Genomic DNA, 114182 nt, shown 5'->3' on the forward strand with positions numbered 1-114182 from the left:
CGATCCGGCGAGCGGCGGCAAATACGCCGGCCGGCTCGATGCGGAGCTGTGGGACTATCTCGACAGGGTCAACAGCTGGTACCCGCCCGAGATCGTGGCCGCGCCGATCGCCGAGCAGCGCGCGGTCTATGACCGGATGTGCGTAGCGTTTCACCGGGGTCGCCCGGAAGGCGTGACGACCAGCGACGGCCTCGTCGCCGCGGCGACGCATGCGATCCCGGTCCGGCGCTACCGTATGGCGGGCAAGGCGGCAGCGGCAGTCGTCGTCTATTATCACGGTGGCGGCTTCGTCCTCGGCGATCTCGACAGCCATGACGACATCTGCGCGGAAATCTGCGCCGGCACCGGCTTCGAGGTGATCTCTGCCGATTACCGGCTGGCGCCGGAACATTTGCATCCCGCTTCCTTCGACGATGCGCTTGCCGTGTTCGAGTGGGTCGCGGCGACCAGCGTATTGCCGATCGTGCTTTGCGGCGAAAGCGCCGGCGGCAACCTCGCCGCGGCGGTGGCGCATACGATGCGGCATCGGCATGCCGTCGGCCAGATGCTGATCTATCCCGGCTTGGGCGGCGACGAGAGCCGCGGTTCCTACATCGAGCACGCCGAGGCACCGCTGCTCACGCTCGCAGACATCGAGTTCTACCGGCGTGTCCGCTCCGCGCCCGGACAGTCGCCCGACGACCCGACCTTTTCGCCGCTCAGGGATCGCGACTTTTCCGGCCTGCCGCCGACCATCATCGTTACCGCCGAATGCGATCCGCTGTCGTGCGACGGCCGGACGTATCGCGACCGCATCCTCGCCGCCGGCGGCCGCGCCTGGTGGCGCGAGGAGCCGCGGCTGGTGCACAGTTTCCTGCGGGCAAGATCGACCGTGCCGCGCGCGGCGGAGGCGTTTGCTAGGATTATCGCGGATATCGACGCGCTCGGACGGGGCGAGTGGCCAGACTAAAGTGTTTCCACAGTATTCAGTTCTGCACCGCGATAGCGCTTCAACGTCAGCCGTAAAGTGCAGCGGTCCAAGACAACACATCTGATCGCTTGATGACCGCGTCCACGCCTCTGCGGAACAGCGCACAAGAACTGCGGAAAACCAAACATTTCGCTGCGGCAAGCAGACCTATCATCCTCGCGCAGGCAACGGCGCTCCGGCGGTCGTCTCCGCTCCCGCGCCTGACGGCGGCTGGGGTGCTCGTTGGCCCTTCGTGCAGGTCGTTGCCCCAACAGACCGCCGCGCGGGCAATAGGCACCAACAAACAGAGGGAACAACGATGAAATTCATGCTGACCGACAGAAAACTGCACCCGCAGGCCGGGCCGACCGCCGACGATTTCAAAAAAGGCGCAATCAGCCGGCGCGAATATCTGGCGCTGATGGCCGGCCTCGGCGTCAGCTCCGCCGGAGCGCTGGCGCTGGGCGGGATTGCCCCCTCGCCTGCCCGTGCCGCCGAGCCGAAGCGCGGCGGCACATTGCGCGTGGCGATGAACGTCAAGGGATTCAAGGACCCGCGCACCTTCGACGGCGTCGAGATGTCGAATGTCGCGCGCCACTGCAACGAATATCTGGTGCGCTGGAAAACCGACTTCTCTTTCGAGCCTTGGCTGCTGGAAAGCTGGGAAACCAGCGACGACGCCAAGACGATCACGCTCAATGTGCGCAAGGGCATAACCTGGTCGAACGGCGACACTTTCAACGCCGACGACGTGATCCACAACCTCGAGCGCTGGTGCGATGCCTCCGTCGCCGGCAATTCGGTCGCCGCGCGCATGGGCGCGCTGGTCAATGCCGACACCAAGAAGCCGGTCGATGGCGGCATCCAGAAGGTCGACGACTACACCGTCAGGATCAACCTGCCCAAGCCCGACATCTCGCTGATCGCCGGCATGGCCGACTATCCGGCGCTGATCATGCACCGCTCCTATGAGGGCGACGGCGACCCGAAGAAGGCGCTCGCCATCACCACCGGCCCTTGCGAGCTGGTGAGTTGGGACGCCGAGACCGGCGCCGAGGTGAAGCGCAAGGACAAGCCCTGGTGGAAGGGCGAGTTCTATCTCGACGGCATCAAATGGGTCGACTACGGCTCCGACCCCAACGCCACGCTGTCGGCCTTCGAATCCGGCGAGATCGACACCGACCACGAGACCGCCTCGGATGCCGTATCGCAGACCGATAAGATGGGCCTGCAGAATTCGGAAATCGCCACCGGCTCGACCATCGTCGCGCGCTTCAATGTCGGCAACCCGCCCTATGACGACGTCAAGGTGCGCCGCGCCGCCCAGCTTGCCGTCGACAATTCGGCGGTGCTGAAGCTCGGCCTCGACGGCCGGGGCAAGCCGGCCGACAACCACCATGTCGGGCCTATGCATCCGGAATTCGCCGATATCGGCCCGGCCAAGCGCGATGTCGAACAGGCCAAGAGGCTGATGGCGGAAGCCGGCAAGGCCGACCATGAATATGAGCTGATCTCGGTCGACATCGAATGGCAAAAGAGCACCGCAGACGCGATCGCGGCGCAAATCCGCGAGGCGGGCCTCAAGATCAAGCGCACCGTGCTGCCGGCTGCGACCTTCTGGAACGACTGGAGCAAGTTCCCCTATTCCTGCACCGAGTGGTTGGGCCGGCCGCTCGGCGTGCAAGTGCTTGCGCTCGCCTACAAATCGGGCGCGGCCTGGAACGAAAGCGCCTATGCGAACAAGGAGTTCGACGAGCTTCTCGACAAGGCGCTGGCGACCCCGGACGCCGCGCAGCGCAAGGAGATCATGGCCAAGATCGAGGCGAACCTGCGCGACTCCGGCATCATCATCCAGCCTTACTGGCGCTCGGTCTATCGTACATACCGCAAGGGCGTGCAGGGCTGCGAACAGCACCAGGCGCTGGAGCAGCATTTCGAGAAAGTCTGGCTGGAGAGCTGATCCTCCCAGGGCTGAGACGCGCCGGCGCGGCGTCAAAAGTCGCGCCGGCGGTTTGCTTTCAACCCTCAGGTCTCTGACGACGGGCCTACCGACATCCGCTCGATGATCGTCGTGGGCAGCACGATCCGCTCGGGCGGGCGGTCGTCACCTTTCAGCCGGCGTATCAACAGCTCCGCCACCGATTTTCCCAGCGCATAGACCGGCTGGTCGATGACCGTGATCGGCGGCGTCGTCACGCTCGTCCAGTCGGCGTCGTGGAAGGTGATCAGCGATATGTCGCGCGGGATGTTGAGGCCGCATTGGCGGATCGCCTTGAACAGATCCAGCGCCACGACACTGTCCGACGCCAGTATCGCCGTCGGCCGGTCTTCGCTGCGGAGCAGGCGCTGTATCACGGCATGCGCGCTCTCCGATCGACCGCTGCCGAAATGGATGTTGCGCTCCGCTCCTTCGATCCCGACTTCGCGGCAGGCATCGAGGAAGCCCAATATGCGTTCGCGGACTGTGGAGGTGTTGATCTTGGAGGCGGCGCCGCGAAAATCACCGGACAATGTGGCGGCGGTGACATAGGCGATCCTTCGGTGCCCCGCCCGTGTCAGCATGCGCGTGGCGCGCAGCGCGGCATCGCGGTCGTCGACGGTGACGGTGTCGACGTCGAGCTCCGGCAAAGCGCGGTCGAGCAGTGCGAGCGGACAAGCAATCTCGGCCAGATGGCCGATGTCCCCGGACTGAGCCGGCGTCACGATCAAGCCGTCGACCTGTTTTGCCAGCAGAACGCGTATCGCATTCTTCTCCGCTTCGACCTCTTCGCCCGAATTGGCCAGGATGACGTTGATGCCCGACAGCCGCGCCGCGTCGCTGATGCCGCGCACCGCCAGCGAGAAGAACGGGTTCTCGATGTCGCCGACGACCACGCCGATACTGCCCGAGCGCCCGGTCGTCATGCTGCGCGCCAGTTCGTTCGGCCGGTAGTCGAGCGCCTTCGCCGCTTCCAGCACGGCCATGCGCACCGTCTTGCTCACCCGGCCGTAGCCGCCCAGCACGCGCGCCGCCGTCGCCTTCGAGACCTTCGCCTCGCGGGCGACGTCGCTGACGGTGATCGAGGGAGCCTTGGGCGGGCGCTTCATTGTGAAAAAATCGCTCCGGGAATTCGTTGACGGATCGTCATTCCTATGCCTACAAATGTCAAGAGACCGGTCTCATTTGTAGTTGAGACCGGTCTCACAAGAAAGAGAACGCCGGGAGGCGTCGGATCGAAAGCCGTGTCGAAACCGTCCGCCGCACAAGCTTCAGCGCTGAGCGCGGACCGATCTTCAGAGTGGAGAACAACCAATGAATATCAGAGGTCTTTTCGCAACGAGCCGGCGGCAGCGCATCGGTTCGATTGTCTTCGCCATCGCGCTGGCAGCGCTCTCCCTGCCCAAGGCCTGGGCGGCGGACAATCCCTACAACCTCATCGACCCCAAGACGATCAGCGTCGGCACGATGGGCGACGCCAAACCCTATGCGTTCACCACCGCCGACGGCAAGTTCACCGGCTTCGATCTCGAGTTCTTCCTGAACGTGGTCGGCCGCATGGGCTTCAAACCGGAACAGGTGACCTTCACCGGCCAGGAATTTTCGGCGCTGATGCCTTCGGTCGCCAACCAGCGCTTCGACGCGGCGGTCGCGGCAATCGGAACGACGGAGGCACGCAAGAAGACCGTCGATTTCTCCGACGGCTATCTCGCCGGATACCTGTCAGTGCTGACCTCGGACCCGAAGATCACCTCGCCCGAGGGCCTGGCCGGCAAGCGCCTGGGCGTCGTCCAGGGCACATTACAGGAAATCTATGCCACCAAGAACTTCAAGGGCACTGACCTGGTGAAGTTCCCCGACAACAACTCGGCCATCGCCGCACTCAACAACGGCACGGTCGATGGTCACTTCCTCGACTATGAGGCGGCCAAGCAATATGGCGAGCGCTATCCGGCGCTGAAGATCGCCGTCAACATCCCGTCCTTCGACGCGCCGGCCGGCTTCGTCGTGCGCAAGGGCAACGACGCTTTTCGCGAGGCGCTCAACAAGGGCATCCACGAAGCCATGCAGGATGGCACCTGGCGGGACCTCTACCAGAAATGGTTTCCCGGATCGCCGATGCCGGAGCAATATCTCCCCAAGAAGAACTGACCTCGGCACTGCCGCCGGCGCGAATGCCGGCGGCCCTTCATGCAGGCATGAGAGATCGCATTGGCAGCAGGTATGCTTATGCGCAGGGCAGGTTGGCGGATGGATTGGTTAGAGAACCTTCGGCGCAGCTTCTTCGACTGGGACGCGATGGCATCGGTGCTGCCGTCCTTGCTCGCGGTCGGCTTGAAGAACACGCTGATCCTGGCCGCGGCTTCGACCGTGCTCGGCATCTTCATCGGCATGGTGCTTGCGGTCATGGGCATCTCGCGCTCCGCCTGGCTCCGGATCCCGGCGCGCGTCTACACCGACATCTTTCGCGGGCTGCCGGCGATCCTGACCATTCTCCTGATCGGCCAGGGTTTCGCCCGCATTGGCCGCGAGCTGTTCGGCCCCTCCCCCTACCCGCTCGGCATCCTGGCGCTCAGCCTGATTGCCGGCGCCTATATCGGCGAGATTTTTCGATCGGGCATCCAGAGCGTCGAAACCGGCCAGATGGAAGCCTGCCGCGCGCTCAGCATGAGCTATGGCCAGGGCATGCGGCTGATCGTCGTCCCGCAGGGGATACGCCGCGTGCTTCCCGCTTTGGTCAACCAGTTCATCGGCAACGTCAAAGATTCCAGCCTCGTCTATTTCCTGGGCCTGCTTGCCTCGGAGCGCGAGATCTTCCGCATCGGCCAGGACCAGGCTGTCGTCACCGGCAATCTGTCGCCGCTGCTCCTGGCCGGCATGTTCTATCTGATCATCACCGTGCCGCTGACCCATTTGGTCAACACCATCGACAACCGCCTGCGGCTCGGCAAGCAGAAGCCGGGCGCTGCCGTCAGCGGCCTGGTCGAAGTCGGCGAGTTGAAGGACATAACGGGCAAGGCCCCGGCGACGCGACCGGCCGTCGGGGCCGGCAGCCTCGAGGTGCGCGATCTCGACATGGCCTATGGCGAGTTGCAGGTGCTGAGAGAGATCAGGCTCAAGGTCGAGCCGGGAACGGTCACCTGCGTTATCGGCCCTTCCGGCTCAGGAAAGTCTACGCTGCTGCGCTGCCTCAACCGGCTCGTCGAGCCCAAGGCCGGCGACATCCTGCTCGATGGCGAAAGCATTCTGGCGATGAAGCCGGAGAAGCTGCGTCGCCGCGTCGGTATGGTGTTCCAGCATTTCAACCTGTTCCCGAACCACACGGCGATCGAGAATGTCATGCTGGCACTGACCAAGGTCAAGGGCATGGCAGGAAGCCAGGCGCGACATTTGGCCGGAACGCAGCTTGCCGAAGTGGGCCTGGCGGCCCGCGCCGATTACCGGCCGAGCCGCCTGTCGGGCGGCCAGCAGCAGCGCGTGGCGATCGCCCGCGCGCTGGCCATGGAGCCCGAGGTCATCCTGTTCGACGAGGTGACCAGCGCGCTCGATCCCGAACTGGTCAAGGGTGTGCTGAACCTGATGGCCGATCTCGGCCGGCGCGGCATGACAATGATCGTCGTCACCCACGAGATGGGCTTCGCCCGCAAGGTGGCCGACCAGGTCGCCTTCATGGATGAGGGCCGCATCGTCGAAGTCGGCTCGCCGGCGGAGATTTTCGACGCCCCGAAGAGCCCAAGACTCCGGCAATTCCTCGCCGAGGTGCTGTGAGCGATCCCGCCGCGCCCCCTCCCAAAACAACGATCTGACCATCGAAAGCTGCATGCATGACTGACAAATCCGCTCTCAAGGTCGCCGTCATCGGCGGCGGCATCTTCGGCGTGTCCACGGCCGTCCATCTCGCCAGGCTCGGCGCGCAAGTAACGCTCGTCACCGATGGACCCGTCGCCAATGGCGCGTCGTCGCGCTCGCTCGCCTGGCTCAACTCGGCGCGAAAACGCTCGGCTGCTTACCATGAACTGCGCATGGCAGGTCTAGAGCGCTACAGGAAGCTGGCCGACGGACAAGACTGCGGAGCGTGGCTGCGGCTGGATGGCGGCCTCACCTGGGACGCCGACGACGCCTCCAACCAGATCGCGGACATCTTCCGCCATGAGCAGGCGATCGGCTATCAGACGCAGTTGCTCGCGCCCGGCGACATCGCCGCCGTCACGCCCGGAATCGACGCAAAGGCCGTCACGCCGCAGGGCGCGATCTTCAACGCCGGCGAAGGTTGGGTCGATCTGTCGTCGCTGATCGGCCTGCTGCTGCGGGAATTCCGCGTACGCGGCGGACACGTGCTGAGCGATGCCGGACCCGCCGACGTCATCCTCACCAACGGCCGCGCCAGCGGCGTGAGGACGGCCTCCGGCCGGGTCCTGGATGCCGATGCCGTCGTGGTTGCGACAGGCTCGGGCGTGCCCGGCATGGCGGCGAAGGTCGGCAGGCGCATCGGTGACGGCACGACGCGCGCGCTGCTGGTCGTCAGCGAACCGGTCCCGCATCCGCTGCGCGCCGTGCTGAACACGCCGCGCGTGGCCATCCGGCCGACCCCGAACGGCGCCTTCGCGCTCGACTCCGCATGGTCGGAGGATGAAGTGATCGTGCGCGACGACGGCACCTATGAGGCCCGGCCATCGACGATCGCGCGACTGCTCGATGAAGCCTCGAAGGTGCTGGAAGGCAACCCGGCGCTGGCACTGGAAAGCCATCACATAGGGCCGAAGCCGATTCCGGCGGATGGCGAGCCGGTGATCGGCCAGTTGACCGGCATCCCCGGCTATCACGTCGTCTTCAGCCATAGCGGCGCGACGCTCGGGCTGATTGCCGGCGAATTGCTGGCCGACGAGATCGTCAGCGGCACGCCCAGCCCGCTGCTTGAGTCGTTTCGTCCGGCGCGGTTCGACTGCTGAGAAGCTGTTTGCCAAGCCCGCTTCTTTCGGCTCAGACTGCGCCGGAGCGGCGTCGCCGCCCGGGATGCGAGAAGACGGCAAGGCATGGATCACTTCGACCTCGGCACCTATCGCCGCCCCATCTCCACATCCTCGACCGAAACGCAGCGCTGGTTCGATATCGGGCTGAACTGGTGCTACGGCTTCAATCACGAGGAAGGCATAAAATGCTTCGAGAGGGCGCTGGAGACCGATCCCGGCTGCGCTTTCGTGCATTGGGGCATCGCCTATGCCGCCGGGCCCTTCTACAACCTCACTTGGAAGGAACATGGCAAGGCCGAGGCCGACCATGTCGCCAAACGCTGTTTTGAGCATGTGCGGCTTGCGCAAGCCAATGCGGCCAGAGCGAGCGCTGTCGAGCAGCGGCTGATCGGGGCGCTCAGCGTTCGCTTTCAACAACCGCATGGCGTGAGCGCCGCCGAATTCGAAAAATGGGACGACGCCTATGCCGCCGCGATGCGGCAGGTTTTTCGCGCGTTCCCCGACGACCATGATGTGATGGCGCTGACGGTCGAGGCGCTGATGATGCGCACGGTGCGGCGCCTGTGGAACCTCAAGACCGGCGCGCCGGCGCCGAATTCCGACGTGATGGAGGCGCTGGATATCTGCGAACGCTCGATCCGGCTCTCGGACGAGGCAGGTGCTGCGCCGCACCCGGCGGCGCTGCATCTCCATATCCACCTGCTCGAAATGTCGACGCAGCCCGAGCGTGGCATGCGTTCGGCCGAACGGCTGGGCACGATGTGCCCCGATGCCGGCCATATGAACCACATGCCGGGGCACATTTATGTGCTCTGCGGCGAGTATGAGAAGGCAAGGCTCGCCAGCGAGAAGGCGGTGCGCGCCAACGACCTCTACCTCGCTTATGCCGGCGAGCCGACCTACTACCTGCTCGGATGCTGCCACGACCTGCATCTGATGATGTTCACCTGCATGTTGCTTGGCCAGTACCGCCCGGCACTGTGGGCAGCGGACAAGGTGCGCAGCCTGGTGACGCGCGATGTCGTCAGCATTGCCGAGCGACCGAAGCTGACGCAGACGGTCGAGGGCTATCACGCGATGAAGTCGCATGTTCAAGTGCGCTTCGGGCGCTGGCGCGAGATCATCGACGAGCCGCTGAATAGCGAGCCCGGGCTCTATGTGGTGACCGCCGCGCTGCAGCATTACGCCAAGGGCGTGGCGCATGCGACGCTGCGCGAATTCGCTTCCGCAGAGCGCGAACGCGATTTACTTAGCCGGCAAATCGACAGCATTTCGCCGGAGCGCCGCTTCCTCAGCAACCCGACAAAAGCCTCGCTCGCGGTGGGCGGCGCGCTGCTCGACGGCGAGCTGGCCTATCACCAGGGCCGGCATGATGAGGCCTACGAGCACCTGCGACTCGCGGTCGAGCTCGACGACAATTTATCCTACACCGAGCCCTGGGCCTGGATGCATCCGCCGCGCCACGCGCTGGCGGCGCTCCTGCTCGAGCAGGGCCACGCGGCCGAGGCCGAACAGGTCTATGGCGACGATCTGGGCTTGAGCGGCGCCGTGCAGCGCTGCGCCCAGCACCCCGACAATGTCTGGGCGTTGCACGGGTTGGTCGAATGCCTGACGCGGCGTAGCGAGACCGAGGAGCTGCCGGAGTTGCAGGCGAAGTTGGCTGCAGCACTTGCGAAGGCGGACTTACCGATCACCTCGTCATGCCTCTGCCGGACGAGTGTACTACTGGACGATTGCTGTTGCCCTTGAGGCCGAGCGGCGAAACGCAATCACCCAGGATCGCTCGCCTCAGCCTCGTTGCTACGAGAATATCTCCGCCAGTTCGTCGATGCTTGCGCCTTCCTTGGCCTGGCGCAGCTCGACATAGCTCACCGCCGTCGCGATCGAGAGCACCATCGACACCACGGTCTGCACCAGCGCGGCTCCGATCTCGGCGATGATGCCGCCGAACAGCACGAAAACGAGCAACATTCCCCACTGGATGATCAGCGCGATGATGATGAGAATGAGGAACAGACCGAAAAGCGCCCAGCGGCTGCCCTTGGTCAGAGCCCGGCTGCGCGACATCGAGCCGAACACGCCCCGCCGCTCCTGGATGAGGACCGGCACCGCCATCGACCAACCGAGCCAGAGAATGATGCCGGGCACGATCAACAGCATCAGCCCGAGACCCGCGCCGAGACCGACGAGAAGGCCGATCGCGAGCGTCGGCAGCAGAAAGCGGATCGCCATCTGAATGCAGTCGCCGAAGGACGGCCGCTTGCCGTTGAGGTCCTCGATTGTCGCCCGCACCAGTGCCGATTGCAGCAGCAGCGCGCACACAAACGAGATCAGCCCGGCGATGATGGTGATGTAGGAATTGCGAAACATGGCGCTTGGATCGGCCATGGCAGCCGGATCCTGGCGCAGCACTGCGTCGATTTGCGGCTGCGTCCACAGCCTGATGAGCAATGTCGGCAGGCCTGAAAACAGCACCGCCAGCCCCACGCAAAGTCCTATATTGCGGGTGATTACCGAAAAGGTGTTGCTGAATACCCTGCCGATCTCGAATCTGCCGGGTCGTCCCAATGTTGCAGTGGTCATGATAATTTCCCCCGAGTCACCACGGCATTCGATGGGTGACTTCAAAAGTAAATTTGCCAAGATTGACGGCCTACGTCCAGTGCGCTTGCAATTGTCTTGGCGTATTGCCAGTGTCGAAACCGAACCGCAGGTTGCAGGGGGAAGAGCGGGTGGCAGCCGTGCAGGCAGGGGCGGAAGACGCTGGACGGCTGGCGCAGTTGTACAAGCAATTGCTGGCGGACGATTCGATCCAGTTCGGGCTGCCGACCTATGTGCGCCCCGAGCCGCCGGAGTGGCTGAAGCCGCTTCTGGAGTATCTGGCAAAGCTCGGTCCCTACATGATCTATATGTTCTGGGGCGCGGTGATTATCGGCGTCGCGATCATCGCGCTGCTTGTGTTTCTTGAAGCGAAGGGCATCGCCTGGCGCCTGCCATGGCGGCGCAAGCGCGAGGAGATCGAAGCGAAGGAGGAATGGCGCCCTGATGCTGGTGCGGCCCAGATCCTGCTCTCCGAGGCCGATGGGCTTGCCGCGCGCGGCGAATATGACGAAGCGGTGCATCTTCTGTTGCGCCGCAGCGTCGCCGACATCGCCACCCGGCTGCCGGACTTCCTGCGCCCATCGCTGACGGCGCGCGACATCGCGGGTGCAGGCTCGATCCCGACCCGGCCCCGCGCCGCGTTCAGCGAGATCGCGCGCATCGTCGAGGCTGCCTTGTTTGCCCGCCGTCCGGTCGGCGCCGAGGGCTGGCGGCAGGCGCGCGGCGCCTATGAGCGTTTCGCTTTCCGGGATGCCTGGGCATGAGCGCGGAGGTGACGGAGGCGGCCGAGGCGCCGTTCAGCGGCAAAACCCTGTTCTGGGGCATTTTCGCCAGTCTCCTGGCCGCGGCCGGCTTCTTCCTGCTCTCGACCTATGCGCCCGATTTCCGCCAGCCCGAAGGCGGCGCAACGCCGTTTTCGAAAGGCGGCACCGGCTATGCCGGGATCGTCGAATGGCTGAAGCTGACCAACGGACAGGCGCCGCCGATGGCACGTGGCGAGAAGGACCTTGCGTCCCCGCTGGCATCGACTTTCCTGCTCGTCGTCACCATCGCGCCCGGCAGCGATCCGGCCGCGCTCGATCGCCTCGTCAAGCTGCGCTCGGGCAAGGACACGCTTTTCGTCCTGCCGAAATGGCAGACCATGCCATTGCTAGGCCGGGAAGGTTGGGAAACGAAAATCGAGCGGTTGCCGAACTCGGTTGTCAACGATTGGCTCGGCCGGCTCGCCAAGGCGAAGCTCGGCGAAGGAGAGCCGACGGTCGACAAGATCGATGTCCAAGGCCGCAAGATCGCCGTGCCAGACGAATTGCAATGGGTGGCGGACGATGACCCGCTGGTCGCGGCGGGCGACGGCAGGGCCATCCTGACCGAGCTCGACAGCGAACCTTTCTACATCCTGACCGATCCCGATTTCCTCAACAATGCCGCGTTGGGCGACGAGCAGAAGGCGGGCGCCGCGCTCGACATGATCGCCATGCTCGAGCCCGCCAAGGGCGCGGTGATGTTCGACCTGAGCATGCACGGCATCGGCGGCAACTACGATCTTGCGAAGCTTCTGGTCGAACCGCCCTTCCTGGCGCTGACGCTGTCGGTGCTGGTGGCGGCCGCGCTCGCTTTCCTGCATGGGCTCGGCCGGTTCGGGCCACCGCGCGCGGAAGGCCGCGCCATCGCCTTCGGCAAGCGGGCGCTGGTCGACACCACGGCGACGCTGCTGAAGCGCGCGGGGCGGCTGCAGGGGCTTGGCGATCGCTATGCAACGCTGGTGCGGCAGCGCGCCGGGGCACTGCTCGGCGCGCCGCATGGGCTGCAGGGCGAAGCGCTCGACCGCTGGCTCGATTCCCGCGACAAGGGCGAGGCGCACGGCTTCACCCGGCGCTTCAAGGCCGCGAACGAATCCAACAATTTGGCCGCAATGCATGAGGCAGCCGAACAGCTGCATGACTGGACGGCAAGGAGGCTCGGTGAACGTCGATGAAGTGAAGGCCCTGGCGAACGCGATCAGGGAAGAGGTGGCCAAAGCGATCACCGGGCAGCACGACACGGTCGACCTGATGCTGACGGCGCTGTTTGCCGGCGGCCATATCCTGCTCGAGGGCCCGCCGGGTACCGCCAAGACCATGACGGCGCGCTGCTTCGCGCAGGCGCTGGGCGTCGCCTACGGTCGCATCCAGTTCACGCCCGACCTGATGCCCGGCGATATCGTCGGCTCCAACATCTACAATTTCCAGACCGGGCAGTTCACGCTGACGCGCGGCCCGATCTTCTGCGACCTGCTGCTCGCCGACGAAATCAACCGCACGCCGCCGAAGACGCAGGCAGCCCTGCTCGAAGCCATGCAGGAGCACGCCGTTACCTTCGATGGCACCACGCATCCGCTCAGCAAGAATTTCATGGTGGTGGCGACGCAGAACCCGATCGAGCATCAGGGTGTCTATCCGCTGCCCGAAGCGCAGCTCGACCGTTTCCTGTTCAAGCACAGGGTGAGCTACCCGGACCTCAAGCAAGAGCGCGCCATCATCGTCCATCACGGCGGCGGCTCGGCCTCGCACGATATCGGCCAATACGGCATCAAGGCGCAGACCGACCGCAAGGCGCTGGAAGCCGCGCTTGCCACGGTCGGCGACGTCACGCTGGTCGACGATGTCGTCGGCTATATCGCAGCACTTGTGCGCGGCACGCGTGAAAGCCCCGACCTGGAAGTGGGCGCCAGTCCGCGCGCGGGCGCCATGCTGGCGAGAGCCGCGCGCGCCAGGGCGGCGCTCGACGGCCGCAACTACGTCATCCCGGACGACGTCAAGGCGCTGGCCGTGCCGGCGCTCCGTCACCGCGTCGTTCTCTCGCCGGCAGCGCAGATCGACGGGCGGCTGGTCGAGCAGATCGTTTCCGACCTCGTCGATCATACGGAAGCGCCGCGTTGATCTATCCGAGCGGCCGAGCAGTCTGGGCAGCGGCGGCGGGGGCGATCCCCGCCTTCCTGATCGCGCTCGCGCTGCCCTCTGTCTGGTATCTCGGCCTGTTGTGGATCTGCGCGCTGCTTGCATTCCTGGCGGTGGACGCCGCCGCCGGGCGGGGTCGTGCCTCGCTCAACGCGACGCTGACCGCGCCGCCGCAGGTGGGCGTCGGCGGACGCTTCACGCTGCACATCGCGGCCGGCTTCGGCGCGAGGCTGCGGCGACTGCAAGCGCGTGTCGGGCACGACCAGCGGGTGCAACCGGTAGCCGGCACCGGCGGCGCGCTGCCGGCCAATGGCGGCACGCTCGACCTCGAATTCGAGGCTATCCGCCGCGGCATCGCGAGTTTCGACCGGCTCTGGCTGCGCTGGCAGGGGCCGTTCGGATTGGTGTGGAAGCAGGTCATATTGCCAGTCGATCGCAAGGTTGCGGTGCTGCCCAATGTCACCAGCGCGCGCGACGAGGCGATCACGCTCTTGCAGCGCTCGGCCCTTGCCGACGGCCATGCGCAGAAGCGCGCCGGCCAGGGCCGCGAATTCGAAGCGCTGAAGGATTACCAGCCCGGCATGGGCCGGCGCATGATCGACTGGAAGCGCAGCGCCCGCCACGGCAAGCTTTTGGCGCGCGAGTTCCGGATCGAGGAGAACAACAACATCGTTTTAGCCATCGATAGCGGCCGCCTGATGTGCGAGCCGGTCGACGGCGTGCCGAAAGTCGACCGGGCAGTGACGGCGGCGCTTCTGTCGGCTTTCATCGCGCTCAAGGGTGGAGACCTTGTCAGCCTGTTCTCCTTCGATGCCAGGCCGCGCGTCTCGAGCGGCGCGGTACGCGGCTCGCCGAGCTTCACCATGATCCAGAAGCGCGCCGCCGAGATCGACTATTCGACCGAGGAGACGAATTTCACCCTGGCGCTCACCACGCTTTCGGCTCGGCTCGACCGGCGCTCGCTGGTCATCGTCTTCACCGATTTCGTCGATCCGATCAGCGCCGAATTGATGCTGCGCACCGTCGGCCGGCTGACCGAACGGCATCTGGTGCTGTTCATGCTGATGAAGGATGTGGAACTTGAAACGTTGTCCGACATGGCGCCGGCGGCGCCCGAGGATGTCGCCCGCTCCGTCACCGCCGGCGATCTTTTGAAGCAGCGTCAGGTGGTGATCGGCAGGCTCAGGCTGCTTGGAGCGCATGTCATCGAGGCCGATCATCAGCGGCTCGGCCCGGCGCTGGTCGAACGCTATATCCAGCTCAAGGAGGAGAACCTCTTATGACGCTGTCCGCCGGCACCGATACGGTGCGCCAGTCGCTGGCGAGCTTCCGCCAGGAGCGCGAGGCCGACTGGAAAGCCTTCGAGGCGCTGCTGGCGCGCGTCGAGAAGCGCGCGCCGCGCGCGCTGTCGGAAGACGAACTCTTGTCGCTGCCCCTGCTCTACCGCTCGGCGCTGTCCTCGCTCTCTGTGGCGCGCGCGACTTCGCTCGACAGCGCGCTGATCGCCTATCTCGAGGCGCTGTGCCTGCGCGGCTATTTCTATCTCTACGGCGCGCGGCGCTCCTTGAGGATCCGCATCGGCGATTTCTTCCTGCACGATTGGCCGGCGGCGATCCGCGACCTTTGGCGCGAAGTGTGGACATCGGTCGGGTTGACGGTCATCGGCGCGATTGCCGGCTATTGGCTGGTCGCCTCCGACAAGCGCTGGTACGACGCCATCATCGCGCCGAGCCTGGCCGGCGGGCGCAATCCGGATTCATCGGCCGAGACGCTGCGCAGCGTGCTTTACGGCGGCGGTGATCACTTCCTTTCAGGCTTCGCCGCCTATCTCTTCACCCACAACACGCAGGTCTCGATCCTGGCCTTCGCGCTGGGCTTCGCCTTCGCCGTGCCGAGCGTGCTGATCATCCTGATGAATGGCTGCATGCTCGGCGCGATTTTCCAGATCTATGCCGCCAAGGGGCTGGGCTTCGAACTTGGCGGCTGGCTTTCTATCCACGGCACGACGGAGCTGTTCGCCATCGCCATCGCCGGTGCGGCCGGCATGCGCATCGGCACCAGCATCGCCTTTCCCGGCGAACTGACGCGCATGGCAGCCGCCGCCCAGGCCGGGCGCGTCGCGGCGACCGCCATGGTCGGCGTCACGGTGATGCTGCTTTTTGCCGGGCTGCTCGAAGGCATCGGCCGGCAGACGATCACCAGCGACGTCGTCCGCTATTCGATCGGCGGCGGCATGCTGGCTTTGTGGATCTGTTATTTCTACCTGTTGCGTATGGTGCGGCATGGCGACCGCTAGAACTGTGGGCAAGACCAAGAGCCCGGCCGCGCTGATACGCCCGCTGGTCACGCCGGAAGGCGTGGACCTGCGGGTCAAGCTGGCCGATGCCGGCACTCGCGCTTCGGGATTCCTGCTCGATGTGGTGATCATCGTCACCGCGGGCGTGGTCTTCTCCCTGGTGATAATCTTTGGCCTTGCCGGCCTCGGCTTCCAGGATGCGCAGCCGCTGTTCATCGTCTGGGTCATCTTCATTTTCTTCCTGCGCAACATCTATTTCATTGCCTTCGAGGCCGGACGGCGCGCCGCGACGCCGGGCAAGCGCATGGTCGGCGTCAGGGTCGCGTCGCGCAGCGGCGCCGGCCTCACGCTCGACCAGGTCATCGCGCGCAATCTGATGCGGGAGATCGAAGTGTTCCTGCCGCTGTCGATCCTCGCCGCGCGCGCCAGCGCCGATGTGGCCGACACGCTGACGACCATCTTCGGCCTGGTTTGGGCGCTGCTGTTCTCGCTGTTTCCGCTCTTCAACCGCGACCGGTTGAGGATCGGCGACCTGCTCGCAGGCACCTGGGTGGTCGAGGCGCCGAAAGTGGCGCTGGTCGAAGATCTTTCGCTGCGCAAGGACCCGATTGCCGCACGCTTCCAGTTCAGCGCCGCGCAGCTCGATGCCTATGGCATCGCCGAGTTGCAGAAGCTTGAGGAAGTGCTGCGCCGCGACGATTATTCGGCGCTCAAGGCGGTGGCGGAGACCATCGCCCGCAAGATCGGCGCCAGGGTCGAGCCGATCGATTCAAAGGCTTTCCTCACCGTCTATTACGGCGAGCTTCGCGCGCATCTGGAACGCAAGCTGCTGCTCGGGAACCGCAAGGCGGATAAATACGCGCGGTAGGTAGCCGCTTCCGCCTACCCCACCCACTTCTCATAATCCGACACCAGTAGATGAACCGGCGCGACGTCCTCGTCGATGTTGGAGAAGCGGCCGATCGGGTCGCGGAAGACGTTGTCGGTGAGGTCGTCATTGACGGTCGAGACCTCGCCGATCAGCACGTCCTTGCCCTCGGCCCAGAAGGCGTGCCAGACGCCGGGCAGCAGCGTGACGCTCTGGCCCGGATCGAGCTTCAACAGCCCGCCTGCCGGCAACCGATGGATTGTGCCGTCGACCGGCACCGACACTTCGGCATTCGGGTCGATGCCGCCGTCGCGGTCGTGCATGAACAATTCCAGCACCAGCTTGCCGCCGCCGCGGTTGATGATGTCCTCGGCCTTGATGTTGTGGCGGTGCATCGGCGACAACTGGTCCTTGCGCGAGATCATGATCTTCTCGGCATAGAGCATGCCCATGCCGAGCTTCATGTCCTCGTAGCGGCCGTTGCGGACGGTGAACAGGAACAGACCGAGCTCGTCGAACTTCTCCTGGCCGTAGTCGGTGATGTCCCAGCCGAGGCGCGAGGTGAAGATGGCCGACGAGTCGCCCTTATGCGCCTTCATCTCTTCCGGCGACCAATAGGCGAAGGGCGGCATGATATAGCCGAAGGAGCGGATGAAGGCGTCGGCTTCGCGGATGATGTCGTTGATCTTGGAGCGCTTCATGGGTTGCCTTCCTCCGGCCGCTGCCTGCTGAAATCTGCCCATCCGAATAGCCCAATGCCGGTCCGCTGTCGACGCAAACTGACGGCTCTGGCCCCGTGACATCCGGCCGGATCGGGACCATAAACCCAACCGGACTTTTCGATTTTACCCACGTCTTTGTCCCGAAACCGGTTCCCGCTTTCAAGATACATGCATTGGACGGTGATTTTCATGGCTAGCATAGACGACCTCGACACGCCGGCGATCCTGATCCACGCGGCCCGCGCCGAAGCCAATATAAAGAAGGCGCAGGCGCATGCCGACCGCCACGGGTTGAAGCTCAGGCCGCACATCAAGACGCACAAGCTGCCTTACTGGGCGAAGAAGCAGGTCGCGGCCGGCGCGGTCGGCATCACCTGCCAGAAGATCGGCGAAGCCGAGGTGATGGCCGATGCCGGGCTTGAGGATATTTTCCTGCCCTACAACATCCTTGGCCGCCCCAAGCTGGAGCGCCTGAAGGCGTTGCATGGTCGCGTGATGCTGTCGGTGACGGCGGACAGCCACGAGACACTGGAAGGGCTTGCCGCCACCTTCACCGATGCCAGCCATCCGCTGCAAGTGCTGGTTGAATGCGACACCGGCATGGGCCGCTGCGGCGTACAGAGCACCGACGATGCGCTGGCGCTGGCGAAGGTGATCGATCAGGCAAAGGGCCTCGCCTTTGGCGGGCTGATGACCTATCCGGCCGCCGGGCGCGCCGCCGAGGCGGAAGCCTGGCTGAAGACTGCACGCGACGCGCTTGCCGCGGCAGGGCTCGAATGCGAACGCATCTCCAGCGGCGGCACGCCCGATATGTGGCGCTCCGGCGAAAACAGCGTCGTCACCGAATACCGGCCCGGCACCTACATCTATCTCGACCGCTACCAGGTCGCCAAAGGCGTCGGCACGCTGGACGACTGCGCGCTGACGGTGCTCGCCACCGTGGTCAGCCACCCGACGGCGACCCGCGCCATCCTCGATTCCGGCAGCAAGGCGCTGTCATCCGATACGCTCGGCCTGCCGGATTTCGGCGAACTGCTCGGCGTACCCGGCGCCCTCATCACCGGTTTGAGCGAAGAGCACGGCAACGTCACGCTCTCCGACGGCGCAAGTCTACGCATCGGCGAGCGCGTGCGCGTCGTGCCGGACCATTGCTGCGTGGTGACGAACCTGTTCGACCAAGTGCATCTGATCGACGGTGACAAGGTGTTGGAGACGCTGCCGGTGGCGGCACGTGGACGGATGGGGTGATTGTGCGCCTTTCCCTTCACCCCTTGTGGGAGAAGGTTAAGCCCGCTCGGCCTGCCTTGCCGCAACCCTGCGCATCGCGGTAACCCGGCGTCGGAAAATCTCCGTGCGCATCGCCATCAGATGCAGCGCGAAGAACAGCACAGTGAAGCCGAGCGCCATCACGCCGAGCGGCCACAGCATCGAGGGGTCGATGGTCGGACCGCCGAGCCGGAAGACCGACGCGGGCTGGTGCAGCGTGTTCCACCAATCGACCGAGAATTTGATGATCGGGATGTTGATGAAGCCGACGAGCGTGATGATGGCGGCGGCCCAGGCGGCGCGGCTGGCATCATCCAGCGCACGGGTCAGCGCGATGATGCCGAGATACATCAGGAAGAGCACGAAGACCGAGGTCAGCCGCGCATCCCATACCCACCAGGTGCCCCACATCGGCTTGCCCCAGATCGAGCCGGTGATCAGCGCCAGTGCGGTAAAGGTGGCGCCGATCGGGGCCGCCGATTTCAGCGCCACATCGGCCAGCGGATGGCGCCATACCAGCGTGCCCAGCGCCGAGATCGCCATGATCGTGTAGCACATCATGGCGAGCCAGGCGAAAGGCACGTGGATATACATGATGCGCACCGTGATGCCCTGTTGGAAATCCTCCGGCGCGGTGAAGCTCATATACAAGCCTGCCACGAGCAGGATCGCCGCTAGCGCCGCCAGCCAAGGGACGACCTTGTCGGCCAGCCCGACGAAGCGCGTCGGGTTGGCGAGATCGGTCCAGCCGGCAGGGCGTGAGGTGGTGTCACTCATGCCGACCTAAATAGACCGGCGATGCGTCAGGGGCAATCGGGGGAGTGTCGCACTTTCCCTTCTCCCGCAAGGGGAGAAGGTAAGGTCGTGCTTTAAGCCGCTTCCGTCACCGGACGGCTGAGGCGGCGGACCTCTTCGTCGTTGAGCAGGCCGCCGGCGCGCAGCAGGGCGGCGAAGCGGCCGTTGCGCAGCGACAGTTCGGTAAAGCCGCCGAACTCGACCACCTTGCCCTTGTCCATGAAGACGACGAGGTCGGCGTCGCGGACGGTGGTCAGGCGGTGGGCGATAATGAAGGTCGTGCGGTCGCGGCGCAGCTCGTCGATCGCCTCCTTGACGCGGTCCTCGGTCTCGACGTCGAGCGCGCTGGTCGCCTCGTCGAGCACCAGGATCGGCGCATCCTTCAGCACGGCGCGGGCAATGGCGATACGCTGGCGCTCGCCGCCCGAGAGCTGGCCGCCGCGCTCGCCGACGATGGTATCGTAGCCGCCGCTCTTGGAGAGGATGAAATCCTGCGCTGCGGCGGCGTTGGCCGCGGCGTGGACCTCGTCATTGCTCGCATCGGCGCGGCCGACACGGATGTTGTCCTCGATCGAGCGGTTGAGCAGGCCGGCGTCCTGGAAGACGGTGGCGATCGAATGGCGCAGCGACTTGCGGGTCACCGTGCGGGTGTCGATACCGTCGATCAGGATGCGGCCGCTTGACGGCGTGAAGACGCGCTGCAGCAAATTAATGAGCGTCGTCTTGCCGGCGCCGGTCGGGCCGACGATGGCAACCGTCTGGCCAGCCTGGACCTCGAAGGAGACGTCGTCGATGCCATGGCCGGAATTGGCGAACTCGAAGCTGACGTCCTCGAAGCGCACGTGGCCGGTGACATTGGTGAGCTCGCGCAAACCGTCCGGCTCAGCGGTGTCGGCGGCCGAGTCTTCAAGGCGATAGAAGTCCTCGAGCTTGGCGCGCGCCTCGGAAATCTGGGTGGTGAAGGCCGACATCTGGTCGAGACGGGCAATCAGCATTCCGGCAAAGCCGGTGAAGGCGACGACATCGCCGACGCGGAGCTGGCCACGGGTGACGAGATAAGCGCCGATCGAGAGCACGATCATCATCGAGATGGTCGACGACAGGCGGTTCAGCGCATTGGCGATCGCCCACCAGTCGAGCACAGGGTTCTGCGCGTCGAGCAGGTTCTTGACGTAACGCTTCAGCGTCGCGGTCTCATGGCCGATGCGGTTGTAGCTCTGCAGCACGGCGACATTGCTGACGCTATCGGTCACATGGGCAAACACGGTGTGGTAGTGGCGCTCGACGGCTGTCTGCCCTGACTTGGTGCGGCGCATGACGATACGGCCGATGCCAACGTAAAGCACGCCCAGGCCAAGCAACACAATGGACATGCGGATATCCATGGCAAGCGCGGTGGGCACCAGCAGCACCAGCGCGATTGCCGTCGACAGGTGCACGCGCATGAATTCGAGCCACAGGCTGAACAGGGTCTCGACGGCGCGCAGCAGCGTGTGCAGCGAATTGGAAGTGCCGCGCTGGTGATGCCAGGCGAGCGGCATGGTGATGACGCGCTCGAAGGACTCGCACAGCACTTCCGAACGACGCGCATGGGCGAAGCGGTCGGCGCCGCGCGCCACCAGCACGAAGGCTATGACATTGAAGACACCGAGAGCTGCCCAGACGGCGAGCGTCGAAAACACCTGGCCTTTTTCGGAGATGGCACCGATCACCCGGCCCAACAGGATCGGCTCGAGGATTGCGATCGCTGCGAGCGCGACGTTGGCGCCGCAAATCAGCGCAACGCGTTTCTTGTCGGCCGCCAGATAACCCAGCGCTCTAAAGTAGATCTGCAGAAGTGACACTTCAGCTACTCCGCCAAACTCTTGTCCGTGCTCAATGCCGCTATTGTGCACCGCACCATTTTTTGACACGTACCGGTAAATGTGTCGCGAAACAATGCGTCGTCTATCCCTTCCGTTCCCATTTAGCGAACAAAAGATGACGACGGTACGAAATCTGACGTGATCGCCTAACGGTTTGAGATAAAAGGTGAAATGTCAGCCTTGCGGCAAAATAATGGCACTTGCCTCGCGCTGCCACATTTTTAATCACCGGCTGCTTGCTCAGCCTGCCCTAAAGGAAGGCGCGCGGTCGGGCGCGGCGCCCCACGCCAAGTAAAAAAGCGATTGGCCACGCGCCCCGGAGGGTGCGCAGCCAACAAGCCAAGCCTTTGATTTTACGCAGGTATCTTGACGACGACCTCGGTCTTGCCACCGGCTTTAGGCTCAAAAGAGGTCGATTTTTTCTTCGAACCGTCGACTTCAAGCGAGATCGACTTGGTCTTTTTGTCGCGGATGACGCGAACCTTGATCTCGCCATCGAACATCTTGAGCGTCGCGGCGTAGCCATCCCAGTGTCCGGGCAGCTTCGGCCTAAACGTGATCTCCTTGCCCCGCCGCTCAATACCGAGGATGCCTTCCACCGCGGCGCGGTAGAGCCAGCCGGCCGACCCCGTGTACCAGGTCCAGCCGCCGCGGCCGCCCTTGCCTTCGCCGGAATAGATGTCCGCGGCCACGACATAGGGCTCGACGCGGTAGTGTTCGGCCGCCGCCTCATCCGAAGCGTGATTGACCGGGTTCAGCATCGAGAAGCAGCGATAGGCCTCGTCGGTGCGGCCCATTTCGGCCAGCGCGATCACGAACCAGGTCGCGGCATGGGTATACTGGCCGCCGTTCTCGCGCACGCCCGGCGGGTAGCTCTTGATGTAGCCGGGATCCTTCTCGCTCCTGGAGAAGGGCGGCGTGAACAGCTTGACGATATTGAGTTCGTCATCGACCAGCATGTTGGTCGCCTGCCCCATTGCCGTCGTGGAGCGGGCCGGATCGCCCTCGCCCGACAGCACGCTCCAGGACTGGGCGATGGAGTCGATCTTGCACTCGTCGGAGTTGTGCGAACCGAGCGGCGTGCCGTCGTCGAAGCTGCCGCGCCGGTACCACTGGCCGTCCCAGGCGGTGCTTTCCAGCGCCCGCTTCAGCGCATCCGCATGCTTGGTCCAGGCCTGCGCCCGCTTGGTGTCGCCCTGCCCCTTGGCGACCGGTGCGAAGTCGATGAGCGTCTTCAACAGGAACCAGCCCAGCCACACGCTCTCGCCCTTGCCGCCCTCGCCGACGCGGTTCATGCCGTCGTTCCAGTCGCCGCCGAGGATAAGCGGCAGGCCGGCAGGGCTGCTGCGCTTGATCGCGAGATCGAGCGCCCGCGCGCAATGATCATAGAGCGGTGCGGTGCTCTTGGTGATCTCCGGCGTGAAGAAGGCGTCATGCTCGCCCTCGCCGAGCTGCTGCCCGTCGATGAAAGGCAGTTGCTCCTTGAGGATACCAGCATCGCCGGTCACCTCGATGTAGCGGGCCGTCGCATGCGCCAGCCAGACAACGTCGTCCGAGATCAAGGTGCGCACCCCGGCATCGGTGCGCGGCAGCCACCAGTGCTGCACGTCGCCCTCCGGGAACTGCCGGCGCGCGGCATTGAGGATCTGGTCGCGCGCCAGCTTCGGGTCATGCGCCAGAAGCGATAGCGTGTCCTGCAGCTGATCGCGGAAGCCGAAAGCGCCGCTTGCCTGGTAGAATGCCGAGCGGGCGCGGATGCGGCAGGCCAGGCTCTGGTAAGGCAGCCAGTGGTTGACCATGGCGTTCATCGCCTCGTCGGGCGTCTCGACCTGGATGGTGTCGAGGAAGCCGCGCCAGGCGCGCTCGTTGTCGGCCAGGCGCTGGTCGAAATCCTTGCCGCGATGGGTCTGCACCAGCGCGCTTGCCTCGGCGGTCGTGGACGCGTCGCCGAGCAGCCAGAGCAGCGTGACGTCGCCGCCGGCCGAAATGTCGATGTCGCTGGCGACAACCGCGCAGGGATCGTCGCCCGCCTCGATCCGGCCCGAGAGCGCAAGCCCGCCAAGCACGGCTTGCGGATACTCGGTCGTGCCATGCCTGCCGATGAACTCGCTACGGTCGGCGGTCACCGAATGGACGGTATGGCCGGCCGCCAGGAAAGCGACCCGCTCGCCGAAGTCGAGGCCATAGGGGTTCTGCGCCAACAGCGCGCCCGTTGCCGCATCCCGCGTCGGCACGATGGTAGCCGCGGTGCGCGAGCGATGGCCGCCCAGCACCCATTCGGCATAGGCATAGACGCGCAGTCGTGCCGGCGCGGAGCCGGAATTCTGGATGCGCAACCGGGTGATCTTCACGGGATCGGTCGGGTCGACCACCTGCGTCAGGTCCATGGACAGCGAACCCCGCCGTGAGCGGAAGGTCGAGAAGCCCTGGCCATGCCAGGTCTCATAGGTCATCGACGGATCGCGAACCGTCGCTGCCATCGGCGAGAACGCCTTGCCGGTGGCGTGGTCGAAAACATAGAAGCCCTCGCCGGGCCGGTTCGACACCGGGTCGTTCGACCAGGGCGTCAGCTGGTAGTCGCGGCTGTTGCGGCTCCAGGTGAAGCCGGCGCCTTCGGCCGAGACGTGGAAGCCGAAGGAGGCGTTGGAGATCACGTTGATCCAGGGCTGCGGCGTCGAGCGCCGGCCGGTCAGCCGCGTCACATAGTGGCGGCCGTCGCCATCGAAGCCGCCAAAGCCGTTCCACAGGTTGAGGCCGCTGCCGTCGGCGGCAATGTCGGCTCCTCCCCGGCTTGCCGGCACCGGCAAAGGCAGCGGCGGAATTGGCTCGCGCGGACTGCCACCTTCCGCCTGCAGCAGGGCATCGCGGGCCTGGAGGGCGGCTGTCTCGGCGCGTTCGAGCTGATCGAAGATCGTGCCGTTGCGGGTATGCAGAACGACGCGCGCCACCGACAGCAAGGTCTTGTAGGTCGGCTCGTCCATCAGGTCGCGGCGCACCGCGAAGATGTGCTGGCGGGGCCCAAGCTCGCGGCCGCGCAGGCGGCTGTTCTCGCACAGCGTCTCCACCGCACGCTGCAGGTCCTGCACATAGGACGAGGCTTGCTCGTTGACGACGACGAAGTCGATCATCATGCCGCGGGCGCGCATATATTCCTGGAAGCGGAGCGCCTGGGCGACGATCTCGAGATCGGCGACGTCGCCGATGCGCACGAGGAAGATCGGGAAATCGCCGGAGATGCTGGTCGGCCACAGGCTCGACTGGCGGCCGAGGCCGGAGGCGATGGATTCCGCAGGCAGGCGCAGGAACGGATCGGGATAGATCAGATAGCGCGCCAGCTTCTGCACATTGGCGGCGTCGGTGAGGCTCAGGCCCAGATGACGCGTCTGCACCTGGCTGCGCGTCCAGGCAAGCATGGCCTGGCGGGCGAAGCTCTCCTGGTGGTCGAGGCGGGCGATCGCCTCGTCGAGCTCGCCGCGATCGGCGCCGACGGCGGTCCAGAAGGTCAGCGATATCTTCTTGTTGGCCGGCACGCGCACCTGGCGGCGCAATGCCGCCACCGGGTCGAGCGTGAAGCCCTGGCCACCGGAAAGCCTGACGCCGGGATCGAAGGCGACTGCATCGGCGATGGTGCGGCCACGGCCGATGAAGGCGCGCCGGTCGGTCTCGGCCTCGGCATCGCGCGACGGACCCGCCGGGTCGGTGACGAAATGCACCATGGTGAGGTCGGGGTCGTTCTTGTCGCGCTTGCGCCTTGTGGCAAAGATCGCGCCGTTGCCCGGCGCGATCTCGGTCTCGATGAACATCTTGGAGAACGCCGGATGGGCGTTGTCCGAGGCTTCGTTGCCGAGCACCAGCTCGGCGAAGGAGGTTACCTCGATATACCGGTCGGTCGCGCCGTCATTATAAAGCGTGATGCGGCGGCCTTCTCCGTTGCCTTCGGAAATGACGATGCATTCGACTTCCGAACGTAGCGAGCCGACCGTCTTGGTGAAGCTTGCCTTGTCGTCGCCGAACAGCGTTTGGACGCGTTCCCCTTCGGCGCGCTTCGGCTCGGCGGTTGCCGACCACCAGTCGCCGGTCGCGGTGTCGCGCAGGAAGATGTAGGAGCCGAGACGGTCCTCGCTCGGATCCGGCTGCCAGCGGGTGATCGCAAGCTCGCCGAAGCGGCTGTAGCCGGAGCCGGTAGCGGTGACCATGACCGAATAGCGGCCGTTGGACATGACGTTGGTCGCCCGCAGCGCCTTGATCGGGTCGAGGATGATGCGTGTGTCCGGGCTCTCGGTCTCGGTTTCGTCCTTGGAACGCTCGTCGGCTTCCGTCCTGACCGTGGCGGTCGGAATGTCGCGCGGCGCCTTCTCCTGCAAGAGAAGCTCGGCCGATTCGATCACCGGGTCGCTGTGGAAGCGCTCGCGCAGCCGGCCCTCGAAAATGGCGTCGGCGACAGCGGCGATCGACATGCCGGAATGGTGCGCCATGTAGTTCTGCACCACGGCATGGTCGGTGCCTTCCGGCACGCGCTGTGGCGTGAAATCGACCGCGTCGTAGAAGCCGTGGCGGCCAAGCGCGCCGATCGAGCGCAGCCGCTGCAGGTTCTGCACCGCCTCGCGCGGGCTGAACTGCGCCGCCAGGATCGTCGCATAGGGCGCGATCACGGTGTTCTGGCCAAGGCCGCGCTTCAGGCCGAGGCCGGGCACGCCGAAATTGGTGTACTGATAGGTGAGCTCGCGGTCGCGGGCGTTGTAGGCCGCTTCCGAAATGCCCCAGGGCACGTTCTTCGAACGCGCATACTGGATCTGGCGCTTGATGATGAGCTTGCTGGTCTGGTTGAGAATCGAGCCCTGCGGCTCCTTCATGACCAGTGGCGGCATCAGATACTCGAACATCGAGCCCGACCAGGACATCAGCGCGCCCTGGAAGCCGATCTCGACGATCGGCCGACCGAGACGGAACCAATGCTCGGTCGGCAGGTCGCCCTTGGCGATGGCGAACAGGCTGGTGAGCCGCGCCTCGGAGGCGAGCAGGTCGTAGCAGCTCTCGTCGAGCTGGCGGTCCTCGACCCGGTAGCCGATCGACAGAAGCTTGCGCTCCTGGCGCATCAGGAAGGAGAAATCCATCTCGAAGGCATAGCGGCGGCAGCGTTCGCGCAAAGCCAGCAGCTTGGCGCGCAAGGCGGCGACCGCGCTGTCGTCATTGTGCGAGTCATGCACATGCGCCTCGCAGGTCGCTTCCAGCCGCTCCGCCCAGTCGGCGATGACATCGCTCTTCGGCGACGTCGCCTCGGTGTGGATGGCGGTGGCGAGCTTGCGGATCTCGCCCGCCAGCACGGCAAGGTTGATTGTGCGAATCGAAGCCATCTCGGGCTGCGCCTTGATGGTCGCAACGGCGCGGCGCATGCCGTCCAGACGGTCCGCCAGCCGCTGGCGCAGGGGCCGCAGTTGCCGGCGGTCGTCAGGCAACTCGTCCAGGCTCTCATCGAGAATTGTGACGGTGTCGATGATGCCTTCGAAATCGCCCTGCAGATGCACCGAAGGCGCTTCGGCCCATTCGGCGCAGGATGCGGCAACGGCGACCAGATGACCGGCGAGATTGCCGCTGTCGACCGCCGAGATGTAGAGCGGATAGAGCGGCTTCAGCGTCGTCGTGTCATACCAGTTGTAGAGATGGCCGCGATCGCGCGGCATGTTCTCGATGGTCGTCATCGTGGCGTCGATGCGGGTGATGGCATCCGACAGGCTGATCCAGCCGAAATCGCGCGCCGACACCACCGAGAGCAGATAGACGCCGATATTGGTCGGCGAGGTGCGCGGCGCCACAACCGGCGCCGGGCTTTCCTGGAAATTGTCCGGCGGCAGATGATGTTGCTCGGGCGTGACGAAGGTCTCGAAATAGTGCCAGGTGCGGCGCGCGAATGTGCGCAGCACGTGGATGTCGGCGGTCGAGATGCGCAGCCTGTCCTCGGTTTCGGCCGAGCGGCTGATCCAGCAGGCGACGGCGGGCGAAGCGATCCAGAAGATGGCGAAGAAGAAGGCGACGAAGGCGCCGGTGGAATCGGCCAGCACCGGAACGGCGAGGCCGACGACGCCGATGATCACCGCGCCGTACATCATGCCGTAATAGGCGCCGAGATCGGTGCCGCTTTTGGCCGCCTGCGATGCGGTGCGCCATTCGAGCAGGTTCTGCCGGCTGATAAAGAGCCGGTAGATGGTGCGGATGATGGCATCGCCCATCATCCAGGCGAGATGCGCCATCAAGAGCACCTTGAGCGCCACCAGGGCGGTGCCGAACACGGTGTCGCGGGCCAGAGCGGAGAAATGGCCGCGCGGCGTCTGGTCGCCGCTCTTCGGCAGGATGCCGTTCACGATATCGAAAGTCGGCGCCATGAACAGGCTGAGGATCAAAAGGGCCTGCCACTGCGCGGCCTGGGTGAAGGGCAGCAGCGTCCAGCCGGCGACGCAGGCCATGACCCAGAAGATCGGGGTGACCGAGCGGCGCAGGTTGTCGACCATTTTCCAGCGCGACAGCGCAGGCACCCCGGCGCGCGGGTTGAAGATGAAGCCGAGCAGCTGCCAGTCGCCGCGCGCCCAGCGATGGTGGCGCGAGGCGTCGACCGAGTAGCGGGTCGGATAATCCTCGACCAGCTCGACGTCGGTGACCAACGCCGCGCGCGCCAGCGCGCCTTCGAGCAGATCGTGGCTGAGGATGGTGTTTTCGTCGATGCGGTCCTTCAGCGCCGCCTCGAAGGCATCGACATGGTAGAGGCCCTTGCCGGTGAAGGAACCGTCGCCGAAGACGTCCTGATAGACGTCGGAGACGGCGAACACATACGGGTCGAGGCCGCGGTTGGCCGAGAAGACGCGCTGGAAGAAAGAGGCATCGTCGCCGCTGGTCAGTGAAGCCGTGATACGCGGCTGCAGGATGGTGTAGCCGGCGCTGACGACGCGCTTGACCGGATCGAAATGCGGGCGGTTCAGCGGATGGGCGAGCTTGCCGACCAGGCTCGAAACCGCGTCGCGCGTGGTGCGCGTGTCGGCGTCGAGCGTCATCACATAGACGACCTTCTCCGGCAACGGCACGTCGAGCGGCAGGAAGGTGGTGTCGCTGTCGCCGCGCACCAGAAGGTTCAGCTCATGCAGCTTGCCGCGCTTGCGCTCCCAGCCCATCCAGCAGCCCTGCGCCTGGTTGTAGAGCCGGCGGCGATGCAAGAGATAGAAGCGCGGCGAGCCCTCCGACGGATAGCGGGCATTGAGCCTGGCGATCTCGTCGCGGGCATATTGCAGGATCTCGATATCGGCGGCGTCGATCTCGGTCTTGGAATCCGGCCAGTCGGACAACAGAGCGAAATGGATCTCTTCCGCCGTGTTGGCGAGGTGATGCACCTCGATGTTGCGGATGTTTTCCTCGACATCGTCGCGCGAGCCGATCAGCGAGGGCACCACGACCAGGGTGCGCGCCTCGGCCGGGATGCCGTGCTTGTTGTAATCATAGCCGACAAGCCGGGTCGGCTTCAGGAACAGCGCCACCACGGTGTTGAAGAAGGCCAACGCGCCTTCGCTGGCCGGCACAGCGAACAACGCCAGCATCAGCGTGATCGATTCCACCGACAGGCCGAGATTGGCGAGCGCCCTCCCCGACAGCACCAAGAGCAGCGCCGTCAAAAGGAAAACCGGCACGACGATGCCCAGCCAGCCAGCGCTGGCAAAGGCGCGCTTGAGGGTCACATGGAAAGGCGGCCGGTAGCCGATCGCGTTTTCCAGTTCCTGCCGGCGCGGGCCGACCAGGAAGAAGCCGACATCGGTATGCACGGCGGGGTCGGCGGTTTCGGGCACGCCGGACGCATCGGTGACACCGGGCGTGTGGCCGGCAAGCTCGATCGCCTTTTCGGCCACCCGGTATTCGGACAGCTCGGAGCGGCGGGCCAGCTGCTCGATCGCGGTGCGGTACTGGTCGCGCGAGAAGAAGTCGAGCGCGGCGAAATCGGTCTTCTCGCGCAGCAGCGTGTCGATGCGGCTGACGCCTTCGAACCAGACCGTCCAGTCGACGTCGTTGATAAGGCGCAGGCCGCGGATGATGTTGCCGGTGGTGACGTTGCCGCTCGACAGCGTCTGATGCTCGGAGATGATGATCTCCTCAGCGTCGGAGCCGGTCTTTTCGAGCTCCCCTTCCAGCCATTCCAGCGCCCTGCCGGCGTTCTGCGACCCGTCGCGCAGGCGATAGAGCAGCTGGGTGGCGAAAGTGGTGTCCTGCGCATGCGCGCTGTAGGTCGACAGGATCCTGGTGCGGTCGGCATTGTCGTCGGTCGCCAGAACGCGGTCGGCGACCTCGTTGGCGATGTGGCGCATCTGCCTGGTGCGATCGACGCGCACGGCGATGCGGCGCAGGTTCTCGATCAGCACGAAGCGCAGCAGCGACGGCAGCGCCCAGATCTCGCCGATCTTCAGCGGCTCGACCGACTGGAAGCCCTCGACGATCGCCTTGAACATGCTGGCCGAGACGGAGCTGTCGGAATGCTCGACATAGCTCCAGGCAACGATGAAGGCGCGCGGCAATACGATGCCGTCGCCGAGCGTGAGCGTCGGCAACTGCCGATAGAAGCGGCGCGGCAAGTCGCGCTTGACCTGGAAAATGGTCTCCTCGACCAGGTAGTTGTTGTCGAGCAGCCATTGCGCGGCCGGTGTGATGGTCTCGCCCTTGGCTTGGGCGGCATTGGTCGAGCGATAGACTTCGAGGATCTTCTTGGCGCTGTCGCGGATGCGGGCCTGGAACTCGAACGGGGCGAGGCCGAACAGTTCCTTGACCTCGCCATTGGCGAGCGCAACGCCCAAGGCGCGCAGCCGGTCCTCAGGCAGGAAGTTGGAGCGTATCGGCGCTTCCGTCACCACCGGGAAGCCGGCGCTTGTCTGTTCAATCTTGTTCGGATTCGTCTGAATGTTCATTGAAAATTCCGTAAGGCGGGGCGCAATGCGGCGTCACCGCCACGGCAATGCCCCTAAAACCGGATCAATTGCAATTGGTTGCATGACTGGTTGGCCGAAAGTTTGTGTTGCGCACCACGACAGGGGCGTGCCCTTCCGACAGTTCGTGGGCGAACGCCCTTCGCTCTCCGCCCCGGTTGGATCAGGGCAAGGATTCAGGCTTTTTCGTGATACATGCAAGGGGCCGGACGATAATTCACCCGAGCCGCGATCATGTTTGGCAACAGCCGTTAATGGTTGGCGGCGACCCGATGGAGCTCGATCACGAAAAGCAGACCCTGCCCCTTGGGCTGAAGCCGCAGTTCCAGGCTGTCACGGTCGAGAATCAGCGCATCGAGCGGTCCGAGGTCCGACCCATCGTGCGTGAAGAGCGTGACGCCGGCGTCAACGGCAAGAATGAGCGTCGTGTCGGCGTCCGGCCTAAGGCGAATCTCGCCGGAGAGCGGCCGCCGCGCGACCTTATGCGTCATGCGGCCGCGGCGGGTCATGACGTTGAGGTCGGTGATCGGACCGTTGATCAACGCCGCACTGGTCGGCACGTCGCCCGGAAAGGCGAGCGGCGCCGAAGCCGCGGCCAGGCGCACCGGCGGTTGGCCGGCAATGTCGAGCACGACGCCATCGCCTTCCAGCACCGACAGCGTGCGGTCGATGCCGGCAAAGCTGGAGAACGGCCCGCTGGTTTCGACGCGGGCCATCGAGACGCGCCAGTCGAAATCGTCGAGCCCGGCACCGTTCGGCGAGACGGCGATTTCGGTGGTCGTGCCGCCGCCATTCTTCCACGGCATGACGCGGTAGCCGGCGGCACGAAGGATGCGCATCGCCTTAACCCAAGATGCCCGGCAGGTTGAGCTGGTGTTCTTTGGCGCATTGGATGGCGATGTCGTAGCCGGCATCGGCATGGCGCATGACGCCGGTCGCCGGGTCGTTCCAGAGCACGCGCTCCAGGCGCTTTGCCGCGTCGGCCGTGCCGTCGGCGACGATGACCATGCCGGAATGCTGCGAGAAGCCCATGCCGACGCCGCCACCATGGTGCAGCGACACCCAGGTGGCGCCGGACGCGGTATTGAGCAGCGCGTTGAGCAGCGGCCAGTCGGAGATGGCGTCGGAGCCGTCCTTCATCGCTTCGGTCTCGCGGTTCGGCGAGGCGACCGAGCCGGAATCGAGATGGTCGCGGCCGATGACGACAGGCGCCTTGAGCTCGCCCTTGGCCACCATCTCGTTGAAGGCCAGGCCGAGCCGGTGGCGGTCGCCGAGGCCGACCCAGCAGATGCGCGCCGGCAGGCCCTGGAACGAGATGCGCTCGCGCGCCATGTCGAGCCAATTGTGCAGATGGGTGTTACCGGGGGTGAGCTCGCGCACCTTGGCGTCGGTCTTGTAGATGTCTTCCGGATCGCCCGAGAGCGCCGCCCAGCGGAACGGACCGATGCCGCGGCAAAACAGCGGCCGGATATAGGCCGGCACGAAGCCCGGGAAGGCGAAGGCGTTCTCGAAACCCTCGTCCTTGGCGACCTGGCGGATGTTGTTGCCGTAGTCGAGCGTCGGCACGCCGGCGTTCCAGAACGCCACCATCGCCTCGACATGCTCGCGCATCGACGCGCGGGCGGCCTTTTCGACGGCCTTTGGATCCGACATGCGCTTCTCGCGCCATTCGGCCATGGTCCAGCCCTTGGGCAGATAGCCGTTGATCGGGTCATGCGCCGAGGTCTGGTCGGTGACCATGTCGGGACGGATGCCGCGCCTGAACATTTCCGGCACGATCTCGGCCGCGTTGCCGAGCAGGCCGACCGACTTCGCCTCGCCGGCCTTGGTCCAGCGCTCGATCATTTCCATCGCCTCGTCGAGCGTCTCGGCCTTTTCGTCGACATAGCGGGTGCGCAAGCGGAAATCTATCGAGTCGGGATTGCATTCGATCGCCAGGCAGCAAGCGCCGGCCATGACGGCGGCCAGAGGCTGGGCGCCGCCCATGCCGCCGAGACCGCCGGTCAGGATCCATTTGCCCTTGAGGTTGCCGTTGTAGTGCTGGCGGCCCGCTTCCACAAAAGTTTCATACGTGCCCTGCACGATGCCTTGCGTGCCGATATAGATCCAGGAGCCGGCCGTCATCTGGCCGTACATCATCAGGCCCTTCCGATCGAGTTCGTTGAACTTCTCCCAGGTTGCCCAGTGCGGCACGATGTTGGAGTTGGCGATGAGCACGCGCGGGGCGTTGGCGTGGGTCTTGAAAACGCCGACCGGCTTGCCGGACTGCACCAGGAGCGTCTCGTCCTCGCCCAACGTCTTCAGCGAAGCGACGATGCGGTCGAAATCGTTCCAGGTACGCGCCGCCCTGCCGATGCCGCCATAGACGACGAGCTCGTTCGGGTTCTCGGCGACCTCCGGGTCGAGATTGTTCATCAACATGCGCAGCGGCGCCTCTGTCGTCCAGTAGCGGGCGTTGAGCTTGTCGCCGCGGGGGCTGCGCACTTCGCGGATATTGTGGCGGGGATCGTTCATCATTGTCCCTTTCGAGTAAGGCGGCGCGTCAGCGCCCGGCCCATTCAATGGCGGTTTCGAGGATGGTTTTCAGCGTGGCGCGGATCGGCGCGGCATAGGTCGCGTCGTAAGGTACCGGCCAGTTCTCGGGCGAGCCCTTCCCGGCCGGCTCGCGCATGTAGCCGCGGTTGGAGAGCTCCATCTGCAGCGCGTGCACTCCGTCCTGCGGCTGGCCGAAGCTGCGGGTGATCCAGCCGCCCTTGAAGCGGCCGTTGACCACCCAGGCCTCGCCGGTCGCGGCGAGGATTTCGGCGACCTTGTCCTGCAGCGACGGATCGGTGCTCCTGCCGTCATTGGTGCCGAGATTGAAGACCGGCAAAGTGCCTTCGAACAGGCGCGGCAGCACCGATCGGATCGAATGGCAGTCATAGAGCACGATATTCTCGTGCATGCCGCGCAGCCGGTCGATTTCGGCCTGCAAGGCGGCATGATACGGTACGAAATAGGTCTCGCGGCGCTGGTCGATCTCGGACGGGGTCGGTTCGTCGCCCATTTTATAGAGCGGATCGCCGTCGAAGGTCTCGGTCGGGCAGAGCGTCGTCGTGGCCTGCCCGGGATAGAGCGAGACGCCCGACGGATCGCGGTTGACGTCGATGACCGTGCGCGAAATAGCGGTGTGCACGACAGTCGCGCCGAGATCAGCAGCGAAGTCATAGAGCTTGTCGATCCACCAGTCGCAGTCGCGCCGCCCCAGCCAGGTCGAGACCAGCCGGCTGTCGAGGCCGGCAAGGTCGATGCCCGTATGCGGGATCGAGACCAGCAGGGGTGCTGTGCCCTGGGTGACGGTGAGCCAGGATGGCGTTGCCATCATGCCGCTCCCGCAATCGACGGCAGCGCGATGGCGCTTGCCGCCTTCACCGTGGCGCCGCTGCGGACCATGGCGATCGCCTTTTCCATGTCGGGATGGAAATGGCGGTCGTTGTCGAGATGCGGGACTTCGGCCCGGACCAGCTTGCGCACGGCTTCGAGCGCGGCGCTGGAGGTGAGAGGCTGGTGGAAATCGCAGCCTTGCGCCGCGGCCAGCAGTTCAATGCCGATCACGGCGGTCGCATTCTCGATCATGCCGAGCAGCCGCCGCGCGCCATGCGCCGCCATCGAGACATGGTCTTCCTGGTTGGCCGAGGTCGGGATGGAATCCACGCTCGCCGGATAGGCCTTCTGCTTGTTTTCCGAAACAAGGGCGGCCGCTGTCACCTGCGGGATCATGAAGCCGGAGTTCAGACCCGGCTTCGGCGTCAGGAAGGCCGGCATGCCGGACAATGCCGGATCGACCAGCATGGCGATGCGCCGCTCCGACAGCGAGCCGATCTCGCAGACGGCCAGCGCGATCATGTCGGCGGCGAAGGCCACCGGCTCGGCGTGGAAATTGCCGCCCGAAAGCGCGGTGTCGTCCTCGGCGAAGATCAGCGGATTGTCGGTGACGCCATTGGCCTCGGTCTCAAGCGTGTCGGCGGCCTTGCGCAGCACGTCGAGGGCAGCACCCATCACCTGCGGCTGGCAGCGCAGGCAATATGGGTCCTGCACGCGCTCGTCGCCGATGCGGTGCGATTCACGAATGGCGCTGCCGGCCATCAGATTGCGCAGGGCATCCGCCGTTTCGATCTGGCCGCGATGCTTGCGCAAGAGATGGATGCGCGGATCGAAGGGCGCATCGGAGCCCTTGGCGGCATCGGTCGACAGCGCGCCGGCGACCAGCGCCGACTGGTAGAGCGTCTCGGCCTCGAACAGGCCGGCGAGGGCGAAAGCCGTCGAGAACTGCGTGCCGTTGAGCAGTGCCAGACCCTCCTTGGCGCCGAGCGTCACCGGCTCAAGCCCGTGCGAGACGAAGGCCACCTTGGCCGGGAACCGGCCATGCGGGGTAAAACATTCGCCGACGCCGATCATGACGGCCGTCATGTGCGAAAGCGGCGCGAGGTCACCGGAAGCACCGACCGAGCCTTGCGCCGGCACCACCGGGATGACGTCGTTGGCGAGCATGGCTTCCAGCAATTCGATGGTCTGAGGCCGCACGCCGGAGGCGCCCTGGGCAAGGCTGGCGAGCTTCAGCGCCATCATCAGCCGCACCACCGCGACCGGCATCGGCTCGCCGACCCCTGCGGCATGCGACAGCACGATGTTGCGCTGGAGCGTTTCGAGATCGTTGGCCGGGATACGGACGCTGGCCAGCTTGCCGAAGCCGGTGTTGATGCCATAGACCGGCTCGCCCTTGGCGACGATGCGGGCGACCGCCTCGGCGCTGGCCTTGATCTTCGGCCGGCAGGCGGCGTCAAGCTGCGGCACGGCGCCGCGATAGATGGCGCGCCAGTCGGCAAGCGTCGCGTTTCCGGGCGTCAGGGTAAGTTCCGTCATTGTCCTCTCCAGATACGGGCATGGAGCGGGTTGAAGCCCATGCGGTAAACGAGTTCGGCTGGGCGCTCGATATCCCAGATGGCAAGGTCGGCCGATTTGCCGGCTTCCAACGTGCCTGTGCTATCGAGCAGGCCAAGTGCCCGCGAGGCTTCGCGGGTGACGCCGGCAAGGCATTCATCGACAGTCATGCCGAACAGCGTCGCGGCCATGTTCATGGTGAGCAGCAGCGAGGTGAGCGGCGAGGTGCCGGGATTAGAGTCGGTAGCGACTGCCATCTTGACGCCGTGGCGGCGGAACAGGTCGACCGGCGGCTTCTTCGTCTCGCGGATGAAATAATAGGCGCCGGGCAGGATCGTCGCCACGGTGCCGGCCTTGGCCATCGCCTCGGCGCCTTCCTCGTCCGCATATTCGAGGTGGTCGGCCGACAACGCGCCATAGCGGGCGGCAAGTGCTGCGCCATGCAGGTTGGAAAGCTGGTCGGCGTGGAGTTTTACAGGCAGGCCGAGCGCTTTGGCCTTGTCGAAGACAAGTGCCATCTGCTCGGGCGAGAATGCAATGCCCTCGCAGAAGCCATCGACAGCATCGGCGAGCTTTTCGGCGGCGACTTGCGGCAGAATGGTGCCGGCGACGAGATCGATGAACGCATCCTTGTCGCCCTTGGCCTCGGGCGGCAGCGCATGGGCAGCCAGACAGGTGGTGCGGACCGTGACCGGGCGCTCATTGGCCAGACGGCGAGCAGCGCGCAGCGACTTCTTCTCATTGTCGGCATCGAGGCCGTAGCCGGACTTGACCTCGACGGTGGTGACCCCTTCGGCCATCAGCGCATCGAGGCGCGGCAGGGTCTGGCCGACCAGTTCGTCCTCGCTCGCGGCGCGCAGCGACTTGACCGAGGAGACGATGCCGCCCCCAGCGCGGGCCACTTCTTCATAAGTGGCGCCGGCCAGCCGCATTTCGAACTCGTTGGCGCGGTTGCCGGCATAGACCAGATGCGTATGGCAGTCGATCAGGCCGGGCGTGATCCAGCGTCCCGCGCAATCGACGGTCTCGGCGCCCTGCCCGGCCGCAGCCGGCATGTCGGCCTCAGGACCGGCATAGACGATGAGACCGTCACGCGACGCGATCGCGCCTTTCTCGACGATGCCGAGACCGGCTGCGCCATCGGCCATGGTCGCCAGCCGCGCATTGCGCCAGACCCGAAGGCCGCTCTTCCCGTTTGCTCCACCCATCATCTTTTCCATTTGATTGGATAGCGATTATGTATATACATATTGAGACACGACGCAAGTGGTATCGTCGCTCAAGCATCGAGATTTGGAGACAAACGTGACAGCGATCTTTGCGGAACAGGCGCTTTTGCCCGGCGGTTGGCAGGGCAAAGTAAGGATTGCTTTCGATGGCGGCCGCATCTCCACGGTCGAGGCCGGCGCTTCCGCACAAGCCGGCGACGAGCGCCACGCCATTGTCGTGCCTGGCATGCCCAATCTGCACAGCCACGCCTTCCAGCGCGGCATGGCGGGCCTTGCCGAGCTGCGCGGGCCTTCGGCCGACAGTTTCTGGAGCTGGCGCGAGGTGATGTACCGTTTCGCGCTGTCGATGACACCCGACCAGGTCGAGGCGGTCGCGGCGCAGCTTTATGTCGAGATGCTGGAGGCCGGCTTCTCGCGCGTCGGCGAGTTCCACTATCTGCATCACGACCGCGACGGACAGCCTTACGCCAATATCGCCGAGATGGCGGAACGCATCGCCGCTGCCGCAGCCGATACCGGCGTCGGCCTGACGCTGCTGCCGGTGTTTTACGCCCACTCATCCTTCGGCGGCGCCGCGCCAAATGAAGGCCAACGGCGATTCATCAATGATGTAGAGCGCTTCGGGCGGCTGCTTGAGAAAGGCCGCGAGGCTGTTCGTCCGCTGGAGCAGGCTGTCGTCGGCGTCGCGCCGCACAGTCTGCGCGCCGCCACGCCGGACGAGCTCAACGCCGTCGCGGCGATGGCGCCGAACGGGCCGATCCATATCCATGTCGCCGAACAGGTGAAGGAAGTCGAGCACTGCGTCGCCTGGTCGGGCAAGCGTCCGGTCGAGCTCCTGCTCGCCAACGCCAAGGTCGACAAACGCTGGTGCCTGATCCACGCCACGCATATGACCGAGGCAGAGACCATCGCCATGGCGAAAAGCGGTGCGATCGCCGGGCTCTGCCCGATCACCGAGGCCAATCTCGGCGATGGCACGTTCGCGGCCCCGCTGTTCGTCGAGCATGGCGGACGCTTCGGCGTCGGCTCCGATTCCAATGTGCTGATCGGCCTGCCGGACGAGCTTCGGCAGCTCGAATATTCGCAGCGCCTCGCCCACCGCGCCCGCAACGTGCTGGCCCGCGCCGGCGGTTCCACGGGGCGCGCACTGTTTGACGCTTCGCTCGACGGCGGCAGCCAGGCGCTCGGCGCCGGACCGTCGCAAATCGCCGCCGGCGGCCCCGCCGATTTCGTCTCGCTCGACGCCGGCCATCCTTCGCTTGCCGGCAAGGCGGGCGACACGATCCTCGACGCCTGGATTTTTGCCAATGGCAGCAAGGTCGATTGCGTCTGGGTGCATGGCAAGAAGCAGGTCAGCGGCGGCAGGCATGCGAAGCGCGAGGCGGTCGCCGAGCGGTTTCGCAAAGTCATGACCGCATTGTCGCAAGGCTGAACAGGACCATCCGATGAGTCTTGTCGAAACAGATGATGTCGAGGGCGCAGAGAGTATCTCGCTGCATCAGCGAATCCTGTCCGACATCCGAGAAAAGATCCTCTCGGGCGCCTGGGCGCCCGGCCACCGCATCCCTTTCGAGCACGAACTGACGGCCCACTATAATTGCTCGCGCATGACCGTGAACAAGGCGCTGTCGCAACTCGCCAAGGCCGGACTGATCGAGCGCCGCCGCCGGTCCGGCAGTTTCGTGCGCCAGCCGCAGTCGCAGGCGGCGGTGCTTGAACTGCACGACATCAGGATCGAGGTCGAGGCGCTCGGCCTGCCCTATCGCTATGAGCGGCTGGAACGCCTGAGGCGGCGCAGCAGCGCCGAGGACCGCGCCCTGCTGGGGCTTTCCGCATCAGGTCCGGTGCTTGCGCTGGAAGGCTTGCATTTTGCCGGCGAACGGCCGTTCGCGCTCGAGCAGCGGCTGATCAACCTTTCTGCGGTGGCCGAGGCTGGCGAGGAGGAATTTGTCGACATCGCGCCCGGCCCCTGGCTGATCGGCCGCGTGCCGTGGAGCGAGGCCGAGCACCGCATCCGCGCCACGGCCGCCGACGACACTGTCGCCGATGTGCTCGACATCGATCCCGGAGCGCCCTGCCTGGTGGTCGAGCGTCGCACCTGGAGCGCCGAGCACCCGGTCACGCATGTGCGTTTCATCTATCCGGCGGAGAGCCATACGCTGGTGGCAAGGTTCACGCCTTCGCAGGGGTAGCGCTGTCTTTACCCTCCCCCTTGTGGGGAGGGTCGCCGCGAAGCGGCGGGGCGGGGGTCGGCGCAGCCCCCCACCCGGGCCTTCGGCCCGACCGCCCCACAAGGGGGAGGTAGAAGGCTGGCGCTAAATCGCCGCCGTCACAATGATCTCGACCAGGTATTCCGGGCCGGCGAGCTTGGCTTCGCCGGTGGCGCGAGCGGGCGTGTGGCCCTGCGGCACCCATTTGTCCCATTCTGAATTCATCTCGGCGAACGTGCCCATGTCGGCCAGCCAGATGATCGTCTGCACGATCTTGGTCTTGTCGGTGCCGGCCTTGGCCAACAATTCGTCAATGGTCTTCAGGATGTCGCGGGTCTGCGAGGCGACGTTGCCGCCGGGCTCGCCGACCTGGCCGGCCAGATAAACGGTGTTGCCGTGGATGACGATCTGGCTCATGCGCGGGCCGACATCGATGCGACGAATGCTCATTCGAGAGGTTCCTTCGTTTTTAGAGGTCGGCGCCTGTTTAGAGTCCGAACCGGCTCGGGGCAAGGCCGGCGGACGCGAAACCAATTGAGCCAATTGTCCGGTCTCGACGCGATTGCGTACACGGCGAGTTGAGCGGCGATGACACAATTGCGCCGGGCCGGCATGTTGACTAATGTAATAACATCACATATCGACAACGCACTCGATTTTCGCGGACCGCCGCCTGATGACCAATGCCTGCCTGACCTTCCGCGACCTGACGCTCGGCTACAACAGCCATCCGGCGATCCATCACCTCAACGGCATCGTCAGAAAGGGCTCGCTGACGGCTGTGGTCGGCGCCAACGGTTCGGGCAAGTCGACGCTGATGAAGGGCATCGTCGGCGTGCTCAAGCCGATGGAAGGCGCTGTGGTCCGTATGCCCGGCGTGCGCGCAGCCTACCTGCCGCAGCAGTCGGAGCTCGATCGCTCCTTTCCGGCACGGGTCGTCGACCTGGTCTCGCTTGGGCTGTGGCCAAAGCGCGGCATGCTTGGCCGCTACACCAAGGAAGACCGCGAATCCGTCAGCAAGGCGCTGATGGCGGTCGGGCTCGGCGGCTTCGAGAAGCGGCCGATCGACACGCTGTCCGGCGGCCAGCTGCAGCGCACGCTGTTTGCCCGCGTGCTTTTGCAGGACGCCGACCTTATCCTGCTCGACGAGCCGTTCAATGCGGTCGACGCCAAGACGGTCGGCGACCTCATCCAGCTGATCAAACGCTGGCATGGCGAGGAACGCACGATCATGGTCGTGGTGCACGACCTCGATCTCGTGCGGCAGAATTTCCCGGAGACGCTGCTGCTGGCGCGCCAGCCCGTCGCCTGGGGCGACACAAAAGAAACGCTGCGGCCGGAAAACCTGCTCAAAGCAAGGCGCTTCCACGAGGCGTGGGAAGAAAACGCGCCGTGGTGCGAGCCGGATGATCACGACCATGGCCATGATCACGCGCACGGCCACCACGATCACGCGCATGATCACGACCATCAGCACGGCTCCGGACCGAGGGCGGCGTGATGGATTTCCTCTACGGCCTGTTCATCGCGCCTTTCGCCGATTTCGCCTTCATGCAGCGGGCGCTGTTCGGCTCGCTGATGCTGTCGCTCGGCGCCTGCCCGGTCGGCGTCTTCCTGATGCTGCGGCGCATGAGCCTGTCGGGCGATGCCATGGCGCATGCCATCCTGCCCGGTGCTGCCGCCGGCTTCCTGCTCTATGGGCTGGAAATCCTGCCGATGACGGTCGGCGGATTGATCGCCGGCATCATCGTCGCGCTTGGCGCGGGCGCGGTCTCGCGCTTCACCATCCAGCGCGAGGACGCTTCGATGGCGGCTTTCTATCTCATCTCGCTAGCCGTCGGCGTGCTGATGGTGTCGATCCGCGGCTCCAGCGTCGACCTGATGCATGTGTTGTTCGGCACGGTGCTGGCGCTCAACAATGAGGCGCTCATCCTGATCGGCGGCATCGTGGTGGTGACGCTCGCCTGCCTCGCCGTCTTCTGGCGCGCGCTTGTGGCCGAATGCCTCGATCCGCTGTTCCTGCGCTCGGTGAGCCGCATGGGCAGCCCGGTGCATTTCATCTTCCTCGGCCTTGTCGTGCTCAACCTCGTCGGCGGCTTCCAGGCGCTTGGCACGTTGCTCTCGGTCGGGCTGATGATGCTGCCGGCGGCGGCCGCCCGTTTCTGGACGGCGCGCGTGGAACCGATGTGCGTGCTGGCGGTGCTGATCGGCTTTGCCTCCTGCATCGCCGGGCTGCTTTTGTCCTACCACGCCTCGCTGCCCTCGGGACCGGCGATCATCCTTTCGTCCGGCGTCGTCTATTTCTGCTCCATCGTGTTCGGCACGCGGGGTGTGCTGCGCGCCCGCATCGTGCATCACCGCCACCGGACAGCCTGACCCATCCCCAAGCAAGGAGTCTCCAATGCTGAAATCTTTCCGTGCCGCCCTGGCGTTGAGCGTTATAACATTAAGCGCCTTCGCGACGTCATCGGCGTTCGCCGAGCCGCTCAAGGTCGTGGCGAGTTTCACCGTGATTGCGGACTTTGCGAAAAATGTCGGCGGCGACCGGGTGAACATCACCACCATCGTAGGCCCGGACGGCGACGCGCATGTCTATGAGCCGAGCCCGGCCGACGCAGTGGCGATGGCTAAAGCCGACGTGGTGCTGGTCAACGGCCTGCATTTCGAAGGTTTCCTGCAGCGCCTGGTCGACGCCAGCGCCACCAAGGCTGCGATCGTGACGCTGACCAAGGGCGTGACGCCGATCGACTTCAAGCCGGAATTCGCCGATGCCGACGCAGCCGAAGGTGCCGATACCAGCGGCGGCAAGACCGTCACCGATCCGCACGCCTTCCAGTCAATCGCCAATGCCAAGATCTATGTGAAGAATATCGCCGAGGCCTTCTGCACGGCCGACAGCGAAGGCTGCGACAGCTACAAAGCGAACGCCGCCGCCTACACCACCAAGCTGGATGCGCTGGAGAGCCAAGTGAAGGCGGCGATCCAGTCGATCCCTGAGGAAAAGCGGGTCGTCATAACTTCGCATGACGCCTTCGGCTATTTCGAGCACGAATACGGCCTGACCTTCCTGGCACCGCAAGGCGTCTCGACCGACTCCGAGCCTTCGGCCGCGGACGTCGCAAAGCTCGTCAAACAGGTCAAGCAGGACAAGGCTACCGCTATCTTCATCGAGAACATCACCAATCCGCGGCTGATCGAGCAGATCTCGAGCGAATCCGGCATCAAGGTCGGCGGCACGCTCTATTCGGACGCGCTGTCTGGGCCCGACGGCCCGGCCTCGACCTATATCGACCTGATGCACAACAACATCACGCAGATCAAGGGCGCGATCCTGGGAAGCTGATCGGTCGAGCATCCAACCGGGCCGAATTGGCCCGGTTGGAATTTCCTGCGCGCAATGTCTATTTGGCAGAGAATTCCTTCAATGCGGATTGCCGCCCCCCTCCCGGAGTGGCAAGACTGCCGCCAAAGAGATCGCGAGGACGACACCATGGAATACCGCCAGATCAGCGACGATTATTCGGTCTCCGGCCAGATCCAGCCGGAGGACATCGCCGCCATCAAGGACGCCGGCTTCAAAAGCGTGATCTGCAACCGGCCGAACGACGAGCAGCTGGGCCAGCCCTCGGCCGAGAACGTTCAGGCGGCGGCCGAGGCAGCCGGGCTCGGCTTCCGCTACATCCCGGTCATCAGTGGCCAGATCACCATGGACAATGTCGAGGACCAGGCCGCCGCGCTCGATGAGCTCGAAGGTCCCGTCTTCGCCTATTGCCGGTCCGGGGCACGCTGCACCAATCTTTATGGGCTGATCCAGCAGCGCCGGGGGTGAAGCTGTCCGACCGACATCTCGCAGGCTAGCGATCCGTCACACCCCCCCTCTGGCCTGCCGGCCATCTCCCCCGCAAGGGGGGAGATTAGCAGCTTCGCCGACGGCGCTATTCCTGCAACGTCAGCCATTGGCGGAGGCCGGCGTGATTGTCTGATCTCCCCCCTTGCGGGGGAGATGGCCGGCAGGCCAGAGGGGGGTGCTGTCCCTCCAGCTTCTCCAAATCCCAGAAACTAGATCGGCAGCGCGCCGGTCTCCTTCAGTGTCTCCAGCACGATCGCCGTCTTCACATGCTGCACGGATTCGTGCGGCAGCAATACGCCGTTGACGAACTCCGACAATGATTTGAGATCGGGCGTCACCACCTTCAGGATGTAATCCATCTCGCCGGTCAGCGCATGCGCCTCCTGCACTTCGGGCAGGCGTGCGACCAGCTCGCCGAAGCGGCGTGCGTTGTCGCGGTTGTGGGTAGCCAGGGTCACCGAGATGACGTTGACCAGCGAAAAGCCCAGACGATCGCGGTCGAGAACGGCGCGGTAGCCCTTGATATAACCATCGTCCTCCAGCCGCTGGCGGCGGCGCGAGCATTGCGAGGGCGAGAGATTCACGCGCTCCGAAAGGTCGTTGTTGGTGTACCGCGCATCGTCCTGCAGAAGCGCCATTATCTTGCGGTCAAACTGATCAAGGCGCGCATTGTCCATGGATTTCTCTCCAATCATGCACAAGTTGCGCACATCATGAGCATTTCAAGCGGTTGAATGCAAGCACCGTGCGGCCGTCCCGCGCTATCATCCGAAACGTTGGCCAAGCTTGGCCGCAACAGTTTTGGAGGACTGCCATGGGCCCCTTCCCGCACGACGCCCCACCCGTCAGGATCAGCAAGCAAAACCCCGCCGGCACCGATGGCTTTGAGTTTGTCGAGTTCGCGCATTCGGAGCCGGAAAAGCTTGCCGAGCTCTTCACCCGCATGGGCTATGTCGCGGTTGCCAAGCACCGCACCAAGAACATCACCGTCTGGCGGCAGGGCGACATCAACTATGTCGTCAATGCCGAGCCCGGCTCGCATGCGATGAACTTCGTCGACAAGCACGGCCCCTGCGCCGCCTCGATGGCGTGGCGCGTGGTCGATGCCAAGCACGCTTTCGATCATGCCGTGTCCAAGGGTGCGACGCCCTATGAGGGCACCGACAAGGCGCTCGACGTGCCGGCGATCGTCGGCATCGGCGGCTCGCTGCTCTATTTCATCGAGGCCTATGGCGAGAAGGGCTCGGCCTACGACGCCGAGTTCGAATGGCTGGGCCAGCGCGACCCGAACCCGGAAGGCGTCGGCTTCTACTTCCTCGACCACCTCACCCACAATGTCTACCGCGGCAACATGGACAAGTGGTGGGATTTCTATCGCGACCTGTTCGGCTTCAAGCAGATCCATTTCTTCGATATCGACGGCAAGATCACCGGGCTTGTCAGCCGCGCCATCACCTCGCCCTGCGGCAAGATCCGGATTCCGCTCAACGAATCCAAGGACGAGACCAGCCAGATCGCCGAATACCTCAAGAAGTACAATGGCGAGGGCATCCAGCACATCGCCGTCGGCACCGACGCGATCTACGAGGCCACCGACAAGCTCGCCGCCAACGGGCTGAAATTCATGCCCGGCCCGCCCGACACCTATTACGAGATGTCGCATGAGCGCGTGCACGGCCATGACGAGCCGATCGAGCGCATGAAGAAGCACGGCATCCTGATCGACGGCGAAGGCGTCGTCGACGGCGGCACGACCAAGATCCTGCTGCAGATCTTCTCCAAGACGGTGATCGGCCCGATCTTCTTCGAGTTCATCCAGCGCAAGGGCGACGAAGGTTTTGGCGAGGGCAATTTCCGGGCGCTGTTCGAATCGATCGAGCAAGACCAGATCAAGCGCGGCGTGATCAAGCTGGACGGCAAGGCGGCTCGTTTGCGGCTCGATCGGCTTTGATTTAAGTTCCGACCCTAAGAGGTCGCGCCGTGATCGTCTCCATAACCCAAGCCAAGGCTAAACTATCGGAACTCGTGAGGCGCGCGAAAGCCGGCGAAGAGATTCATATGACACGCCGTGGAAGGCTTGTCGCGACTTTAAGCGCTCCGGCCGGAGGTGGCGGGAGCAAGGGACTTTTCGGTGCCCTCAAAGGTCAAATCAAGGTATCGAACGATTTCGATGAACTTGGCCCCGAGTGGGACACTTACCTAAAGTGACAATAAGAGCCCCAGTCGCTCAACCTCCGTCTTCCTGAGCTTGATGTCGTAGTCGAGCAGAAACTCGTCCAATTGCGGCGGCGCGACCGAGGTGCCGGAAAGCATGGCATGCACCTGGCCGCGATGATGGATGTCGTGCAGGAAGACATGGGCGAGGATGTCGCCGATGCGCTCAGGGATCATGCCGTCTTCGCGCCGGTCTGTGATAATACGGCGATCGAGATCGGCTTCCGACAGGCCGTCGCAGAAGGCGATCAGCCTGCGGTCGAAATCGGCCTGCGCCGCCGCCAGGCTTGCCGCATCCTCGAATGGTATGAAGTCGTCGTAGGCCGCGGCGCCCCGGCCGCCGTCCGTCAGGAAATCGAGATAAAGACGGTCGACTGCCAGGATGTGGTTGAGCGTCTCCCTGATCGAGGGAAAGAAGCTCGTGCGCCCGGCCTCGAACTCGCCGGGCTTGAGCGCAAGCACGGCGCCGTAGAGCCGGTCGTTTGACCACAGATTGTTGCGCGCCATGCGGCGCAGATGCTCGAGCAGGGTCACCGGCTCAAAACTCTCTCACCCCTCGTATTTCTCGACCTTCTGCTCGATGGCGCCGAAGATCGAGTGTCCCGCTTTGTCCTTCATCTCGATACGCACCGTGTCGCCGAAACGCAGGAAGGGCGTCTTCGGCTCGCCGCTCTCGATAGTCTCGATCATGCGCAGCTCGGCGATGCAGGAATAGCCGGCACCGCCGGCCGCCACCGGCTTGCCCGGTCCGCCATCGAGCTTGTTGGAGACGGTGCCGGAGCCGATGATGGTGCCGGCGGCGAGCGGCCGGGTCTTTGCCGCATGGACGATCAGCGCCGGGAAATCGAAGGTCATGTCGATGCCGGCGTTGGCGCGGCCGAACGGCTTGCCGTTAAGGTCGGCGAGCAGCGCAAGGTTGACCTTGCCGCCGTCCCAGGCGTCGCCCAGCTCATCCGGCGTGACCGCGACCGGCGAGAAAGCGGATGACGGTTTCGACTGGAAGAAGCCAAAGCCTTTCGCCAGTTCCGACCCGGTGATGGCGCGCAACGTCACGTCGTTGACCAGCATCACCAGCCGGATCGCATCTTTCGCCTCGCCCGCCCCGGCGCCCATCGGCACATCGTCGACGATGACGGCGACTTCCGCCTCCATGTCGATGCCGAAGGCCTCGTCGGCCACGCGGATCGAGTCGCGCGGCGCAATGAAGCTATCCGAGCCGCCCTGGTAGATCAGCGGATCTGTCCAGAAGCTCGCCGGCATCTCGACGCCGCGCGCCTTCCGCACCAGCTCGACATGGTTCACATAGGCCGAGCCGTCCGCCCATTGATAGGCGCGCGGCAGCGGCGAATGCGCGTCATGCTCGTGGAAGCGCGCCGAAGGCACCGCGTTGGTCTCCAGCGATTCCGCCATCGCCGCCAGATGCGGCGCAATGCGGCGCCAGTCGTCGAGCGCGGCCTGCAGCGTCGGCACCAGGAAGGAAGCGTCGGTGAACCGCGTCAGATCGCGCGAGACCACGACCAGCTTCCCGTCGCGCGTCTCGTTCTTCAAAGTGGCAAGCTTCATGCGGTTTCCTCTCTTGTGCGGCCTTTTCACCGCTTTGTCACACAACAAAGCGCCCGCGAGCGATCGTCAAGTCGCCTCGGCACGTTTTCCTGACAATCATCTGCCGATCAGGACCAGTCGCCCTCGGGCGTACCGTTGAAGCGCTTCTTCAGGTCGGCCCAGCAGTCGATATAGTTCTCCTGCAAGGTGCCGAGCTCGGCGGCGTAGCGGGTCAGCATCTGCGGGAAGCGCGTCTCGAACATGAAGGCCATGGTGTTGTCGAGCTTGACGGGCTTCAGCTCGGCGCGTGTCGCCTTGTCGAAACCGGTGGCGTCCGGCCCATGCGCCAGCATTTGGTTATGCAGGCTGATGCCGCCGGGAACGAAACCCTCTTCCTTTGCGTCATACTGGCCGTGGATCAGGCCCATGAACTCGCTCATGATGTTGCGGTGGTACCAGGGCGGCCGAAACGTGTTTTCCGCCACCAGCCAACGCGGCGGGAAGATGACGAAGTCGACATTGGCGGTGCCCTCCTCGCCGCTCGGTGCCGTCAGCACCGTGAAGATCGACGGATCAGGGTGATCGAAAAGGATGGCGCCAACCGGGGAAAAGGTTGCAAGATCATATTTGTAGGGCGCGTAGTTGCCGTGCCAGGCGACGACGTCGAGCGGCGAATGGCCAAGCTCGGTGACATGGAAGGTGCCGCACCATTTGACGATCAGCCGGCAGGGCGTCTCCTTCTCCTCGAACCAGGCACAGGGCGTCTTGAAGTCGCGCGGGTTGGCCAGGCAATTGGCGCCGATCGGGCCGCGGTCCGGCATGGTGAATTTGGCGCCATAGTTCTCACAGACATAGCCGCGCGCCTCCTTGTCCGCGAGCTCGACCTTGAAGACGAGGCCGCGCGGCAGCACCGCGATCTCGCCGGGGCGAAGCTCGATCACGCCCATCTCGGTGACGAAGCGCAGCGCGCCAACCTGCGGCACGACCAGCAGTTCGCCGTCGGCGTTGAAGAAATGGTCGTCGGTCATCGAGCGGTTGGCGACATAGACATGCGCGGCCATGCCGGACTGGCCGACCGCGTCGCCGGCCGTGGTGAAGGTGCGCATGCCCGAAATGAAGTCCGTCGGCTCGGAAGGCATCGGCGTCGGATTCCATCTATATTGGCCGAGCGCCAGCTCGTGATCGCCGATATTGGGCCCGGTCTTCCACAAAGGATAGCTCGCGCCCTGGAAGCGGCCGGTGTGTTTTACGCTCGGACGGATGCGGTAGAGCCAGGAGCGCTCATTGGTGCCGCGCGGCGCTGTGAAGGGCGAGCCGGAAAGCTGCTCGGCATAGAGCCCGTAGGCCGGCCGCTGCGGCGAGTTGCGGCCCTGCGGCAGCGATCCAGGCAGCGTCTCGGTCTCGAAATCATTGCCGAAGCCCGGCATGTAGGAAAAGCCCATCCGATCCTCCCTGATCCCGGCTTGCAAGCTGATAAACCTGGTCTGCCGGCGATGTTGACCAAACTGGTTTCATTTGTAACCATCGAAAATGTAACTATCAACGGCCACGCTGCATGCGAGGGGCGCCCATGGAACCGGATATCCTCGAACTGGAGAGTTTCCTGCCCTATCGGCTCTATCGGCTTGCCGACACCGTCAGCCGCGAATTCTCGCGCATCTACAAGGAGCGCCAGGGCCTGACGCGGCCGGAATGGCGCACGCTCTCCGGGCTTGGCGAGCGCGGCACGATGACCGCGACGGAGCTCGGCGAACAGTCGGCCATGCACAAGACCAAGGTGTCGCGCGCGGTGGCCGAACTGGAACAGCGGCGTTGGCTGACGCGCACGCCCGACGAGAACGACCGGCGCGTCGAGCACCTGGCGCTGACCAAGGCGGGGTTAGCCGCCTATCGCGAGATGGTGCCGCTGGCGAAAGCGTTCGAGAGGGAGTTGCTGGGGAGGTTGAGTGCGGGGGAGCGGGCGGCGATTGTGACGGGGGTCGCGGCGCTGGAGGAAGCCTTATCGGCTGCGTAGCGATCCTTCGCACCCCCCTCTGTCCTGCCGGACATCTCCCCCGCAAGGGGGGAGATTAGCAGCTTCGGCGCCCCGCTCACTCGCCAACGTTGGTGATTGGCGAGGGCGAGAACGACATCTAATCTCCCCCCTTGCGGGGGAGATGGCCGGCAGGCCAGAGGGGGGTGCTGTCCCGCCAGCGTTTCTAATCAGCTACCAATCCATCACCACCTTGCCCGAACTGCCGCTCCGCATCGCATCGAAGCCGACCTGGAAATCGTCGATCCCAATGCGGTGCGTGATCAGCCCGGAAACATCGAGCGGCCCTTGCACGAGGGCGATCATCTTGTACCAGGTCTCGAACATCTCGCGGCCATAGATGCCTTTCAGGTGCAGCATCTTGAAGATGACCTTGTTCCAGTCGATCTCGAAGCCGGTCGGCGCGATGCCGAGGATGGCGATCTTGCCGCCATTGTTCATGGTGTCGATCATGTCACGGAAAGCGGGGGCCGCGCCCGACATCTCCAGCCCGACATCGAAACCTTCGCTCATGCCGATCGAAGGCATCACATCGCGCAGCTTTTCCTTCGAGGCGTCGACGACGTGCTGAACGCCGAGCTTGCGCGCCAGATCCAGCCGGACCGGGTTGATGTCGGTGATGACGACCTTGCGCGCGCCGACGCATTGCGCGACCAGCGCGCCCATGATGCCGATCGGCCCGGCGCCGGTGACCAGCACATCCTCGCCGACGAGATCGAAGGACAATGCCGTATGCACGGCGTTGCCGAGTGGATCGAAGATGGCCGCGATCTCGTCCGGCACGTCGTCGGGAATCGGCACGACATTGTGCTGCGGGATCACCATGTATTCGCCGAAGGCACCTGGACGGTTGACGCCGACGCCAAGCGTGTTGCGGCAGAGATGCCCTCTGCCGGCGCGGCAGTTGCGGCAATGGCCGCAGACGATATGGCCTTCGCCCGAGACGCGCTGGCCAACCTTGTATTCGGTGACCGCCGCGCCGTAGTCGGCGACCGTGCCGACGAATTCATGGCCGGTCACCATCGGCACCGGTACCGTCTTCTGCGCCCACTGGTCCCAGTTGTAGATGTGGACGTCAGTGCCGCAGATCGCGGTCTTCTTGACCTTGATCAGCACGTCGTTGGGGCCGATCTCCGGCACCGGCACCTCTTCCATCCAGATGCCCGGCTCGGCCTTGGCCTTCACCAGCGCCTTCATCATGTTGGACATTCTTTTGTTCCTTGAATCGCTTGATCCGGAATCGTTTTTCAGCGCCAGCCGTTCAGGAAATCACGCCCAGATCCTTGCCGATCGCCCCGAACGCCTCGACCGCGCGATCGATATCGCCGGCGGAATGAGCGGCCGACATCTGCGTGCGGATGCGCGCCTGGCCCTTCGGCACCACCGGGAAGGAGAAGCCGATGACATAGATGCCGCGCTTCAGCATGCGCTGCGCCATCTCCTGCGCCAAAGCCGCGTCGCCCAGCATCACCGGTATGATCGGGTGATCCGCGCCCGCAAGCGTAAAGCCGAGCTTACCCATCTGAGACCGGAAACGATCCGCATTGGCATATAGGCGCTCGCGCAGTGCGTCGCCATGACGGATCAACTCGAACACCTTGATCGAGGCGCCGGCAATCGCAGGCATCAGCGTGTTGGAAAAGAGATAGGGTCGCGAGCGCTGGCGCAGCCAGTCGACGACCTCTCTCTTGCCCGAGGTGTAGCCGCCGGATGCGCCGCCCAACGCCTTGCCGAGCGTCCCGGTGATGATGTCCACCCTGCCCTCGACGCCGCAATACTCGGCCGAGCCGCGGCCTTGTCTGCCGACGAAGCCGACCGCATGGCTGTCGTCGACCATGACCATCGCATCGTATTTCTCGGCAAGGTCGCAGACACCCCGCAAATTGGCGATGATGCCGTCCATCGAGAACACGCCATCGGTGGCGATCAGCCGGAAGCGGCAATCCTTCGCCTCCTTCAGCCGGGCTTCCAGATCGGCCATGTCGTTGTTGGCGTAGCGGAAGCGCTTGGCCTTGGAGAGCCGCACCCCGTCGATGATCGAAGCGTGGTTCAGCGCGTCGGAAATGATCGCGTCCTCCTCGCCGAGCAGCGTCTCGAACAAGCCGCCATTGGCATCGAAGCAGGAAGAGTAGAGGATGGTGTCGTCCATGCCGAGGAAGGATGAGATCGTCGCCTCGAGCTGCTTGTGCTCCTCCTGCGTGCCGCAGATGAAGCGCACCGAGGCCATGCCGTAGCCATAGCGGTCGAGCGCATGCTTTGCCGCGTCGCGCAGATCCCGGCTGTCGGCGAGGCCGAGATAGTTGTTGGCGCAGAAATTCAGCACCTTTTCGCCGCCGACCTCGATCTCGGCGGACTGCATCGAGGAAATCACCCGCTCGGACTTGTAGAGTCCGGCCGATTTCAGGCCCTGCAGCTCGCTGTCGATATGGGAAAGGAATGCTTTGCTCATGGTCCGGCCCTGTTCGGTTCGAGCCGGACTGTCGCGCCTGGGCCAAGAAAAATCCATCGCAAAAGCGACCGGTTCGGTGGCGTCGCGAAAGCTCGATCGCAATCCTTCGCGATGTCGTGACCACGATGCGCTCAAAAACGCGGTGTGCGGGAAAGGACGTGATAACCATCTTGCGAGCTTTGTCGCGCCGCCGCGATCGCCGTCGGCCTCCCTTGCAGACCTGTTAACCCTTTCACGGCAAGCGTTTCCCGCCACGAATGCTTGGCAGGAATCCGTCGACCGGAGGGTCACCCAGTTATGTCGCAGCAGCCAGTGCATAGCGTTTCGCGCAAGCTGATCCTGCTGATCAAGACCGGCTACTGGCTGGCGCTCACGATCATTGCCGCCATGGTGGTGGCCTCGTTCATTCTTCTGCAGCAGTTGATGGCGCAGCAACAGCACAATGATGCGCTGCTCGACATCGTCTCGACGCAGAAAGCGCTGTCGCAGCGCATCGTCTTCCTGGCCAGCGCCACCGGTGCCGCCTCGCGCGACAAGCAGCCGGCGCTGGTCACCGCGCTCAAGCAGGCGACCGGCGAGTTCGAGACCAGCTACGACCTGCTGCTCACGGAGACCGGCGCCGATCCGCTGTCACCGGCGCGCAACGATCCGAAATCGATCGAATACGTGCTGTTCAGCAAGCCGTTCCACCTCGATTATTTCTCGGTCGGCCTCGTCGCCAATGGCGACAGGCTGGTCTCGTCCTTCGAGTCGCAGCTCGGCATGCAGAGCGACGGCTACAAGGGCGGCGGCGAACGCGTCGGCCTCGACGCTTCCGTCGCCAATGCGACCATGTCCGGCTATGCCGCGCTCGGCCAGCGCATCAGCGCTTTCGCCAATGAAAAGGCCAGCAACATCCTCGACTTGCACCGCAAGTTGTTCTTCGCCACACTCGGCGTCATCGTGCTGGTAGCGCTGTTCATCTTCCGGCCGATGTCCAACGCCATCCTGCGCAAGACGCGCGAGCTGGTCGACGCGCGCAACTCGATGGCCTTCATCGCCGTGCATGACGGCCTGACCGGCCTGCACAACCGCACCTTCCTCACCGACCATTTCGACACGCTGATCAAGGGTGCGCATCGCCGCCGCGAGCGTCTGGCGGTGATCCAGCTCGATCTCGACCGCTTCAAGCAGATCAACGATACGCTTGGCCACGCCGCCGGCGACTATGTGCTGGTGGTGACCGCGCAGCGCATGCGCGATTCCTGCCGGGCGTCTGATCTCTGCGCGCGGCTCGGCGGCGACGAGTTCGTCATGATCCTCAACGGCGCCGGCAGCACCGAGGACATCCATGCGCTGGCCAAGCGCATCATTGGCGAGATCAACGAGCCGATCACGTTCCAGGGCACAACCATCCTGCCCGGCGCCAGCGCCGGCATCGCGGTCTATCCGGTGGATGCCGACAATGCGCAGGACCTACTCGTCCATGCCGATCTCGCGCTCTATTCCGCCAAGAAGCTCGGCGGCGGCAACTTCTCCTTCTTCTCCGAGGAGTTGCGGCGCGAGCTCGACTACCGCAAGCAGCTCGAACAGGACATCCGCACGGCGATCGCCAACAAGAGCTTCGAGGTCTATTTCCAGCCGCAGGTGTCGCTGACCAGCGGCAAGATCAGCGGCATCGAGGCGCTGGTGCGCTGGAAGCACGCGACACGCGGCATGATCTCGCCCGGCGAGTTCATTCCCGTCGCCGAAAAATGCGGCTTCATGCCGGATATCGGCCGCATCGTCATCGCCAAGGCGATCGAGGAAGCCGCCGAATGGGACCGCGCCGGCATCGATTTCGGGCGCATCGCCGTCAATGTCTCGGGCACGGAGCTGCGCGAGCCCGATTTCGACGCCTTCCTGTTCGGCACGCTGGAGCGCGTAGGCCTGGCGCCGCAGAAGCTGGCGCTGGAGATCGTCGAATCCGTCATCCTCGACGACGAAAAGACCGGGATCGCCGCCAAGCTCCGCCACATCCGCGCCACCGGCGTGCATCTCGAGCTTGACGATTTCGGCACCGGCTATGCCTCGCTCAGCCACGTCAACCCGAATGAGATCGACCGGCTGAAGATCGACCGCCGCTTCGTCCAGAACATCAACGAGAACGGCGACAACACCAAGATCGTGCGCGCCATCACCGAGCTTGCCCGGGGGCTCGGCATCTCGATCGTCGCCGAGGGTGCCGAAACCGAGGCTGAGCTCGACTCGCTGATGGCAATCGGCTGCGACCAGGTACAGGGCTATTCGATCGCCTTCCCGATGCCGCAGGACAAGGCGCGCGAATGGCTGACGGCACGCAGCCCGAAGAAGTCGAGGCTGAAGGTGCTGCAGGGCAGCCTCGCTTGAGATGCACTGACATTCAGGTGAGGCCGGTCTGCAAATGGCGGCTTCCTGCGCTTCCGGTGCTCACGTACTTTAAGTACGCTCCGCTCCGGTTCTCGGAACCCGCCATTTTCGACTCGGCCTGACCCGAATCTCAACGCATCTGGCACCTAGCCATGCTTGACAAGACCCGCGCTACCTTAGTGTCTTGCCATGATCGCAAGCGGTTCTCGCAAATTTCGCTTCAACTTCTTATGGCGACGCTGCTGCTTGTCGCATCGCCGGCTTTGGCCGCTGACCGCACCATCTATCTCACCTTCGACGACGGCCCGCTGAACGGCACAAGCAACATCCTAGACGTGCTGCAGGTCGAGCAGGTGCCGGCAACGCTGTTCATGGTCGGCATGCATGCCGAGGCCAATGCCGCCAACCGGGCCTTGCTGCAGCGAGCGAAATCGATGCCGCTGGTGACGATCGGCAACCACAGCTACAGCCATGCCTATAATCACTACCGCCATTTCTACGGGGATACCGAAGGCGTGGTCGCCGACATGCTCAGGGCGAATGCCGTTCTGGGTCTCAGGCCGGCCGTGCATGCGCGGCTGCCCGGACGCGACGTGTTCAGGCTGCCTAATTACTCGGGTAACGACAATTCGCTGGGTCTCGCACAGGCGGGACGCGAGGATCCGGATTACGAATTCGTCGCGGCGTCGGGCTTCTGGCTTTACGGCTGGGACCACGAATGGGTGCATGAGGACAGCGGCAAGCCGGTGCAGAGCGTCGACCACCTGGTCAGCGAGATCGACCATCTGTTCGGCTATGGCCATTTCGCCAAGCCGCGCAAGCTTATCCTGCTCATGCATGACGAGATGTTCCAGGACGCCTTTGACGGCAAGGCAAATCTGACGGCGTTGATCGCAGCGCTCAGGCTGCGCCATTACGCCTTCGGCGCGATAGCGGGTTATGATCGCTAAGAGCTTATGATTTGACTGCGCGAGCCGGGTTGCCGGGGCGAGGCGGGATGTCGTTCTCGTCACCGGGGAAAGACGCCAGCAGATGCCCGAAGCTCGGCGCTTCGACGTTCGCCCTTAGCGCAGCCAGCACTTCGGCGAATTCGGCCAGCCTCTCATCGGCGATGCCCATGCGCAGCTGCTTGTCGAAGGCGATCGCGGCCATCCGCAGTTTCTCGAACAGCGCTTCGCCGGCCTCGGTCAGGGCCACCTGGTGGACCCTGCGGTTCTCCGGATCACGGCGGCGCGTCAGCAACCCTTGCGCCTCCATGGCGTTGAGGTGATGCGTCAGCGTCGCGCCCTGGATGCCGATCATGCCGGCGAGCTCGCGCTGGTTGGCGAGTTCCTTCGACTTGACCGACAGCAAGGTCAGCCAGACCGGCAGCGTGCCGCCGGCCTCGACCAGCGCGGCATCGAAAGCCTGCGCTACCACCTTCGAGGTGCGGGCGAGGTTCATGCCAACGGGCGGGCGGTCAAACGGTGTCATGACCTGACAGTAGAGCAAGCAGCGGGGACGTGAAACTCGGCTTCATGCATTGACATCTAATCATTAGATATCTAACTTTGTCTTATTGATGGCGTCGCGACATGGCTGCGACGCGCGGCGGGCAGCAGAGAGGAATGCGGTCATGCAATATGTCTATATCGTCGTCATCGGCCTGCACGTCGTGGCCGGCGTCTTCTGGGCCGGCACCACCGTTGCGGTTGCCCGCGATCCGGAGATCAAGGCGGAACGGTTCTTCCGGCCGCAAATGGGCGCGGCCGGTTTGGCTTTCCTGACCGGTTTGCTGCTCTGGTATTTCTTCCATGAGGGTGCTTTCGGCTCGATGGAGAAGGTATTGGCGCTGGGTATTTTGACGGCGCTGATCGCCGCCGGCGTGCAGGGCGCGCTTGTGGGCTCGGCCAGCAGGCAGCTTGCCGGCGCCGATGCTGCGACCCAAACAGAGCTGCGCGCGAAAATGACCAGAGGCGAACGCATCGCCGGCGGGCTGCTGGTCATCACCGTGCTTTGCATGGCGACCGCCAAGATGTTTTGAGATCGCACGGCCGGTGTAAGCCGACCATGCGCGGCGCGCAACCGACCGAAGCGGCAGGTGGCTCTCCTTGCAGAGGTCGATTGCGCGCCACCAATCTTTTAGATTCTGATCCCGAACCGGATGCCGTCATAGATCGCGGCGTGGATGTTGCGCGAAGCGACCGCGTCGCCGATGCGGAACACGACGAAGCCGCCTTCGGCATTGCGCTGCGGGAAGATGTCGCCGCCGTTCACCAGCCGCTCGTAGTCGACCGCGCCGCCATTCTTGGACAGTGGCTTCAGCGATAGATAGAGGTCGTCGAGGGGTGCTGTGCCATGCTCGACCACCACCTGGTCGACGCGCCGCTCGCCGCGCCAGCCATCGGCGAAGTCCGACGCCAGCTCGGCGATGAGCTGGTTGCCCTCGCGACGCACCGAGCGCAGGCGGGTGTTGATGGTGACGGTGACGCCTTTCTCGTGGAAGGCGCGCATGTAAGGCACATGGTTCAGGCCGCCCATTTCCGGCGCGAAGAAGCGCTCGGGCGAAACCAGCTCGAGCTTGGAGCCGCTATTGGCGATCAGTTCAGCGGCGCCCATGCCCTGATGGCCGCCATTGTCGTCGTAAAGCAGGACATTCTCGGCCGGCTTGACGCTGCCGGCCATGATGTCCCAGCTCGACGTGACGAGATTGTCGCCGGCCGTCAGCGGCGGGTTCTGCGGCAGGCCGCCGGTCGCCACGATCACGACATCCGGCGCCAGCGCCAGCACATCGTTCTTCTCAGCCCAGGTGTCGTAGCGGATTTCGACGCCAAGGCGATCGAGCTCGGCCAGCCGCCAGTCAATGATGCCGATCAATTCCTTGCGGCGCGGGTTCTGCGTGGCGAGCCGGACCTGGCCGCCGGCCTGGCTGGAGGCTTCGAGCACAGTCACCTCATGGCCGCGCTCGGCCGCGACGCGCGCCGCTTCAAGGCCGCCGGCGCCGGCGCCCACCACCACGACTTTCTTCTTCGGTCCTTCGCTCTTCGCGATGACATGCGGAATAGTCGCTTCGCGGCCGGTCGCGGCGTTATGGACGCAGAGCGCCTCGCCCCCTTCATAGATGCGATCGAGGCAATAGGTGGCGCCGACGCAGGGCCTGATCTCGTGCTCGCGGCCTTCCATCACCTTCTTGACGATATAGGGATCGGCAATATGGGCGCGGGTCATGCCGACCATGTCGAGCTTGCCGGTGGCAATCGCATGGCGCGCGGTGGCGACATCCGAAATGCGCGCCGCATGGAAGGTCGGAAACTTCGTCGCCGCCCTCACCTCGCCGGCGAAATCGAGATGCGGCGAGGAACGCATGCCGGTCACCGGGATGACCTTGGTCAGCGCCGCATCGGTCTCGATCGAGCCGCGAATGATGTTGAGGAAATCGACCTTGCCGGAACTGGCCAGCCGCCTGGCGATCTCGACGCCTTCCTCCTTCGACAAGCCTTTTTCGAAATCCTCGTCGGCGACCATGCGGATGCCGACCACGAATTTTTCGCCGACGGCGGTGCGCACCGCATCCAACACCATGTCGGTGAAGCGCAGGCGGTTGTCGAGTGAGCCACCGAACTCGTCGTCGCGGTGGTTGGTCGCCGGCGACCAGAAGCCGTCCATCAGATGCCCATAGGATTCGAATTCGATGCCGTCGAGGCCGGCCGCCTGGCAGCGCTGCGCGGCCGAAGCATAGTCGGCGACGATGCGCTCGATGTCCCACGCCTCGATGGTCTTGGGGAAGGCGCGATGCGCCGGCTCGCGCACCGGCGAGGCCGACAGCACCGGCAGCCAATCGGCCTTGTTCCAGCCCGTGCGGCGGCCGAGATGGGTGATCTGGATCATCACCTTGCAGTCGTGTTCATGACAGGCGTCCGCCAGCTCCGCGAGCCACGGCACGATCCTGTCGTCGTAGACATGCAGATTGCCGAAGGCGGCCGGGCTATCGCGCGAGACGATCGCCGAGCCCGCCGTCATGGTCAGCGCCATGCCGCCCTTGGCCTTCTCGGCATGGTAGAGCCGATAACGCTCCTTCGGCATGCCGTCCTCGGAATAGGCCGGCTCATGACTGGTCGACATCACCCGGTTCTTCAACGTGAGGTGCTTGAGCTGGTAAGGTTGGAGAAGCGGGTCGTTGCTGGTCATCGTCTTCCTGTCGTTTCAAATTGTGCTAATGAGCGGCCCAAACCCGCCGCGCCTGAAAGATTGCGCAGCAATTTCGCTTTTGTTTTGCCTGTCGCTCGGACCTTGGGGCGGCAGCAAGGAGTCCCCCATGACCGATGCCAAGAACCTCACCCAGCTCGGCAAGCACGTCGAGACGCCACAGAGCCCCGAACAGGCGGTCCTGGAGACCGTGCCGTTCCAGCGCGGCGACGGCCCGCCCGCGATCGTGCGCTTCACCTGCCCTGAATTCACCTCGCTCTGCCCCGTCACCGGCCAGCCCGACTTCGCGCACATCGTCATCGACTATGCGCCCGACCAGACGCTGGTGGAATCGAAGTCGCTGAAGCTGTTCATGACCTCGTTCCGCAACCACGGCGCCTTCCATGAAGAGTGCACGGTGATGATCGGCCGCCGCATCGTGGAGGCGACCAAGCCGCTCTGGCTGCGTGTCGGCGGCTATTGGTTCCCGCGCGGCGGCATCCCGATCGATGTCTTCTGGCAGACCGGCGCGCCGCCCAAGGACGCCTGGCTGCCGGATACCGGCGTTGCGCCCTATCGCGGGCGGGGCTGAGCGGATCGCCATCATTCGCACTGGTATTGGCTGAGCGCCCATTCGCCGGTCACAGACAGGAGGTCGGATATCTTCCAGTCGCCGCCGACCTTATTCAGCTTCCATTCCAGCCGGTGCTGGTGGCCTTCGACGACGAAGGCGACGACAACCTTGGCCTGGTCGCCATTGACGGCTTCTATGGTGCGCAGGCTCTTGTCGATGGCGAGCTTGTCGTAATCCGAATTGTCGAGCGCCATGTTGGGGTCGAGGCACTCGCCCTGCCCCGAGGCGCGCAGCGCATCGCTCTTGTCGAGCACGGTTTTCGCCGGGTCGATGAAGTTCTTGCGCTGAGCCGGATCGAGCTCGAGCCCGAGATGCTCATAGAAGGGCTTCACCACCGCTGTGGGCGATCCCGGCAGGACAGGCGCGGCAGGCGCCGGTTCGGTCGGCTTGCCTTCCGGCGTTGCGGCCGGCGGCGACTTGTCGTCCGCTGGCGGCGACTTGTCGTCCGCCGGCGCGTTCGGCGGCGGCGAGCCGAAGAGCCCCTGCGCGCAGGCGCCGCCGCTCAGCCCCGCGGCCAGCATCGACAAGCTCGACAACGCGAAGACGAGACGGCGAAGCACGGCATCACTCCGTCGAGGAGCCGCACTCCAGCGCGCTGAGCTTCCAGTCGCTGGTCTTGGAGGTTATGTCGGCGATCTTCCACTTGCCGTCCACTTTCTTCAGCGACCACACCATTTCGCGTTTGGAGTCATCGCCTTCCGGGAAAAGATTGAAGTTTGCCGTCACCTCGGCCGTGTCGCCATTGACGGCCTCGGTGAGCTTCAGCGTCTTCGACAGGGTCTTCTGATCGAAATCCTGTGCGTCGAGGCCGGGGTCGAAGTCGATGCAGGACACCTCGTCGGGCTTCTCCTTCTGCGCCTTGTCGTTGGCTTCGAACAGCCTGGTGACCGGGTCGGTGAAGCGGTCGCGGTATTTCGCGTCCGCCTCGAACTTCACTTCAGGCACGTAGAAGAACTTCACGGCGTTGGAAGCCGGCCCGGCGAGCGTGGCGCCGGGCAAGGCAATCGACATCGCAGCGGCAAGCACTATCGGCTTCATGCAGGATCTCCGGACGTTCGGCGGCGTGGTGGCACGATCACCGCCATGCATCCTGCATATCCGCTTTTTTGCGGCTCATGAAGTCCAGGCGCGCTCAGGCATCCAGCCAGACGTTCTGGAAGTCCATTTCGTAGGTCTGGTGCATCGAGTAGTTTTTCACCTTCTTGTTCATGTGGCAGTAGAGCTTCTGCCAGAACGGCTGGATGATGACGCCGGAGTCCTGCAGGATCTGCTCGACATCCTTCATCACCTCCTTGCGCTTGGCGACGTCGATCTGCGACAGCGCGTCCTTGAGCTTGGCGTCGAAATCCGGGTTGGAATAGGCCGTCTCGTTCCAGGCCTCGCCGGTGCGGTAGCCGAGCGCCAGCACCTGCACGCCGAGCGGACGCATGTACCAGATGGTCATGGAATAAGGATATTTCGTCCAGTCGTTCCAGAAGGTCGAGCCCGGCAGCACGGTGCGTTTCACCTTGATGCCGGCATCGCGCAACTGGCCGGCGATGGCATCGCCGGTGTTCTTCTGCCACTCGTCCTCGACGGTGATCAGCTCATGCTCGAAGTCGGCTTGGCCTGCCTCCGCCATCAGCTTCTTGGCGCCGGCGGCGTCGCGCTCCTTCTTGGGCAGCGGATAGTATTCGGGATGGATCGGACTGACGTGATGGTTCTCGCCGACCGTGCCGCGGCCATTGTAGCCGAGTTGCATGACCTGGTTGTTGTCGACCGCCATCTGCAGCGCGTTGCGCACCCGCTTGTCGTCATAGGGCTTATGGGTGACGTTGGTGCGGGCAACGAGGGTGGTCGCCGTCGCGACCTCCGATTTCACCAGATCCATCTTGTCGAGTGGCTCGATGAAGTCGGCCGGCGTTTCGAAATCGAGGTCGATCTCGCCGGAATCGAAGGCATTGAGCGTGGCGTTGAAGTCGGTGCCGTAGTCGATGAACTCCACCCCGTCGAGCGGTGCTTCGCCACCCCACCACTTGCCGTTCTCGCGGCGCTTGACGACCGCCTTCTGACCCACCGAATAGGAGACCAGCTCGAAGGCTCCCGTACCGATCGGCTTCTTGATCGGATCGGCGCCATCCTTGTCGAAGTCGCGGTGCACGACCAGCGCCGGATAGTCGGTGAGGCCCGGGATGATGGCGATATCGGCTTCGTTGAGCTTCAGCTTGACCGTATGATCATCGACCTTGGTGATCGCGCCGTCCTTCGCCTTGCCGGTCTTGGCGTCGATCAGCGCGCCGACGCGGGCGGCCATGGAATTGCCGGAAGCCCCCTTCTCGCACCAGCGGTTCAGATTGGCGACCACGTCATCGGCGTTGAAGGCATCGCCGTTGTTCCAGGTGACGCCCTTGCGCAGATGCAGCGTGTATTCGGTGGCGTCGTCGTTGACGTCCCAGCTTTCGAGCAGGACCGGCTCGAAGGTGAACTGGTGTGTGTAGCGCACCAGCGGCTCCAGCCAGGTGCGGGTAACGTTTGCCATTTCGGTCCAGTCATAGGTGCGCGGATCTTTCTGCGCCTTGACCGACATGGCGACATGCAGCGTTCCGCCCTTCTTCGGCTCGTCGGCGAGCGCCCTGGTCGGCGCAGCAAGGCCGAGCATGCCATAGGCGAAAGCCGTCGATGCGCCGAAGGCGCTGGCCAGCGCCAGGAATTCGCGCCGATCGACACGGCCGGCGCGCGCCTCCTCGGCCATCGCTTCGATAGCGGCCGGAACCCGGTCACCATTGCTTTTGAAAAGTGTCATTCTCGTTCTCCCCTTGATTCGGGTCTTCGCCCGTTTGTTTTCAACTAACGCTATCCGGCAGCTTTTCCTCACGCCGCGCGATCAAATCCGCGAGCCCCTCGGCAACGCCCTCGTCGAGCTTCGGCTCCTGGTAGTCGGCGAGCATGCTGCGCGCCTTTTCGCGGCCGCGCGTGTCATGGTCCTTCGCGCCTTCGGCGTTCCATTGCTCAAAGGAATTGAAGTCCATGATATTCGGCATGAAGAAGGCGCTTTCGAAATGCTCGAGCGTGTGCTGCGTGCCGAGGAAATGCCCTTGCGGACCAACCTCGCGGATCGCCGCCATCGCCTCCTTGAAATCGTCGAAGGGCACGCCGCCGGCATATTTGTACCAGCCGACCAGCTGCTCGCAGTCGGTGGCGAATTTCGAATAGCCGCAGGTGAGGCCCGCCTCCAGCCAGCCGGCGGAATGCCAGATGTAATTGGCGCCGGACAGGATCGCGGCATGCATCAGCATGTTCGCCTCGTAGCCGGCCTGGGCATCGTTGAGCTTGGAGCCGACATGGAAGCCGGAGGTGCGCCAGGGCAGTTTGTATTTCCTGGCCAGCGCGCCCATCAGATACATCATCTGGGCTGCCTCCGGCGTGCCGCCCATCGGCGCGCCGGTCTTCATGTCGACCGTCACCATGAACTGGCCGTAGATCTGCGGCGAGCCGGGACGGATGAGCTGGGTCAGGGCCACGCCTGCAAGCGCCTCGGCGTTGACCTGCGCCACCGCGCCGACGGCGGAAGCCGACGTCGATGCGCCGCACAGCGCGAAAGGCGCCAGGATCAGCGGCTGATTGTGGCTCGCATAGACCCGCATGGCGTCGATCATGGTGGCGTCCCACACCAGCGGCGAGTTGCAGTTGGTGATCGCTACCAGCACCGGGTTGTCGCGCACGAAGTCCTCGCCGAAGACGATGCCAGCCATCGCCATCGTGTCCTCGGCGCGCTCCTTCGACGTCACGATGCCCATGAACGGCTTGTCGGAATGCTTCAGCGCCGAGTGGATGATGTGCAGATGCCGCTTCGGCACCGCGATTTCCATCGGCTCGCAGATGACAGAGCTGGAGGAATGCAGCGCCGGCGCCATGTAGGCCATCTTGTGGAAATTGCTGAGGTCGGCGAGCGTGCCGTAGCGCCGCTTATTGTCGAGGTCGCGGATGTAGGGCGCGCCGTACATCGGCACGAAGATCGAATTCTTGCCGCCGACGCGCACCGTGCGTTCAGGGTTGCGCGCGTTGAGCGTGAACTCCGCCGGGACCTTCGAGACGAGCTCCATCAGCAGCGCCCGGTCGATGCGGACGCGCGTCTCCCTGACATCGGCGCCGGCCGCTTTCCAGAGCTCGATCGCCCCGTCGTCGCGGAATTCGCAACCCACCTCCTCGAGGATCTTGAGCGATTCCTCGTGGATCAGCTCCACCGCCTCGCTGGGCACTATCTCGTATGCGGGGATCTGCCGGACCAAGGTCGGGAAGGACGCTATCGGCGCGCTTCTGAGCGCCTTGCGCCCCAGGCGGCCGCCGCCGCGGCGGTGGGTCTGTTCGGTCAATTCAACGGCCGGTGCGTTCATGGAGCCTCCTTCTTCCCGTCTGACCAAGTTAGCGGTGTAAAATAGGGCTGTGACGCTAGAAAATCCTGATCGCTTGTATAAGCTGCGCTTATGCGAAGCCTACGCCACCTCCTGCCCTCGGCCGGCAGCCTGATCGTCTTCGAAGCCGCGGGCCGGCTGTCGAGCTTCACCGCGGCCGGGCGCGAGCTTGGCATGACCCAGGCGGCCGTCTCCTACGCGGTGCGCGGTCTGGAGGAGCAGCTCGGCGCGAAGCTATTCCAGCGCCGCCACCGCCAGGTGATTTTGACGGAGGCCGGCGAGCGCTTCCATGCCGACGTGTCGCTCGGCCTGTCGCATATCCGCAAGTCGGCGGAGGACCTTCGCCTGCAGGCGACGGGCGGGCATGTGACTTTAGCCGCCTCGACCGCCTTCGGCTCGTTCTGGATGATGCCGCGCCTGCAGCAGTTCCGCGACGAATTGCCGGGCATCGACCTGCGCATCCAGACGGCCGACCGCGACCTCGACATCATCGCCGAGGGGATTCCGCTCGGCGTGCGCGGCGGCGTGCCACGCGACTGGCCGGACTATCACTCGCTGTCGCTCTCCGACGAAGAGATCTTCCCGGTCGCGGGACCGAGCTACCTCGCCAAATTCGGCAAGCCGAAGACGGTCGAGGAACTGGCCACGCACCGGCTCATCCATCTCGAGGAGCCCTATCGCGAGGCGCCGAACTGGGACGAGTGGTTCGCATCAGCCGGAACCAGCCTGCGCAATGCCGAGCGCGGCCTGCGCATCAACGACTACGCGCTGGTGATCCAGGCGGTGATGGAGGGGCAAGGCATCTCGCTTGGCTGGCGGCATCTGGTCGAGCGGCTGGTGGCATCAGGGCTGCTGGTGCCGGTGACCGATCATGTGATGAGGACCGGCGTCGGGTTCCATGTCATCTGGCCAAAGAACCGCGACCTCAGCGACAATGCGCGCAAGGTAAGGGACTGGCTGGTGGCTCAGGCCTGAGTCGCCGACGCAATCCAGTGCGCACCGGATTGCCTTGGCGGGCCGAAAAGGTCAGGCGGAACCGTCGTTCTTGAGGCCGAGCACGTCAATTTTGTCGATGGTCGGTGGGCCAACGAACAGCGTTTCGGCATTGGCCATCAGTGCCTTGGCGATCTCCCCGGCGAGATGCGCCTGCCGCCCAGCCTCGTCATGGAAGGCGTCGAATACGCCGAAGACGCTTGGCGAAAGCTGCAAGGCGAACCAGATCGGCGTCGTGGATTCCTGATTAGCGAGTTGCAGCCCTGTGGCGAGGAACGCGGCGACGTCCTTCTCCTTGCCGGGCTTGGCTTCGAAGCGCGCGAACAATGCGAGTTTGATCATTTTGTCTTCTCCTCGTCGTGTACGGCCAGGGGGCCGCCAAGAGCACAATCGCAGCATCGGACCGGAAAGCGTATTGGCAAAAATGACATCTTTGATACCATTGTTGCCATGAACATTTCCGTCCTCGCACTTGATGGCGTCTTCGACACCGGACTGGCCACCATGCTCGACGTTTTCGCCACAGCCAACGAACTGGCCGGGATGCTGGCGTCGCCGCCCGGCCGTTTCGCCACGACAATTGTCGGGGTGAGCGACACGGTCCACACCGGTCAAGGCCTTCAGGTGCCGGTCGTCTCGATGGGCGCCGAGCCGACCCCCGATTGGCTGGCGATACCGGCGATCGGTCAGAAGATGCCGGGCCCGCTTGCCGATGCGTTGAAGCGAGATGACATCGCCAGGGCGACCAGCGCGTTGCGCGCTACTGCCGATACCGGCACCCGCATCGGGGCCGCCTGCGTCGGCACTTTCATCCTGGCTGAAACCGGCCTGCTCGACCGGCGGCCGTCAACCACAACCTGGTGGCTGGCGCCAATGTTCCGGCAACTTTACCCGCAAGTGCGGCTCGACGCCGCGCGCATGCTGATCAATGATGGGCAGTTCGCGACCGCCGGAGCAGCACTTGGCCACATCGATCTCGCGCTGATGGTCATCCGCCAGACAAGCCCGGAGCTTGCGGCGCTGACGGCGAAATATCTGGTCGTCGACAGCCGGCCGCTGCAATCGGCCTATGCAATCTCCGACCACCTCACCCATTCAAACCCGCTGGTAGAACGTTTCGAGCGCTGGGCGCGTGGAAATCTCGCCGCCGGCTTCAATCTCGACGAAGCAGCCGCGGCGCTGGGCGCCAGCAAACGGACGCTTTCGCGGCGCGTCAACGATGTGCTTGGCAAGACGCCGCTATCTTATTTCCAGGATTTGCGTGTTGAGCAGGCTGTGCATTTGTTGAAGACCACATCCGATACTGTCGATGAGATCGCCGCCAAGGTCGGCTATGGCGACGGTGTGACATTGCGCAATCTGCTGCGGCGGCGGCTGCGCAAGGGCGTGCGCGAAATCCGTGCTGCAAACTGATCCATTATCGCAATTCCGCTCTCCCCCACGCCAATCGAATCCGCCTATAATCCTCCATGCCCATTCGCCAACTCTCCGAAACGATGATCAACCAGATCGCCGCCGGCGAGGTTATCGAGCGTCCGGCGAGCGTGGTGAAGGAGCTGGTCGAGAACGCGCTCGACGCCGGAGCGTCGCGCGTCGAGGTCGTGACGGCGGGCGGTGGGCTGAACCTGATCCGCGTCACCGACGATGGCTCGGGCATAGCCGAGCCGGAGCTGGCGCTGGCGATCGCGCGCCATTGCACGTCGAAGCTTTCCGACGACATCCACGACATCCGCTCGCTGGGTTTCCGCGGCGAGGCCCTGCCCTCGATCGGTTCCGTCGCACGGCTGTCGATCCGGTCGCGGACAGCAAGCGGCGACAGCGCGGCCGAAATCGGCATCGAGGGCGGCCGGATCCTGCCCGTCAAGCCGGCGGCGGCCAACCGCGGCACGACGGTCGAGGTGCGCGATCTCTTCTTCGCCACGCCGGCAAGGCTCAAATTCATGAAGAGCGAGCGCGCCGAAAGCTCGGCCACGAGCGACGTGGTGAAACGCATCGCGATCGCCTTCCCCGCCGTGCGCTTCACGCTTGCCGGACCCGACCGTTCGACGCTGGAGCTTCCAGCGACGGACGACACGCCGGAAGGCCGGCTTGCCCGCGTCGCACAAGTGATGGGCAAGGATTTCCCTGACAACGCCATCGCCATCGATGCCATGCGCGATGGTGTGCATCTTGCCGGGCATGTCTCGATCCCGTCCTACACGCGCGCCAACGCGCTGCAGCAATATGCCTATGTCAATGGACGGCCGGTGCGCGACAAGCTGATCGCCGGCGCGATCCGCGGCGCCTTCGCCGATGTTTTGCCGCGCGACCGGCATGCGGTGACCGTGCTCTTCCTGTCGCTCGATCCTTCGACCGTCGACGTCAATGTGCATCCGGCCAAGGCCGATGTGCGCTTCCGCGATCCGGGCCTGGTGCGCGGACTGATCGTCGGCGCCATCCGCGAAGCGCTGGCCGGGGCGGGCATCCGCGCGGCGACCACGGGTGCCGCCGGCATGATGGCGGCGTTCCGGCCGGGCGTTGCGCCTTATTCGCATCCCGGGCCGGCCAACGGACACCGCAGCTACGAAGCCGCTTACCACGCCTCCGGCTCCGGCGGTTTCGATCCGCTGCGCTCGGCGCAGCGGCCGCTCGACATGGGGCAAGCGCGGCCGCGCCAAGGTGGCTTTGGCGAAAACGACCAGACGGCCTTCGACACCGGACCGCTCGCCAGCGCCGATGTTCGCGCCGGCATGGCCGAGCCGGCCGAAGCGCTGCTCGGCACGGTGCTGGGCGCGGCGCGGGCGCAGGTGCATGAGAACTACATCGTCGCCCAGACCCAGGATTCGCTCGTCATCGTCGACCAGCATGCCGCGCATGAACGGCTGGTCTATGAGGCGCTGAAGAACGCACTGCATTCGCGCGCAGTGCCGTCGCAGATGCTTCTGCTGCCCGAGATCGTCGACCTGCCGGAAGATGACGCCGAAAGGCTGGCCATGCATTCCGACACGCTCGCCAAATTCGGCCTCGGCCTCGAGCGCCTCGGTCCAGGCGCGGTGGCGGTGCGCGAGACACCGTCGATGCTTGGCGAGACCAATGTGCAGCAGCTGGTGCGCGACCTTGCCGACGAGATCGCGGACAACGATACCGTCGAGACGCTGAAGGAGCGGCTGGACAGAATAGCCGCCACCATGGCCTGCCACGGCTCGGTACGCTCAGGGCGCCTGCTCAAGGCCGAGGAGATGAACGCGCTGCTGCGCCAGATGGAGGCGACGCCCGGATCCGGCACCTGCAACCACGGCCGCCCGACCTATATCGAGCTCAAGCTCGCCGACATCGAAAGGCTGTTCGGGCGGCGGTGATCCCCCGCAACACCAAGGTTGGCGAGATACGCCTGAGCATCATTTCTTTAGATGGTATTTTCTTGTCTTCGGGTTGAGGAGATAGTCGTTCGCGCCCGCGAATTTGCCACCTCCAAAATCTACGGAAATGATGTCCTTGCCTCCCTCCACCCATTCTTGCACGTTCATATAGATGGGTGTCGTCGACATGCCGGCGTTGCAGTCCTCATCGTCGAACGCGATCTCCTGAACGACCTGCTTTTTCTTCTTGTCGATCACCAGCATCTTTGTCATGCAGATGCCGGCGTCGGACTTCGTGTAAATCCCCGCAAATCTGTCGCGGGTCGTCTCAGCCCAAAAGGGAATTTCGAAGGTCCCGTCGATCTTCAAGCCGCCGGTATCGTCGAGGCTTGCGACCTTCTTGAGGGTAACGGGAAATTTGTCCGCGCCTTTGCTCCAGCTTCCCGTTGCGCCGCTTTCACTGATCTCGAGAGAGAAAGGACATCCGGCAGTATTGACGGGAGTCTTCGACCCCATGACCAGAACGCGTCGAAATTCCTTGTCGTCCGCGATCTCGCACAGCGAGACCCTTGAGCCGTCAGCCTTGCCGTAGATCGCGATGGGGCTTTGCCTTGCGTCGTACAAATAGCTTCCCTCGACGGTGATGCCGCTGCCGAAGCTGGCATAGCGCTGCAGGGAAAGATGGACCAGGTTCGGTCCGATGGAGCCTTCGTAGTTTTCGACCTGATACCAGCCCGCGACGGCTTCTTCGCAGAGCAGCAGCAAGCAGAAAACCGCCGCTATGAACTCTCTTCCCATCCCGATCCCCCTCCATCAAGGCGGATCAGGATAGCTTGCCTTGCGCTTGCGTCACAGGGGCCGTCGGCTGCCAACTCGACTTGTCAATTCGAGTCTGGAAATGCGGCAAGCTCTTGATTTACCGCTTCAAATTCACCACGACGACGCCACCCAGCGCCAGCGCGCCGCCGAGGATGCCGAGCAGGCTCGGCACTTCGCCCAGCCAGAAGAAGCCGATCAAAGCGGAGGTCGGCGAGACGAGATAAAGGAAGTTCGAGGCGCGCGCGGCAGGCAGGCGGGAGAGCGCGGTCGCCCAGGCGGCATAAGCGATCAACGAGGGCACGACGCCGAGATAGATGACGGCGCCGAGGCCTGCGGTATTGGCGACCGCCGCCTGCGAAAACGCTTCCGGCAGGAACGGCGACAGGCAGAGCGCGCCGAGCACCATGTTGGAGGCGGCGATCGTCAGCGGATGGTGGCGGGCAAAGAGCGGCTTCTGGACGATGGTGTTGACGGCGGAGCAGAGCGCCGAGCCCAGCACCAGCAGCGCGCCGGCATTGAAATGCAGGCCGTGGCCGTCGGCCACCGCAATGATGCCGATGCCGGTGAAGGAGATGACCGTGCCGAACCAGGCGAGCCCCGAGAAGCGTTCGCCAAGCAGCGCCATCGCCATGATGGCGGTGAAGATCGGGCTGACATTGATGATGAAGCCGGCCGCGCCCGCCGAGACGGTGAGCTCGCCGAAATTGAGCATGGCGGTGTAGAGCGCGACGAAGATCGCGCCGCCGAAGCCGAAGCGCCACAGCTCGTCGATCCTGGGCAGCGCCGGGCGCTTCACTGCAAGGAAGACGGCAGCCGGGACGGCCGCGATGGCAAAGCGCAGCGCGCCCAGTTCCAGCGGCTGGAAGGCGGCGAGGCCGGCGCGAATCGCCGGGAAAGCCGAGGCCCAGCCGATGACCGTCAGCGTCACCGCGATCGCGGCGGTGCTGTCCATGCGCTGTGTCTCATTCAACGTGCCGGTGTAAGCGCTCATTGCCGTAGCCTCGTCTTTCTGTGTCATGGACGCAGAAAACGCCATCGCCGGCCAATTGACAAACGAGCAATTCGAGGGTCAGCTGTGAGCATGGATCACAGCTCGGAACAGATACTGCCCCTGGAAACCTTGCGCGCCTTCGACGCGGCGGCACGCACGGGAAGCTTCACGGCCGCGGCCGAAAAACTCAACCTCACCCATGGCGCGGTGAGCCGCCAGATCGCCAAGCTGGAGGACTGGCTTGGCTTGAAAGTATTCGAGCGCAATGCGCGCGGCGTCACGCTGACGATCGAGGGCAACCGCCTGCATTTGAGGACCGCCGAGGCCTTCGCGCTGATCTCGGTCAATTCCGACCGCTGGGTCGAGCCGCGCGGCACCGCCGTCGTGCGGCTGGCCTCGATCCCTTCGGTGAGCGGGCTGTGGCTGATGCCGCGCATGGCCGCGTTGGAAAACGAACCGACGCGGCTGCGCATAGTGCTCGATGTCGACAACCGCCAGGCCGATCTCGCCGACGAAGGCATCGACCTTTCGGTGCGCTGCGGGCGCGGGCGCATTCCGGGCCGTGTCTCGGTGCAGCTTTTCGAGGAGCATATTTTCCCGATCGCCTCGCCGGAGCTGGCGAAGGAGATCGGACGAGGCGACCCTGCCCGGCTGCTGAAATTCCCGCTGATCAACGATTCCGACGCTTCCGCCTGGCGCGCCTGGTTCGCGGCGCAGGACATGGACTACCGCCCGCGCCCGCAGGACCGGCGTTTCGAGGACTATAATCTGGTGCTCGACGCGGCGGCGCATGGCCTCGGCATCGCGCTGGCGCGGCCGCCGCTCACCAAGGACCAGCTGAGATCGGGACGCATCGTCACCGTCGACGAGCGCGCCGCGCTCAATCCGGTGTCCTATTGGATGGATCGCCCGGTCGGCCGTCCGCGCGCGGCGGCCGCGGACCTTGCCAGGCGCATTGCCGAACAGGCGGGGCTTGCTCCGGAAAAGCTCGAAGCTTTCCTGCAGGATGACGTCTGAGCGGGCGGGATTAACGAAGCAGCAGAACCATGATGGTGGCGGTCACAGCCGAGACGACGGCCGTGACGACCGATATCGTCCAGAGCGATACCGGGACGGAATCGGATCGCGGTGCATGGCCAGCCGGACGGACTGCGGCACCGCGAGGCTGCGGCGCGTTGGCATTGGCCGCGACCAGCAGCGCGGCGGAAGCGACGGCCGGCGAAAATGTTGACGGCGCCGGCGCAACCGCCGGCATGGACGTGCTGTCGGTGACCGCTGCCTGCGGCGGGACGAAGCCGCGCTGAGCACTATCGATATCGATCGCCGCCCTGCCCGTCGAGGGTCGCGCCGGCGCCTCGTCCGTGGCGGTATCGGGCTCCATGACGGCCCGGTAGGCGTTCTCGATCTCGGAAGACGATAGCCGTTGCGACGATTGAGCGGCCGGGCGCGGCAGCGCGCTTTGCAGCGCCTGCGCCGCGATTTGCGCCGCCTGCGCGGTCGACGGCGCCGGCGGCTGGACGAGCGCCTTGACCAGCGCGGCGGTCGCCGGATGGGCCTTGGGCGACGGCACCGTCTGCGGAGTGAGCGCTTCACCGATCAGCGTGTTCAAGCGGGTCGAGGTGATGTCCATGTCGGTTTCCAGAAACCATTCTGTCGCTCAGCCATACTGCACGAGCATTGCGTCAAGCTTGACGTTGCTTGCGATTTGTGGCGATTGAAACCCGATGAACTCAAGCGTCCTTTCATGATGAACCGTTTCGAAGGCCCGGGCGGCAGGGAAGCCCGGATCCGTTACCTCGACGGCGACTTCCAGGTCACCAGTCCCGGCTCGTTCGTGCGCTGTGCGGTGACGGGCGAGAACATTCCGCTCGACGAGCTCAAATATTGGAGCGTCGCCAGGCAGGAGCCCTATGTGAACGCGGCGGTCTCGCTTGCCCGCGAAATCGAGATGCACCCGGAATTGCGCAAACGGGGATAGGTCAAGCGTGCCCAAGGCGCCGTGACAGTCAGACTCGATCGCTTAGGGGCTGCATGAAAAACTTCACGAAATCCCTCAAGACCCTCGTTCGCATGCCGCTTGTCATGCGTGCGAGATTACGCGATCGGGCTGTATCGAAAGCCCCACGGTTCAACCTGACGGCCTGCGCCATCTTCCGCGAAGAAGCGCCGTTCCTCGCCGAATGGATCAGGTTCCACCAGAGTGTGGGGTTTGAGCATTTCTATCTCTACAACAACTTCTCGACCGACGACTTCAAAGCCGTATTGGACCCGTTCATCCAGGAAGGGCTGGTTACGCTGGTCGATTGGCCGCGGCCGGTAGGGCAGCTGTCGGCTTACAGGGACTGCATCCGCAGGCGCTGGCGTGAAGCGTTGTGGATCGGATTCTTCGACATCGACGAGTTTCTTTTCGCCCCCGACGGACGTGACGTGCCCTCGGTTCTCAGGGACTATCGCGACCTTCCGGGCGTTTGCGTCTGGCAAGCGTTCTATGGCTCCTCCGGCCATGTCGAGCGACCGGAAAGTCCGGTGGTCGAGGCCTTTATGATGCGAGCCGGGCCGGACATCACGACGGTCAAGACAATCCTCAACCCCCGCATGGTCTACAAGCCGGGTGTCCATCAGTCGAAATTCCTGTCCGGTGAAGGGGTGGACACCCACCGACGGACCATCGTGCCCGGAATGGCTCCCAAACTCGATATTTTGAGGATCAATCACTATTGGTCGCGATCGCTCGCCGACCTCGACCAGAAAATCCGGCGCGGCGACGCCTCGACTTCGGCGCTGCGCGACAGGGATTGGCATTTCGACTTCGAAAGCAAGCTCAATGTCGAGCGCGACGACGTGATCCTGAAGGCAATGCGGCACGCAGGATAGCCGTTAGCCACCTCTTCCCCTCCCGCCAATGGTTCTTCGTCCGTCATAGATCTGGCGCGATCGACGCCGGACTGGTCCCCTCGTGTCGCCCTCGAAGATGGGCTTGGCGAGACGGCTCGCTCCTTCTGCCGGCTTATCAACGGCAATTGACGGCAGGCAGCGGGGCGACCCGGCGCCTCGAAACTCAGCCGCGCATCTTGCGCTGGCGCCAGGCGTCGAGCGTCTCGTCGATGATGCGTTCGGGCACGTGGTCGAGCTCGAACACGGCCTCGATATCGAGCACGTCCAATTGATCGAGGAAACCGGCGGGCGTCTCGCCGTGGCGCAGTCGCGCGGCGTCCTTCGCCGTGGTGACGAGGCGCAGCACCTCCTGCCGGGCGAGCACCAGGAGGTCGGCAAGTTCGTCCTGGGCGTAGAAATGATGATCCGGAAAGGCGCGCGAAAGCGCGACTTCGCCGCCCGCCGCGCGGACCGTATCGAAGAATTTCTCCGGATGACCGATGCCGGCGAAGGCAAGGAAGCGGCCGCCGGCGAAGCGCGACGGGTCCGCCGGCGCGACATGCGCCAGGAAGATCGGCCGGCCGGCGCGCGCCGCCTGGCGCACGACGCCGTCGGCGGCGGCCCCCTCGCCCATCTTCAGCAAGCCGCTGGTGAAGACCAATTGGTCGACGACCTTGGCGCGGAGCGGTCCGCCCGGAATGACGCGGCCGTTGCCGATGCCGAAGCGCGCGTCGACCACGACCAGCGCATAGTCGATATGGATGCGCGCCGACTGGAAACCGTCGTCCATGATCAGGAAGTCGCAGCCATGTTCCTCGATGAGCAGCTTCGCGCCGGCGGCGCGGTTCGCCGTCACCGCGACGGGCGCATGTTCGGCCAGAAGCAGCGGCTCGTCGCCGACATGCTTGGCGGCGTCGTGATGCGCATCGACGACATGCGGCTTGGCGAACGAGCCGCCATGGCCGCGCGACAGGAAGCCGGGGGTTAGCTGCATGCGCCTGGCCTGTTTGGCCAAGGCAATGGCGACCGGCGTCTTGCCGCTGCCGCCAACGGTAAGGTTGCCGACGCACAGCACAGGTGCCGCGACCTTCTCGCGCGGGGCGTGGCGCATGCGGCGGCCGGCGACGAGCCCGTAGGCCGCAGAGGCCGGCGACAAAGCGAGCACGCGCCAGTCGGGCTTTTCCCACCAGAAGGGCGGCGCTTCGCTGGTCATCGCGGCTGTCCCGCGCGGCTTGTCTTTGCGCATGAACTTTTCCAAAAACCGGTTCCGATTTTTGGCGTCATGCCTAGAGCATGATGCCGAAAAGTGTGAAGCGGTTTTCGGTCGACATCATGCTCTATCTCCTCGATTTGGAGCCGGATTCAGATTTAAGGTCGAACAGACCTGAAATCATCCGGCTCTAGCGCCCGTTGGCGCCTTTCAGGCGCGCCTTGACGACCAGCGGCTGGATATAGGGTTCCAGCGATTTCAGCGTTCGGGCAAGCGCGCCGCGCATCTCGTCGACGGTGGCCGCACCCGCCGCCATCATTTCGTGGCGCGCAGCCTCGTTGGTCAAAAGGAAATTGACGGCGCCGGTCAGCATGTCGCGGTCGCGCACCAGCTTGGCGCCGCCGCTGTTGAGCAGGCGCTGATAGGCCTCGCGGAAATTCTGCACGTTGCGGCCGGCAAGCACGGCGGTTTCGAGCATCGCCGGCTCGAGCGGATTCTGGCCGCCTTCCGAGGTCAGCGAGCGGCCGACGAATGCGATCTCGGTCAACCTCAGGTAAAGGCCCATTTCGCCGATCGTGTCGCCGAGCAGGATATCGGTGTCGGGCGAGATGCGGTCACCCTTGCTGCGCCTTGCCACCCTCAGCCCCATGCCGGAAATCTGCGCGGCAAGCGCATCGGCGCGATCGGGGTGGCGCGGCACGATGATGGTCAAAAGCCCATGATGGCGCCTGTGCAGGCTGGCATGGACCTCCGCGGCGACGACCTCCTCGCCGTCATGGGTCGAAATCGCCGCCCAGGTCGGGCGATCGCCGATCTGGCGCTGCAGGGTGGCTAAAGCCCGCTCGTCGACCGGCGGCGGGTTGGTGTCGACCTTGAGGTTGCCGGAGACGGTGACCGGACGGGCGCCGAGCGCGCGAAACCGTTCGCCGTCGACATCCGACTGGGCGATGACATGGGCGAGGTTCTCGAACAGCGCCTCGGCAACGCCGGCGCGCTTCTTCCACGAGGTGAAGGAGCGGTCCGACAGCCGGCCGTTGACCAGAACCTGCGGCACGTTGCGGGCGCCGAGTTCCAGGATGGTCATCGGCCAGATTTCCGATTCGGCGATGATCGCCAGTTCCGGCCGCCAGTGATCGAGGAAGCGGCTTACCGCCGGCTTGAGATCGAGCGGCACATATTGGTGGATGATGCGGTTGCCGAGGCGCTCGTCGGCGACCTTGGCCGAGGTCACGGTGCCGGTGGTCAAGACGATGTTGACGCCATAGTCGAGGATGCTCTCGACCAGCGGCACCACCGCGATCGTCTCGCCGACGCTTGCGGCATGGATCCAGATCACCGGCCCCTCCGGCCGGGGACGACCGGCGACGCCATAGCGCTCGCGGCGGCGGGCGCGATCCTCCTTGCCGCGCGAGGCGCGCCAGGCGACATAGGGTCCGATCAGCGGATAGGCGACTGCCCCCGCATAACGGTAGGCCGTCAAGGCCGTGCGCGCCCAGCGCTCGCTCATTTGCCGCCATCCACGAGGCGATAGGCCTCGGCCGTCGCGGCGTTGAGGGAGGCGGTGACCTCCTGGCGCTTGCGCTCCATCTCGGCGTCGTCGGCATCGGCCGGCACGAAGACCGGCGGGCCGACGATGACCGCGGAGCGGCCGAAAGGCAGGTTGATGGTGGTCTTGTCCCAGCTCTTCTCGAGCACCTTGCGGCGGCTGGTGGCAATGGCCGAGGGCAGGATCGGCCGGCCGGAAAGCCTTGCCAGAAGAACGATGCCCAGCCCGGCGTCGCGCGGCGTGCCGTTCGGAATGTCGGCGATCATGGCTACATTCTTGCCGGTGATCAGCGATTTCTTGAGCGCGATCAATGCCTTGGCGCCGCCTTTGTCGAGATGCCTCGAACTGTTGCGGCCGCCGGAGCCGCGCACCGCCTCGATGCCGAATTTCTCGATCATCAGCGCCTGGAGCTCGGCGTCGGCGCTGCGCGAAACCATGGCGACCAGGGGCCGGCCCTTGGGGTAATAGGCCGGGGTCAGAAGATGCTGGCCGTGCCAGAGCGCGATGATACCGGGTTCGAGATGCGCACAAGCGCCGCCGGCGACCTGGGTCGAGCCTTCGACCAGCGGGCTGGTGATGCGAATCAGCCGCAGGAACCAGGCGAACAGGCTGGCGATGAAGTTCTTGACGAAACTCGACTGCGCCAACGGCTCGCGGATGCGCCGCCACAGCGTGCGCGTTCCGCCGCGTCTGGCGGCGCGCCGCCTTGTCGCCCCTTTCACCGCTTCATGCTCCATCGACGTCAACCGCCGACCTTCGCTTCTGGATCGAGCAAGCGGTGCAGATGAACAACGAAATAGCGCATATGAGCATTGTCGACACTGGCCTGCGCCTTGGACTTCCAGGCGCCAAGCGCGGATTGATAGTCGGGGTAGATGCCGACAATGTCGAGCGTGTCGAGATCGCGGAACTCGGTTCCGCCCAGCTTTTTCAGCTCGCCGCCGAACACCAGGTGCAAAAGCTGCTTCTTTCCGTCTTCCACGGCCATGCCGATCCTTCGCATATTCAAGAATTGTGACAGGTCTAGACCAAAGCGGCCGGTTTTGGAACCGCCGACTGCCTCACCCTTCGTCAAGCCCGGCAATGACGCCGGCAAGCACGCCGAGCAGTTCGCCGCTGCCGGCGGCGAGCGCGCCGTGGTTGATCACCTCGCCGGCATAGCGCGGCGGCTTGCCGGTACGGTCGAGCAACGCGCCGCCAGCCTCGGTGAGGATCAGATCGGCGGCGGCGATGTCCCAGTCATGCGCGCTCGGCTTGACGAAGGTCGCATCGAGCTTGCCGGCGGCAATCATCGCCAGCCGATAGGCAAGTGAAGGAATGTAGGCCGTCCGCCGCAGCCTGTCTTGCCAGGCCTCCGGCATCAAGTCGACAAGCGGCTTGGGTCCGCCGATATCGACGTTCTGCCCAAGCGCACGCACATGGATGCGCTTGTCGTTGAGATAGGCGCCCTCGTCCGGCAGCGCCCAATAGGTCTCGTGTTTGGCCGGACATTCGAGCACGCCGGCGAGCGAGCGGCCGTCCTCGACCACGGCAACGCTGACACACCAGGAATGCAGGCCATCGAGAAAGCCGCGCGTGCCGTCGATCGGGTCGACGACGAAGGTGCGGCGGGCCGAGAGCCTGGCATGATCGTCGGCGGTCTCCTCCGACAGCCAGCCATAATCCGGGCGCGCCCTTAGCAAGGTCTCGCGCAGATAGGCGTCCGCCGCATGATCGGCCTCGCTCACCGGCGAGGTGCCGCCCTTCATCCAGACCTGCGGGTTGTTGCCGAAATAGCCCATGGCGATGACACCGGCCTCGCGGGCGGCATCCCGCAGCAGAGCGAGGTCGTCACGGGCCTCGTTCGATGTCAGTCGGTCAAGCGCCGGCAAGGGTCATCCCCTCAATCAGGAGCGTCGGCGCCGCCGTGCCGAAATTGCGGTCGAGGTCGTTCGCCGGCACCATGTTGAGAAACATGGTCTTCAGGTTGGAGGCGATCGTCACCTCGGCCACCGGATAGGCCAACGCGCCGTTCTCGATCCAGTAGCCGGAAGCGCCGCGGCTGTATTCGCCGGTCACCATGTCGACGCCCTGGCCGAACACCTCGGTGACATAGAAGCCGCGCTTCAACGACGCGATCAGATCTTCCGGCGAACGCTCCCCGGGCTCGATGGCAAGGTTGGTCGAGGACGGCGATACCGACGAGCCGCTGCGCGAGCCGCGTCCATTGGTGGTGAGGCCGAGCTCGCGCGCGGCCGAGGTCGACAAGAACCAGTGGTTCAACACGCCCTTCTCGACCATCAGCAGCTTCTCGCCCTCGACGCCCTCGCCGTCGAAGGGGCGCGAGGCCTGGCCGCGCCGGCGCAAAGGCTCGTCGGTGACGGTGATCCCGGCCGAGGCCACTTGCTTGCCCATCATGTCGCGCAGGAAGCTGGTCTTGCGTGCGACCGACGCGCCGTTGATGGCGCCGGCGAGATGGCCGGCTATGCCGCGCGCGACGCGCGGATCGAACACCACGTCGACCGGGCCGGTGGCCGCCTTGCGGGCGCCGAGGCGGCGCACCGCGCGTTCGCCCGCCTTGCGGCCGATGTCCTCAGGCGCGTCGAGATCGGCGAAATGCTGGCGCGAGGAGAATTCGTAGTCGCGCTCCATCGCCGTGCCCTCGCCGGCAATGACGCTGGTCGAGCGCGAGAAACGCGAAGCGACATACTGGCCGACGAAGCCGTGCGAGGTGGCAAGCACCAAGCCGCCCAGGCCGGCGCCGGCGCTGCTGCCCGAGGAATTGGTGACACCCTTGACGGCCAATGCGGCCGCCTCGGCGGCAAGCGCGGCTTCCTTCAACTGGTCGGCCGACACCTCGGTCGGGTCGAAGAGGTCGAGATCGCGCAAATTGCGGGCGAGCAGCGCGGGATCGGCGAGGCCCTGGAACGGATCTTCGGGCGAGACCTTGGCCATGGCCACGGCGCGCTCGGCAAGCGATTTCGGGTCGGAAGCGGCGGTGGCCGAGACGCTCGCCACACGCTGGCCGACGAAGACGCGCAGCGACACATCCTCGCTCTCCGACGATTCGGTGCCTTCGACCTTGCCCAGCCGCACCGACACGCCGGCAGAGCGGCCGCGCACCGCCACCGCATCGGCCGCATCTGCGCCGGCACGCTTGGCGGCCTCGACGAGCGCCGCGACGCGATCGGTCAATTTCGCTGCGTCGAGCTTGTCGGTCATGCGGTTGTTCCTGTTTGTTCAAGCAGTCCGTTAAGCTGGTGCGCCAGGGTCGGCCCTTGCCGCACCATCATGGATGCTGCGCACCATCTATGGATGCCGAAGCACCATCATGGATGCCACCGGCACCATCTATTGTTCCACTGACGCTTGTGCAATGGCGGATGCGGCAATCTCAAGGCAATCGCCCGGTTCGTGCCGGACGCTTTTGCCGCAGCGGCACGAGGGAGCGTCAGTCGGCCACGGGCGCCCAGATCACGTCGTCGATCCTGGCGGCTCCTGTCGCCAGCATCACCAGCCGGTCGAAGCCGAGGGCCGAGCCGCTTGCCTGCGGCATGATGGCCAAAGCCGCGAGGAAATCCTCGTCCAGCGGGTAGCGCTCGCCATAGACGCGCTCTTTCTCGTCCATCTCGGCGGTAAAGCGGCGGCGCTGTTCGGCCGCATCGGTGAGCTCGCCAAAGGCGTTGGCGAGCTCGATGCCGCAGCAATAGAGCTCGAAGCGCTCTGCGACGCGCGGGTCCTGCGCGCTCGGCCGGGCAAGTGCGGCCTCCGAAATCGGATAGCCGTAAAGGATGGTGGCACGCCCCTGCCCCAGCGCCGGTTCGATTTTCTCCACCATCACCCGGCTGAACAGGTCGGCCCAGCTGTCGTCGGGCGCGGTGCGCAGGCCGGCTTGCACCAACGCCGCATGAAGTCCGTCGCGATCGGTGCTGCCGTCGACGGCGACGGTTCTCAAAAGATCGATGCCGGCATGGCGCAGGAAAGCTTCCGCCACGCTCAGCCGCTCCGGCCCGGCGACGGGGTCGGCCTCGCGGCCGCGGAAACGGAAGCTTTTGGCGCCGGCCTTGTCCGCGGCAAGCGCCAGGAATTCGGCGCAGTCGGTCATCAGGCGCTCAACCGTATCGCCGACGCGATACCATTCGAGCATGGTGAACTCGGGGTGGTGCAACGGCCCGCGCTCGCGATTGCGCCAGACCGCGCCGAGGCTGAAGATGCGTTCCTCGCCGGCGGCGAGCAGCTTCTTGCAGGCGAATTCCGGGGAGGTGTGGAGATAGAGCGGCTGGCGCGATGCATCCGGCCCGATCGCCTCGGTGGCGAAGGCGGCGAGATGCGCCTCGTTGCCCGGCGAGACCTGCAGCGCCGAGGTCGTCACCTCGACGAAATCGCGTTCGGCGAACCAGCCGCGCAGGGCGGCGGCGATGGCGTTGCGCGCCATCAGCCGTGGCCGGCGGTCGGCATGGATATGCGGCAACCACCAGGGCGAAGCGGCGGTCATGGGCAGGAAAATCGCGCGCAAGGCTGGCGGTTCGGCGCAAGATGCGCTAGGGCGCACGCGATGGCCGCCGTCGCCGCTTCGCGGAAATCGACGCTTGCAGGCCGAAAAACTCGAATGGGATCGAATACCGTGGTCAAGGTCATCGCCAGTTCCTTACGCAAAGGCAACGTCGTCGATAAGGACGGCAAGCTCTATGTCATCCTCTTTGCCGAAAACATCCACCCTGGCAAGGGCACGCCGGTGACCCAGCTCGACATGCGCCGCATCGGCGACGGGGTGAAGGTGTCGGAGCGTTACCGCACGACCGAAATGGTCGAGCGCGCCTATGTCGAGGAACGCGAGCATACTTTCCTCTATTCCGACGGCGAAGGTTTTCACTTCATGAACCCGGAAAGCTACGACCAGGTCGTGGCCTCCGAAGGCGTGGTCGGCGACATGGCCCCCTATCTGCAGGAAGGCATGGCCGTGCAGCTCGCTCAGTTCAACGGCGTGCCGATCTCGCTGGTGCTGCCGCAGCGCGCCACGTTCGAGGTGGTCGACACCGAGCCGGTCACCAAGGGCCAGACGGCGTCATCGTCATACAAGCCGGCGATGCTCTCCAACGGCGTGCGCACCGCCGTGCCGCCGCATATCTCCGCCGGCACCCGCGTGGTGGTGATGACCGCCGACGGCTCGTATGTGGAACGCGCCAAGGACTGAGGTTTACGGCAGCCCAATGCCCGCGGCTCATCTCATAAATCCTTACCGGTTAAGATGGCCTTTGACCTGTATCGGTTAGTTTCGCGCGCGGAAGGAACGGCAGCTTTGCGCCCAATGTCGGTCATTGAAGGCGTCGTTGCCATCGTCCAGAAGCAGACGTCACCCGTGCGGCGCCTACGGTCGAGGTTGCGCCATGAGTTGCTGTTTCCTCGCGTCATCCTGAAGGTCCGGATTTGGCTGAACGAGCGGTCACAAAATCTTGCGAGCTCTGCCGCTGAGCGATCCTGATAGCTGTTGGCCTGGCCCGGGGCGAATTCGGCAACGCCTGCGCCCACTGCCTCGACAACGCCAGCGCCATCGGCCATGAGGACACGGCCATCTCCCGTAGGGATACCGCCGTTAGCGACGAGCAGGTCATGGAAATTGATCGAGGTCGCGTGGATTGCCACGCGTACTTCGCCGGGTCCGGGCGCGCCCGGATCATCCCGCTCGACGATTTCAAGACGATCTAAACCGCCAGGGGTGCGCACGACAAAGGTCTTCATAAGACAGTCCTTTCGGTAAGTGTTGATCGGACTGCAGGACCGGACCTTTCGCCGGAAATCGGCATGCGCCCGGCTGCCGTGAGCGGACAAACAAACTGGCGACAAGCGCAGCGCAACCAGCAGCTGCGCCTCCCCAGGGCGTCGTCAAGATGCCGGGGCCGGCCACGAGCAGACCGCCGATTGCGGAGAATGTTGCAATGCCGAGGTTGAACGCGGCGATGTTGAAGCCCGAAGCAGTCGCGACCGCGTCGGGCGCGACCTCTTCCGCGGCCGCGACCACGCCAGACTGAACGATGGGGCCAAGACAGAAGCAGCAGGCAGACCAGAGGAGCAGGTTGGCGAACATTGTCAGGACGTGCGGTGCCGAAAAGCGCAGCGTCGCAAGCGCCAGGACTAGACCGACCAGCGCTGCTACGAGGCTGCGCCGCGTGCCGAGTGCGTCGCTAAGCCGGCCCCCCAAAAAATTCCCGACCACCGCAGCTGCGCCGAATGCCATGAGCGCCAAGCTGACTGCGGCCGGAGACACGTGGGTTACCTCCGTCAGCAGCGGCGCGAGAAAGGTGAAAACCACGAATGATCCGCCGAACCCGGTCATGGCGACGAAATAGAGCGCCAGGAGGCGGGGCTTCGCCAGTACGGCGAACTGCGACTCTAAACCGACGGGCGGAGCGTGGGGGATTTCCCGCGGCAACAAAAGTCGCAATAGCGCTGTCGCGAGGCATCCGAGCACAGCCACCGCCAGCAGCGGTGCACGCCACCCAAGGCTCTGTCCGACGATTGTGCCGAATGGGACACCGATGACCATTGCAAGGGTGAGCCCTGCGAACATCGTCGCCACCGCCCGCGCGCCGCGCTCACGATCCGCCAGGCTCATCGCAATAGGCGCGCCGACTGCGAAGAACACGCCGTGCGCCACTCCGGTCACGATCCGCCCGGCCAGCAGCACTTCATAAGTCGGCGCGGCGCCGCTAAGCAGATTACCGAGCGTGAATAGGCCCATCAGCCCAACCGCAAGGCCCCGGCGGGGAAGCCTACCGGTAAGGGCCGTGACCGTCGGCGCACCAACTGTCACGGCCAGGGCATAGCCAGTCACAAGCAGACCGGCTTGGGGTATCGTTACCGTAAGATCGCGCGCGACATCCGGAACAAGCCCGATCATGACGAATTCCGTCGTGCCGATGGCGAAGGCCGCGACGGCAAGCGCGATCAATGCAGGCGACATCGGTGTTGCTCTTTATGCGTCGACCAGATCGGCAAAGTGCGCGGCGAGGCCGCTTTGGCCCGGTGCAGCGTGTTCGGCCATGGCGTGGCGATCGGGGAAGTCGCCGCCGTTTTGCGAACGGAAGGGAATCGGCTTGTCGGTGAATAGCCCGGCAAGACGCACACGCCATGCTGCCTTGATCGCCTCCACTTCCTCCGCCGTGGAAACGTGACCCGCGCCATAGACCGCGTGTGTCGGGAGCACGTCCATGCCGGGGTAGAACAGCGCGCCATGGGTCAGCGGGAACAACAGTTGCTCTATCGGCCCGTTGATACCCCGCGGGCCATAATCGGCCACTGGGCCGCCTGCCTGCACGTTGACCAGCGCTCGCTTTCCCTTGAGGATGCCGTCGCCAAAGCGAAACTCGTTGGAGCCATTCTGATAGCCGTAGGCAAAACCGAAGGCATAGACCCGCTCTATCCAGCCCTTCAGGATCGCGGGCACGCCATACCACCACAGCGGGAATTGCAGGACCACAGCATCGGCCTCGAGCAGCTTCTGCTGCTCGGCGATCACATCGGGCGTCTGATGCCCGCTTGCGTAAGCATGGCCTGACTCCATGATGAATGACAGCCGTTCAGGGTTGTTGCGCATCGGAAAGTCATCGGCGTCGTACACCGCCTTCCACTTCATGCCGTAGAGGTCCGAATGGACCACGGTGTGCCCCGCCGCCGACAACGTCTCAGCGGTCACATCGACCAGCTGCCGTGTCAGCGAAGTGGGCTCAGGGTGCGCGTAAACGATGAGAATGTTTCTTCTCACGAGATGGTCTCCGTAGTTGTTGAGAGCTGTGTCCGCTTGATTGATGTTCCCGATCGGTATCAATTGCGCGCCAGGGCTTGCGCGTTGGTGACACAGACGTTTTCGAGGAATTTGCGTGCCCGCGCGGGCGCGCTCGGCTCGATGATGCCGACATCGATTTCGATACTTACGCTGTTGATGGCGCGTTGAGGCTCCTCGATCACCAGCAGAATGCTTGTTTTGTTGCAGCAGTTCGCGCCAAAGCGCGCGCTAAGCTAGTCGGGTATGGGATGATGACTAAGATCACTCGATGCCTCCGGCTCGGGATTGGAAGCCCGGCTAGCCTCAACATGAGCATCTGATTGAGATTTGTGAAATCGATTATCTTAACCCGTGATATCCAAATAGCGGATACCTAGCTGTTGATCGCCACGTTGGCAGCACTTGCACGGTGGCGTTCGATTGGCCCGTCGGCGCGGCACGGCTCCGCACGCTGCAGTTTGGCGGCTTGCTACCAATCGTGAGAACAGCAGCGATCGCTTCGCGCCAGCGGTCCGACGCCAACACAGACAGCTTCCCATTAGGCGGCCAAGCCGTTGACGGGCAGCGCCACGATCATCATATATAGAATTGATTAAACGGCGGCCAGGAATAGATGCAGTGAATGACAGTCGCATCGACCTCAATCTCTTGGCGACGCTCGAAGTGCTGCTTGCCGAACAAAACGTAACGAAAGCGGCAGATCAACTGCACCTCAGTCAGCCGGCTGTAAGCGCGCAACTGGCACGACTTCGGGATTTGTTTGACGACCCGCTTCTGCTCCCGACTCGTCGAGGCATGATCCCGACCGCCAAGGCAATCGAACTTGCACCGCAACTGAGAGACGCGCTGGATCACGTGCGCAACGCGCTACATTCTCATCAGGACTTTGATCCCGGCAAGGCAGAGCTGACCGTATCGATCGGCTGTTCTGACTATATCCAGGCAGCAGTGGTGATGCCGTTCGTCTTGGCTCTCCGGCAGACGGCGCCGGGAGTACGGGTGGCCGTACGGCATCTGGTGCCCGAGCTGGTGGAGCAGCAATTGGGGAATAAAGAAGTCGATCTTATTATCGCTACTCCCGAGCGGTCGGCCCCGCACCTGCGGACGTGTCACTTATTCGACGAAAGTTATGTCCTCATAGGAAGGCACGGTCATCCTCGGCTGAAATCGGGTATGACAATAGACGAATATGTCGAATTGGAACACGTCGTGGTGTCACCGCGGGGCGGCGACTTCGAAACGCCAGTGGACAGTGCTTTGGCTACACTTGGTTACCGACGCAACGTCGTCGTGTCAGCGGCCTCCTTTTTGCTCCTGCCGGAGATCGTCTTAGATAGTGATTTGGTTGCACTCGTGCCAAGGCGCCTATTTCTTAGGCAATCAGAAAAACTCATGATGGTTGATCTGCCCTGGCTAGGTGAGCAATTCAATGTCAGCCTGATTTGGCACGAGAGATGTCATAGGCATGCGGGCCACCGCTGGGTCCGAAACCTGATCGGAAGTCTGGTTGGGGACCATGATAAAGGCGGGTCTGGGGCAGCCCTGCCGACGCGGTCGGCTTGAGATGCCGTTATTCATGTCGCACTTGGACTTCGCCTACCGTCGGAAATCCATTGGCGACCATGCCTTGGTATCTGTTCCATTGATGTCACTCTCTAAATATGGCGATTGGCGCAAGCCTGCTTGATCTGCCGGTGATAGCGCCATCGACACGAAGGCTTGATACAGCGAACGGCGGTGGAACTGACGCCCATAGGCGAGAGTCCGGCCGAGGGATGTGGCAGCGATACGAAAGGACCAGCTCGATACCGCGGTTATGGCCAACGCTGGTGATCGGTCAGCCGTTCACGCAGCCAGCGTTTTGTCGGATGGTTGGTGGTCCGGTCGTGGACACCCTCTTCCTCGAACCGCATCCCAGCTTAAGTGGAGAAAATCATGATTTCACCCTACACAATAAACATCCCTGACGAACGGCTCGCCACGATCAGAGCCAAGGTCGAGGCTTATGACTGGAGCCAGCTGCCGGATGCGGGAGGCTGGTCGGCGGGGGTCGGGGTTGATGACCTCAAGCGACTCGCCGGTTATTGGCGGGACAGCTACGACTGGCGTGCGGTCGAACGCCGCCTCAACGCGCTGCCCAACTTCACGGCCGACGTGGAAGGCGAGCACCTCCACTTCGTTCATGTGAAAGGCGACGGCTCCAAGCCGCCCGTCCTGCTTCTCCACGGCTGGCCGGGCTCGTATCTCGAGTTCGAGCGGCTGTTGGTCAGCGGACGGGCACGATGTTGTCGTCCCCTCGCTTCCTGGCTTCGCGTTCTCCAACCCGATCACGCGCCCGATCGGCCCGCGGCGGGCTGCTGCGCTCGTGCATGGGCTGATGATCCAACTCTTCGGCGACGCGCGGTATTTCGTTCAAGGGGGTGATTGGGGCCACGGCATCGCGGCCTGGGCAGCGCATGATCGACCGGACGCTCTGCTCGGCATCCATATTAACATGATGACCGTGCGTGCGGAGGATGCCGCTCCGACGACCGACGAGGAGAAGTCCTTCGCCGCCAAGCGGGCCGCGATTGCCGATTGGGAGAGGGCCTACTTTCACGAGCAGGAAACCCGTCCGCAGACGCTTGGCGTCGCGATGGCCGACAGCCCGGTCGGAGCGGCGGGCTGGATACTCGAAAAGTTCGGCAAGTGGGCCGATCTTCCGACAACCGCCGATGGCGCCCCGGACATATGGAGCAAGTTTTCCGAGGAGGAACTCCTCACCAACATCATGCTCTACATCGCGCCGGCATCGTTCGTGACTGCAACCTGGATCTACTACGGCAGTCGGATTGAGGGGTCGCTGATGCTTCCGGCCGGCACCCGCATCCAGGTGCCGACCGGCGTTGCGGCCTTTCCTGATCCGGTGTTCTTGCCGCCGCCGCGCTCGTTCGCGGAGAAAACCTACAACATCGTGCATTGGACCGACATGCCGCGGGGCGGGCATTTCGCCGCGCTGGAAGAGCCGGAACTGATGCTGGCCGACCTGCGAGCCTTTATCGCGACGGTTTCGGGAGCGCGCTTTGGCTGCTTTCGGGACCATGGATTGACTACCTGAACGTCTTCAATTGGCGCTTAACGGACCTTTTTTTGCCGCGCTCATGACGCCCGTTTTATTTAGCACAGCATCAGCATCAATCATCCGCCGGATATCGCAAATTGCAGCAGGGCGCCAATGTCCCGGCTACCACAGGCGAACATGCGCCCGGGAGCGGTCAACCCCAACTATGCGCAGACACCAAGGACTTTCAGTCGGCGCTTTCACACAACTAGCCTGCGTCTGCACGGGGTCAGATCAGGTCGATGCTCGCGAGGCCTGAAAGTCGGCTTATCGAAATCCTTGCCTCGAAGCAGCCGGTCTGCTGTCGGCCCCTTAGCGGCCTTTCGGCTCGCGAACATTCCGCGCCATCTAATTAGCCACGATATCAGCCGGCCATTTCCACCGGAAGGCCGGCAGCTTTCCACTCCGGCATGCCGTCCTCGAGGCGGCGCGCAGCGAGCCCCTTCGAGCGCAACGCCGCGACAGCCTCGAAGGACATGACGCACCACGGACCGCGGCAGTAGGCGATGACTTCCCTGTCGGATGCGGCTCCCCTGGACCAGGCCTTGATTTGGCCCAAGGGGACATTGATCGCGCCGGGCACATGGCCGAGCGCGAATTCGTCCGCCGGACGGACGTCGATCAGCGTCACCAGCCCATCGCCCATCAGCGCCTGGAGTTCCTCGCGCCCGACGGGCCGCATGTCGTCGCGTGCGTCGAAATAGCCGCGCACGATGCGGTCGACTTCGGCAAGGCGCCGCTCGGCAACCGCGCGCACCGAGGCGAAGGCGGAAAGCACGCTCTCATCCGCAAGCGAATAATGCACGAACTTGCCGTCGCGCTCCGCCGAGACGATACCGGCACGGCGAAGCGCCTGCAGGTGCTGGGAGATGTTGGCTATCGGTTGGCCGAGCTTGGCCGCCAACGCTTCGACGCTGCGCGCGCCTTGCGCCAGATGCTCGATCATCTCCAGGCGCAGCGGGTGGCCGAGCGCCTTGGCGACGATCGCGAACTGTTCGTAGAGCGCCTGTTTCGGATTGCGGATTGACATCGGCCTTTCTGCGACGCATCGTCATTCAATAGAATAATTGAATGACGATTTCGACTTGCTGTCAAGCCGGGCGGCTGCCCGGCGCAGTTTGTCCGTTCGGAGGAAGGGCGATGATTCTAAGGCAGTTCCTGCATACCGATCCGGTTGCCGCCTCCTATCTGTTCGGCTGCGGCGGCAAGGCTTCCGCGGCGGTCGTCGATCCGGTCGGCGACATCGCGCCCTATGTCGAGGCGGCACGCGCGACCGGCATGCGCATCCTTTATGTTGTCGACACGCATATCCATGCCGACCATATCTCGGCCGGCCGCGCGCTGGCCGAGGCGACCGGCGCCGACTACGTGCTCTTCGAGGGTGCCGAAGCAGGCTTCCCGTTCCGGCGCGTGAAGGACGGCGAGGTGCTCGAGCTCGGCAATGTCACGGCGACGGTGATGCATACGCCAGGCCATACGCCGGAGCATCTGAGCCTGCTCGTAACCGACCGGACACGGTCGGCCGAACCATGGTTCGTGCTCACCGGGCACACGCTGATGGTGGGCGATCTCGGCCGCACCGAGCTTGCCTCGAGCGCCGAGGACGGGGCGCGTGCACTGTTCTCCAGCGTGCGCCGGCTGAAGGAATTACCTGACCATATCGAGGTGCTGCCCGGCGCCTATTCCGGTTCGGTCTGCGGGCGCTCGCTGAGTGGCAAGCCGACCTCGACGATCGGCTTCGAGCGGCGCTTCAATAAGGCTTTTCGCATCGAGGACGAGGGTGAGTTCGTCGCCGCCATGACCGCCGACATCCCTCCCCCGCCGCCGGAGGCCGGCCGGACACGAGCCATCAACGCCGGGGCGAAATCTTGAGCACAGCGGCGCCCGCCGTCGCGCTCGGCCTGAAAGCAAACTGGAAGCAGTTCGCGCTTTTGGTGCTGATCAACGCTTTCGTCGGCGGCATGGTCGGCATCGAGCGGACCGTCGTGCCGTTGATCGGCGCGGAGGAATTCGGCGTCGCTTCCACCACGCTCATCGTGTCCTTCATCGTCAGCTTCGGCGTGGTCAAGGCCTGCGCCAACCTCGTCTCAGGCCAGCTTGCCGACATATGGGGCCGCAAGCGCGTGCTGATCCTCGGCTGGCTGTTCGGCCTGCCGGTGCCGTTCATCATCATCTGGGCGCCGAGCTGGGGCTGGATCGTCGCCGCCAATGCGCTGCTCGGCATCAACCAGGGGTTCGCCTGGTCGATGACCGTGATCATGAAGGTCGACCTGGTCGGACCGAAGTCGCGCGGGCTTGCCGTCGGTCTCAACGAGTTCGCCGGCTACCTCGCCGTCGGCGTCACCGCTTTCCTGACCGGCTATCTCGCGAGCCGCTACGGGCTGCGCCCGGTGCCGATCTATCTCGGCATCGGCTATGCGATCCTGGGGGCGGCGCTGTCGATCCTGCTTGTGCGCGACACGCGCGAGCATGTGAGGCTGGAGCTGGCGAACCATCCAAAACAGGCTTCGCCGCTCAGCTTCCGCGAGATCTTCATGCTGACCTCGCTTGGTGACCGCAACCTGTTCGCCGCCTCGCAGGCCGGCCTGGTCAACAATCTCAATGACGGCATGAGCTGGGGCCTGTTTCCGCTGTTCTTCGCCGCCCATGGGCTTGGCGTGGAACGAATCGGCGTCCTCAAGGCGGTCTATCCGGCGGTCTGGGGCGTCTTCCAGGTCGCGACCGGGCCGCTGAGCGACCGATGGGGCCGCAAGGGCCTGATCGTCGCCGGCATGTGGGTGCAGGCGGCAGGGCTTCTCACCACCGCCATGACGCGCGATTTCGGCTGGTGGCTACTGGCGAGCGTCATCATCGGCTTCGGTACGGCGATGGTCTATCCGAGCCTGATTGCCGCCGTATCCGACGCATCGCACCCCACCTGGAGGGCGCGCTCGCTCAGCGTCTACCGCTTCTGGCGCGACCTCGGCTATGCGATCGGGGCGTTGTCCGCCGGCCTGATCGCCGATTTCTTCGGCTTCGTCGCGGCGATCGGATCAATCGCGGCGCTGACCTTCCTGTCGGGTGTAATCGTGGCGGTGGCGATGCGAGAGACAACAGCGTTAACGCCGGCACGAAGCGATCGCTAGTGGCAAAAGCCTTACGCTTGGTATCCGCGAAGCAGGGCGGGAGACGACCCTTTCAGCCATTGACCCGGATGAGAACCTCACAGACGGCCAGCAAGGCCGTGGCCAGTCTTCGTGAAAACTCTCGTTCTCACGGGGCATTTGGGATATGCTTATTTGCTTAAAAGCATGCTGCGTCCTTCGGTTTGCCTTAGAGAGGTGCCAATGCGCAGGCTCCTGCTTTTCATCGCGCTACTGCTTGTACATTTCCCGATTGAATTGCGCGCCGCCGCCATTCACGACGCCGCGAAAGAAGGCGATGTCGCGGCGATCACGGCAGCGCTCGATGCAGGCGCCGGTGTGGATGAGAGCGATGGGAAAGGGACACCTCTCTATCTTGCGGTCAGGAGTGGGCATTTTGCGGCAGCAAAACTGCTCATAGAGCGGGGTGCCGACGTCAACGCCGCCCCGACCCCAGCCTTGGGTCCTGCCCTCATGCCGGCGTTGGCAAAACGCAGGATCGACTTGATCAATCTGTTGCTGGACGGGGGTGCAAATCCAAATTCGAAGCGCAGCCGCGAATACGCTATCCACATCGCGGTCAATCTCGGTTGCCTCGATTGCGTGAAGGCACTGGTCGAGGCCGGCGCGGACGTGAATGCGAAGACAACGGACGGCAAGACACCGCTCCACCTGGCAAAATTCAAGGGGCTACGCGAAATCGCTGACTATCTGATGTCGCACGGCGTCGTCTTGCCAACACCAGCCCCAATCTCGATGAAGTTGGCTTCTGCCGATGTCGAAAAAGGCCGAACCTACTTCACCCGTGTGTGTCACGGTTGCCACAATGCCGAGCCCCAGGGAGGAAACAAAACGGGACCGAACTTGTGGGGCGTCGTCGGCCGCGACAAGGCATCTATGGCTAATATGCGTTACTCCGACGCGTTGCTGGGCTGGGAAGGCGTATGGTCGTACGAGGACCTGAACAGATATCTCTTCGGGCCCATGCTCACCAGGCCGGGCGTCTACATGGAGATTCCTGGTGTCCCGGACGAGACCGAACGGGTCAACCTGATCGCCTACTTGCGCACACTCAGCGACAAGCCGATCCCGCTACCCTGAATCGATAAATCTCTTCCGCAACTGCTGCACGGGCCTGCGTCGTCGCCGCGTTTACGATATCCGAAGCTTCATGCTGCTAGAGGTGAGCCTGTCCGGTACTATGGCGCAGGTGAATTTTCCTCGAGATCGTTCATGAGCAGCTCGACACGCATGCCGTGGGTGGACACGGCAAAAGGCCTTTCCATCATCCTGGTGGTGATGATGTATTCGGCCTACAACACCGGCGAGTACACCGGTGGCATCGGCTTCCTGCATTATGCCATCGGCTTCGCGACGCCGTTCCGCATGCCGGAATTCTTCCTGATCTCGGGCCTGTTCCTGTCGCAGGTGATCGACCGGCCGTGGCTGCGCTATATCGATCGGCGCGTCGTCCACTATCTCTATTTCTACGTGCTGTGGGCGATCATCTCGATCGGGCTGAAGATCGGCATCTTCAGCCGCGATCCCGCCGGAATGCTGCACGACCTCGCCATGGCTGTCGTCCAGCCCTACGGTGTCCTGTGGTTCATCTACATGCTGGCGGTGTTCGGCATCGTCATACGCGTGTTGCGGGAGCTTCGCGTGCCGCACTGGATCGTCATCCCGCTCGCGGCGGCACTGCAGATGTGGGCACCGCGTCCGGACAGCTACGCGCTCGAGCAGGTCGCGGCCTATTTCGTGTTCTTCTATCTTGGCTTCGTCCTGGCGCCGCTAATATTCCGGCTGGTCGCGTGGACACAAGCTCGCCCAGTGATCGCCGTTGCGGGCCTGGTCGTCTGGGCGATCGTCAACGGCCTGCTCGTCTTTTCGCCGGGCTACGCCATGCAGCCGGTCGGCATGCAGATGGGGCTGGCGGCATGGCCGCCACTGCATCTCCTGCTTGCCGTCGCGGGGGCGGTGGCGCTTTGCGTCGCCGGCGGCTTCCTGTCGAAATTCGCCTCGATGGAATGGCTGCGCTGGCTCGGCGAGCATTCGCTGGTCGTCTATGTCGCCTTCACCATCCCGATGTCGATCTTCCGTGGCGCAGCGCTTGCAAGCGGCATTCTGACCGACACCGGCTGGCTCAGCCTCGCGGTGCTGCTCGTCTCGGTCATCAGCCCTGTCGTCCTCTACTTCATCGTCAAGCTCATCGGCTTCGGCACCTTCCTGTTCGAACGGCCGGCCTGGGCGCATATCGACGGGCCGAACGCCAAGAAGGCTTCCAACGAGCCGATGACGCGGCCGGCGCGCGAAGCGGCCTGACCAGGCCGCCTCTTCAGGCTATAGGTCACTTGCCGGCATCGTAGCCTGGACGGCGCACGGCGCGGACTTTGCCGCTGCCGCCGCCACCGCAGAAGAAGCAGCCGGCGCCGTCGGATTCCAGCCCCGACACGCCCGTTCCGGCCGGCATCTCCAGCGTCTGCAGCACCTCGCCGGTGTTCGGATCGATGCGGCGTATGTCGCTCTCCTCGCCTTCCCAGGTGCCATGCCAGAGCTCGCCGTCGACCCAGGTGACGCCGGTGACGACACGGTTGGATTCGATGGTGCGGATGATCTTGCCGGTCTCGGGATCGATCTGATGGATCCTGCGGGCCCGGTGCTGGCCGACCCAGAGCGAGCCCTCGGCCCAGGCAAGACCGGAATCGCCGCCCTTGCCCGGCGCCGGGATGGTGGCGACGATCTTGCCGGTGCCCGGATCGATCTTGTGGATGCGGTCCTCGGCGATCTGGTAGAGATGCTTGCCGTCGAAGGCTGTGCCGGCATGCGAAGCGACATCGATCGACTTCATGATCGCGCCGCTTTCGGGATCAAGGGCGTTCACCTTGTCGCCATCGGCGAACCAGACACTCTTGCCGTCATAGGTGACGCCATTGACGCGCTCGGCACCCGGAAATGGTCCGTATTCACGCAGGATCTCGGCGGCGGCTCTTTTCATTTTCCAATCTCCATCAACCTGAACCTTGTAGGCAGACTAATCGCTCGGCAGCGGGCCCGGGAGTAACAAGACAGTCGGGAATCCGGTCACCGGCGGCATCATCCAGCGGCGCGCGCGGCCGCGGCCGACGGCCTGCACCTTGTCCTGCGCCGAAAGCTGCTCCAGCGCGCGCTGGACGGTGCGGGCGCTGGCGCCGAGCGCGATCGCCAACGCCGAGCTCGACCAGGCCTCGCCATCGGTCAGGAAGGCGAGCACCGCGCCGTGCTCGTCTTCGACGGGCGGCGCCAGCACGACGACCTCGGCGGCCTTCAGCGGTGTCAGCGCAAAACCGGCGGCCGTCGCATTGATCTCAGCCAGCGCACCGAGCTCGGCGCGCAGCCGCCCCATCTCGACCCTGAGCCGCGCGCGGTGCGATTCATCGGCGTGCCTTGCCCGGAAGGCGCGCCTCAGCAGCACCTCGCGCGATGCATCGGCCGGCCATGCCTCGGCGAGCGTGCGCGCCAGCGCGAACAGCACGGGCCGGGTCGCCAGCGAAACGGCCGCATCGGCTTCGCGCACGACGTTGCGGCAGGCATCGATGACCAGCGCGCCCGAACTCAGCAGCGCCTCGACCTCGTCGAGCAGCAGCTCTTTCTGCACGCCTCGCGCGATCAGCCTGCCGACCGGCGTGTTCAGAACCAGCGACGCCGCTTCGACTTCGGCCCGCAACGCCGGGATGTTGGCTTCATAAGCGGCAAGCGATGCCCGGCCGAACGCCGAGCGCGCCGCCTTGGTTCGGAGGCGCCGGACCGCGATGCCGGCGGCGGCGAGCTCATGCGCGACGCGCGCGACTGGCGGCAGCGGCGCCGGATCGAAATCCGAAAGCAGGCGCTCGGCCTCGTCGAGACGGCCGATCAGGATGAGCCGGCGCGCCTCGAGGCTGCCGGCATAGGCGGCGTTCAGCCGGTCTCCATGCGCGGCAAGCGTCGCGCGGGCCGATCGCAGCGCCTTCTCAGGCCAGCCGAGGTCGCGCGAGACCAGCGCGATCTCGGCCTCGGCGACGACGCAGCGGGCACGCGCCACCGCTTCCCTCGGACTGAAGGCGCGCGCGGCGTCCTTCAGCAGCGCCTTGGCCTTGGCGAAGTCGCCGAGCTGCGCCATCGCGATGCCGCGCAGCGCCAGCGCCGGCGCGTCGTCGCGGAGCGCGACACGCTTCAAGGCGCCGAGCGGATCGCCAGCGGCGAGCGCGCGGCCGGCGGCATTGATCAGCGAGTCCATGAAAAGCCCGCCTCAGGGCCCGCCGCAGCAAATCGCGTCACACTTGTAACTCTCACCATCGCAGCGTGTGGCCCTATGTCTTTCCTCGTCACCCCCAACCAAACCCAAGAACGGGACAAGAGCAATGACCCAACATATGAAGACACCGCCGGTCGTTTCGCAGGAAGCGTGGGAAGGCGCCTATGAAGAGATGCTGGTTAAGGAAAAGACCCTGACCCGCGCCCGCGACGCTTTAGCCGCCGAACGTCGCCGCATGCCGTGGATGGAAGTGAAGAAGGACTATGTCTTTGAAGGCCCTAACGGCAAGGTGAGCCTGCTCGACCTCTTCGAAGGCCGCCGCCAGCTCGTCGTCTACCGCGCCTTCTTCGAGCCCGGCGTCTTTGGCTGGCCGGAACACGCCTGCCGCGGCTGCTCGCTCGGCGCCGACCAGGTCGGCAACCTCGCCCATCTCAACGCCCGCGACACAACGCTTGCCTATGCCTCGCGCGCGCCGCAGGCCGACATCCAGCGGCTGAAGCAGCGGATGGACTGGAAGATGCCCTGGTACACCATCACCGACAGCTGGGATAAGGATTTCGGCGTCGACGAATGGCACGGCCATAACGTCTTCATCCATGACGGCAATCGCATCTTCCGCACCTACTTCGTCAACAACCGCGGCGATGAATCCTTTGGCACCGTGTGGAGCTATCTCGACGTCACGCCGCTCGGCCGCCAGGAGGTGTGGGAGGATTCGCCCGAGGGCTATCCGCAGACCCAGACCTACAAGTGGTGGAACTGGCACGACAATTACGAAGCAGGCGCCGCCCCCGACCAGAGATGGGTCGAGGTGTCGGATGCCGGCGAAGCGGCGTTCCGCAACAAGGACGCCTGAGCCTGAAGCGGAACCGGCGACGCAAACCGTGCGCCGCCGGAGCCGATCGCTTCGCCCTTGTTCCCATGGGCTTGAAAACCTGACCGCTTCAGAAGGTGGATATCATGAGCATCGACTCCCCTCACCCAACCGGCCTGAGCGGCTTCGGCCTCGCCGACTGGCTTGGCCTCGCCGCCGCGCCGACCTTCGCCACGATGGCGCTGCTGACGGCTGCCTATGGCGACCACGACATGATGTGCATGTCGGGCGCCTCGGTGCTCGGCGGCATGGTGCCGATGTATCTCCTGATGGCCGGCTTTCACCTCGCGCCCTGGCTGCGGCTGGTGGCGAGGCGGGCGTGAGATCTTCGTTGAGCGCCCTATGGCTTGACGGCCGCTGAGAAATCGAAAGTCCGACCCGCTACCCCTCCAGGTCTTGACGAAAACAGATGCGCCTGTTTGAGACACGGGAGCAAATAGGGGCATTTGCTCCGCGGGGAGATGAGCAAGCGGTGGGCAAGCTGTGAAGCGCGTTTTTCGGTTGCTTGCCGCCGTGATCATGGCGTCCGGCGTGACCGGGTGCACAAGCATTTCCTACTACGCGCAGTCGTTGGAGGGCCATGTTGAGATCATGGCGGCGCGCAAGAATGTTGCGAAGCTGATCCGCGATCCCTCGACGCCAGAGGCACTGCGCGCCAAGCTGACGTCGGCCAGCGCCATACGTCGCTTTGCCACGGAAGAACTGGCACTGCCCGATAACAATAGCTACCGCAGCTATGTCGACCTCGGTCGAAACGATGTGACCTTGGCCGTTTTCGCCGCGCCGCAATTCTCTCTCGCGCCGATTACATGGTGCTTTCCGGTCTTCGGCTGCGTTCCCTACAAGGGTTATTTTTCGCGGAAAGACGCGCTCGAAACTGCCGCCGAACTGCAGCGGCAGGGGCTGGACGTCTATGTATCAGGCGTCACCGCATATTCCACTTTGGGCTGGTTCAGCGACCCGTTGCTCAGCACCATGCTGCGTCAGAACGACACCTACCTCGCCAGCCTTGTCTTCCATGAGCTGGCACATCAGAAAGTCTATGTGAACGGCGACTCCGCGTTCAACGAGGCTTTCGCGGTTGCCGTCGAAACCACCGGCACGAGGAAATGGCTCCGCGCCACCGGCAATCGCGCCGGATTGCGCAGTTACGAAGCCGATCGCCAGCGCAAGGCGGATTTTCTGGGACTGATATCGAAAACCCGGGACGAGCTGAGGCAGGTCTATGGAAGCCCGCGTAGCCCGGAGCAGATGGCAGCCGCCAAAGCCGCCACCATCGACCGACTGAGGATGCGCTACCGGCAAATGCGCGACAAGCGATGGGCCGGATACCGCGGATACGACGCCTGGTTCGATAGCCCGATCAACAACGCAAAGCTCGCCGCGACCGCTGTCTACGGCGAACAGGTCCCGGCGTTTCTTCGCCTGTTCGACCTGTGCGCCGGCGACTATCCGAGGTTCTACGCCTCTGTTCGACGGATCGGGAATTTGCCCGCTCCTTCCCGTGCCGAAGCGCTCAAGGCCGCGGCTGCGTGCAATTGACTTGAACACGCACATGGGACCTCGTCGCCATGTTCGACGTGCTCGAGCACATCCCGGATCTCAGTTTCCTCTCTCGCCTTCAGCGCGCGGCTCGGCGCCGAGCCTTCGATGGTGGTCTCTCTCTATGCCTGGGAAAAGACCGGGCCGGTCGCGGACCTGGCCGAGCGGATGACCGCGGTTCTTGCTGCCCGGTTTCAGGCGCCCGAATGAGCGCGGGCGTGACGCGCCGCATTGCCTTCCGCGTCGGCTCGCACAATAGTCGGGCCGATGTTCGAGGCGATTGCGAGTCACTGGTCCACGCTTGTCCTGATCCTCTCGCTGGTGATGGCGGCGGTCGGCATCGTCCACGCCATCATGACCAAGGAGGATGTGCGCGCCGCTACCGGCTGGGTGGGCGTGATGCTTTTGTCGCCCTTCCTCGGCGCGATCATCTACGCCATTGCCGGCATCAACCGCATCCGCCGCGCAACGATCAGCGCCATGCGTCCCGTCTCCAGCGAGGCGGACGCCGCCAGGCACGACCGCGACGTCGCCCTGGAAGCCTTGATCAATGCCGAATACGGCCAGCGCTTCACCGGGCTGAAGACGCTTGGCGACAGGGTGGCGCGGCGTCCGCTCACCTCGGGAAACACCATCGCCGTGCTCAAGACCGGCGATGAAGCCTATACGGCGATGTGCCGGGCGATCGACGCGGCGCAAAGAAGCGTGCTTCTGGAAACCTATATTTTCGACAATGACGCGGTCGGGGCGCTTTTCGTCCAGTCGCTCGGCAACGCCGTCAAGCGCGGCGTCACCGTGCGAGTGCTGATCGATGCCGTCGGCGTGCGCTATTCGGTGCCGAGCATCCTGAAGCAGCTCAGGGAAGCCGACGTCACTGTCGACCTCTTCAACGGCAACATCGTCATGGGCCTGAGACTTCCCTATGCCAACCTGAGGACCCACAGGAAGATCCTGATCGTCGACGGCGCGGTGGCGTTCACGGGGGGCATGAACATCCGCAAGGGATTCTCCGCCGAGTTCGCCGGTTCCGAAAGCTCGCGGGACACGCATTTCGAGGTCACCGGGCCGGTGGTGGCCGACCTGTTCTCGGTTGCCGCCGAGGACTGGCGTTTTGCCGGCAACGAGGCCTTGAAGGACGGGCCCTGGCAGGTCGAGCGCGTCGCGCCGCCGCCCGGGCAGCCGGTGCTGGTGCGCGCGGTCGCGACCGGACCGGACGCTTCCAACGAAACCAACCTCAAACTGCTGATGGGCGCATTCTCGGTGGCGCGCAAATCGATCCGCATCATGTCGCCATATTTCCTGCCGGACCGGGAATTCATCAGCGCGTTGACCACGGCCGGCCGCCGCGGCGTCGAAATCGACATCGTGGTGCCGGCGGTGAACAACCTCTTCCTCGTCGATCATGCGATGACGGCGCAGTTCGACCAGGTGCTGAAGCACTATTGCCGGGTCTGGCGCCATGACGGCCCGTTCGACCATTCCAAGCTGATGGCGGTCGACGGCGTGTGGGCCTATGTCGGCTCTTCCAATCTGGACGCCCGCTCGCTGAGGCTGAATTTCGAGATCGACATGGAAGTGCTGGATCAAAACTTCGCCGCCGAGATCGACGCCCGCATTGGGGCCGCCATCGCCACCGCCGAGCCGGTGACGCTGCAGACGCTGAAGGCAAGGCCATTCATAATCCGCGTCTTCGACCGTTTGCTGTGGCTGGGATCACCCTATCTTTAGAACTGAAAAACGAGCATCGGGACCATGGAGACAAACGACATAAAAGGACGCAGCCTGCCGGAGACCGTGCTCCTGTCGATCCGCGCCAGGAACGCGCGCAAGGCGAAGGCGACACCGCGCAAGCGTGTCAACGGCGCCGAAGTCGTCGTTGCCTCCTACAACGTCCACAAGTGCATCGGCACCGACCGAAGGTTCGATCCCGAACGGACGGCGCGTGTCATCCGCGAAATCTGCCCCGACGTGATCGCGCTGCAGGAGGCCGACAACCGCTTCGGCGACAGGGCCGGGCTGCTCGACCTTGCCCGCCTGGAACTGGAGACCGGGCTGGTGCCGGTGCCGGTCAGCGGAAACGGCAAGGGGCATGGCTGGCGCGGCAATGTGCTTCTGTTCAAGCGCGGCACGGTGCGCGATGTCCACCAGATCAAGCTGCCGGGACTGGAGCCGCGCGGCGCGCTGGTCGCCGAGATCGATCTCGACGAGAAACGGACCCTGCGCGTCATTGCCGCCCATCTCGGTCTGCTGCGCCGCTCGCGCTCCGAACAGGCCCGCGTCGTGCTCGACATCATGGCCAGCGCGGACGAAAGGCCAACGCTGCTGCTCGGCGACCTCAACGAATGGCGGCTCGGCAACCGCTCGGCGCTGAACACGCTGCACACCACCTTCGGCCCGACGCCGCCGGCGGTGCCCACCTTTCCATCGGGCCTGCCGGTGCTGGCGCTTGACCGCATCATGGGCAACCGGCACGACCTGGTTTCAGCGGTGGAGGCGCATGACACGCCGCTGTCGCGCGTCGCCTCCGACCACCTGCCGCTGACGGCTTTCGTGCATCTTTAGATGCGGTTCACCGTCTCACGGAAACGCAAAACCGCCGTATCTCTTTTGTGTTGGCGCAATTCCGGACGGAAAATCGCCTCACACTTTTCCTGGAATTGCTCTAATTTGTCTTGACGCAATTCCGGACGGAAAACCGCTTCACACTTTTCCTGGAATTGCTCTAATTTGTCTTGACGCAATTCCGGACGGAAAACCGCTTCACACTTTTCCTGGAATTGCTCTAAGCGACGGCCGCAGCATGGCTCGGCGCCATTGGCGGCCCGATGATTTCGGCCTCATAGCGAGCGCTCACACGCTTGAGAGCCTCGATGTCCGGCGGCGTTGCCGGGGGCAATCCTTCCGCCTGCGCCGGACGGCCGCCGTCGATGAAAACCCCTTCGCCGCCACCCGGCGTCAGCAGCGTCAGCATCCGTGCCGGCCTGTCGCCTTCGACCACAAAAGTGTGGGGAACGTTTCTCGGCAGGAACACAAATGAACCTGCGGAAGCCCGGAAGATGCGATCGCCGCATTTCATCGTCAATTCCCCTTCCAGAACGTAGAAGGACTCGTCCTCGCGGTGATGGACGTGCAGCGGCGGCGAGAAGCCCGGCGCGATCAGCGACTCCAGCAGGCCAAAGCCGCCCCCGGTGCTGGCCTCGGTGGCTTTCACCGTCATGCGGTTTGTCAAAAACCAGATCGCCTCCCCCTCACCCGGCCCCAGGAAACGAGCGTCATTAGCGGTATGGCTGGAGATTGTCATGAAAGCCTCCTTTCAACGTGGCTGATGCATTAATTACACTCTTGTGCAATTAATGCACTCCGGTATACTTAGCTCGCATGAATGTCAATCCACGCCTCCGAACCGCACAGAAGCGTCGCACCCGCAAGGCAATCGTCGATGCCGCGATCGCGCTGCTCGCCCGCGGAGAGACCCCGACCGTCAACGATGTTGCTGCCGCGGCCGACGTCTCGCGACGAACCGTCTATCTCTACTTTCCGAGCTTCGATCAGCTGCTGCTCGACGCGACCATCGGCGCGCTCAGCCAGGCCTCGGTCGATCGCGCCATCGAGCAGGCGAGCGATGACGGCGAGGCGCGCATCGAGCACCTGGTCCGCGCGTTGCACCACGTCAGTCCCGAAGTCGAGCGACTTGGCCGCTCGCTGATCCGCCTGACCGTCGACGGCAACGGCGCATCGACCGAGGAAGGCGTGCCGCGTCGCGGCTATCGCCGGATCGAATGGATCGAAAAGGCGCTATCGCCGTTGCGCGAACGGCTGGATCCGGAGCGCTGGACCCAGCTCGTGCGCGCGCTGGCCATGGTGATCGGCTGGGAGGCGCTGATCGTCCAGCGTGACGTCTGCGGCCTCAGCCCGACGGAGGGTGAAGGCCTGTCGGTGTGGGCCGCCAACGCGCTCGTGCGGGCCGCGCTGGATGACGAGCGGGAAGCTCGCAGCTCAAAGCCCGGCAAGCAAAATCAGGACTGAGTCTGCCAAGCTGGCCGTTTCGTCTCCGGCAATCGCCCTACCCTTCCCTCAGCCAGACCAGCATCTCGCCGGGATCGCGGTTGTCCCAGGCGAAATAGGGAACGGCCTTGAGCTTCGTCTCTTCCGTCGCCGGCGGTTCAGGGCGATAGAGATCGCCGCCCCAGTTCTCAACCTCGGCCCGGCTGCCGATGGCCGAAAGCGTGACGATGCCGCCGAGGAGGTTCGGCTCCTCATGCGCCTCGAGCCTGGCCGTGCGCGGCAAGGCGATGCGGTGCAGCCCGCCGCCATTGTCGGTTTCCTCGACGCAATAGATCAGCGGGCCGCGCGCTAGCGCGACGCGGCCTATATCCTGGCGCACCTGCGGGTTGGCGAAGAGGCGCGCCATCGACATTTCGAGGTCGAGCTCGACCTTGTCGCCCTTGCGCCATTCGCGCCGGATCGCGGCGTAGCCGTCGCCCGTCGCCGCATCGAGATCGACCATCTTGCCGTTCACCCGCAAGGCTGCCTTGCGGCACCAAGCGGGTATTCGGAGGTAGAGCGTGAACGCAACCGGCGTCTCGGTCTCGACCGCGATCGCGACCGCGCCGTCCCAGGGATAGTTGCTCGTCTGGACGAGGCTGGCCGGCCGGCCGGCGATCTCGAAGCGGGCGGTCGAGTCGCCGTAGAGGTGGACAGCCAGCGCATCGTCGGCGAGGCCGTAGAAATAGCTGCCGATGGAGGTCACCATGCGGCCGATATTGGGCGGGCAGCACGGGCAGCGGTGCCACTTCCAGCGATGATGGCCGCCCCGGCTCTCCAGCGGGTTCTCGTAAAAGAACAGCGAGCCGTCGAGCGAGAGGCCCGAGATCGAGCCATTGTAAAGCGCCCGCTCCATCATGTCGGCGTAGCGGGCGTTCGGACCCATGCCGAGCATGCGGCTCGCCCAGAACACAAGGCCGACCGAGGCGCAGGTCTCGGCATAGGCGCTCTCGTTCGGCAGGTCGTAATCGCTGGTGAAGCCCTCATTGTGCGCCGACGGCCCGAGACCGCCGGTGACGTAAAGGCTCTTGGTGGTGAGATCGTCCCACAGCCGATCGAGCGCGACGCGCAAGCTGTCGTCGCCGTACTCGGTCGCGATATCGGCCATGCCGGAATAGAGATACATCGCCCTGACCGCATGGCCGACGACCTTGTCCTGCTCGCGCACCGGCTTGTGCGACTGATTGTATTCATAGGTTTTGAAATGATAGGCCTTTGGGTCCGCGCCGCGGGCGCGGGCCTCCTCGTCGAAATAATGCGGCTGCTGCCCGCGCTGGTCGATGAAATATTTGGCCAACTCCATGTATTTCTTCTCGCCCGTCGCCCGCGCCAGCTTGACGAGCGCCAGCTCGATTTCCTCATGGCCGCAATAGCCTTTTTTCTTGCCGGGCTCCGGACCGAACATCGAAGCGATGTGGTCGGCATAGCGGCACATGATGTCGAGCAGCTTGCGCTTACCGGTGGCCTGAAAGTAGGCGACCGCGCCCTCGATCAAGTGCCCGGCGCAGTAGAGCTCGTGGCAGTCGCGCAGATTGGTCCAGCGCAGGCCGGGCTGGATGCGCTGATACCAGCTGGAGAGATAGCCGTCGGGCTGCTGCAGCTTGCCGTACATGTCGATGACGGCGTCGATCTTCTTTTCCAGCTCAGGATTGCGGCGGCGGTAGAGCGAATAGGCCGCGGTCTCGATGGTCTTGCCCCAGTCGGAATCCCAGAACATCTGGGTCGTCACCGTCGATCCAGTGAATTCGGCGCCCTGAGCATCCGCCTCGTCGGGCGATGGCGAATGGAAAGGAATCACAACGCCCGGCGACGGCCAGTCCGGATCGATCTGCTCCAGCATGCGCGCCTCGACGCAGCGGTCGTAGAGGATGCCCGCGGTCTTGGCCGCGACCGCGTCGACACGGTCGCCCCAGAAACCGCGGACATCGACCTGCGGCACGGGCAACGGGCGGAAGGCGAGTCTCGGTTTGCTGGCCTCGGCGGAGGCGACGGGTTGCGATGCGGTCATGAACGTCACTCCATTCGAATGCGAATTACTTGACGGCCCCGGCCATGAGGCCGCGGATGTAGAAGCGCTGCAGCGCCAGGAACAGGATCAGGCAGGGCACCATCATCACCGTGACGCCGGCCTGCACCGCGCCCCAGTCGATGGCGCCGAAGCGGCCGGACTGAAGCGCCGTCATCATCACCGGCAGGGTGAATTTGGACTGGTCGGTCATCAGCACGAGCGCCGCCAGGAACTCGTTCCAGGCGCCGAGGAAGGCAAACAGCGCGATGGTGACGACGCCCGGCCAGACCAGCGGCAGCATCACCTTCAAAAGCATGGTGACATTGTTGGCGCCGTCCATGCGCGCGGCCTCCTCGATCTCGCGCGGCACCGCGTCGAAGGCGTTGCGCATCATGAAGATCGAGAATGGCAGCTGAAGCGTGACGTAGACGCAGACCAGGCCGGTTAGCGTGTTGTGCAGGCCAAGTTTCGTCAGCACCAGGAAGATCGGCGTCAGGATCGACTGGAACGGGATCATGATCGTCGACAGGATGAGGACGAAGAAGAGATCCCTGAACGGAAAGCGGAAGCGCGAGAAGCCGTAGCCGGCAAGCACGCTGACCAGCACCGACAAGAGCACCGTCATCACCGAGACATAGATGCTGTTTTGCGCCGAGGCCCACAGCCCGTCGCCGAAGGAGTTCAGCGTCTCGTAATTCTCGACCGAAAAGCCGGTGGTCGGCCATGGCGGCAGCGGCGGCTGGCGCGCCTCCTGCGCCGGCTTGAAGGTCGACAGCACGGTCCACACGATCGGCGCCAGGAACAGCACCGAGGCGATAATGCCGGTGGAATGCCTGGCCAGGCTGAAGCCGACTTTCCGGTTCCGCGACATCGCCCCGGCCATCAGTCGAGCCCTTCGGGCTTGCGCAGCAGCCAGAGCTGGATGAGGCTGAGTGCCACCAGGATAACCAGCAGCACCATGGAGAGTGCCGCGCCATAGCCGAGCTTGAACGACACGAAGGACTGGTTGAAGATCCAGTAGACCGCCGTCAGCGTCTGGTTGCGCGGGCCGCCGCGCAGGATGATGTAGAACTGGTCGAAGGCGAGGATGGAGCCCGCGACCGACAGGATCAGCGCCAGCGCCAGCGTTCGGCGCATCAGCGGCAGTGTGATAGCGCTGAACCTGGCGAACGGCCCTGCCCCGTCGATGACGGCCGCCTCCTGCAAATCCTGCGGGATCGATTGCAGGCCGGTCATCAGGATGATCATGGTGAAGCCGGCGACCTTCCAGACCACCATGGCGATGATCGACCAGAAGGCCGGCTGAAAAGTGGCCAAAAGATTGACCTTCTTCCCGGTCAGGCCGAGGTCGAACGCGGCGGGGCTGAACAAGCCGGAATCGACATTGAGCAGCCACGACCAGAGCAGGCTCGCCGAAGCAAAGCCGACCACCGCCGGCATGAAGAAGGCGGTGCGGTAGAGGTTGGTGAGCGGCCGCGGCCGCTCGATGAAGATCGCCAGCGGAAAGGCGACGGCGAAGATCGCGATGGTGACGATCACCGTGTAGTAGGCAGTGAACCTCAGTGCATTCCAGAAGCGCGTGTCGCGCAGGATCGCGACGTAGTTGTCGAGGCCGATGAAGGAATGTTCGCCCATCAGCGGCCAGTTGTTGAGCGACATCCATGCCGTCATGCCGAGCGGGATGACGAAGAAGACGGTGACCAGCGCCACGGCCGGCAAGACATAGAGCAGGCCCACCCATTGCCGGCGGCTGACGCCGATGCGTCTGGCGCGAGCGGGAGCGGCGGCGGCGATGGCGGTCATGGTTTGGCTCCCCCTTCTCCCCTTGTGGGAGAAGGTGGATTGCCGCGAAGCGGCAAGACGGACGAGGGGTGTTCCAGGGAACGCCAGCGTCTCACTCCGCTGGAACACCCCTCATCCGTCGCCTTCGGCGACACCTTCTCCCACAAGGGGAGAAGGGGGAGCGAACCTCGCGGCCCCTCGAATTGGTGAGTAAGCTTTCTCAACGCGTCAGTCCCTATCTTCAACGATACAACAACCGGCCGCCCGGCCAGGGAGACGGGGCGGGCGGCCGGTCAGAGCTTGAGGGCGGCGAGCGTTGCGCGTTGCTGGCCGCCTGTAGGCCCTGGTGTTACTTATTCGGCGCCTGGTCGATGATCGACTGCATGGTGTCCTGCGCGTTCTTGATGGCGCCGTCGACATCGTCGCCGAAGAACACCTCGTTGATCATCTGCGTCCACGGCCCGTTGGCGGAGTTGATCAGGTCGTTGAACACCACCGAATAGGGCGTCCTGCCCTTGGCCATCGCCTCGGCCGCCACCTGGTAACGCGGGTCGAGATCTTTGAGCGCGTCCTTGGCGATGTCGTTGCGCACCGGCAGGCTGCCATATTTGGCGAGGATCGTCTGGCCTTCCAGCGAATAGGCGAAGTCGAGGAACTGCTTCACTACGGCGATCTTCTTGGTGCCCTTAGTGACGACGAAGTTGTCGCCGCCGGCAAAGGACGACCAGCCGCCATCCTTGCCCGGCAGGAAGGTGATGCCGTAGTCGATATCCGGATATTGCGTGTTGAGCGCGCCGATGGCGAAGGCGCCGGACGGCGAAATACCGATCTTGCCGCCGGCAAAGGCGGCGAAGAAGTTGGCGCCGGTATCGGTCTGCGCGCCCTCGGGCACCAGCCCCTTCTTGACCATCGAACGGTAGAGGTCGATCGCGCCGCGCAGCTGCGGGCTGTCGAGCGTCGCCTTAGAGCCGTCCTCGGACAGGATGTCGCCGCCCGAGGCCCAGATCAGCGGCGTGAAGGTGAAGATGTTGCAGCCGCCGCAATTGCCGGAGAAATAAAAGCCCTTGATATCGCCGCCGAGCGCGTTGACCTTTTCGGCGTCGGCCTCGATCTCGGCCCAGTTGGCCGGCCCCTTCTCGGGGTCGAGGCCTGCCTGCTTGAACAGCTTCTTGTTCCAGATCAGCACCGAGGCGTCGGCCGAGAACGGCAGGCCGTAGATGTGGTCCTTATAGGTGCCGGTCTTCACATGCGCCGGCGACAGGCTGGCGAAATAGGGCAAGGATTTCGCCCAGTCGGTGATGTCCTCGAGCTGCCCGGCGGCGGCGAAGGACGGCGTGTAGATCAGGTCGAGCGACAGCGCGTCGGGCGCGGTGCCGCCGGCGGCCGCCGCGCCATATTTCGGGATGATCTCGGCATTGGGAATGATGTCGAGCTTGATCTGGTCCTTATGCGCCTTGTTGAAGGCATCGACGATGCGCGGCATGAAGTTCGAGCCGTCGGCGCGCACCCAGATGTTGGCGGTCTCGGCCAATGCCGCAGCAGGCAAGGCTAGGACGCTCGCGGCAAGCGCAAGCCCGGCAATCATGGTCTTCACGGTATTCCTCCTCATGGTTCTCCTCCCAGTTTGGCCGTGCTGCCCGCGGGGGTCGGACGCGACGGCCGTTTTCTTCCCTCACCTGTCAACCGCCCGGCGGACGGCCGCATGACTGACGCACCACCAGCCGGCACGGCAGTTTCCTGATGCCCGGCGCGGCCGGCTGGCCGTCAACGAGCGAAAGCAGCGCAAGCCCGGCCTCGCGGCCGAGGCTTGCCAGGTTCATGTCGACGGATGTCAGCGGCGGACGTGTCGCTTCGGCCACGATCTCCCAATTGTCGAAGCCGATGACGCCGACATCGTCGGGCACGGCGATGCCGCGCTCGCGCAGCGCATCGATGACGCCGCGGGCGATCTGGTCATTGCCGCAGAAGACGGCATCGGGCCGCTTCCCCTTGCCCCCGAACAGTTTTGCGACCGCCTCGTGGCCCCAGGCTTCCGACCAGGCGCCGAGCAGCGGCTCGGTTACGGCCAGGTTGTTCTCCTCAAGCACGGCGCGATAGGCTTCGGCGCGCTCATGCACCACCGCGAAGCTCGGCGGACCGCTGACATGGGCGATGCGGCGACGCCCGAGTCGGCAGAAATGCTCGACCGCCAGCCGCGCGCCGCCGGCGTCGTCGGAGACGAGGCCGACCGCGCCGGAGTCCGGCTGGGTGAAGGCGTAGACCACGGGCACGCGCAGATGGGAGAGATCGACCGGCAGATGCCGGTCGATGCGTTTTCCGGTCGCGATGATGCCGTCGACGCGCTTGTCGAGCATGGCCTCGACATGCAGCTGGCCGAGGCGAGTGTCGTCCTCGACATTGCACAGGAACACCGACACGCCATTGTCGACCAGGGCGTCGGACACGCCCGCCATCAGCGGCAGCGAAAAGCGGCCGTATGTATCGTTGGTCAGCAGCCCGACGGTGAAGCTGCGGCGGCGAAGCAGGCTCTGCGCCAGGCTGTTCGGCCTGAAACCGAGCAGCCGCGCCGTGTTGCGGATGCGCTCGCGCGTCTCGGCGGTCATGCGCCCCTGCCCGTTCAGCGCCTTCGACGCCGTCGCGACGCTGACGCCTGCGGCCGCAGCCACCTCGCGCAGGGTCACGGGCTTGGCAAAGACAGGCGCTGACTCGGCGTCGGCGGACATATTTCGAGGCGCATCCCTAAGTTGGGAAAAGGTTTTCTCTTATCGCCCTGCGCAAAGATGACGGGCGAGGTCAGCGGGCGCGAAGCGATTTGGGAAAAGGTTTTCTCAGAGAGATTAGGGGAAGGTGGCGGGATTGGCAAGGGGAATTGGACGATACAGGCGAGCTTGGTCGCCGACAACGAGTGCAGTTGGCGAGACCACTAACCTTAACCATTTAACAACTGCAAACCCGCGCGTGGCGGAGCCGCACTCCGCGTCGCGATCGAAGTGGCGCAGGTGCTCGTTTGGGCGCTTCGGACGGCGCTCAACCTCGACACCTCGCGGCACACTTTTCTGGCTGCCGCCAACGACCGCTTCAACGCGGCCGCTTGCGGACCAGCCCGCTCCCAGCGTGTGTGGCTTTCCCGCATCTCCTGAAAAAATACTCGCGTCTTCGAATTGGCAAGATTGACAGCCGGCCGAGTTCGGCGACAAGGCTACTCGCATAGGCCCTTCTGGGGGGCATCATCCGACCTAGGCATGGAAGCAGACCGAAAGGTTTGTGATGGGCGTACCGCAATGAAATACGGCGGTCAGTCCTTTCCGGCTATTTAGTCTTTGAAACGAAAGGGTCATCCCGTGAAACAGCTTCTTCTTGCATCCGTTCTCGTCCTTGCCACCGGCACCGCCTACGCAGCCGACGTCCTTCAGGAAGCTCCGGTTGCAGCCTCCTTTGACTGGACCGGCGCGTATATCGGCGTGAACGCTGGCGGCGGCTTCGGCACGTTCAAGTTAACGCCCAATCCCAATGTTGGTACCGGTCTCAGTCTCAGTTCCGGTGGATTCCTGGGAGGCATCCAGGCTGGTTACAACTGGCAGTCGGGCCAGATGGTCTACGGCGTGGAAGCCGACTTCCAGGGTTCGGATGTTAAAGCCTCCTTTTCAGGCCTTTTCGGTCCCGGCGAGATCGAAACAAAGGTTGACTGGTTTGGCACGCTGCGTGCTCGCCTTGGCTTTACGCCCGTCGATCGCTTCATGGTCTATGGCACTGGCGGCTTGGCCTATGGTCACGAAAAGACCACCAGCGGCCCCACCAGCCTTTCCAAGACCAAGGCCGGCTGGACCGTTGGAGCGGGCGCTGAATACGCCATCAACACAAATTGGACGATCAAGTCTGAATATCTTTACACCGACCTGGGTAAAGCGACGTTCGATGTTGGGGGCGGCAGCATTGACGTCAAAGTCCCCTTCCACACCGTTCGCGTCGGTCTGAACTACAAGTTCTGATCTGTTAGCGGACAGGACACAAAGCCGCGACATGGTGAACTGACCCCCGAAGGCGGTCAGTTCACCAGTGGCCGCCTTTTTCTTTGTTCAGCAATGACTTGGGGTGTGTGAGCGGCTTATCGCGGAAGCTCAGGGCTCTACTGCCTAAATGCCCGGCTAATCTGGTCCTGCAACGGCTTGACCAGATAAGACATCACCGAACGGTCCTCGGTCCTGATGAAGGATTCCACCGGCATGCCAGGCACCAGCCTGACCTCGCCGAGGCGCGCGACCTCGGCGGCGGTCGTCTTGATGCGCACCGTGTAATAGCTGACGCCCGTGCGCTGGTCGGTGGTGATGTCGGGCGAAGTCCGTTCGACCACGCCGTCGATCTGCGGCGTGGTGCGCTGGTTGAAGGCCGAAAAACGCAGCGAAGCGGGTTGACCGATCCATAGCTGGTCGATGTCGCTCGGCGCGATCTTGGCTTCCACCGCCAGACTGTCATTGTCGGGCACGACCTGCATGATCGTTTGACCCGGCGTCACCACGCCCCCGATCGTATAGGCGATCGACTGCTGCACGACACCATCCTGCGGCGCGCGGATGTCGACCCGCTTCAGCTGGTCCTCGGCAGCGACCTTGCGCTCCAGGAGTTCGCCCACTTTGCCGTCGATATCGCGCAGATCCTTGTTCACTTCGGTGCTGAGATCGAGGTCGATCTGGATGATCTGAAGCTTGATCTCGGCAATCCGCCCTTGCGCCTGCGCCTGCGCGGCAACGAGCTGGCCGCGTTCGCCGTCCAGGCGCGTGGCCTCGCGCTCGGTCTGCGTCAGCCGGTCGATCGAAATGAGCTTCTTGGCCCAGAGGGTTCGTACGGACGCGAGTTCCTTTTGCACAAGCTCGATCTCCTTGGCTTTGGCTTGCGCCTGCGCGGTATCGCCGACGATCTCCTTCTCAAGCTGAGCGATGCGCTCCTCCAGCTGGCTCTTCTGGCCGGCGCGGGAGGTGCGCCGGGTCTCAAAGTGTTGCTTTTCGCCGGCCACCGCCTCGGCGACGTCGGGATCGGCGATGCGGTTCAAAAGATCGTTCGGAAAGATGATGGCGTCGCTCCCCCGGCGCTCGGAATCGAGACGAGCTTTGCGCGCGGCGAGCTGATCGAGCGCCTTGCTCACTACACCAAGATTGGCGGCCGGCACGGTGCGATCGAGCCGCAGCAGCAGGTCGCCGGCCTTCACGCGGTCGCCATCGCGGGCGTCGATCTCAGCAACGATGCCGCCGGTGGAATGCTGGACTTCCTTGACGTGGGAATCGACGACAAGAGTGCCGGGCGCGATGACCGCGCCGGCGATCTCGGTGACCGAAGCCCAGCCGCCGACACCTCCCGCAAGCAGGATCACCATACCCACGCCAAGGCGCGTGTAGAAACGAATTGACGCATGGGACGAGCCCGAAGCGGCCATGCTAGCGCCCTCCCTCGGTCCCGTCGGCGACGGCCCGCGGGGCGTTCTCGGCCGCCACCCGAAGCTGCGGATTGCTCGCTGGCACTGGCCGCAGCATCGGGAACATCTTGGCGAACACCTCGTCCTTCGGACCGAAGGCCTGAATGCGTCCCTGGTTCACGGCCAGGACGAAATCGACGGCCGCCAGCACGTTCGGGCGGTGGGCGACGATGACGACGACCCCGCCCCGTTCGCGGACACCCAACATCGCCTTGATCAGTGCCTGCTCGCCATCCATGTCGAGGTTGGAATTCGGCTCGTCGAGCACCACGAGGAACGGATCGCGATAGAGCGCGCGCGCCAGCGCGATGCGCTGGCGCTGACCGGCCGAGAGCGCTTCGCCATGCTCGCCGATCTCGGTCTCGTAGCCTTCGCGAAAGCCGACGATCAGCTCGTGCGCGCCTGCCGCCTTCGCCGCGGCGATGATGGCGCCGGCGTCTGCGTCGGGCTCGAAGCGGGCGATGTTCTCGGCCACGGTGCCGGCGAAGAGCTCGACATCCTGCGGCAGGTATCCGATATGGCGGCCGCGCTCGGCCTGAGACCACTGATCGAGATCGGCGCCGTCCAGCTTTATCCTGCCGATGGCTGGAAGCCAGGCTCCGACAAGCGCGCGAACCAGCGTGGACTTCCCCGACCCGCTCGGTCCGATGATGCCGACGCCGTGGCCTGCCTCCAGGGCGAAGCTTGCGTCGTGGACCAGCAGCCTCTGCGTGCCCGGGGCGCCGACCGAGACGTTTTGCATGCCGACGTTCGCACTGGGCGGCGGCAGCAACATCGGCGCGCTTTCGGCCGGCAGGGCCATCAGCACCCTGTTCAGCCGCTGCCAACCCTGGCGCGCGGTGACAAAGCCTTTCCAATTGGCAATCGCAAGATCCACCGGGGCCAGCGCGCGGCCGCTGAGGATCGAGGCGGTGATGATGATCCCCGCCGTCGCCTGCCCCTCGATGACCAGCCAGGCGCCGAGGCCGAGCATAGACGACTGCAGCAGCATGCGCAGCACCCTCGACACTGCACCGAAACCGCCGGCGACGTCGCTTACCTTGCGCTGCTCGGCGATGTAATCGAGGTTGGCATCTTCCCACCGCGCGGTAAGACCGCCGGCCATGCCCATCGCGGCAACCACTTCCGCATTGCGGTTGGCGGCGCTGACCAGCCCGTTGCGGCGGATGCCGCTCGACGTTCCGGACAACACCGGCTTTCGCGTCAGCCGTTCGGCCATAATCGTCAGCGCGACCAGCACGATCGCGCCGACCAACGCCGCCACGCCGAGCAGCCAGTGGAACATGAAGATGATGAACAGATAGAGCGGCAACCAGGGCAGGTCGAAAAGCGCCGTTGGCCCGCTGCCCGACAGGAAGACGCGAACGCTGTCGAGATCGCGCATCGGCTGCAAACTGTCACTGTCGCGCCCGGTCTTGAGCGGAAGGCGCAGAATCGATTGATAGACGCGGCCGCCGAGCGCTTCGTCGAGCGCGCCGCCGATGCGGACCAGCACGCGTCCGCGCACGAATTCAAGCACGCCCTGCCCGGAATAGAGGATGAGGAGCAGAATCGAGAGGCCGGCAAGCGTCGGCAGGCTCCGGCTCGGCAGCACGCGATCATAGACCTCGAGCATGTAGAGCGAGCCGGCGAGCATCAGAACGTTGAGCACGCCACTGAACAGCCCGACCGCGACGAAGGCGGAGCGGCAGGCGCGAAGCGCTTCGGCAAGTTCCGAGCCTTGCAGGCGCTTGGCGGGTTTTGCGGCCGACGGGGCGGACGCGGCAACTTTGGCGGCCGTTTCAAGACCACCGACATCGGCCGGACGTGCGCGAAACAAAGCCAGGCCACCGAAGCCGGCGATCGCCGTAGCGCCAAACACCGCGCCCCCTGAAAGCGACCTGCTGGCAAGAAACGCCACGCTAACGGCAAGAAGGACGAGGCCGAGCAGCCTCGTCCTCGCCTGCCCGGTGCCGAACCGTGCCAGTCCTGTTATTTGTGCCATGCCGGTGGTTGCCATGCCGGTTTCGCCAGGCCTGATTGCAGCAGACCGCTCAGCTGATGCCTGTCAGTCCTCCAACCTCGTGCAGCGTCACCCAGAACTGGTCGAGCGTGTTCGGATGCTCGTCGATGATGCTGGTGCCGTTGAACCAGGCGACATGGCCACTAGGGCCGGAGGTCACCAGTTGGCCCTGGTTGAACCACATCAGGGCGTTCTTCAGACCTTCGCCGTCGGCCTCCTTGCCCCCGTTCCAATCGGTGATGCCTGTGCTCGCGTCGGTCACGTCGACATATTTGGTCCAGGCGATCGAGCTGGTCTTCACCGCGCTGCCGGCCAGTGCCGTGCCGGCGGCATTGGTGTCGATGAAGCCGTCGGGAGTGCCGCCGGGACCGCCGGTGGCATCGAGATTGATACCAAGGCCGGCCCAAGCGCCCTGCCCCTTCAACCACATCACCGCCTCGTCGATGAGGTTATTGGGCTGGGCGACGCCGTTGTCGATGTTGAGCTGCGCGGCGATTGCCTGCTGCAGCATGATCAGGCGGGCATCGCCGCCGGTCGAGGCGGATTCAATGGATTTTGCCAAGCTGATCGAGATCAGGAGATCATGGTCATCATCCGCGATGCCGTTGTGGTTGCTGTCGCCCAAGAGCAGATAGCCATCGGTGCGCGGATTGACGTCCACGCTGGACAGGACACCACTGGCTACGGCGCTCTTGGTCGGATTGCCTTCGTTGTTAGCGACGTTGTCCCAGGCATCGGCGTGACTTCCCCAGAAACCTTGCGTCAGGGCCTTGTTGGAGAAGCCCTCATAGTCGCTGCTGTCCGTGGCGGTCGGGGTAACCGGATGTCCGGCTGTATCGCTGTAGGCGGCGGTCGTGGCCGTGGCGTTGTTCACGTAGCTGCCGAGTTGCGCCGTGCCGGTCGCCTGGTAGTGCCAGGTTTCGCCGATGTCGAGGATGCCGTTCGAATTGCTGTCGCCGGTGTTGAGTCCGCCGCTGGTAATCGCCATCGCGTTGAAGTCGTCGCCAAGCGTGCCGGGAGTGCCATTGTCGTCCTTCACGACCACGTTGGTGAGCGCGACATTGCCGTCATTGGTGACATCGTAGGTCCAGGTGACCGGCTGGCCCTGGAAGATGTTCAGGCCGTGATCAACGCCGTTGGTCTTCTTGTCGAGGGTGATATGCGGATCGGCGCCGAAGTAGCTGGAGTCGTCCGAATCGGTGGCGAGGCCAACATGCCCGGCATCGTCGGTGAAGGAGCCGTTAGCCGTGCCGGTGTTGGTGTAGGCGTCCTTGCCTGCGACGCCGCTGGCCGTGTAGATCCAGGTCTCGCCCTTCTCCAACAAGCCATCCAGATTGGTGTCGCCGATATTGTGGGTGGCATCGGCAAGCACCGCGACCGGGGTAACGCCGGCATCGCTGTCGCCGACCGTCACGCCCGACAGGGCGACGTTGCCCGCGTTGGTGACGGTGTACTTCCACGAGATCGTCTCGCCTGTCAGGATGGTGTGGCCGTCGCCCTCACTGGTGTCGTCCACCGTCACCTTGTCGATGGCGATCTCGGGATCGGCGCCGAAATAGCTGGAACCATCGGTGTCGGTCACCGTGGTGCCATTGGCCGAAGCGGACACACTGCCGACATTGGCATAGTCACCGATGATCGCCTGGCCGGAACCAGTAAACTTCCAGATCTCGCCGACATCGAGCAGTCCGTTATTATTGACGTCGCCGATGTTGTGACTGGCGTCAGCACCGAGCACGTCGGAAACCACTACGCCCTTATCGTCGGTGACGACGACGTTCGACAAAGCGACATTGCCGGTATTGGTGACTGTGTATTGCCAGGAAATATCATCAGTTGCCAATACGGTCAGGCCATCGCCTGATGCGGAGCCATCCACAGTCACCTTGTCTATGGCGATCGCGGGGTGATCCTCGGTGCCACCGGTCGTCGTGATGGTCCGCCATTCCTCGAAGCCGCCATTCGATCCCGAAAAGCTCGAGTATAGCGTCACGAAGGAGCCGGGCGCTGCACCGGCAGCGGTAAAAAGGCTGACTGGGACCAGAACCCGGTAGTCATCCGTTCCCGATCCATGATTGGAGTCAATCAGCAATTGCGAGGAGGAGAGATCGAAGATGGACGTGAAACCGGCAAACCCGGCATTATAGTCCGCGAGGGTTGCGTCCGCGCCGGAGATGTAGATTTTCAAATCTGTCAGCGTGATCTCGCCGTTGGTGGCGTTGTTGCTTTCGTTAAGGTCGAGTCGGAACTCGATGTAATCGACGCCGCCGACTTTGATTGACTGGATGTCGCTATACTGCAGACTGTGCGTGAACGACGACTTGTCGTCGAGGACATTCCCGTTTTCATCTGTGTTGAATCCTTCCTCGACACCTGTCGCCTGCAAGCGCAGGAAGGAATCATAGTTGCCCGTGCCCGAGCCAATGGTGGTTGCATCGAGAAGAACGCCGAAACCTATGTCGAGACTCATGTCCAATCCTCCGCAGGCACGCCCGCTGTTGGCCGCCCCAGGCGGCTGACTACCCCAAGCCAAAGCGCCGAGATCAGCGCTGAATTCCGTGAGGGAGGAGGTTCGGCGTAGCGTCCGACAAGCCGCAACCGACGGCCCCGACCGGCGAGCAGCAAACGCAAAGGCGGCTCACGACGGCTGGCTGCTCGATGGTAACGGTTAAAGCGGCTATAGATGCCGCGCTGCGTATCCCCTGCCCCAGTAGCGTCGCGACTCGTTGTTGCCGGTCGAGAGACTCTTCACGCCACTCTTATATTAGGGGATTATTAACTCTACCGGAGCGTGCGTCAACTGGCAATTTGATGAAGAGTTAATGACAAAACGCAGACTGATCGTGGCTGCGACCAGACTGCACCGATGATATTGTTTTTCATGATTTGCGCAGACACTTGCGCATCCTCAATCAGACCTAAGTCGTCAGACCTCAGCCGCAATTGCACCAGAATGGTACAACCTTAGGGCATTTTAATCTGGGATTCGATTAGCTGGTTCGCGCGCTGTTCCGGCAATTCAGGATAAGTGGCTTCCTTCCTCAGGCACCCCCTCACACCTTCTTCTTCCCCCGCTTGCCGCCATGCGCTTCCACGGCCTTCTCGACGGCGCGCTTCAGCTCGTCCTTGATCTCGACCGTATCGGCCATCAACGTTTCGACCTTCAGGAAATCGAGCACGCGGTATTTCGAGACCGCGGGGCGAATCAGAATGTCCGGCCGGTGCTGCCTGAGCTTGTTGGCGATGATCGACTGCATCATCAACTGCGTGGCGCCATACATCAGATCGACGGTGGTCGGATGCCTGCGCTCGGCCTCGCTCGGCGCGCCCACCACATCGATGGCGATGATGATGTCGGCGTCCTTCTCGATGAGGTCGAAGGGCACCGGGTTGTAGATGCCGCCGTCAATCAGCACGCGGCCATCGCGCGTCACCGGGCGGAACACCGCCGGAATGGCGGCCGAGGCTGCCAGCGCCGATTGCAGGTCGCCCTCTTCGAACACTGCCAGCTTGTGGCCGAAATAGTCGGTCGCCGTCACCTTGAGCGGGACCTTCAGCTCTTCGAAGGTCGCGGGGATGGCGTCAGGCAGGAAGGCTCTCAGGATGCGTTCGACATTGAACTGGCCGACGCGGATGCCGCCCTGCATGGCCTCCGCGATCGTGCCCGGCCGCGAACGCCACATGCGCGCGGCCACCTCGGCGCGGCTGCCGAGGATCGAGCGGGCATAGCCGTGGATCTCGGCCCCTCGCATGCCCGAGGCCATGCCGGCGCCCATTATGGCACCGATCGACGAGCCGGCGATCGCCACCGGCTCGATGCCAAGTTCGTCGAGAGCCTCGATGATATGGATATGAGCGAGACCACGTGCGCCGCCGCCGCCGAAGGCCACGCCGAAGGTCGGGCTCATCCCTTGCCGCCTCCCGCCAGCGGCGGGCCGATGACCATCACGGCGGGATCGGCCGATAGAAGCTTCTTCGCCGCCGCCTTGACGTCGGCGAGCGTCACCGCGTTGATGAGCGCGGCGCGCCGCTTCATATAGTCGATGCCGAGATTGTCGACCTGCAGCTCGACCAGCGTCGCGGCAATGGAGCTGGAGGAATCCAGATTGTTGATGGCGTAGGCGCCGATCAAGTATTTCTTGATCGCCGCAAGCTCCTCCTCGGTGGGGCCGTTCTCAGCCATGTCCTTCACCACCTGGCGCACGATCGAAAGCGTTTCGGCAGCGCGGTCGGAACGCG

General features: G+C 64.3%; 99 protein-coding genes and 1 pseudogene (2 of these 100 only partly in view). 47 read left to right on the forward strand and 53 right to left on the reverse strand.

Translation table 11 applies throughout. The annotated features are described in order from the left end of the window. On the forward strand, window positions 1-949 hold the 3' portion of the coding sequence (locus RFM98_RS07695) for an alpha/beta hydrolase (RefSeq protein ID WP_320308302.1). The gene continues 17 nt to the left of window position 1, outside the view; only the last 949 of its 966 coding nucleotides appear in the window; its start codon lies off the left edge, out of view; it ends in the stop codon at window positions 947-949. Window positions 950-1268: 319 nt separating this feature from the next. Further along, entirely contained in the window at window positions 1269-2909 is a 1641-nt protein-coding gene (locus RFM98_RS07700; protein WP_320308303.1) for an ABC transporter substrate-binding protein, read from the forward strand. 65 nt (window positions 2910-2974) lie between these two features. Here RFM98_RS07700 and RFM98_RS07705 read toward each other — a convergent pair whose 3' ends face one another. Beyond that, a complete protein-coding gene (locus RFM98_RS07705; protein WP_320308304.1) occupies window positions 2975-4036 on the reverse strand; it encodes a LacI family DNA-binding transcriptional regulator in 1062 nt (353 codons plus the stop codon). A 205-nt stretch (window positions 4037-4241) separates the two neighbouring features. Here RFM98_RS07705 and RFM98_RS07710 point away from each other — a divergent pair, with 205 nt between their 5' ends. From RFM98_RS07710 to RFM98_RS07725, 4 genes are all read left to right on the forward strand, one after another. Beyond that, the gene (locus RFM98_RS07710; protein ID WP_320308305.1) at window positions 4242-5078 is read left to right on the forward strand and encodes an ABC transporter substrate-binding protein; all 837 of its coding nucleotides are present in this window, start codon (window positions 4242-4244) and stop codon (window positions 5076-5078) included. A 99-nt stretch (window positions 5079-5177) separates the two neighbouring features. Further along, on the forward strand, window positions 5178-6695 hold the full coding sequence (locus tag RFM98_RS07715) for an amino acid ABC transporter permease/ATP-binding protein (protein WP_320308306.1): 1518 nt from the start codon (window positions 5178-5180) through the stop codon (window positions 6693-6695). A gap of 56 nt (window positions 6696-6751) precedes the next feature. Then, a complete protein-coding gene (locus RFM98_RS07720; protein WP_320308307.1) occupies window positions 6752-7876 on the forward strand; it encodes an NAD(P)/FAD-dependent oxidoreductase in 1125 nt (374 codons plus the stop codon). An 84-nt stretch (window positions 7877-7960) separates the two neighbouring features. Continuing rightward, the gene (locus RFM98_RS07725) at window positions 7961-9646 is read left to right on the forward strand and encodes a tetratricopeptide repeat protein (RefSeq protein ID WP_320308308.1); all 1686 of its coding nucleotides are present in this window, start codon (window positions 7961-7963) and stop codon (window positions 9644-9646) included. A 51-nt stretch (window positions 9647-9697) separates the two neighbouring features. On the opposite strand, the gene RFM98_RS07730 is transcribed toward RFM98_RS07725, so the two are convergent. Then, the gene (locus RFM98_RS07730; protein ID WP_320308309.1) at window positions 9698-10480 is read right to left on the reverse strand and encodes a hypothetical protein; all 783 of its coding nucleotides are present in this window, start codon (window positions 10478-10480) and stop codon (window positions 9698-9700) included. A 149-nt stretch (window positions 10481-10629) separates the two neighbouring features. Here RFM98_RS07730 and RFM98_RS07735 point away from each other — a divergent pair, with 149 nt between their 5' ends. From RFM98_RS07735 to RFM98_RS07760, 6 genes are read left to right on the forward strand one after another with little or no spacing between them, the layout of a single operon-like run. Next, window positions 10630-11262 (forward strand): DUF4129 domain-containing protein, encoded by a 633-nt coding sequence (locus tag RFM98_RS07735; RefSeq protein WP_320308310.1) that lies wholly within the window; start codon window positions 10630-10632, stop codon window positions 11260-11262. Further along, a complete protein-coding gene (locus RFM98_RS07740) occupies window positions 11259-12473 on the forward strand; it encodes a DUF4350 domain-containing protein (protein ID WP_320308311.1) in 1215 nt (404 codons plus the stop codon). The genes RFM98_RS07735 and RFM98_RS07740 overlap by 4 nt, the downstream gene beginning before the upstream one ends. Then, window positions 12460-13416: an AAA family ATPase gene (locus RFM98_RS07745; protein WP_320308312.1), complete on the forward strand. Its 957-nt coding sequence runs from the start codon at window positions 12460-12462 to the stop codon at window positions 13414-13416. Before RFM98_RS07740 ends, RFM98_RS07745 begins: the two co-directional genes overlap by 14 nt. Next, window positions 13413-14717: a DUF58 domain-containing protein gene (locus RFM98_RS07750; protein WP_320308313.1), complete on the forward strand. Its 1305-nt coding sequence runs from the start codon at window positions 13413-13415 to the stop codon at window positions 14715-14717. Before RFM98_RS07745 ends, RFM98_RS07750 begins: the two co-directional genes overlap by 4 nt. After that, window positions 14714-15730, forward strand: coding sequence for a stage II sporulation protein M (locus tag RFM98_RS07755; protein WP_320308314.1), 1017 nt, complete (start codon window positions 14714-14716; stop codon window positions 15728-15730). Before RFM98_RS07750 ends, RFM98_RS07755 begins: the two co-directional genes overlap by 4 nt. Further along, the gene (locus RFM98_RS07760; RefSeq protein WP_320308315.1) at window positions 15717-16598 is read left to right on the forward strand and encodes an RDD family protein; all 882 of its coding nucleotides are present in this window, start codon (window positions 15717-15719) and stop codon (window positions 16596-16598) included. Before RFM98_RS07755 ends, RFM98_RS07760 begins: the two co-directional genes overlap by 14 nt. A 14-nt stretch (window positions 16599-16612) precedes the next feature. Here the strand turns inward: RFM98_RS07760 and RFM98_RS07765 are convergent, their stop codons facing one another. Continuing rightward, on the reverse strand, window positions 16613-17299 hold the full coding sequence (locus RFM98_RS07765) for a D-lyxose/D-mannose family sugar isomerase (RefSeq protein ID WP_320308316.1): 687 nt from the start codon (window positions 17297-17299) through the stop codon (window positions 16613-16615). A 210-nt stretch (window positions 17300-17509) separates the two neighbouring features. Between RFM98_RS07765 and RFM98_RS07770 the strand changes: the two genes are divergently transcribed. Continuing rightward, window positions 17510-18568, forward strand: coding sequence for a D-TA family PLP-dependent enzyme (locus tag RFM98_RS07770; protein WP_320308317.1), 1059 nt, complete (start codon window positions 17510-17512; stop codon window positions 18566-18568). Window positions 18569-18604: 36 nt separating this feature from the next. Here RFM98_RS07770 and RFM98_RS07775 read toward each other — a convergent pair whose 3' ends face one another. The 8 genes from RFM98_RS07775 to hutI all read right to left on the reverse strand — a co-directional run bounded on the left by RFM98_RS07775 (window position 18605) and on the right by hutI (window position 36325). Continuing rightward, window positions 18605-19363 (reverse strand): heme ABC transporter permease, encoded by a 759-nt coding sequence (locus RFM98_RS07775; RefSeq protein WP_320308318.1) that lies wholly within the window; start codon window positions 19361-19363, stop codon window positions 18605-18607. A 92-nt stretch (window positions 19364-19455) separates the two neighbouring features. Then, the gene (locus RFM98_RS07780; RefSeq protein WP_320308319.1) at window positions 19456-21225 is read right to left on the reverse strand and encodes a glucan ABC transporter ATP-binding protein/ permease; all 1770 of its coding nucleotides are present in this window, start codon (window positions 21223-21225) and stop codon (window positions 19456-19458) included. A gap of 374 nt (window positions 21226-21599) precedes the next feature. Beyond that, entirely contained in the window at window positions 21600-30179 is an 8580-nt protein-coding gene (locus tag RFM98_RS07785) for a glycoside hydrolase family 94 protein (RefSeq protein WP_320308320.1), read from the reverse strand. A 269-nt stretch (window positions 30180-30448) separates the two neighbouring features. Then, a complete protein-coding gene (locus RFM98_RS07790; RefSeq protein ID WP_320308321.1) occupies window positions 30449-31036 on the reverse strand; it encodes a HutD/Ves family protein in 588 nt (195 codons plus the stop codon). Window positions 31037-31040: 4 nt separating this feature from the next. Then, window positions 31041-32714 (reverse strand): urocanate hydratase, encoded by a 1674-nt coding sequence (hutU, locus tag RFM98_RS07795; protein WP_320308322.1) that lies wholly within the window; start codon window positions 32712-32714, stop codon window positions 31041-31043. Between the two features lie 25 nt (window positions 32715-32739). Beyond that, complete coding sequence (hutG, locus tag RFM98_RS07800; RefSeq protein WP_320308323.1) at window positions 32740-33558, reverse strand: N-formylglutamate deformylase; 819 nt, start codon at window positions 33556-33558, stop codon at window positions 32740-32742. After that, window positions 33558-35099 carry a histidine ammonia-lyase gene (gene hutH, locus RFM98_RS07805; RefSeq protein WP_320308324.1) on the reverse strand — a complete coding sequence of 514 codons (1542 nt, stop codon included), beginning with the start codon at window positions 35097-35099 and terminating at the stop codon, window positions 33558-33560. Before hutH ends, hutG begins: the two co-directional genes overlap by 1 nt. Continuing rightward, the gene (gene hutI / locus RFM98_RS07810; RefSeq protein WP_320308325.1) at window positions 35096-36325 is read right to left on the reverse strand and encodes an imidazolonepropionase; all 1230 of its coding nucleotides are present in this window, start codon (window positions 36323-36325) and stop codon (window positions 35096-35098) included. Before hutI ends, hutH begins: the two co-directional genes overlap by 4 nt. A gap of 97 nt (window positions 36326-36422) precedes the next feature. Between hutI and RFM98_RS07815 the strand changes: the two genes are divergently transcribed. After that, a complete protein-coding gene (locus RFM98_RS07815; protein ID WP_320308326.1) occupies window positions 36423-37778 on the forward strand; it encodes a formimidoylglutamate deiminase in 1356 nt (451 codons plus the stop codon). 13 nt (window positions 37779-37791) lie between these two features. Next, the gene (hutC, locus tag RFM98_RS07820; RefSeq protein WP_320308327.1) at window positions 37792-38538 is read left to right on the forward strand and encodes a histidine utilization transcriptional repressor HutC; all 747 of its coding nucleotides are present in this window, start codon (window positions 37792-37794) and stop codon (window positions 38536-38538) included. A 123-nt stretch (window positions 38539-38661) separates the two neighbouring features. On the opposite strand, the gene RFM98_RS07825 is transcribed toward hutC, so the two are convergent. Next, entirely contained in the window at window positions 38662-39006 is a 345-nt protein-coding gene (locus tag RFM98_RS07825; RefSeq protein WP_320212134.1) for a RidA family protein, read from the reverse strand. A gap of 226 nt (window positions 39007-39232) precedes the next feature. On the opposite strand from RFM98_RS07825, the gene aztA reads away from it, so the two are divergent. From aztA to RFM98_RS07845, 4 genes are all read left to right on the forward strand, one after another. Beyond that, complete coding sequence (gene aztA, locus RFM98_RS07830) at window positions 39233-40057, forward strand: zinc ABC transporter ATP-binding protein AztA (protein WP_320308328.1); 825 nt, start codon at window positions 39233-39235, stop codon at window positions 40055-40057. Further along, window positions 40057-40932 carry a zinc ABC transporter permease AztB gene (gene aztB / locus RFM98_RS07835; RefSeq protein WP_320308329.1) on the forward strand — a complete coding sequence of 292 codons (876 nt, stop codon included), beginning with the start codon at window positions 40057-40059 and terminating at the stop codon, window positions 40930-40932. The genes aztA and aztB overlap by 1 nt, the downstream gene beginning before the upstream one ends. 25 nt (window positions 40933-40957) lie before the next feature. Next, entirely contained in the window at window positions 40958-41899 is a 942-nt protein-coding gene (gene aztC, locus RFM98_RS07840) for a zinc ABC transporter substrate-binding protein AztC (RefSeq protein ID WP_320308330.1), read from the forward strand. Between the two features lie 147 nt (window positions 41900-42046). Next, window positions 42047-42385: a protein tyrosine phosphatase family protein gene (locus RFM98_RS07845; RefSeq protein WP_320308331.1), complete on the forward strand. Its 339-nt coding sequence runs from the start codon at window positions 42047-42049 to the stop codon at window positions 42383-42385. Window positions 42386-42615: 230 nt separating this feature from the next. Here the strand turns inward: RFM98_RS07845 and RFM98_RS07850 are convergent, their stop codons facing one another. Continuing rightward, a complete protein-coding gene (locus RFM98_RS07850; RefSeq protein WP_320308332.1) occupies window positions 42616-43083 on the reverse strand; it encodes an Lrp/AsnC family transcriptional regulator in 468 nt (155 codons plus the stop codon). Between the two features lie 137 nt (window positions 43084-43220). On the opposite strand from RFM98_RS07850, the gene hppD reads away from it, so the two are divergent. Then, window positions 43221-44357: a 4-hydroxyphenylpyruvate dioxygenase gene (gene hppD, locus RFM98_RS07855; protein WP_320308333.1), complete on the forward strand. Its 1137-nt coding sequence runs from the start codon at window positions 43221-43223 to the stop codon at window positions 44355-44357. Between the two features lie 29 nt (window positions 44358-44386). Then, on the forward strand, window positions 44387-44614 hold the full coding sequence (locus RFM98_RS07860) for a type II toxin-antitoxin system Phd/YefM family antitoxin (protein WP_320308334.1): 228 nt from the start codon (window positions 44387-44389) through the stop codon (window positions 44612-44614). Here RFM98_RS07860 and RFM98_RS07865 read toward each other — a convergent pair. The 3 genes from RFM98_RS07865 to hmgA all read right to left on the reverse strand — a co-directional run bounded on the left by RFM98_RS07865 (window position 44606) and on the right by hmgA (window position 47604). Further along, window positions 44606-45154 (reverse strand): DinB family protein, encoded by a 549-nt coding sequence (locus RFM98_RS07865; RefSeq protein WP_320308335.1) that lies wholly within the window; start codon window positions 45152-45154, stop codon window positions 44606-44608. The two genes, RFM98_RS07860 and RFM98_RS07865, sit on opposite strands and share 9 nt — an antisense overlap. Window positions 45155-45169: 15 nt before the next feature. Then, on the reverse strand, window positions 45170-46183 hold the full coding sequence (locus RFM98_RS07870; RefSeq protein ID WP_320308336.1) for a fumarylacetoacetate hydrolase family protein: 1014 nt from the start codon (window positions 46181-46183) through the stop codon (window positions 45170-45172). A gap of 107 nt (window positions 46184-46290) precedes the next feature. After that, on the reverse strand, window positions 46291-47604 hold the full coding sequence (hmgA, locus tag RFM98_RS07875) for a homogentisate 1,2-dioxygenase (protein WP_320308337.1): 1314 nt from the start codon (window positions 47602-47604) through the stop codon (window positions 46291-46293). A 128-nt stretch (window positions 47605-47732) separates the two neighbouring features. Between hmgA and RFM98_RS07880 the strand changes: the two genes are divergently transcribed. Beyond that, window positions 47733-48176 (forward strand): MarR family winged helix-turn-helix transcriptional regulator, encoded by a 444-nt coding sequence (locus tag RFM98_RS07880; RefSeq protein ID WP_320308338.1) that lies wholly within the window; start codon window positions 47733-47735, stop codon window positions 48174-48176. A 192-nt stretch (window positions 48177-48368) separates the two neighbouring features. On the opposite strand, the gene tdh is transcribed toward RFM98_RS07880, so the two are convergent. Continuing rightward, window positions 48369-49403: an L-threonine 3-dehydrogenase gene (gene tdh, locus RFM98_RS07885; protein WP_320308339.1), complete on the reverse strand. Its 1035-nt coding sequence runs from the start codon at window positions 49401-49403 to the stop codon at window positions 48369-48371. 52 nt (window positions 49404-49455) lie between these two features. Beyond that, a complete protein-coding gene (locus RFM98_RS07890) occupies window positions 49456-50643 on the reverse strand; it encodes a glycine C-acetyltransferase (RefSeq protein WP_320308340.1) in 1188 nt (395 codons plus the stop codon). A gap of 297 nt (window positions 50644-50940) precedes the next feature. Between RFM98_RS07890 and RFM98_RS07895 the strand changes: the two genes are divergently transcribed. Both RFM98_RS07895 and RFM98_RS07900 read left to right on the forward strand, forming a co-directional pair. Continuing rightward, the gene (locus RFM98_RS07895; protein WP_320308341.1) at window positions 50941-53010 is read left to right on the forward strand and encodes a putative bifunctional diguanylate cyclase/phosphodiesterase; all 2070 of its coding nucleotides are present in this window, start codon (window positions 50941-50943) and stop codon (window positions 53008-53010) included. A 230-nt stretch (window positions 53011-53240) separates the two neighbouring features. Further along, window positions 53241-53960 (forward strand): polysaccharide deacetylase family protein, encoded by a 720-nt coding sequence (locus RFM98_RS07900; protein ID WP_320308342.1) that lies wholly within the window; start codon window positions 53241-53243, stop codon window positions 53958-53960. A 4-nt stretch (window positions 53961-53964) separates the two neighbouring features. On the opposite strand, the gene RFM98_RS07905 is transcribed toward RFM98_RS07900, so the two are convergent. Continuing rightward, window positions 53965-54483, reverse strand: a complete 519-nt coding sequence (locus tag RFM98_RS07905; RefSeq protein WP_320308343.1) for a MarR family winged helix-turn-helix transcriptional regulator — start codon at window positions 54481-54483, stop codon at window positions 53965-53967. Between the two features lie 142 nt (window positions 54484-54625). Between RFM98_RS07905 and RFM98_RS07910 the strand changes: the two genes are divergently transcribed. Continuing rightward, on the forward strand, window positions 54626-55033 hold the full coding sequence (locus RFM98_RS07910) for a hypothetical protein (protein ID WP_320308344.1): 408 nt from the start codon (window positions 54626-54628) through the stop codon (window positions 55031-55033). A gap of 98 nt (window positions 55034-55131) precedes the next feature. On the opposite strand, the gene RFM98_RS07915 is transcribed toward RFM98_RS07910, so the two are convergent. Continuing rightward, window positions 55132-57177, reverse strand: a complete 2046-nt coding sequence (locus RFM98_RS07915) for an oxidoreductase (protein ID WP_320308345.1) — start codon at window positions 57175-57177, stop codon at window positions 55132-55134. 127 nt (window positions 57178-57304) lie between these two features. Here RFM98_RS07915 and queF point away from each other — a divergent pair, with 127 nt between their 5' ends. Next, on the forward strand, window positions 57305-57766 hold the full coding sequence (gene queF / locus RFM98_RS07920; protein ID WP_112129828.1) for a preQ(1) synthase: 462 nt from the start codon (window positions 57305-57307) through the stop codon (window positions 57764-57766). An 11-nt stretch (window positions 57767-57777) separates the two neighbouring features. Here queF and RFM98_RS07925 read toward each other — a convergent pair whose 3' ends face one another. The 4 genes from RFM98_RS07925 to RFM98_RS07940 all read right to left on the reverse strand — a co-directional run bounded on the left by RFM98_RS07925 (window position 57778) and on the right by RFM98_RS07940 (window position 62181). Then, the gene (locus tag RFM98_RS07925) at window positions 57778-58368 is read right to left on the reverse strand and encodes a hypothetical protein (protein ID WP_320308346.1); all 591 of its coding nucleotides are present in this window, start codon (window positions 58366-58368) and stop codon (window positions 57778-57780) included. 4 nt (window positions 58369-58372) lie between these two features. Beyond that, the gene (locus RFM98_RS07930) at window positions 58373-58846 is read right to left on the reverse strand and encodes a DUF3828 domain-containing protein (RefSeq protein WP_320308347.1); all 474 of its coding nucleotides are present in this window, start codon (window positions 58844-58846) and stop codon (window positions 58373-58375) included. A 94-nt stretch (window positions 58847-58940) separates the two neighbouring features. Next, on the reverse strand, window positions 58941-60590 hold the full coding sequence (locus RFM98_RS07935) for an ABC transporter substrate-binding protein (RefSeq protein ID WP_320308348.1): 1650 nt from the start codon (window positions 60588-60590) through the stop codon (window positions 58941-58943). A gap of 40 nt (window positions 60591-60630) precedes the next feature. Continuing rightward, on the reverse strand, window positions 60631-62181 hold the full coding sequence (locus RFM98_RS07940; protein ID WP_320308349.1) for a trimethylamine methyltransferase family protein: 1551 nt from the start codon (window positions 62179-62181) through the stop codon (window positions 60631-60633). A gap of 90 nt (window positions 62182-62271) precedes the next feature. On the opposite strand from RFM98_RS07940, the gene RFM98_RS07945 reads away from it, so the two are divergent. Then, window positions 62272-63174, forward strand: coding sequence for a LysR substrate-binding domain-containing protein (locus RFM98_RS07945; RefSeq protein ID WP_320212108.1), 903 nt, complete (start codon window positions 62272-62274; stop codon window positions 63172-63174). A gap of 51 nt (window positions 63175-63225) precedes the next feature. Here the strand turns inward: RFM98_RS07945 and RFM98_RS07950 are convergent, their stop codons facing one another. Beyond that, window positions 63226-63534, reverse strand: a complete 309-nt coding sequence (locus RFM98_RS07950; RefSeq protein ID WP_320308350.1) for a putative quinol monooxygenase — start codon at window positions 63532-63534, stop codon at window positions 63226-63228. A gap of 108 nt (window positions 63535-63642) precedes the next feature. Here RFM98_RS07950 and RFM98_RS07955 point away from each other — a divergent pair, with 108 nt between their 5' ends. Together RFM98_RS07955 and mutL are read left to right on the forward strand one after the other, a co-directional pair. Continuing rightward, window positions 63643-64605, forward strand: coding sequence for a GlxA family transcriptional regulator (locus RFM98_RS07955; RefSeq protein WP_320308351.1), 963 nt, complete (start codon window positions 63643-63645; stop codon window positions 64603-64605). Window positions 64606-64661: 56 nt separating this feature from the next. Continuing rightward, window positions 64662-66530 carry a DNA mismatch repair endonuclease MutL gene (gene mutL / locus RFM98_RS07960; RefSeq protein WP_320308352.1) on the forward strand — a complete coding sequence of 623 codons (1869 nt, stop codon included), beginning with the start codon at window positions 64662-64664 and terminating at the stop codon, window positions 66528-66530. A gap of 39 nt (window positions 66531-66569) precedes the next feature. Here the strand turns inward: mutL and RFM98_RS07965 are convergent, their stop codons facing one another. Both RFM98_RS07965 and RFM98_RS07970 read right to left on the reverse strand, forming a co-directional pair. Beyond that, entirely contained in the window at window positions 66570-67328 is a 759-nt protein-coding gene (locus tag RFM98_RS07965) for a hypothetical protein (RefSeq protein WP_320308353.1), read from the reverse strand. A 118-nt stretch (window positions 67329-67446) separates the two neighbouring features. Then, window positions 67447-68340, reverse strand: coding sequence for a DMT family transporter (locus RFM98_RS07970; protein ID WP_320308354.1), 894 nt, complete (start codon window positions 68338-68340; stop codon window positions 67447-67449). Between the two features lie 90 nt (window positions 68341-68430). Between RFM98_RS07970 and RFM98_RS07975 the strand changes: the two genes are divergently transcribed. After that, window positions 68431-69357, forward strand: coding sequence for a LysR substrate-binding domain-containing protein (locus tag RFM98_RS07975; protein ID WP_320308355.1), 927 nt, complete (start codon window positions 68431-68433; stop codon window positions 69355-69357). Window positions 69358-69367: 10 nt separating this feature from the next. Here RFM98_RS07975 and RFM98_RS07980 read toward each other — a convergent pair whose 3' ends face one another. Then, window positions 69368-69970 carry a hypothetical protein gene (locus RFM98_RS07980; protein ID WP_320308356.1) on the reverse strand — a complete coding sequence of 201 codons (603 nt, stop codon included), beginning with the start codon at window positions 69968-69970 and terminating at the stop codon, window positions 69368-69370. Window positions 69971-70084: 114 nt separating this feature from the next. Here RFM98_RS07980 and RFM98_RS07985 point away from each other — a divergent pair, with 114 nt between their 5' ends. Both RFM98_RS07985 and RFM98_RS07990 read left to right on the forward strand, forming a co-directional pair. Then, a complete protein-coding gene (locus tag RFM98_RS07985; protein WP_040986608.1) occupies window positions 70085-70318 on the forward strand; it encodes a DUF2093 domain-containing protein in 234 nt (77 codons plus the stop codon). 53 nt (window positions 70319-70371) lie between these two features. Next, the gene (locus RFM98_RS07990; protein ID WP_320308357.1) at window positions 70372-71214 is read left to right on the forward strand and encodes a glycosyltransferase family 92 protein; all 843 of its coding nucleotides are present in this window, start codon (window positions 70372-70374) and stop codon (window positions 71212-71214) included. Window positions 71215-71398: 184 nt separating this feature from the next. On the opposite strand, the gene lpxK is transcribed toward RFM98_RS07990, so the two are convergent. From lpxK to epmA, 7 genes are all read right to left on the reverse strand, one after another. Continuing rightward, entirely contained in the window at window positions 71399-72427 is a 1029-nt protein-coding gene (lpxK, locus tag RFM98_RS07995; RefSeq protein ID WP_320308580.1) for a tetraacyldisaccharide 4'-kinase, read from the reverse strand. Window positions 72428-72614: 187 nt separating this feature from the next. Further along, window positions 72615-73931, reverse strand: a complete 1317-nt coding sequence (gene waaA / locus RFM98_RS08000; RefSeq protein ID WP_320308358.1) for a lipid IV(A) 3-deoxy-D-manno-octulosonic acid transferase — start codon at window positions 73929-73931, stop codon at window positions 72615-72617. Beyond that, window positions 73928-74707: a lysophospholipid acyltransferase family protein gene (locus RFM98_RS08005; RefSeq protein WP_320308359.1), complete on the reverse strand. Its 780-nt coding sequence runs from the start codon at window positions 74705-74707 to the stop codon at window positions 73928-73930. Before RFM98_RS08005 ends, waaA begins: the two co-directional genes overlap by 4 nt. Window positions 74708-74712: 5 nt before the next feature. Further along, entirely contained in the window at window positions 74713-74958 is a 246-nt protein-coding gene (locus RFM98_RS08010; RefSeq protein WP_320212100.1) for a DUF4170 domain-containing protein, read from the reverse strand. A gap of 73 nt (window positions 74959-75031) precedes the next feature. Next, window positions 75032-75841 carry a 3'(2'),5'-bisphosphate nucleotidase CysQ gene (locus tag RFM98_RS08015; protein WP_320308360.1) on the reverse strand — a complete coding sequence of 270 codons (810 nt, stop codon included), beginning with the start codon at window positions 75839-75841 and terminating at the stop codon, window positions 75032-75034. Beyond that, on the reverse strand, window positions 75828-77171 hold the full coding sequence (locus RFM98_RS08020; RefSeq protein ID WP_320308361.1) for a TldD/PmbA family protein: 1344 nt from the start codon (window positions 77169-77171) through the stop codon (window positions 75828-75830). Before RFM98_RS08020 ends, RFM98_RS08015 begins: the two co-directional genes overlap by 14 nt. A 229-nt stretch (window positions 77172-77400) precedes the next feature. Then, a complete protein-coding gene (gene epmA, locus RFM98_RS08025) occupies window positions 77401-78444 on the reverse strand; it encodes an EF-P lysine aminoacylase EpmA (RefSeq protein WP_320308362.1) in 1044 nt (347 codons plus the stop codon). 129 nt (window positions 78445-78573) lie between these two features. Between epmA and efp the strand changes: the two genes are divergently transcribed. Further along, window positions 78574-79143 (forward strand): elongation factor P, encoded by a 570-nt coding sequence (efp, locus tag RFM98_RS08030; protein ID WP_320212274.1) that lies wholly within the window; start codon window positions 78574-78576, stop codon window positions 79141-79143. Between the two features lie 32 nt (window positions 79144-79175). Here the strand turns inward: efp and RFM98_RS08035 are convergent, their stop codons facing one another. From RFM98_RS08035 to RFM98_RS08050, 4 genes are read right to left on the reverse strand one after another with little or no spacing between them, the layout of a single operon-like run. Beyond that, complete coding sequence (locus tag RFM98_RS08035; protein WP_320308363.1) at window positions 79176-79688, reverse strand: alcohol dehydrogenase catalytic domain-containing protein; 513 nt, start codon at window positions 79686-79688, stop codon at window positions 79176-79178. Beyond that, on the reverse strand, window positions 79642-80910 hold the full coding sequence (locus tag RFM98_RS08040; RefSeq protein ID WP_320308364.1) for an MFS transporter: 1269 nt from the start codon (window positions 80908-80910) through the stop codon (window positions 79642-79644). The genes RFM98_RS08035 and RFM98_RS08040 overlap by 47 nt, the downstream gene beginning before the upstream one ends. A 12-nt stretch (window positions 80911-80922) precedes the next feature. Then, complete coding sequence (locus tag RFM98_RS08045; RefSeq protein ID WP_320308365.1) at window positions 80923-81711, reverse strand: NAD(P)H-dependent oxidoreductase; 789 nt, start codon at window positions 81709-81711, stop codon at window positions 80923-80925. A 59-nt stretch (window positions 81712-81770) separates the two neighbouring features. Further along, the gene (locus tag RFM98_RS08050) at window positions 81771-81914 is read right to left on the reverse strand and encodes a hypothetical protein (protein ID WP_320308366.1); all 144 of its coding nucleotides are present in this window, start codon (window positions 81912-81914) and stop codon (window positions 81771-81773) included. Window positions 81915-82350: 436 nt separating this feature from the next. Here RFM98_RS08050 and RFM98_RS08055 point away from each other — a divergent pair, with 436 nt between their 5' ends. The 3 genes from RFM98_RS08055 (at window position 82351) to RFM98_RS08065 (ending at window position 84829) form a co-directional block, all read left to right on the forward strand. Beyond that, entirely contained in the window at window positions 82351-83295 is a 945-nt protein-coding gene (locus tag RFM98_RS08055) for a LysR family transcriptional regulator (protein ID WP_320308367.1), read from the forward strand. Window positions 83296-83667: 372 nt separating this feature from the next. Then, window positions 83668-84156, forward strand: a complete 489-nt coding sequence (locus RFM98_RS08060; RefSeq protein ID WP_320308368.1) for an epoxide hydrolase family protein — start codon at window positions 83668-83670, stop codon at window positions 84154-84156. Then, window positions 84098-84829 carry an alpha/beta fold hydrolase gene (locus tag RFM98_RS08065; RefSeq protein WP_320308369.1) on the forward strand — a complete coding sequence of 244 codons (732 nt, stop codon included), beginning with the start codon at window positions 84098-84100 and terminating at the stop codon, window positions 84827-84829. The genes RFM98_RS08060 and RFM98_RS08065 overlap by 59 nt, the downstream gene beginning before the upstream one ends. Before the next feature lie 367 nt (window positions 84830-85196). Here RFM98_RS08065 and RFM98_RS08070 read toward each other — a convergent pair whose 3' ends face one another. Next, entirely contained in the window at window positions 85197-85862 is a 666-nt protein-coding gene (locus RFM98_RS08070) for an ArsR/SmtB family transcription factor (RefSeq protein ID WP_320308370.1), read from the reverse strand. 110 nt (window positions 85863-85972) lie between these two features. Here RFM98_RS08070 and RFM98_RS08075 point away from each other — a divergent pair, with 110 nt between their 5' ends. From RFM98_RS08075 to RFM98_RS08090, 4 genes are all read left to right on the forward strand, one after another. After that, on the forward strand, window positions 85973-86704 hold the full coding sequence (locus RFM98_RS08075; RefSeq protein WP_320308371.1) for an MBL fold metallo-hydrolase: 732 nt from the start codon (window positions 85973-85975) through the stop codon (window positions 86702-86704). Beyond that, window positions 86701-87957, forward strand: coding sequence for an MFS transporter (locus RFM98_RS08080; protein ID WP_320308372.1), 1257 nt, complete (start codon window positions 86701-86703; stop codon window positions 87955-87957). Before RFM98_RS08075 ends, RFM98_RS08080 begins: the two co-directional genes overlap by 4 nt. A gap of 201 nt (window positions 87958-88158) precedes the next feature. Further along, window positions 88159-89055, forward strand: coding sequence for an ankyrin repeat domain-containing protein (locus RFM98_RS08085; RefSeq protein ID WP_320308373.1), 897 nt, complete (start codon window positions 88159-88161; stop codon window positions 89053-89055). A gap of 132 nt (window positions 89056-89187) precedes the next feature. Then, on the forward strand, window positions 89188-90276 hold the full coding sequence (locus RFM98_RS08090; protein ID WP_320308374.1) for an acyltransferase family protein: 1089 nt from the start codon (window positions 89188-89190) through the stop codon (window positions 90274-90276). Window positions 90277-90301: 25 nt separating this feature from the next. On the opposite strand, the gene RFM98_RS08095 is transcribed toward RFM98_RS08090, so the two are convergent. Both RFM98_RS08095 and RFM98_RS08100 read right to left on the reverse strand, forming a co-directional pair. Further along, window positions 90302-90949 carry a Vgb family protein gene (locus RFM98_RS08095; protein WP_320308375.1) on the reverse strand — a complete coding sequence of 216 codons (648 nt, stop codon included), beginning with the start codon at window positions 90947-90949 and terminating at the stop codon, window positions 90302-90304. A gap of 36 nt (window positions 90950-90985) precedes the next feature. After that, a complete protein-coding gene (locus tag RFM98_RS08100) occupies window positions 90986-92206 on the reverse strand; it encodes a helix-turn-helix domain-containing protein (RefSeq protein WP_320308376.1) in 1221 nt (406 codons plus the stop codon). A 124-nt stretch (window positions 92207-92330) separates the two neighbouring features. Between RFM98_RS08100 and RFM98_RS08105 the strand changes: the two genes are divergently transcribed. The 5 genes and pseudogenes from RFM98_RS08105 to RFM98_RS08125 all read left to right on the forward strand — a co-directional run bounded on the left by RFM98_RS08105 (window position 92331) and on the right by RFM98_RS08125 (window position 97202). Beyond that, window positions 92331-93080 (forward strand): DUF899 domain-containing protein, encoded by a 750-nt coding sequence (locus RFM98_RS08105; protein WP_320308377.1) that lies wholly within the window; start codon window positions 92331-92333, stop codon window positions 93078-93080. A 149-nt stretch (window positions 93081-93229) separates the two neighbouring features. Further along, window positions 93230-93421, forward strand: a pseudogene (locus RFM98_RS08110) (hypothetical protein); the annotation flags it as partial. A 196-nt stretch (window positions 93422-93617) separates the two neighbouring features. After that, on the forward strand, window positions 93618-94640 hold the full coding sequence (locus RFM98_RS08115; RefSeq protein ID WP_320308581.1) for an aminopeptidase: 1023 nt from the start codon (window positions 93618-93620) through the stop codon (window positions 94638-94640). 324 nt (window positions 94641-94964) lie between these two features. Continuing rightward, entirely contained in the window at window positions 94965-96368 is a 1404-nt protein-coding gene (locus RFM98_RS08120; RefSeq protein ID WP_430682280.1) for a phospholipase D-like domain-containing protein, read from the forward strand. Window positions 96369-96392: 24 nt separating this feature from the next. Beyond that, window positions 96393-97202 carry an endonuclease/exonuclease/phosphatase family protein gene (locus RFM98_RS08125; RefSeq protein WP_320308379.1) on the forward strand — a complete coding sequence of 270 codons (810 nt, stop codon included), beginning with the start codon at window positions 96393-96395 and terminating at the stop codon, window positions 97200-97202. Between the two features lie 220 nt (window positions 97203-97422). On the opposite strand, the gene RFM98_RS08130 is transcribed toward RFM98_RS08125, so the two are convergent. Further along, on the reverse strand, window positions 97423-97941 hold the full coding sequence (locus RFM98_RS08130; protein WP_320308380.1) for a quercetin 2,3-dioxygenase: 519 nt from the start codon (window positions 97939-97941) through the stop codon (window positions 97423-97425). 77 nt (window positions 97942-98018) lie between these two features. Between RFM98_RS08130 and RFM98_RS08135 the strand changes: the two genes are divergently transcribed. Next, the gene (locus RFM98_RS08135) at window positions 98019-98666 is read left to right on the forward strand and encodes a TetR/AcrR family transcriptional regulator (RefSeq protein ID WP_320308381.1); all 648 of its coding nucleotides are present in this window, start codon (window positions 98019-98021) and stop codon (window positions 98664-98666) included. A gap of 37 nt (window positions 98667-98703) precedes the next feature. Here RFM98_RS08135 and RFM98_RS08140 read toward each other — a convergent pair whose 3' ends face one another. The 5 genes from RFM98_RS08140 to RFM98_RS08160 all read right to left on the reverse strand — a co-directional run bounded on the left by RFM98_RS08140 (window position 98704) and on the right by RFM98_RS08160 (window position 105197). Next, window positions 98704-100692, reverse strand: a complete 1989-nt coding sequence (locus RFM98_RS08140; protein WP_320308382.1) for a glycoside hydrolase family 127 protein — start codon at window positions 100690-100692, stop codon at window positions 98704-98706. Window positions 100693-100717: 25 nt separating this feature from the next. Next, window positions 100718-101575 (reverse strand): carbohydrate ABC transporter permease, encoded by an 858-nt coding sequence (locus RFM98_RS08145; RefSeq protein WP_430682270.1) that lies wholly within the window; start codon window positions 101573-101575, stop codon window positions 100718-100720. After that, window positions 101575-102495, reverse strand: coding sequence for a carbohydrate ABC transporter permease (locus tag RFM98_RS08150; protein ID WP_320308384.1), 921 nt, complete (start codon window positions 102493-102495; stop codon window positions 101575-101577). Before RFM98_RS08150 ends, RFM98_RS08145 begins: the two co-directional genes overlap by 1 nt. A 328-nt stretch (window positions 102496-102823) precedes the next feature. Then, window positions 102824-104059 carry an ABC transporter substrate-binding protein gene (locus RFM98_RS08155; RefSeq protein WP_430682281.1) on the reverse strand — a complete coding sequence of 412 codons (1236 nt, stop codon included), beginning with the start codon at window positions 104057-104059 and terminating at the stop codon, window positions 102824-102826. A gap of 94 nt (window positions 104060-104153) precedes the next feature. After that, window positions 104154-105197: a LacI family DNA-binding transcriptional regulator gene (locus RFM98_RS08160; RefSeq protein ID WP_320308386.1), complete on the reverse strand. Its 1044-nt coding sequence runs from the start codon at window positions 105195-105197 to the stop codon at window positions 104154-104156. A gap of 618 nt (window positions 105198-105815) precedes the next feature. On the opposite strand from RFM98_RS08160, the gene RFM98_RS08165 reads away from it, so the two are divergent. Beyond that, window positions 105816-106463 (forward strand): outer membrane protein, encoded by a 648-nt coding sequence (locus RFM98_RS08165; protein ID WP_320308387.1) that lies wholly within the window; start codon window positions 105816-105818, stop codon window positions 106461-106463. A 137-nt stretch (window positions 106464-106600) separates the two neighbouring features. On the opposite strand, the gene RFM98_RS08170 is transcribed toward RFM98_RS08165, so the two are convergent. The 5 genes from RFM98_RS08170 to RFM98_RS08190 all read right to left on the reverse strand — a co-directional run. After that, the gene (locus tag RFM98_RS08170) at window positions 106601-107902 is read right to left on the reverse strand and encodes an HlyD family type I secretion periplasmic adaptor subunit (RefSeq protein WP_320308388.1); all 1302 of its coding nucleotides are present in this window, start codon (window positions 107900-107902) and stop codon (window positions 106601-106603) included. A gap of 1 nt (window position 107903) precedes the next feature. Beyond that, window positions 107904-109940: a type I secretion system permease/ATPase gene (locus RFM98_RS08175; RefSeq protein WP_320308389.1), complete on the reverse strand. Its 2037-nt coding sequence runs from the start codon at window positions 109938-109940 to the stop codon at window positions 107904-107906. Between the two features lie 34 nt (window positions 109941-109974). Then, a complete protein-coding gene (locus tag RFM98_RS08180) occupies window positions 109975-112413 on the reverse strand; it encodes a CLIPPER-2 domain-containing protein (protein ID WP_320308390.1) in 2439 nt (812 codons plus the stop codon). A gap of 583 nt (window positions 112414-112996) precedes the next feature. Then, window positions 112997-113851: a patatin-like phospholipase family protein gene (locus RFM98_RS08185; protein ID WP_320308391.1), complete on the reverse strand. Its 855-nt coding sequence runs from the start codon at window positions 113849-113851 to the stop codon at window positions 112997-112999. Beyond that, window positions 113848-114182 carry the 3' end of a M16 family metallopeptidase gene (locus RFM98_RS08190; RefSeq protein ID WP_320308392.1) on the reverse strand. Its footprint extends 1060 nt past the window's final position, so the window shows 335 of its 1395 coding nt (coding positions 1061-1395); its start codon lies beyond the right edge, outside the window; the stop codon is at window positions 113848-113850. Before RFM98_RS08190 ends, RFM98_RS08185 begins: the two co-directional genes overlap by 4 nt.

It is taken from the genome of Mesorhizobium australafricanum (assembly GCF_033977265.1).
Classification (GTDB): Bacteria; Pseudomonadota; Alphaproteobacteria; order Rhizobiales; family Rhizobiaceae; genus Mesorhizobium; species Mesorhizobium australafricanum.

Excerpts from the sequence above, each read along its gene's own strand:
- RFM98_RS07700 (WP_320308303.1), top strand. The coding sequence starts at position 1,269 with ATGAAATTCATGCTGACCGACAGAAAACTGCACCCGCAGGCCGGGCCG.
- RFM98_RS07705 (WP_320308304.1), bottom strand. The coding sequence starts at position 4,036 with ATGAAGCGCCCGCCCAAGGCTCCCTCGATCACCGTCAGCGACGTCGCC.
- RFM98_RS07710 (WP_320308305.1), top strand. The coding sequence starts at position 4,242 with ATGAATATCAGAGGTCTTTTCGCAACGAGCCGGCGGCAGCGCATCGGT.
- RFM98_RS07715 (WP_320308306.1), top strand. The coding sequence starts at position 5,178 with ATGGATTGGTTAGAGAACCTTCGGCGCAGCTTCTTCGACTGGGACGCG.
- RFM98_RS07720 (WP_320308307.1), top strand. The coding sequence starts at position 6,752 with ATGACTGACAAATCCGCTCTCAAGGTCGCCGTCATCGGCGGCGGCATC.
- RFM98_RS07725 (WP_320308308.1), top strand. The coding sequence starts at position 7,961 with ATGGATCACTTCGACCTCGGCACCTATCGCCGCCCCATCTCCACATCC.
- RFM98_RS07730 (WP_320308309.1), bottom strand. The coding sequence starts at position 10,480 with ATGACCACTGCAACATTGGGACGACCCGGCAGATTCGAGATCGGCAGG.
- RFM98_RS07740 (WP_320308311.1), top strand. The coding sequence starts at position 11,259 with ATGAGCGCGGAGGTGACGGAGGCGGCCGAGGCGCCGTTCAGCGGCAAA.
- RFM98_RS07755 (WP_320308314.1), top strand. The coding sequence starts at position 14,714 with ATGACGCTGTCCGCCGGCACCGATACGGTGCGCCAGTCGCTGGCGAGC.
- RFM98_RS07760 (WP_320308315.1), top strand. The coding sequence starts at position 15,717 with ATGGCGACCGCTAGAACTGTGGGCAAGACCAAGAGCCCGGCCGCGCTG.
- RFM98_RS07765 (WP_320308316.1), bottom strand. The coding sequence starts at position 17,299 with ATGAAGCGCTCCAAGATCAACGACATCATCCGCGAAGCCGACGCCTTC.
- RFM98_RS07770 (WP_320308317.1), top strand. The coding sequence starts at position 17,510 with ATGGCTAGCATAGACGACCTCGACACGCCGGCGATCCTGATCCACGCG.
- RFM98_RS07775 (WP_320308318.1), bottom strand. The coding sequence starts at position 19,363 with ATGAGTGACACCACCTCACGCCCTGCCGGCTGGACCGATCTCGCCAAC.
- RFM98_RS07785 (WP_320308320.1), bottom strand. The coding sequence starts at position 30,179 with ATGAACATTCAGACGAATCCGAACAAGATTGAACAGACAAGCGCCGGC.
- RFM98_RS07790 (WP_320308321.1), bottom strand. The coding sequence starts at position 31,036 with ATGCGCATCCTTCGTGCCGCCGGCTACCGCGTCATGCCGTGGAAGAAT.
- hutU (WP_320308322.1), bottom strand. The coding sequence starts at position 32,714 with ATGATGAACGATCCCCGCCACAATATCCGCGAAGTGCGCAGCCCCCGC.
- hutG (WP_320308323.1), bottom strand. The coding sequence starts at position 33,558 with ATGGCAACGCCATCCTGGCTCACCGTCACCCAGGGCACAGCACCCCTG.
- hutH (WP_320308324.1), bottom strand. The coding sequence starts at position 35,099 with ATGACGGAACTTACCCTGACGCCCGGAAACGCGACGCTTGCCGACTGG.
- hutI (WP_320308325.1), bottom strand. The coding sequence starts at position 36,325 with ATGGGTGGAGCAAACGGGAAGAGCGGCCTTCGGGTCTGGCGCAATGCG.
- hutC (WP_320308327.1), top strand. The coding sequence starts at position 37,792 with ATGAGTCTTGTCGAAACAGATGATGTCGAGGGCGCAGAGAGTATCTCG.
- RFM98_RS07825 (WP_320212134.1), bottom strand. The coding sequence starts at position 39,006 with ATGAGCATTCGTCGCATCGATGTCGGCCCGCGCATGAGCCAGATCGTC.
- aztA (WP_320308328.1), top strand. The coding sequence starts at position 39,233 with ATGACCAATGCCTGCCTGACCTTCCGCGACCTGACGCTCGGCTACAAC.
- aztB (WP_320308329.1), top strand. The coding sequence starts at position 40,057 with ATGGATTTCCTCTACGGCCTGTTCATCGCGCCTTTCGCCGATTTCGCC.
- aztC (WP_320308330.1), top strand. The coding sequence starts at position 40,958 with ATGCTGAAATCTTTCCGTGCCGCCCTGGCGTTGAGCGTTATAACATTA.
- RFM98_RS07845 (WP_320308331.1), top strand. The coding sequence starts at position 42,047 with ATGGAATACCGCCAGATCAGCGACGATTATTCGGTCTCCGGCCAGATC.
- RFM98_RS07850 (WP_320308332.1), bottom strand. The coding sequence starts at position 43,083 with ATGGACAATGCGCGCCTTGATCAGTTTGACCGCAAGATAATGGCGCTT.
- hppD (WP_320308333.1), top strand. The coding sequence starts at position 43,221 with ATGGGCCCCTTCCCGCACGACGCCCCACCCGTCAGGATCAGCAAGCAA.
- RFM98_RS07870 (WP_320308336.1), bottom strand. The coding sequence starts at position 46,183 with ATGAAGCTTGCCACTTTGAAGAACGAGACGCGCGACGGGAAGCTGGTC.
- hmgA (WP_320308337.1), bottom strand. The coding sequence starts at position 47,604 with ATGGGCTTTTCCTACATGCCGGGCTTCGGCAATGATTTCGAGACCGAG.
- RFM98_RS07880 (WP_320308338.1), top strand. The coding sequence starts at position 47,733 with ATGGAACCGGATATCCTCGAACTGGAGAGTTTCCTGCCCTATCGGCTC.
- tdh (WP_320308339.1), bottom strand. The coding sequence starts at position 49,403 with ATGTCCAACATGATGAAGGCGCTGGTGAAGGCCAAGGCCGAGCCGGGC.
- RFM98_RS07890 (WP_320308340.1), bottom strand. The coding sequence starts at position 50,643 with ATGAGCAAAGCATTCCTTTCCCATATCGACAGCGAGCTGCAGGGCCTG.
- RFM98_RS07895 (WP_320308341.1), top strand. The coding sequence starts at position 50,941 with ATGTCGCAGCAGCCAGTGCATAGCGTTTCGCGCAAGCTGATCCTGCTG.
- RFM98_RS07900 (WP_320308342.1), top strand. The coding sequence starts at position 53,241 with ATGGCGACGCTGCTGCTTGTCGCATCGCCGGCTTTGGCCGCTGACCGC.
- RFM98_RS07905 (WP_320308343.1), bottom strand. The coding sequence starts at position 54,483 with ATGACACCGTTTGACCGCCCGCCCGTTGGCATGAACCTCGCCCGCACC.
- RFM98_RS07910 (WP_320308344.1), top strand. The coding sequence starts at position 54,626 with ATGCAATATGTCTATATCGTCGTCATCGGCCTGCACGTCGTGGCCGGC.
- RFM98_RS07915 (WP_320308345.1), bottom strand. The coding sequence starts at position 57,177 with ATGACCAGCAACGACCCGCTTCTCCAACCTTACCAGCTCAAGCACCTC.
- queF (WP_112129828.1), top strand. The coding sequence starts at position 57,305 with ATGACCGATGCCAAGAACCTCACCCAGCTCGGCAAGCACGTCGAGACG.
- RFM98_RS07930 (WP_320308347.1), bottom strand. The coding sequence starts at position 58,846 with ATGAAGCCGATAGTGCTTGCCGCTGCGATGTCGATTGCCTTGCCCGGC.
- RFM98_RS07935 (WP_320308348.1), bottom strand. The coding sequence starts at position 60,590 with ATGACACTTTTCAAAAGCAATGGTGACCGGGTTCCGGCCGCTATCGAA.
- RFM98_RS07940 (WP_320308349.1), bottom strand. The coding sequence starts at position 62,181 with ATGAACGCACCGGCCGTTGAATTGACCGAACAGACCCACCGCCGCGGC.
- RFM98_RS07945 (WP_320212108.1), top strand. The coding sequence starts at position 62,272 with ATGCGAAGCCTACGCCACCTCCTGCCCTCGGCCGGCAGCCTGATCGTC.
- RFM98_RS07950 (WP_320308350.1), bottom strand. The coding sequence starts at position 63,534 with ATGATCAAACTCGCATTGTTCGCGCGCTTCGAAGCCAAGCCCGGCAAG.
- RFM98_RS07955 (WP_320308351.1), top strand. The coding sequence starts at position 63,643 with ATGAACATTTCCGTCCTCGCACTTGATGGCGTCTTCGACACCGGACTG.
- mutL (WP_320308352.1), top strand. The coding sequence starts at position 64,662 with ATGCCCATTCGCCAACTCTCCGAAACGATGATCAACCAGATCGCCGCC.
- RFM98_RS07965 (WP_320308353.1), bottom strand. The coding sequence starts at position 67,328 with ATGGGAAGAGAGTTCATAGCGGCGGTTTTCTGCTTGCTGCTGCTCTGC.
- RFM98_RS07970 (WP_320308354.1), bottom strand. The coding sequence starts at position 68,340 with ATGAGCGCTTACACCGGCACGTTGAATGAGACACAGCGCATGGACAGC.
- RFM98_RS07975 (WP_320308355.1), top strand. The coding sequence starts at position 68,431 with ATGGATCACAGCTCGGAACAGATACTGCCCCTGGAAACCTTGCGCGCC.
- RFM98_RS07980 (WP_320308356.1), bottom strand. The coding sequence starts at position 69,970 with ATGGACATCACCTCGACCCGCTTGAACACGCTGATCGGTGAAGCGCTC.
- RFM98_RS07985 (WP_040986608.1), top strand. The coding sequence starts at position 70,085 with ATGATGAACCGTTTCGAAGGCCCGGGCGGCAGGGAAGCCCGGATCCGT.
- RFM98_RS07990 (WP_320308357.1), top strand. The coding sequence starts at position 70,372 with ATGAAAAACTTCACGAAATCCCTCAAGACCCTCGTTCGCATGCCGCTT.
- lpxK (WP_320308580.1), bottom strand. The coding sequence starts at position 72,427 with ATGACCAGCGAAGCGCCGCCCTTCTGGTGGGAAAAGCCCGACTGGCGC.
- waaA (WP_320308358.1), bottom strand. The coding sequence starts at position 73,931 with ATGAGCGAGCGCTGGGCGCGCACGGCCTTGACGGCCTACCGTTATGCG.
- RFM98_RS08005 (WP_320308359.1), bottom strand. The coding sequence starts at position 74,707 with ATGGAGCATGAAGCGGTGAAAGGGGCGACAAGGCGGCGCGCCGCCAGA.
- RFM98_RS08010 (WP_320212100.1), bottom strand. The coding sequence starts at position 74,958 with ATGGCCGTGGAAGACGGAAAGAAGCAGCTTTTGCACCTGGTGTTCGGC.
- RFM98_RS08020 (WP_320308361.1), bottom strand. The coding sequence starts at position 77,171 with ATGACCGACAAGCTCGACGCAGCGAAATTGACCGATCGCGTCGCGGCG.
- epmA (WP_320308362.1), bottom strand. The coding sequence starts at position 78,444 with ATGACCGCCGCTTCGCCCTGGTGGTTGCCGCATATCCATGCCGACCGC.
- RFM98_RS08035 (WP_320308363.1), bottom strand. The coding sequence starts at position 79,688 with ATGAAGACCTTTGTCGTGCGCACCCCTGGCGGTTTAGATCGTCTTGAA.
- RFM98_RS08040 (WP_320308364.1), bottom strand. The coding sequence starts at position 80,910 with ATGTCGCCTGCATTGATCGCGCTTGCCGTCGCGGCCTTCGCCATCGGC.
- RFM98_RS08060 (WP_320308368.1), top strand. The coding sequence starts at position 83,668 with ATGATTTCACCCTACACAATAAACATCCCTGACGAACGGCTCGCCACG.
- RFM98_RS08070 (WP_320308370.1), bottom strand. The coding sequence starts at position 85,862 with ATGTCAATCCGCAATCCGAAACAGGCGCTCTACGAACAGTTCGCGATC.
- RFM98_RS08075 (WP_320308371.1), top strand. The coding sequence starts at position 85,973 with ATGATTCTAAGGCAGTTCCTGCATACCGATCCGGTTGCCGCCTCCTAT.
- RFM98_RS08085 (WP_320308373.1), top strand. The coding sequence starts at position 88,159 with ATGCGCAGGCTCCTGCTTTTCATCGCGCTACTGCTTGTACATTTCCCG.
- RFM98_RS08090 (WP_320308374.1), top strand. The coding sequence starts at position 89,188 with ATGAGCAGCTCGACACGCATGCCGTGGGTGGACACGGCAAAAGGCCTT.
- RFM98_RS08095 (WP_320308375.1), bottom strand. The coding sequence starts at position 90,949 with ATGAAAAGAGCCGCCGCCGAGATCCTGCGTGAATACGGACCATTTCCG.
- RFM98_RS08100 (WP_320308376.1), bottom strand. The coding sequence starts at position 92,206 with ATGGACTCGCTGATCAATGCCGCCGGCCGCGCGCTCGCCGCTGGCGAT.
- RFM98_RS08105 (WP_320308377.1), top strand. The coding sequence starts at position 92,331 with ATGACCCAACATATGAAGACACCGCCGGTCGTTTCGCAGGAAGCGTGG.
- RFM98_RS08115 (WP_320308581.1), top strand. The coding sequence starts at position 93,618 with ATGGCGTCCGGCGTGACCGGGTGCACAAGCATTTCCTACTACGCGCAG.
- RFM98_RS08120 (WP_430682280.1), top strand. The coding sequence starts at position 94,965 with ATGGCGGCGGTCGGCATCGTCCACGCCATCATGACCAAGGAGGATGTG.
- RFM98_RS08125 (WP_320308379.1), top strand. The coding sequence starts at position 96,393 with ATGGAGACAAACGACATAAAAGGACGCAGCCTGCCGGAGACCGTGCTC.
- RFM98_RS08130 (WP_320308380.1), bottom strand. The coding sequence starts at position 97,941 with ATGACAATCTCCAGCCATACCGCTAATGACGCTCGTTTCCTGGGGCCG.
- RFM98_RS08135 (WP_320308381.1), top strand. The coding sequence starts at position 98,019 with ATGAATGTCAATCCACGCCTCCGAACCGCACAGAAGCGTCGCACCCGC.
- RFM98_RS08140 (WP_320308382.1), bottom strand. The coding sequence starts at position 100,692 with ATGACCGCATCGCAACCCGTCGCCTCCGCCGAGGCCAGCAAACCGAGA.
- RFM98_RS08145 (WP_430682270.1), bottom strand. The coding sequence starts at position 101,575 with ATGGCCGGGGCGATGTCGCGGAACCGGAAAGTCGGCTTCAGCCTGGCC.
- RFM98_RS08150 (WP_320308384.1), bottom strand. The coding sequence starts at position 102,495 with ATGACCGCCATCGCCGCCGCCGCTCCCGCTCGCGCCAGACGCATCGGC.
- RFM98_RS08155 (WP_430682281.1), bottom strand. The coding sequence starts at position 104,059 with ATGATTGCCGGGCTTGCGCTTGCCGCGAGCGTCCTAGCCTTGCCTGCT.
- RFM98_RS08160 (WP_320308386.1), bottom strand. The coding sequence starts at position 105,197 with ATGTCCGCCGACGCCGAGTCAGCGCCTGTCTTTGCCAAGCCCGTGACC.
- RFM98_RS08170 (WP_320308388.1), bottom strand. The coding sequence starts at position 107,902 with ATGGCCGCTTCGGGCTCGTCCCATGCGTCAATTCGTTTCTACACGCGC.
- RFM98_RS08175 (WP_320308389.1), bottom strand. The coding sequence starts at position 109,940 with ATGGCAACCACCGGCATGGCACAAATAACAGGACTGGCACGGTTCGGC.
- RFM98_RS08180 (WP_320308390.1), bottom strand. The coding sequence starts at position 112,413 with ATGAGTCTCGACATAGGTTTCGGCGTTCTTCTCGATGCAACCACCATT.
- RFM98_RS08185 (WP_320308391.1), bottom strand. The coding sequence starts at position 113,851 with ATGAGCCCGACCTTCGGCGTGGCCTTCGGCGGCGGCGGCGCACGTGGT.